The organism is Qipengyuania vulgaris, from assembly GCF_009827325.1.
In the GTDB taxonomy this organism is placed as follows: Bacteria; Pseudomonadota; Alphaproteobacteria; order Sphingomonadales; family Sphingomonadaceae; genus Qipengyuania; species Qipengyuania vulgaris.
Genome location: NZ_WTYC01000001.1, coordinates 1 through 112,028 on the forward strand (window position 1 = coordinate 1; position 112,028 = coordinate 112,028).

General features: G+C 61.0%; 113 protein-coding genes and 1 tRNA gene. 39 read left to right on the plus strand and 75 right to left on the minus strand.

The annotated features are described in order from the left end of the window. From GRI69_RS00005 to GRI69_RS00015, 3 genes are all read left to right on the plus strand, one after another. Positions 1 to 798 (plus strand): IS110 family RNA-guided transposase (locus GRI69_RS00005; protein WP_160726291.1); only part of this gene is annotated, 798 nt, incomplete at its 5' end. A gap of 797 nt (positions 799 to 1,595) precedes the next feature. Then, positions 1,596 to 2,549, plus strand: a complete 954-nt coding sequence (locus GRI69_RS00010; RefSeq protein WP_160726292.1) for a hypothetical protein — start codon at positions 1,596 to 1,598, stop codon at positions 2,547 to 2,549. A 45-nt stretch (positions 2,550 to 2,594) separates the two neighbouring features. Beyond that, on the plus strand, positions 2,595 to 3,692 hold the full coding sequence (locus tag GRI69_RS00015) for a PA0069 family radical SAM protein (RefSeq protein ID WP_160726293.1): 1,098 nt from the start codon (positions 2,595 to 2,597) through the stop codon (positions 3,690 to 3,692). A gap of 6 nt (positions 3,693 to 3,698) precedes the next feature. Here the strand turns inward: GRI69_RS00015 and GRI69_RS00020 are convergent, their stop codons facing one another. From GRI69_RS00020 to GRI69_RS00070, 11 genes are all read right to left on the minus strand, one after another. Then, on the minus strand, positions 3,699 to 3,980 hold the full coding sequence (locus GRI69_RS00020; protein WP_160726294.1) for a hypothetical protein: 282 nt from the start codon (positions 3,978 to 3,980) through the stop codon (positions 3,699 to 3,701). Positions 3,981 to 3,984: 4 nt separating this feature from the next. Further along, a complete protein-coding gene (locus tag GRI69_RS00025; protein WP_160726295.1) occupies positions 3,985 to 4,416 on the minus strand; it encodes a DUF1330 domain-containing protein in 432 nt (143 codons plus the stop codon). Positions 4,417 to 4,426: 10 nt separating this feature from the next. After that, positions 4,427 to 4,972 carry a pseudouridine synthase gene (locus GRI69_RS00030; protein WP_160726296.1) on the minus strand — a complete coding sequence of 182 codons (546 nt, stop codon included), beginning with the start codon at positions 4,970 to 4,972 and terminating at the stop codon, positions 4,427 to 4,429. A 6-nt stretch (positions 4,973 to 4,978) separates the two neighbouring features. After that, the gene (locus GRI69_RS00035; protein WP_160726297.1) at positions 4,979 to 5,191 is read right to left on the minus strand and encodes a PF20097 family protein; all 213 of its coding nucleotides are present in this window, start codon (positions 5,189 to 5,191) and stop codon (positions 4,979 to 4,981) included. Between the two features lie 6 nt (positions 5,192 to 5,197). Next, positions 5,198 to 6,796 (minus strand): long-chain fatty acid--CoA ligase, encoded by a 1,599-nt coding sequence (locus tag GRI69_RS00040; RefSeq protein WP_160726298.1) that lies wholly within the window; start codon positions 6,794 to 6,796, stop codon positions 5,198 to 5,200. Between the two features lie 44 nt (positions 6,797 to 6,840). Then, positions 6,841 to 10,314 carry a DNA polymerase III subunit alpha gene (gene dnaE / locus GRI69_RS00045; RefSeq protein WP_160726972.1) on the minus strand — a complete coding sequence of 1,158 codons (3,474 nt, stop codon included), beginning with the start codon at positions 10,312 to 10,314 and terminating at the stop codon, positions 6,841 to 6,843. A gap of 75 nt (positions 10,315 to 10,389) precedes the next feature. Then, the gene (locus tag GRI69_RS00050) at positions 10,390 to 10,719 is read right to left on the minus strand and encodes a hypothetical protein (RefSeq protein WP_160726299.1); all 330 of its coding nucleotides are present in this window, start codon (positions 10,717 to 10,719) and stop codon (positions 10,390 to 10,392) included. A 6-nt stretch (positions 10,720 to 10,725) separates the two neighbouring features. Beyond that, positions 10,726 to 11,205 (minus strand): glutathione peroxidase, encoded by a 480-nt coding sequence (locus GRI69_RS00055; protein ID WP_160726300.1) that lies wholly within the window; start codon positions 11,203 to 11,205, stop codon positions 10,726 to 10,728. A 39-nt stretch (positions 11,206 to 11,244) separates the two neighbouring features. Beyond that, positions 11,245 to 11,523 (minus strand): hypothetical protein, encoded by a 279-nt coding sequence (locus tag GRI69_RS00060; RefSeq protein ID WP_160726301.1) that lies wholly within the window; start codon positions 11,521 to 11,523, stop codon positions 11,245 to 11,247. A gap of 49 nt (positions 11,524 to 11,572) precedes the next feature. Further along, positions 11,573 to 12,259, minus strand: a complete 687-nt coding sequence (locus GRI69_RS00065; protein ID WP_160726302.1) for an ABC transporter ATP-binding protein — start codon at positions 12,257 to 12,259, stop codon at positions 11,573 to 11,575. Further along, entirely contained in the window at positions 12,252 to 13,493 is a 1,242-nt protein-coding gene (locus GRI69_RS00070) for a lipoprotein-releasing ABC transporter permease subunit (protein WP_160726303.1), read from the minus strand. The genes GRI69_RS00065 and GRI69_RS00070 overlap by 8 nt, the downstream gene beginning before the upstream one ends. 167 nt (positions 13,494 to 13,660) lie before the next feature. Here GRI69_RS00070 and purF point away from each other — a divergent pair, with 167 nt between their 5' ends. The 3 genes from purF (at position 13,661) to GRI69_RS00085 (ending at position 16,309) form a co-directional block, all read left to right on the plus strand. After that, positions 13,661 to 15,133, plus strand: coding sequence for an amidophosphoribosyltransferase (gene purF, locus GRI69_RS00075; RefSeq protein WP_160726304.1), 1,473 nt, complete (start codon positions 13,661 to 13,663; stop codon positions 15,131 to 15,133). A 1-nt stretch (position 15,134) separates the two neighbouring features. Continuing rightward, a complete protein-coding gene (locus tag GRI69_RS00080; protein WP_160726305.1) occupies positions 15,135 to 15,842 on the plus strand; it encodes an SDR family NAD(P)-dependent oxidoreductase in 708 nt (235 codons plus the stop codon). Positions 15,843 to 15,961: 119 nt separating this feature from the next. Further along, positions 15,962 to 16,309: a PilZ domain-containing protein gene (locus GRI69_RS00085; RefSeq protein ID WP_160726306.1), complete on the plus strand. Its 348-nt coding sequence runs from the start codon at positions 15,962 to 15,964 to the stop codon at positions 16,307 to 16,309. A gap of 137 nt (positions 16,310 to 16,446) precedes the next feature. Here the strand turns inward: GRI69_RS00085 and GRI69_RS00090 are convergent, their stop codons facing one another. Genes GRI69_RS00090 through GRI69_RS00100 form a run of 3 tightly spaced genes read right to left on the minus strand, consistent with a single transcriptional unit; the run spans position 16,447 to position 20,323 of the window. After that, positions 16,447 to 17,646, minus strand: a complete 1,200-nt coding sequence (locus GRI69_RS00090; protein WP_237452870.1) for a serine hydrolase domain-containing protein — start codon at positions 17,644 to 17,646, stop codon at positions 16,447 to 16,449. Then, entirely contained in the window at positions 17,643 to 18,887 is a 1,245-nt protein-coding gene (locus GRI69_RS00095) for an SAM-dependent methyltransferase (RefSeq protein WP_160726307.1), read from the minus strand. The genes GRI69_RS00090 and GRI69_RS00095 overlap by 4 nt, the downstream gene beginning before the upstream one ends. 41 nt (positions 18,888 to 18,928) lie before the next feature. Next, positions 18,929 to 20,323, minus strand: a complete 1,395-nt coding sequence (locus GRI69_RS00100) for a cryptochrome/photolyase family protein (protein WP_160726308.1) — start codon at positions 20,321 to 20,323, stop codon at positions 18,929 to 18,931. A gap of 41 nt (positions 20,324 to 20,364) precedes the next feature. Between GRI69_RS00100 and GRI69_RS00105 the strand changes: the two genes are divergently transcribed. After that, the gene (locus GRI69_RS00105) at positions 20,365 to 21,120 is read left to right on the plus strand and encodes a phosphatase PAP2 family protein (protein ID WP_160726309.1); all 756 of its coding nucleotides are present in this window, start codon (positions 20,365 to 20,367) and stop codon (positions 21,118 to 21,120) included. A 24-nt stretch (positions 21,121 to 21,144) separates the two neighbouring features. Here GRI69_RS00105 and GRI69_RS00110 read toward each other — a convergent pair whose 3' ends face one another. The 4 genes from GRI69_RS00110 to GRI69_RS00125 all read right to left on the minus strand — a co-directional run bounded on the left by GRI69_RS00110 (position 21,145) and on the right by GRI69_RS00125 (position 25,784). Then, positions 21,145 to 22,122, minus strand: coding sequence for a metal-dependent hydrolase (locus GRI69_RS00110; RefSeq protein WP_160726310.1), 978 nt, complete (start codon positions 22,120 to 22,122; stop codon positions 21,145 to 21,147). 163 nt (positions 22,123 to 22,285) lie between these two features. Continuing rightward, entirely contained in the window at positions 22,286 to 23,320 is a 1,035-nt protein-coding gene (locus GRI69_RS00115; RefSeq protein ID WP_160726311.1) for a 2-oxoacid:ferredoxin oxidoreductase subunit beta, read from the minus strand. 5 nt (positions 23,321 to 23,325) lie between these two features. Continuing rightward, the gene (locus tag GRI69_RS00120) at positions 23,326 to 23,847 is read right to left on the minus strand and encodes a hypothetical protein (protein ID WP_160726312.1); all 522 of its coding nucleotides are present in this window, start codon (positions 23,845 to 23,847) and stop codon (positions 23,326 to 23,328) included. Beyond that, positions 23,847 to 25,784 (minus strand): 2-oxoacid:acceptor oxidoreductase subunit alpha, encoded by a 1,938-nt coding sequence (locus tag GRI69_RS00125; protein WP_160726313.1) that lies wholly within the window; start codon positions 25,782 to 25,784, stop codon positions 23,847 to 23,849. The genes GRI69_RS00120 and GRI69_RS00125 overlap by 1 nt, the downstream gene beginning before the upstream one ends. A 170-nt stretch (positions 25,785 to 25,954) precedes the next feature. Between GRI69_RS00125 and GRI69_RS00130 the strand changes: the two genes are divergently transcribed. After that, complete coding sequence (locus tag GRI69_RS00130; protein WP_160726314.1) at positions 25,955 to 26,905, plus strand: alpha/beta hydrolase; 951 nt, start codon at positions 25,955 to 25,957, stop codon at positions 26,903 to 26,905. Between the two features lie 32 nt (positions 26,906 to 26,937). Continuing rightward, positions 26,938 to 27,375 (plus strand): RNA pyrophosphohydrolase, encoded by a 438-nt coding sequence (locus GRI69_RS00135; RefSeq protein ID WP_237452915.1) that lies wholly within the window; start codon positions 26,938 to 26,940, stop codon positions 27,373 to 27,375. A 3-nt stretch (positions 27,376 to 27,378) separates the two neighbouring features. On the opposite strand, the gene GRI69_RS00140 is transcribed toward GRI69_RS00135, so the two are convergent. The 4 genes from GRI69_RS00140 to GRI69_RS00155 all read right to left on the minus strand — a co-directional run bounded on the left by GRI69_RS00140 (position 27,379) and on the right by GRI69_RS00155 (position 31,459). Then, positions 27,379 to 27,879 carry a tetratricopeptide repeat protein gene (locus tag GRI69_RS00140; RefSeq protein WP_160726316.1) on the minus strand — a complete coding sequence of 167 codons (501 nt, stop codon included), beginning with the start codon at positions 27,877 to 27,879 and terminating at the stop codon, positions 27,379 to 27,381. A 58-nt stretch (positions 27,880 to 27,937) separates the two neighbouring features. After that, a complete protein-coding gene (locus GRI69_RS00145) occupies positions 27,938 to 29,119 on the minus strand; it encodes an RsmB/NOP family class I SAM-dependent RNA methyltransferase (protein WP_160726317.1) in 1,182 nt (393 codons plus the stop codon). A 3-nt stretch (positions 29,120 to 29,122) separates the two neighbouring features. Next, a complete protein-coding gene (gene guaB, locus GRI69_RS00150; protein ID WP_160726318.1) occupies positions 29,123 to 30,586 on the minus strand; it encodes an IMP dehydrogenase in 1,464 nt (487 codons plus the stop codon). Positions 30,587 to 30,703: 117 nt separating this feature from the next. After that, positions 30,704 to 31,459, minus strand: a complete 756-nt coding sequence (locus GRI69_RS00155; protein ID WP_160726319.1) for a 3-hydroxybutyrate dehydrogenase — start codon at positions 31,457 to 31,459, stop codon at positions 30,704 to 30,706. Between the two features lie 88 nt (positions 31,460 to 31,547). On the opposite strand from GRI69_RS00155, the gene ypfJ reads away from it, so the two are divergent. Then, positions 31,548 to 32,399, plus strand: coding sequence for a KPN_02809 family neutral zinc metallopeptidase (gene ypfJ / locus GRI69_RS00160; RefSeq protein ID WP_160726320.1), 852 nt, complete (start codon positions 31,548 to 31,550; stop codon positions 32,397 to 32,399). Positions 32,400 to 32,459: 60 nt separating this feature from the next. On the opposite strand, the gene GRI69_RS00165 is transcribed toward ypfJ, so the two are convergent. Next, positions 32,460 to 34,139 carry a M56 family metallopeptidase gene (locus tag GRI69_RS00165; protein ID WP_160726321.1) on the minus strand — a complete coding sequence of 560 codons (1,680 nt, stop codon included), beginning with the start codon at positions 34,137 to 34,139 and terminating at the stop codon, positions 32,460 to 32,462. Next, on the minus strand, positions 34,136 to 34,525 hold the full coding sequence (locus GRI69_RS00170; protein WP_160726322.1) for a BlaI/MecI/CopY family transcriptional regulator: 390 nt from the start codon (positions 34,523 to 34,525) through the stop codon (positions 34,136 to 34,138). Before GRI69_RS00170 ends, GRI69_RS00165 begins: the two co-directional genes overlap by 4 nt. Positions 34,526 to 34,682: 157 nt before the next feature. Here GRI69_RS00170 and GRI69_RS00175 point away from each other — a divergent pair, with 157 nt between their 5' ends. After that, positions 34,683 to 35,243, plus strand: a complete 561-nt coding sequence (locus GRI69_RS00175; RefSeq protein WP_160726323.1) for an ATP-dependent Clp protease proteolytic subunit — start codon at positions 34,683 to 34,685, stop codon at positions 35,241 to 35,243. Positions 35,244 to 35,268: 25 nt separating this feature from the next. Further along, positions 35,269 to 35,901, plus strand: a complete 633-nt coding sequence (locus tag GRI69_RS00180; RefSeq protein ID WP_160726324.1) for a peptidylprolyl isomerase — start codon at positions 35,269 to 35,271, stop codon at positions 35,899 to 35,901. On the opposite strand, the gene GRI69_RS00185 is transcribed toward GRI69_RS00180, so the two are convergent. The 5 genes from GRI69_RS00185 to sdhC form a co-directional block, all read right to left on the minus strand. After that, positions 35,898 to 36,791: a glycoside hydrolase gene (locus tag GRI69_RS00185; protein ID WP_237452871.1), complete on the minus strand. Its 894-nt coding sequence runs from the start codon at positions 36,789 to 36,791 to the stop codon at positions 35,898 to 35,900. The genes GRI69_RS00180 and GRI69_RS00185 overlap by 4 nt on opposite strands. Continuing rightward, positions 36,788 to 37,240 carry a hypothetical protein gene (locus GRI69_RS00190; RefSeq protein WP_160726325.1) on the minus strand — a complete coding sequence of 151 codons (453 nt, stop codon included), beginning with the start codon at positions 37,238 to 37,240 and terminating at the stop codon, positions 36,788 to 36,790. The genes GRI69_RS00185 and GRI69_RS00190 overlap by 4 nt, the downstream gene beginning before the upstream one ends. Before the next feature lie 140 nt (positions 37,241 to 37,380). Next, entirely contained in the window at positions 37,381 to 39,222 is a 1,842-nt protein-coding gene (gene sdhA / locus GRI69_RS00195; RefSeq protein ID WP_202391765.1) for a succinate dehydrogenase flavoprotein subunit, read from the minus strand. Continuing rightward, positions 39,222 to 39,608: a succinate dehydrogenase, hydrophobic membrane anchor protein gene (gene sdhD / locus GRI69_RS00200; protein ID WP_160726326.1), complete on the minus strand. Its 387-nt coding sequence runs from the start codon at positions 39,606 to 39,608 to the stop codon at positions 39,222 to 39,224. Before sdhD ends, sdhA begins: the two co-directional genes overlap by 1 nt. An 8-nt stretch (positions 39,609 to 39,616) precedes the next feature. After that, positions 39,617 to 39,997 (minus strand): succinate dehydrogenase, cytochrome b556 subunit, encoded by a 381-nt coding sequence (gene sdhC, locus GRI69_RS00205; protein ID WP_160726327.1) that lies wholly within the window; start codon positions 39,995 to 39,997, stop codon positions 39,617 to 39,619. 110 nt (positions 39,998 to 40,107) lie between these two features. Between sdhC and GRI69_RS00210 the strand changes: the two genes are divergently transcribed. Genes GRI69_RS00210 through GRI69_RS00225 form a run of 4 tightly spaced genes read left to right on the plus strand, consistent with a single transcriptional unit; the run spans position 40,108 to position 43,304 of the window. Continuing rightward, entirely contained in the window at positions 40,108 to 40,818 is a 711-nt protein-coding gene (locus GRI69_RS00210) for an SDR family NAD(P)-dependent oxidoreductase (RefSeq protein WP_160726328.1), read from the plus strand. Beyond that, positions 40,808 to 41,725 (plus strand): subclass B3 metallo-beta-lactamase EVM-1, encoded by a 918-nt coding sequence (locus GRI69_RS00215; protein ID WP_122630823.1) that lies wholly within the window; start codon positions 40,808 to 40,810, stop codon positions 41,723 to 41,725. The genes GRI69_RS00210 and GRI69_RS00215 overlap by 11 nt, the downstream gene beginning before the upstream one ends. Then, a complete protein-coding gene (locus GRI69_RS00220) occupies positions 41,725 to 42,627 on the plus strand; it encodes a 50S ribosomal protein L11 methyltransferase (protein ID WP_160726330.1) in 903 nt (300 codons plus the stop codon). The genes GRI69_RS00215 and GRI69_RS00220 overlap by 1 nt, the downstream gene beginning before the upstream one ends. Beyond that, positions 42,624 to 43,304, plus strand: a complete 681-nt coding sequence (locus tag GRI69_RS00225) for a DUF2459 domain-containing protein (protein ID WP_237452873.1) — start codon at positions 42,624 to 42,626, stop codon at positions 43,302 to 43,304. The genes GRI69_RS00220 and GRI69_RS00225 overlap by 4 nt, the downstream gene beginning before the upstream one ends. Here GRI69_RS00225 and GRI69_RS00230 read toward each other — a convergent pair. From GRI69_RS00230 to ligA, 3 genes are read right to left on the minus strand one after another with little or no spacing between them, the layout of a single operon-like run. Further along, a complete protein-coding gene (locus GRI69_RS00230; protein WP_160726331.1) occupies positions 43,301 to 44,413 on the minus strand; it encodes a serine hydrolase in 1,113 nt (370 codons plus the stop codon). The two genes, GRI69_RS00225 and GRI69_RS00230, sit on opposite strands and share 4 nt — an antisense overlap. A 44-nt stretch (positions 44,414 to 44,457) precedes the next feature. Next, on the minus strand, positions 44,458 to 44,634 hold the full coding sequence (locus GRI69_RS15675; RefSeq protein ID WP_202391766.1) for a glycine zipper domain-containing protein: 177 nt from the start codon (positions 44,632 to 44,634) through the stop codon (positions 44,458 to 44,460). Positions 44,635 to 44,638: 4 nt separating this feature from the next. Continuing rightward, the gene (gene ligA, locus GRI69_RS00235; protein ID WP_160726332.1) at positions 44,639 to 46,717 is read right to left on the minus strand and encodes an NAD-dependent DNA ligase LigA; all 2,079 of its coding nucleotides are present in this window, start codon (positions 46,715 to 46,717) and stop codon (positions 44,639 to 44,641) included. A gap of 74 nt (positions 46,718 to 46,791) precedes the next feature. Between ligA and GRI69_RS00240 the strand changes: the two genes are divergently transcribed. Next, on the plus strand, positions 46,792 to 47,283 hold the full coding sequence (locus GRI69_RS00240; RefSeq protein WP_160726333.1) for a DUF2165 family protein: 492 nt from the start codon (positions 46,792 to 46,794) through the stop codon (positions 47,281 to 47,283). On the opposite strand, the gene recN is transcribed toward GRI69_RS00240, so the two are convergent. The 7 genes from recN to proB all read right to left on the minus strand — a co-directional run bounded on the left by recN (position 47,280) and on the right by proB (position 54,514). Beyond that, the gene (gene recN, locus GRI69_RS00245; RefSeq protein ID WP_160726334.1) at positions 47,280 to 48,944 is read right to left on the minus strand and encodes a DNA repair protein RecN; all 1,665 of its coding nucleotides are present in this window, start codon (positions 48,942 to 48,944) and stop codon (positions 47,280 to 47,282) included. The two genes, GRI69_RS00240 and recN, sit on opposite strands and share 4 nt — an antisense overlap. An 83-nt stretch (positions 48,945 to 49,027) precedes the next feature. Continuing rightward, positions 49,028 to 49,762, minus strand: a complete 735-nt coding sequence (locus GRI69_RS00250; protein ID WP_160726335.1) for a carbonic anhydrase — start codon at positions 49,760 to 49,762, stop codon at positions 49,028 to 49,030. Continuing rightward, on the minus strand, positions 49,759 to 50,796 hold the full coding sequence (locus tag GRI69_RS00255) for a TerC/Alx family metal homeostasis membrane protein (RefSeq protein WP_160726977.1): 1,038 nt from the start codon (positions 50,794 to 50,796) through the stop codon (positions 49,759 to 49,761). Before GRI69_RS00255 ends, GRI69_RS00250 begins: the two co-directional genes overlap by 4 nt. Continuing rightward, complete coding sequence (gene nhaA / locus GRI69_RS00260; RefSeq protein WP_160726336.1) at positions 50,796 to 51,992, minus strand: Na+/H+ antiporter NhaA; 1,197 nt, start codon at positions 51,990 to 51,992, stop codon at positions 50,796 to 50,798. The genes GRI69_RS00255 and nhaA overlap by 1 nt, the downstream gene beginning before the upstream one ends. A gap of 98 nt (positions 51,993 to 52,090) precedes the next feature. Then, on the minus strand, positions 52,091 to 52,264 hold the full coding sequence (locus tag GRI69_RS00265) for a DUF465 domain-containing protein (protein ID WP_160726337.1): 174 nt from the start codon (positions 52,262 to 52,264) through the stop codon (positions 52,091 to 52,093). Positions 52,265 to 52,497: 233 nt separating this feature from the next. After that, on the minus strand, positions 52,498 to 53,298 hold the full coding sequence (locus tag GRI69_RS00270) for an outer membrane protein assembly factor BamD (protein WP_160726338.1): 801 nt from the start codon (positions 53,296 to 53,298) through the stop codon (positions 52,498 to 52,500). A gap of 67 nt (positions 53,299 to 53,365) precedes the next feature. Then, positions 53,366 to 54,514 carry a glutamate 5-kinase gene (gene proB / locus GRI69_RS00275; protein WP_160726339.1) on the minus strand — a complete coding sequence of 383 codons (1,149 nt, stop codon included), beginning with the start codon at positions 54,512 to 54,514 and terminating at the stop codon, positions 53,366 to 53,368. A 154-nt stretch (positions 54,515 to 54,668) separates the two neighbouring features. On the opposite strand from proB, the gene GRI69_RS00280 reads away from it, so the two are divergent. The 4 genes from GRI69_RS00280 (at position 54,669) to GRI69_RS00295 (ending at position 58,872) form a co-directional block, all read left to right on the plus strand. Continuing rightward, positions 54,669 to 55,511, plus strand: coding sequence for a pyrroline-5-carboxylate reductase family protein (locus GRI69_RS00280; protein ID WP_272916451.1), 843 nt, complete (start codon positions 54,669 to 54,671; stop codon positions 55,509 to 55,511). A gap of 43 nt (positions 55,512 to 55,554) precedes the next feature. Then, complete coding sequence (locus GRI69_RS00285) at positions 55,555 to 56,820, plus strand: glutamate-5-semialdehyde dehydrogenase (RefSeq protein WP_160726341.1); 1,266 nt, start codon at positions 55,555 to 55,557, stop codon at positions 56,818 to 56,820. 60 nt (positions 56,821 to 56,880) lie between these two features. Next, complete coding sequence (locus GRI69_RS00290; RefSeq protein ID WP_160726342.1) at positions 56,881 to 57,399, plus strand: SRPBCC family protein; 519 nt, start codon at positions 56,881 to 56,883, stop codon at positions 57,397 to 57,399. Positions 57,400 to 57,684: 285 nt separating this feature from the next. After that, positions 57,685 to 58,872: a GGDEF domain-containing protein gene (locus tag GRI69_RS00295; RefSeq protein WP_160726343.1), complete on the plus strand. Its 1,188-nt coding sequence runs from the start codon at positions 57,685 to 57,687 to the stop codon at positions 58,870 to 58,872. 107 nt (positions 58,873 to 58,979) lie between these two features. Here GRI69_RS00295 and GRI69_RS00300 read toward each other — a convergent pair whose 3' ends face one another. Together GRI69_RS00300 and GRI69_RS00305 are read right to left on the minus strand one after the other, a co-directional pair. Further along, entirely contained in the window at positions 58,980 to 60,218 is a 1,239-nt protein-coding gene (locus tag GRI69_RS00300; protein ID WP_202391768.1) for a PepSY-associated TM helix domain-containing protein, read from the minus strand. Between the two features lie 5 nt (positions 60,219 to 60,223). Further along, a complete protein-coding gene (locus tag GRI69_RS00305; protein WP_160726345.1) occupies positions 60,224 to 62,383 on the minus strand; it encodes a TonB-dependent siderophore receptor in 2,160 nt (719 codons plus the stop codon). Positions 62,384 to 62,585: 202 nt separating this feature from the next. On the opposite strand from GRI69_RS00305, the gene GRI69_RS00310 reads away from it, so the two are divergent. After that, the gene (locus GRI69_RS00310; protein WP_160726346.1) at positions 62,586 to 63,371 is read left to right on the plus strand and encodes a death domain-containing protein; all 786 of its coding nucleotides are present in this window, start codon (positions 62,586 to 62,588) and stop codon (positions 63,369 to 63,371) included. 175 nt (positions 63,372 to 63,546) lie between these two features. On the opposite strand, the gene GRI69_RS00315 is transcribed toward GRI69_RS00310, so the two are convergent. From GRI69_RS00315 to GRI69_RS00340, 6 genes are all read right to left on the minus strand, one after another. Then, positions 63,547 to 64,443 (minus strand): HNH endonuclease, encoded by an 897-nt coding sequence (locus GRI69_RS00315; protein WP_160726347.1) that lies wholly within the window; start codon positions 64,441 to 64,443, stop codon positions 63,547 to 63,549. A 108-nt stretch (positions 64,444 to 64,551) separates the two neighbouring features. After that, complete coding sequence (locus GRI69_RS00320) at positions 64,552 to 65,280, minus strand: hypothetical protein (RefSeq protein WP_160726348.1); 729 nt, start codon at positions 65,278 to 65,280, stop codon at positions 64,552 to 64,554. Between the two features lie 20 nt (positions 65,281 to 65,300). Beyond that, on the minus strand, positions 65,301 to 65,630 hold the full coding sequence (locus tag GRI69_RS00325) for a DUF6481 family protein (protein ID WP_160726349.1): 330 nt from the start codon (positions 65,628 to 65,630) through the stop codon (positions 65,301 to 65,303). A 68-nt stretch (positions 65,631 to 65,698) separates the two neighbouring features. Next, positions 65,699 to 67,516: a translation elongation factor 4 gene (gene lepA, locus GRI69_RS00330; protein ID WP_160726350.1), complete on the minus strand. Its 1,818-nt coding sequence runs from the start codon at positions 67,514 to 67,516 to the stop codon at positions 65,699 to 65,701. A gap of 53 nt (positions 67,517 to 67,569) precedes the next feature. Beyond that, a complete protein-coding gene (locus tag GRI69_RS00335) occupies positions 67,570 to 69,777 on the minus strand; it encodes a putative bifunctional diguanylate cyclase/phosphodiesterase (RefSeq protein WP_160726351.1) in 2,208 nt (735 codons plus the stop codon). Positions 69,778 to 69,868: 91 nt separating this feature from the next. Beyond that, the gene (locus tag GRI69_RS00340) at positions 69,869 to 72,088 is read right to left on the minus strand and encodes an EAL domain-containing protein (protein ID WP_202391769.1); all 2,220 of its coding nucleotides are present in this window, start codon (positions 72,086 to 72,088) and stop codon (positions 69,869 to 69,871) included. A 190-nt stretch (positions 72,089 to 72,278) separates the two neighbouring features. Between GRI69_RS00340 and GRI69_RS00345 the strand changes: the two genes are divergently transcribed. Genes GRI69_RS00345 through GRI69_RS00355 form a run of 3 tightly spaced genes read left to right on the plus strand, consistent with a single transcriptional unit; the run spans position 72,279 to position 76,212 of the window. Continuing rightward, positions 72,279 to 73,586 (plus strand): FAD-dependent oxidoreductase, encoded by a 1,308-nt coding sequence (locus GRI69_RS00345; protein ID WP_160726352.1) that lies wholly within the window; start codon positions 72,279 to 72,281, stop codon positions 73,584 to 73,586. A 49-nt stretch (positions 73,587 to 73,635) separates the two neighbouring features. Next, on the plus strand, positions 73,636 to 75,324 hold the full coding sequence (locus tag GRI69_RS00350) for a PHA/PHB synthase family protein (protein WP_160726353.1): 1,689 nt from the start codon (positions 73,636 to 73,638) through the stop codon (positions 75,322 to 75,324). Positions 75,325 to 75,345: 21 nt separating this feature from the next. Continuing rightward, positions 75,346 to 76,212: an alpha/beta fold hydrolase gene (locus GRI69_RS00355; protein ID WP_419957057.1), complete on the plus strand. Its 867-nt coding sequence runs from the start codon at positions 75,346 to 75,348 to the stop codon at positions 76,210 to 76,212. A 58-nt stretch (positions 76,213 to 76,270) separates the two neighbouring features. Here GRI69_RS00355 and dnaN read toward each other — a convergent pair whose 3' ends face one another. From dnaN to GRI69_RS00380, 5 genes are all read right to left on the minus strand, one after another. Further along, complete coding sequence (gene dnaN, locus GRI69_RS00360) at positions 76,271 to 77,395, minus strand: DNA polymerase III subunit beta (RefSeq protein ID WP_160726354.1); 1,125 nt, start codon at positions 77,393 to 77,395, stop codon at positions 76,271 to 76,273. A 166-nt stretch (positions 77,396 to 77,561) separates the two neighbouring features. Then, positions 77,562 to 78,080, minus strand: coding sequence for a hypothetical protein (locus GRI69_RS00365; RefSeq protein WP_160726355.1), 519 nt, complete (start codon positions 78,078 to 78,080; stop codon positions 77,562 to 77,564). Further along, the gene (fabG, locus tag GRI69_RS00370) at positions 78,081 to 78,833 is read right to left on the minus strand and encodes a 3-oxoacyl-[acyl-carrier-protein] reductase (protein ID WP_160726356.1); all 753 of its coding nucleotides are present in this window, start codon (positions 78,831 to 78,833) and stop codon (positions 78,081 to 78,083) included. It abuts the gene before it with no gap. Next, positions 78,833 to 79,771 (minus strand): ACP S-malonyltransferase, encoded by a 939-nt coding sequence (fabD, locus tag GRI69_RS00375; RefSeq protein WP_160726357.1) that lies wholly within the window; start codon positions 79,769 to 79,771, stop codon positions 78,833 to 78,835. Before fabD ends, fabG begins: the two co-directional genes overlap by 1 nt. A 25-nt stretch (positions 79,772 to 79,796) precedes the next feature. After that, on the minus strand, positions 79,797 to 80,624 hold the full coding sequence (locus GRI69_RS00380; protein WP_160726980.1) for an LD-carboxypeptidase: 828 nt from the start codon (positions 80,622 to 80,624) through the stop codon (positions 79,797 to 79,799). Between the two features lie 65 nt (positions 80,625 to 80,689). Between GRI69_RS00380 and GRI69_RS00385 the strand changes: the two genes are divergently transcribed. After that, complete coding sequence (locus GRI69_RS00385; RefSeq protein WP_160726358.1) at positions 80,690 to 82,117, plus strand: glutamate ligase domain-containing protein; 1,428 nt, start codon at positions 80,690 to 80,692, stop codon at positions 82,115 to 82,117. Positions 82,118 to 82,120: 3 nt separating this feature from the next. On the opposite strand, the gene GRI69_RS00390 is transcribed toward GRI69_RS00385, so the two are convergent. Further along, entirely contained in the window at positions 82,121 to 83,080 is a 960-nt protein-coding gene (locus GRI69_RS00390) for a DUF808 family protein (protein ID WP_160726359.1), read from the minus strand. 204 nt (positions 83,081 to 83,284) lie between these two features. On the opposite strand from GRI69_RS00390, the gene rpsF reads away from it, so the two are divergent. From rpsF to GRI69_RS00415, 5 genes are all read left to right on the plus strand, one after another. After that, positions 83,285 to 83,650 (plus strand): 30S ribosomal protein S6, encoded by a 366-nt coding sequence (rpsF, locus tag GRI69_RS00395; protein WP_160726360.1) that lies wholly within the window; start codon positions 83,285 to 83,287, stop codon positions 83,648 to 83,650. Beyond that, a complete protein-coding gene (rpsR, locus tag GRI69_RS00400) occupies positions 83,650 to 83,874 on the plus strand; it encodes a 30S ribosomal protein S18 (RefSeq protein WP_160726361.1) in 225 nt (74 codons plus the stop codon). The genes rpsF and rpsR overlap by 1 nt, the downstream gene beginning before the upstream one ends. 12 nt (positions 83,875 to 83,886) lie before the next feature. Next, on the plus strand, positions 83,887 to 84,525 hold the full coding sequence (rplI, locus tag GRI69_RS00405) for a 50S ribosomal protein L9 (protein WP_160726362.1): 639 nt from the start codon (positions 83,887 to 83,889) through the stop codon (positions 84,523 to 84,525). Between the two features lie 75 nt (positions 84,526 to 84,600). Next, positions 84,601 to 86,091 (plus strand): AMP nucleosidase, encoded by a 1,491-nt coding sequence (locus tag GRI69_RS00410; protein WP_337190998.1) that lies wholly within the window; start codon positions 84,601 to 84,603, stop codon positions 86,089 to 86,091. A gap of 168 nt (positions 86,092 to 86,259) precedes the next feature. Beyond that, the gene (locus tag GRI69_RS00415) at positions 86,260 to 86,394 is read left to right on the plus strand and encodes an Entericidin EcnA/B family protein (RefSeq protein WP_160726364.1); all 135 of its coding nucleotides are present in this window, start codon (positions 86,260 to 86,262) and stop codon (positions 86,392 to 86,394) included. A gap of 108 nt (positions 86,395 to 86,502) precedes the next feature. On the opposite strand, the gene rimK is transcribed toward GRI69_RS00415, so the two are convergent. The 11 genes from rimK to trmD form a co-directional block, all read right to left on the minus strand. Beyond that, a complete protein-coding gene (rimK, locus tag GRI69_RS00420) occupies positions 86,503 to 87,408 on the minus strand; it encodes a 30S ribosomal protein S6--L-glutamate ligase (protein ID WP_160726365.1) in 906 nt (301 codons plus the stop codon). After that, on the minus strand, positions 87,405 to 87,866 hold the full coding sequence (locus GRI69_RS00425) for an ATP-dependent zinc protease family protein (RefSeq protein WP_160726366.1): 462 nt from the start codon (positions 87,864 to 87,866) through the stop codon (positions 87,405 to 87,407). Before GRI69_RS00425 ends, rimK begins: the two co-directional genes overlap by 4 nt. Beyond that, positions 87,863 to 88,870, minus strand: a complete 1,008-nt coding sequence (locus tag GRI69_RS00430) for a YncE family protein (RefSeq protein WP_337190999.1) — start codon at positions 88,868 to 88,870, stop codon at positions 87,863 to 87,865. The genes GRI69_RS00425 and GRI69_RS00430 overlap by 4 nt, the downstream gene beginning before the upstream one ends. Continuing rightward, entirely contained in the window at positions 88,864 to 90,723 is a 1,860-nt protein-coding gene (locus tag GRI69_RS00435; RefSeq protein WP_160726368.1) for a M2 family metallopeptidase, read from the minus strand. The genes GRI69_RS00430 and GRI69_RS00435 overlap by 7 nt, the downstream gene beginning before the upstream one ends. A gap of 70 nt (positions 90,724 to 90,793) precedes the next feature. After that, positions 90,794 to 91,549: an alpha/beta fold hydrolase gene (locus tag GRI69_RS00440; protein WP_160726369.1), complete on the minus strand. Its 756-nt coding sequence runs from the start codon at positions 91,547 to 91,549 to the stop codon at positions 90,794 to 90,796. Further along, positions 91,546 to 92,193, minus strand: coding sequence for a 2-hydroxychromene-2-carboxylate isomerase (locus GRI69_RS00445; protein WP_160726370.1), 648 nt, complete (start codon positions 92,191 to 92,193; stop codon positions 91,546 to 91,548). The genes GRI69_RS00440 and GRI69_RS00445 overlap by 4 nt, the downstream gene beginning before the upstream one ends. Positions 92,194 to 92,218: 25 nt before the next feature. Then, a complete protein-coding gene (locus GRI69_RS00450; protein ID WP_160726371.1) occupies positions 92,219 to 92,800 on the minus strand; it encodes a hypothetical protein in 582 nt (193 codons plus the stop codon). Continuing rightward, the gene (locus GRI69_RS00455; RefSeq protein WP_160726372.1) at positions 92,797 to 93,822 is read right to left on the minus strand and encodes an aspartate-semialdehyde dehydrogenase; all 1,026 of its coding nucleotides are present in this window, start codon (positions 93,820 to 93,822) and stop codon (positions 92,797 to 92,799) included. Before GRI69_RS00455 ends, GRI69_RS00450 begins: the two co-directional genes overlap by 4 nt. An 85-nt stretch (positions 93,823 to 93,907) precedes the next feature. Beyond that, positions 93,908 to 96,145, minus strand: coding sequence for a S9 family peptidase (locus GRI69_RS00460; protein ID WP_160726373.1), 2,238 nt, complete (start codon positions 96,143 to 96,145; stop codon positions 93,908 to 93,910). Between the two features lie 384 nt (positions 96,146 to 96,529). Next, complete coding sequence (rplS, locus tag GRI69_RS00465; protein ID WP_160726374.1) at positions 96,530 to 96,898, minus strand: 50S ribosomal protein L19; 369 nt, start codon at positions 96,896 to 96,898, stop codon at positions 96,530 to 96,532. Continuing rightward, positions 96,895 to 97,638 (minus strand): tRNA (guanosine(37)-N1)-methyltransferase TrmD, encoded by a 744-nt coding sequence (gene trmD, locus GRI69_RS00470; protein WP_160726981.1) that lies wholly within the window; start codon positions 97,636 to 97,638, stop codon positions 96,895 to 96,897. The genes rplS and trmD overlap by 4 nt, the downstream gene beginning before the upstream one ends. Before the next feature lie 55 nt (positions 97,639 to 97,693). On the opposite strand from trmD, the gene GRI69_RS00475 reads away from it, so the two are divergent. Next, complete coding sequence (locus GRI69_RS00475; protein WP_160726375.1) at positions 97,694 to 98,614, plus strand: NAD(P)/FAD-dependent oxidoreductase; 921 nt, start codon at positions 97,694 to 97,696, stop codon at positions 98,612 to 98,614. Here the strand turns inward: GRI69_RS00475 and GRI69_RS00480 are convergent. From GRI69_RS00480 to GRI69_RS00505, 6 genes are all read right to left on the minus strand, one after another. Next, the gene (locus GRI69_RS00480; protein ID WP_160726376.1) at positions 98,611 to 99,348 is read right to left on the minus strand and encodes a DUF5818 domain-containing protein; all 738 of its coding nucleotides are present in this window, start codon (positions 99,346 to 99,348) and stop codon (positions 98,611 to 98,613) included. The genes GRI69_RS00475 and GRI69_RS00480 overlap by 4 nt on opposite strands. A gap of 33 nt (positions 99,349 to 99,381) precedes the next feature. Next, complete coding sequence (gene rimM / locus GRI69_RS00485; protein ID WP_160726377.1) at positions 99,382 to 99,867, minus strand: ribosome maturation factor RimM; 486 nt, start codon at positions 99,865 to 99,867, stop codon at positions 99,382 to 99,384. An 8-nt stretch (positions 99,868 to 99,875) separates the two neighbouring features. Beyond that, positions 99,876 to 100,364: a 30S ribosomal protein S16 gene (rpsP, locus tag GRI69_RS00490; protein ID WP_160726378.1), complete on the minus strand. Its 489-nt coding sequence runs from the start codon at positions 100,362 to 100,364 to the stop codon at positions 99,876 to 99,878. A 38-nt stretch (positions 100,365 to 100,402) separates the two neighbouring features. After that, complete coding sequence (gene ffh, locus GRI69_RS00495; protein ID WP_160726379.1) at positions 100,403 to 101,893, minus strand: signal recognition particle protein; 1,491 nt, start codon at positions 101,891 to 101,893, stop codon at positions 100,403 to 100,405. A 177-nt stretch (positions 101,894 to 102,070) separates the two neighbouring features. Further along, a tRNA-Ala gene (locus GRI69_RS00500) sits at positions 102,071 to 102,146 on the minus strand. Positions 102,147 to 102,238: 92 nt separating this feature from the next. Then, entirely contained in the window at positions 102,239 to 102,580 is a 342-nt protein-coding gene (locus GRI69_RS00505; RefSeq protein ID WP_160726380.1) for an FYDLN acid domain-containing protein, read from the minus strand. A gap of 177 nt (positions 102,581 to 102,757) precedes the next feature. Here GRI69_RS00505 and aroA point away from each other — a divergent pair, with 177 nt between their 5' ends. The 7 genes from aroA (at position 102,758) to GRI69_RS00540 (ending at position 109,255) form a co-directional block, all read left to right on the plus strand. Continuing rightward, entirely contained in the window at positions 102,758 to 104,047 is a 1,290-nt protein-coding gene (gene aroA / locus GRI69_RS00510) for a 3-phosphoshikimate 1-carboxyvinyltransferase (protein ID WP_160726982.1), read from the plus strand. Continuing rightward, positions 104,041 to 104,313: a CBU_0592 family membrane protein gene (locus GRI69_RS00515; RefSeq protein ID WP_160726983.1), complete on the plus strand. Its 273-nt coding sequence runs from the start codon at positions 104,041 to 104,043 to the stop codon at positions 104,311 to 104,313. Before aroA ends, GRI69_RS00515 begins: the two co-directional genes overlap by 7 nt. Further along, on the plus strand, positions 104,310 to 104,945 hold the full coding sequence (locus GRI69_RS00520) for a (d)CMP kinase (RefSeq protein ID WP_160726381.1): 636 nt from the start codon (positions 104,310 to 104,312) through the stop codon (positions 104,943 to 104,945). Before GRI69_RS00515 ends, GRI69_RS00520 begins: the two co-directional genes overlap by 4 nt. A 447-nt stretch (positions 104,946 to 105,392) precedes the next feature. Next, positions 105,393 to 107,096 carry a 30S ribosomal protein S1 gene (gene rpsA, locus GRI69_RS00525; protein WP_160726382.1) on the plus strand — a complete coding sequence of 568 codons (1,704 nt, stop codon included), beginning with the start codon at positions 105,393 to 105,395 and terminating at the stop codon, positions 107,094 to 107,096. Between the two features lie 98 nt (positions 107,097 to 107,194). Next, positions 107,195 to 107,950, plus strand: coding sequence for a hydroxyacylglutathione hydrolase (gene gloB / locus GRI69_RS00530; protein WP_160726383.1), 756 nt, complete (start codon positions 107,195 to 107,197; stop codon positions 107,948 to 107,950). Positions 107,951 to 107,952: 2 nt separating this feature from the next. Beyond that, the gene (locus GRI69_RS00535) at positions 107,953 to 108,279 is read left to right on the plus strand and encodes a DOPA 4,5-dioxygenase family protein (protein ID WP_160726384.1); all 327 of its coding nucleotides are present in this window, start codon (positions 107,953 to 107,955) and stop codon (positions 108,277 to 108,279) included. 1 nt (position 108,280) lies between these two features. Next, complete coding sequence (locus GRI69_RS00540) at positions 108,281 to 109,255, plus strand: NADPH:quinone oxidoreductase family protein (RefSeq protein ID WP_160726385.1); 975 nt, start codon at positions 108,281 to 108,283, stop codon at positions 109,253 to 109,255. 54 nt (positions 109,256 to 109,309) lie between these two features. Here the strand turns inward: GRI69_RS00540 and GRI69_RS00545 are convergent, their stop codons facing one another. The 5 genes from GRI69_RS00545 to GRI69_RS00565 all read right to left on the minus strand — a co-directional run bounded on the left by GRI69_RS00545 (position 109,310) and on the right by GRI69_RS00565 (position 111,881). Next, on the minus strand, positions 109,310 to 109,882 hold the full coding sequence (locus GRI69_RS00545) for a F0F1 ATP synthase subunit B family protein (RefSeq protein WP_160726386.1): 573 nt from the start codon (positions 109,880 to 109,882) through the stop codon (positions 109,310 to 109,312). Continuing rightward, on the minus strand, positions 109,875 to 110,369 hold the full coding sequence (locus tag GRI69_RS00550; protein WP_160726387.1) for a F0F1 ATP synthase subunit B family protein: 495 nt from the start codon (positions 110,367 to 110,369) through the stop codon (positions 109,875 to 109,877). Before GRI69_RS00550 ends, GRI69_RS00545 begins: the two co-directional genes overlap by 8 nt. An 84-nt stretch (positions 110,370 to 110,453) precedes the next feature. After that, positions 110,454 to 110,681, minus strand: a complete 228-nt coding sequence (locus GRI69_RS00555; RefSeq protein ID WP_160726388.1) for a F0F1 ATP synthase subunit C — start codon at positions 110,679 to 110,681, stop codon at positions 110,454 to 110,456. Positions 110,682 to 110,718: 37 nt separating this feature from the next. Further along, complete coding sequence (locus GRI69_RS00560; protein ID WP_337191000.1) at positions 110,719 to 111,507, minus strand: F0F1 ATP synthase subunit A; 789 nt, start codon at positions 111,505 to 111,507, stop codon at positions 110,719 to 110,721. A 53-nt stretch (positions 111,508 to 111,560) separates the two neighbouring features. Further along, positions 111,561 to 111,881, minus strand: coding sequence for an AtpZ/AtpI family protein (locus GRI69_RS00565; protein ID WP_160726389.1), 321 nt, complete (start codon positions 111,879 to 111,881; stop codon positions 111,561 to 111,563). Positions 111,882 to 112,028 lie beyond the last annotated feature (147 nt).

Sequence of the window (112,028 nt, forward strand, 5' to 3'; positions counted from 1 at the left end):
CCAGCTTACGTAAAGCCGTTCGTGAAGCGCCAGAAGAACGATGCTGCGGATGCCGAGGCCATCTGCGAGGCGGCGCAGCGCCCGAGCATGCGGTTCGTGCCAGTAAAGACCGAAGCACAGCAAGCAGCCGCGCTGGTGTTCCGGGCCCGCGACCTGCTGGTCAAGCAACGCACGCAGATCAGCAACGCCGTTCGCGGTCACATGACCGAGCATGGCTGGATCGCGCCGCAAGGCCTGGCGCACATGAAGAAGCTGGCCGCACTGCTTGAGGATCCCGACGCGGTTCCCGAGAGCGCACGGCCGGTACTGGAGATAATGCTCGATCAGATGGCAGTGCTCAGCGAGCGCATTGCCGAACTTGACCGGGAGATCGCCCGGCGTGCCCGCGAAGACGAGACCGCGCGGCGGCTGATGACGATCCCGGGCATCGGACCGATCACGGCAACCGCGATCACCGCACTTGCACCTCCGCCCGGCACCTTTGCCAAGGGCCGCGACTTTGCCGCATGGGTCGGGCTTACACCGCGCCAGCACTCGACCGGCGGCAAGCAGAGGCTCGGCGCGATCTCGAAGATGGGCGAGCGAACGCTGCGGCGGCTGCTGATCATCGGCAGCAGCGCGGTCGTGCTCCAGGCAAGCAGGCGCGGCGCACCCGCGGGATCGTGGCTGGAACAGATGATGGCGCGCAAGCCGCGCATGCTGGTGACGGTGGCGCTCGCGAACAAGACCGCGCGCATCGTCTGGGCAGTGCTGACGAAGAACGAGGATTACAGGGCTCCGGTCTCGGTCGCGGCGTAAGCCGGGCCGGACCAGAGGTCGCCGGAAGGACGTAGGCGGACGAAGGAGAGTATGGCAAAACAGTCGGCGAGACGGGACCGGAAGAACCAGGGCTTTCCACCGTGCTTCATCAGTACGCTGAGGGTGATGTGGTTCCGGTCCGCGAACTCCCATACGGGCCCGCAGCACGAAAAGCTGCACCAGGAGGCCGGACAGATGGCAGCATCCGACTACGTGCCAAACCTCTCAAAATACCGCTTGCATCCTGCGGGGCGTCCACAGATGGAAAGCGGTCATTCGGTCTATGGGCCTCGACCGCCATAAACGCCCCACACTGTGGTAACCCGTCCCTCCTTCGCCTCCCATCCGACATTCCAGACTGACTCGACGGGAAACTGCTTGTTTGAAAATGTCGCGAAATTGCCGTGGGGTGACGGTCGTATCGAGAAACCTTGCCGCGTCAGTTCCTCTATCATCCGGCTTTCCTCTGTGCCTTTCGGGAAAGCCTTCTTCACGCGGGCGTCGAAAACGCCCTCACCTTCTTCGTAGCTTCGCGGAAGGTCACTCGCGATGGGCGGGATTTTCGGGCCGCAGCCCAAAAGGGAGCAGACTAGCAGGGGGAGGACTGACCAGCGCATCGAAGAAGCTTAGCCGCGCGCTGAATGTCTGCAAAGGCGTCGTGAGCGGAATGTCAGCTTTCTCGCTCCTCTGATCCAAAGCGGACGCCCGGCGCGCTCCACAATCCACCTGTCCTACAGCGTCCCTCGTGCATAATAGCGCTGATTCGCCTTGTTTTCCCCATCACGGAGACGCGGATCATGTCCGATATTGCCGAACCCCTCGCCGAACTTCCCGCCCGCGGCTGGACGCCCGAGCGCAAGATGCTTTTCCTCGATCGCCTTGCCGTCAGCGGCAATGCCCGCGCCGCCTGCCGCCGTGTCGGCCTGTCCGCCGAATCCGCCTATCGCCAGCGGCGCAAGGATCCGCTGTTCGCCCGCGCCTGGGCGGCGGCTGTCCTGCTGGGCCGCGATGCAAGCCAGCAGGTGCTGGCCGACCGCGCCGTGGACGGGATCGAGGAGGACGTGTGGCATCGCGGCGAAGTGGTCGGCACGCGCCGCCGCTATGACACCCGATTGCTGCTCGCCCATTTGGCCCGGCTGGACAATCTCGCCAGCGAGGAAGCAGCCGGTGACGCGGCAGTCTTCGAAGAGCTGCTCACCCGTATCGGCAGTGGCGAAAGCCCCGAAGGCGTGTCCGATCGTATGCGCTACATCCAGCGGGAAGTTGACTTGGCCTGCAATGCAGCGCGCCGCACCCAGCTTACCGTGGAACTCCACGAGGAAGACGGCCATCCGGGCGAGACGGTCGAGGTGCCCGAACGAGACATCGACCACTTTTTCGGCTCGGATGCCGAAGCTGTGCGGGCCGATATGGAAGAGGCCGAGCAGGAAGCGGAAGAACAGGCCCGCCGCGACGCTGCGGAAAGATGGGACAGGCTGGAGCGGAACCGGGACACCGCATTCGATCCGCCCAGCGAAAAGCGCCAGACTGTCTCTCCCAAGACCCTGCCCGGTGCCGTGAAGGCGGTGCTCTCCCCCAGCACGCACGGCACGGGATCGCCGCCGCCCTTCCCCGCGCCGGTCAGCAACCCCAGGACTGTGTCAACTGTGTCAACTGCGGCCCTCGTCCGGGCATTTGCGGGACCGCCGCCGGGGTTCGCAATGACCTCGCGTTCTCCCTTTCACGCGCCGAGAGCGATGCAGGGGCGATAGAATTCCCTACTGGCGAAGATCGTATGTTCTGTTTATGTTCTTTACATGGAACGCCGATATGAACCAGCCATTCCCGGCCGCGGGGCCCAGAACGCAGACGTTCCGACGCGCTTCGGCCTTGCGACTCGGGAGACCGATGGCGACTGGCGCGATCACATGGAATCTCTGGCTGCCCTCGAGGGAGGTCCGCCGGTAAAACTCCGCACCCATGTTACGGAAGAGCATCCGAAGACCATCCTCAGCTTCAACCAGTCGCCCGACATTTTCTTCGACCGTTCGATCAATGCCTATCGCGGCTGCGAACATGGCTGCGTCTATTGCTTCGCCCGCCCTACCCATGCCTATCACGACCTGTCGCCCGGCCTCGATTTCGAAACGCAGCTCTTCGCCAAGCCCAATGCCGCCGAATTGCTGCGCGCCACGCTGGCGAAGCCAAAATACCGGCCGAAGCCGATCGCGATGGGGACCAATACCGATCCCTATCAGCCGATAGAGCGGCAATACCGCATCACGCGGCAGGTGCTGGAAGTCTGCCTCGATGCGCGCCACCCAGTCACGATCACCACCAAGTCCGACCGCGTGCTCGACGATCTGGACCTGCTCTCCGAGATGGCGAAGCGGCGGCTGGCGGCGGTGGCGATTTCGGTGACCAGCCTCGATCCGAAGCTGTCGGGAAAGCTCGAACCGCGGGCAGCTGCGCCTGCCAAGCGGCTCGCGGCATTGGAGAAACTCGCCGCGGCGGGCGTCCCGACGCACTGCTCGGTAGCGCCGGTAATCCCGGCGATTACCGACGAGTTCATGGAGGAAATCGTCCAGCGTGCGGCAGCCATCGGAGTGGGCAGCGTTGGCTGGATACCCCTGCGCCTGCCGCACGAAGTCGCGCCGCTGTTCCGCGAATGGCTATCGGTGCACTACCCCGAACGCGGGGACAAGGTGATGAACATCGTCCGGTCCATCCGCAACGGCAAGGACAACGACCCCGACTTCTTCTCGCGCCTGCGCCCCACCGGCGTCTGGGCCGACCTGTTCCGCGCCAGGTTCCGCCTGGCCTGCAAACGCGCGGGATTGGGCAAGTCGAAGTTCGAACTGGACTGCACCCAGTTCAGGCCGCCTGCAGTGGGCGGGCAGATGCGGTTGTTATGAAGCTCACTACGTGTCGCCCTCGTCATACAACGTGCTTCCTCGACTAGGAGAGCGCCAATATTCCATCAAGCCAATCTCCCAACCATCTTCAACGTGAAGATCGAAGTCGTTTCCGCGCATGAAGGCCGAAGAATTGCCCATGGTGAACTCCTTTCGCAATTTTTTGAGCAATCTCTGTCGCGCCCATTCCTTCGTGGTACCGAAAGCGCGACGGGTAGTGAAAAAGCCGCGCCGATCCGCTCCTGCAGCCAGATCAATTCCTTCGACCCGAAACACGAAAAATTTCATACGATTAAAAACCTTCGCCGGCTCCCCCCGGCTTGAACCGCACCAGCCTGCTATCCATGAGAGCTGCCGTCCGGTTCACCACTGCCCTTTGATAATCTGAATCCTTGATCATCTCGAAGAATGCGCCCGCGTTGGGATACTGCGCCACGAAACCATCGTGCCAGCGCATGTCGTCCGGGCCGGTCACCACGGTCTGGAAGGTGCCTCGCCACACGATCTCACCGCCCACTCGCCGGAAGATGGGACCACTGGTCTTGCCATATTCTTCGTATGCGCGGCCGCCGCTCCAGCCCTTGCCCGCGTGCTCGTGGCCCTCGGGATATTCCGCCAGTTCCCGGTAGAGCAGCAGGTTGAGCATGTGGATCGGTTCATCGCGAGGAAGATCCTTAAAGGCCTCGAAGTTCGCGCGGCTGGGGTCGATATAGGTCTCGCTCACTGCGTTCTCCTCAAACTTGAATCTCACGATATGTGCCCGGCGCAATGCCGTCCACGCTCCACTCGCCGATGCGCCACCGGATCAGGCGCAGCGTCGGCAGGCCCACCGCGGCAGTCATGCGCCGGACCTGGCGATTGCGCCCCTCGGTGATCTCTAGTGCGATCCAGCTGTCGGGCACGGTCTTGCGATACCGCACCGGCGGTTCGCGGTCCCAGACAGGCGGCGGATCGATCCTCCGGGCTCGCGCAGGCGCGGTCAGACCGTCCTTGAGTTCGACCCCGTTCGCCAAGCGCTCCAGCGCCTCGTCACTCGCTTCGCCTTCGACCTGCACGAGATAGGTTTTCGCCATCTTGTAGCGTGGTTCGGCAATGCGCGATTGAAGGCGACCGTCGTCGGTCAGGAGCAAGAGGCCTTCGCTGTCCTTGTCGAGCCTGCCGGCCGGATAGACGTCCGGCACGTCGACCAGGTGAGCCAGCGTGTCCTCAGCCCCTTCCTGCCCCCCGGTGAACTGCGAAAGCACTCCGTAAGGCTTGTTGAGCAGGATCAGCCTGGCCACGATTGTTCAGGGGGCATAGTGTTCGAGAAAGCCGCAGGAAGTGCAGCGCCAGGCGACGATTTCGCGCTTGTCCGCCTTCCTTGTTTTCAGGCCCCAGAAGCTCTTTTCGGGCTTGCCCCGGTGCCACACGCCGACCGAGGGCATGCTATAGTCGCCCGCATCGATGGTGTAGCCTTCTTCCATGCTCCGCGCGCATTTCGGGCAAGTCTTGCCGGCCATTCGAGCCTAATCCTCCAACCGATAATCGCTGAAACGCGCACGCAAATCCTTCTTGCTGATCTTGCCGGTTGCGGTGTGGGGTATGTCGTCGACGAATTCGACCGCGTCGGGCAGCCACCATTTGGCAACCTTGTCCGATAGAAATGCCACCACGCTGTCGGCATCGCACTCGGTGCCTTCTTTCTTTACCACGAACAATACGGGCCGCTCGTCCCATTTCGGATGCGGCATTCCGACACAGGCGGCCTCGGCCACCGCCGGATGTCCGACTGCCGCGTTTTCCAGCTCGACCGAGGAAATCCATTCGCCGCCGGACTTGATGACGTCCTTGGTACGGTCAGTCAGTTGAAGGGTACCATCGGGATGCAGGATCCCAACGTCACCGGTGTTGAACCAGCCATCCTCCGTGACAGCGTCTTCGTCTGCCTTGAAATAGCGCTTGATGATCCACGGACCGCGGATCTGAAGCGCGCCAGAAGCCTCGCCATCCCGCGGCAAGACCTTGGTGAAATCGTCCAGATCGACGGTGCGCAGTTCGACGCCGAAAATGGGGCGTCCCTGCTTCATCGTCTTGGCGACTTTCTCGTCGAAGCTGAGGTGGTCCCAGTCGTGCGTAGGTCCGCCCACTGTGCCGATAGGGCTGGTCTCGGTCATGCCCCATGCGTGCTGGACGCGAGTGCCGTTCTTCATCAATCGCTCGATCATGAATTTGGGTGCCGCGGACCCCCCGATGGTCGCAGCCCTCAACGGAGGCAGGTCGATGCCCTCCTTGTCGCAATACTGAAAATGGGCGAGCCAGACCGTGGGCACACCCGCGCTGTCGGTTACGCCTTCCTTGATCATCATTTCGTGCAGGACCGCAGGGTCGTTTACTGCACTGAAAACGAATTTGATCCCGGCCATCGCACCTGCATAGGGCAGCCCCCAGCTCGCCGCGTGGAACATCGGCACGACCGGCAGCATCACGCTGGCTGCGCTGAAATTGAACGCCGATGGCTGGAGGCCGGCCATCGCGTGCATCAGCGTGCTGCGGTGCTCGTATTGCACACCCTTGGGGTTCCCGGTGGTGCCGCTGGTATAGCAGATCATGCATGGGTCGCGCTCGTCGCCCTGCACCCACTCGAAATCGCCGTCTTCGGCACCAATCCAGTCCTCAAAGGCGGTTGTCTGCTCCCCGCTATCGAAACAGATATAGTGCTCCACCTGCGGCCAGCGATCACGCATCTTGTCCACGATCGGCTGGAACATCGCATCGTAGAGCACCACCCGGTCGTCCGCGTGGTTGACGATATATTCGAGCTGGTCCTCGAAAAGGCGCGGGTTCACCGTGTGCAATACCCCGCCCATGCCTGCCACGCCGTACCAACTGACGAGATGGCGCGAATGGTTCATCGCGATGCTGGCCACCTTGTCGCCAGGCTTGATCCCGAGCTTCTGTAAGGCCTGTGCCATCTTGAGCGCATCGCGGCGAATGCCGGCCCAATCGGTGCGGGTTTCGCTTCCATCCGCCCAGCGGGTCACGATCTCGCGATCCGGCGCCTCGCGGGCCGCGTGATCGATCACATGCGTCACGCGCATGTTCCAGTCCTGCATCGCTCCGAGCATTCCGGTCTCTCTCCTCGCTTGGCACCCCTTTATGGGGTCACTCCTCAGGCGACGAGGCGAAGGTGCGTGCCGCCGCGCCGCTTGTCGAGCTGCACCTTGGCAAGGCCCGGGACGCTTGCCAAGCGCTCAGCAAGCTCTCCGTCCAGCGCAAATCCGCGCCCCAAGCGCATCACCGGTTCATGATCCCCGCCAATCCGTAGCGTTACAGTGACTTCGTCCTTGCCGGCTGAAAGCTCGGACAATTCGCGCTGAAGAATTTCCACGGCAGCAATGTCGTAGATCTCGAGCGTCAGGATCATCGGCGTTGAACCCTTCACCTCCGCCAGCGGGGTGCCGCCACGTACGGTAATGCGGGGAGGTTCATCAGGGCTCGGCGAATCGAGCTCGACCTGAAGCAGGACGCAGGTCTGCTCCTCGGCCCATTTGAGGAAACGCTCAACCATGCTTTCCTCAAAGCAGGCCGCGCTGAACTGGCCGGTGGAATCAGAGAAATCGGCGCGAATGAAGGGCTTGCCGCGGCGGGTGGTACCCTTGTTCACCTTCTCGATCATGGCCGACATGACCGCATTGGAACGTCCACCGACGGGTGCGCCACCTGCCATGAGCGAGGCATAGGTCCGAGCCCCATTGGCCGACGCGACATCCTTCCATGCTGCGACAGGATGGGCGGAAAAGTAGAACCCGAAATTCTCGCGCTCTCGGGCCATTCGTTCGGCCCGCGGCCAGTCCTCCACCTCGCGGAGACGCAGAGTTTCGCCCGGAGTGTCTTCGCCGCCAAAGAGGCCCGCCTGCCCACTGGTACGCTCGCGGTCGGCCGCATCGGCTACCGCCAGCAGCATATCGGCATTCGCGAAAACCTTCGCGCGGTTTGGCTCAAGGCTGTCGAGGGCACCCGAACAGGCAAGCGCTTCGAGCTGACGCGAATTCATCGAGCCTCGGGGAATACGTTCGAAAAGGTCCTGCATCGTTTCGAATCTGCCCGAAGTCTCGCGCTCCGCGACGATCGTTTCCATGGCCCTCTCGCCCACGTTGCGGATGCCCGCCAGCGCATAGCGTACCGCGTAGCCATCATCCGTCTGCTCAACCGTGAACTCGGCTTCGGAGCTGTTGATGCAGGGTGGTTCGACCGTGATCCCCTGCCGGCGCGCATCGTCGACGAAGATCGTCAGTTTTTCCGATTGATGCATGTCGAAGCACATCGAAGCGGCGAAGAATTCTTCCGGGTAATGCGCTTTCAACCAGGCCGTCTGATAGGCGAGCAGCGCATAGGCGGCGGCGTGCGACTTGTTGAAGCCATACCCCGCGAACTTGTCGATCAAATCGAACAATTCGTTCGCCTTGGCTTTCTCGATCCCGGAGACCTCCTTACAGCCCGCGACAAAGCGTTCGCGCTGCGCGTCCATCTCGGACTGGACCTTCTTGCCCATCGCGCGGCGCAGCAGGTCGGCGTCACCTAGCGAATATCCGGCGAGGATCTGCGCGGCCTGCATCACCTGTTCCTGGTAGACGAAGATGCCGTAGGTCTCGGCGAGAATGCCCTCGAGCTTTTCATGCGGGTACTCGATCGGCACTTCACCCGCCTTGCGCTTTCCGAACAGCGGGATGTTGTCCATCGGACCGGGCCGATAGAGCGAGACGAGCGCGATAATGTCGCCAAAACTAGTCGGCTTCACGGCCGTCAGCGTGCGGCGCATGCCTTCCGATTCCAGCTGGAACACGCCGACCGTGTTTCCTCCCTTCATCAGTTCGTAAACCGCCGGGTCGTCGAGTTCGAGCTTCGAAAGATCGATCTCGATATCCCGTTTCTTGAGCAGGTCGGTCGCTTTCTTGAGCACCGACAGGGTTTTCAGGCCGAGAAAGTCGAACTTCACGAGACCGCTGCTCTCGACATTCTTCATGTCGTATTGCGTGACCGGCATGTCCGACCGGGGATCGCGATAGAGCGGCACCAGCTGTTCTAGCGGCCGGTCGCCGATCACAACGCCCGCCGCGTGGGTCGAGCTGTTGCGAGGGAAACCTTCAAGCTGCATCGCGAGATCGATCAGCCGCTTGACCTCGTTATCGTTATCGTACTCGGCCTTGAAATCGGCCGCACCGTTGAGCGCGCGGGGCAACGTCCAGGGATCGGTCGGATGGTTCGGGACCATCTTGCAGATGCGGTCGACATGGCCGTAACTCATCTGGAGGATGCGGCCCGTATCGCGCAGGACCGCGCGCGCCTTCAGCTTTCCGAAAGTGATGATCTGCGCGACGTGATCGTGGCCGTATTTCGCCTGAACATAACGGATCACCTCTCCACGGCGGGTTTCGCAGAAGTCGATATCGAAGTCCGGCATGGACACACGTTCGGGATTGAGGAAACGTTCGAACAGCAGACCCAACTGGATCGGATCGAGATCGGTGATGGTCAGCGACCAGGCCACGAGACTGCCTGCACCCGAACCGCGGCCGGGACCCACGGGAATGTCCTGCTCTTTCGCCCATTTGATGAAATCGGCAACGATCAGAAAGTACCCGGGAAATCCCATCTGGTTGATGATTCCGACCTCGTAGTCGAGCCGGTCGAAATAGACCTTGCGCTCTTCCTCGGTCATTTCTCCGTAAGGCTCGAGCCGCTTTTCGAGGCCACGCCGAGCGTCCGCCTCGAGCATTCGCGCCTCACCTTCCAGATCGCCCGCAAGACTGGGCAAGATCGGATCCCGATAGGGCGGCGCGTATGCGCAGCGCTGGGCAATCACGAGTGTATTGGCCGTCGCCTCCGGCAAATCGTCGAAGGCCTCTTTCATCATGTGGGCCGTTTTTACGTAGGATTCGGGGTTCGATTTGGGCCGTTCGTCCGCATCGATGTGGGTCGAGTTCGCGATGCACAGCATGGCGTCATGTGCCTTGTACATATGCGGTTCGGCGAAATTCGCAGGATTGGTCGCTACGAGAGGGAGGTCGCGCTCGTAAGCGAGGTCAATCAGCGCCGCCTCTGCAGCTTCCTCGACCGGGTTTCCGCGCCGAGCGAGTTCCACGTAGAGCCGTCCCGGGAATAGCGCTTGAAGCTTGCCGAGCATCGCGGTTGCATGGCTCGTTTGCCCTTCGGCGAGCAGCTTCGTCACCCCGCCCTCGCTCGCGCCGGTGAGCGCGATCAGTCCTTCGGTTCGGCCCTCCAGGTTTTCCATCCGGATATGAGGCTCGAATTCCAGCGGACGTTCGAGATGCGCTTTAGAAACGAGGTGGCAGAGGTTGTCATACCCCGCTTCGCTTTGCGCATAGAGCGGAAGGTAATCGACCACCCGCCCTTCCTCGTCACGCGCCACACCCAGGAGGGTGCCGGTGATCGGTTGAACGCCTTCGGCCTTGCAAGCATTGGCAAACATTACCGCGCCATAGAGACCGTTGCGGTCCGCCATGGCTATCGCGGGAAAGCCGCGTTCCTTGGCCAGCTTTGCCATCGCTTTCGGATCGATCGCCCCTTCGAGCATCGAATAGGCCGACAATACGCGAAGGGGGACAAAGGGCTTGTAGGGCATCCCGCCAAGGTAGGATTTCACGCGCCGAACTCAAAGCGCACTAATGCGGTTATTCTCCACAACCGGTGGAGAAAATCACGGTTCGCCCGGTGCCGTGATTTTCCGGCGGGTATCGCGGATCGTCGACCAGGCTCCGTAAGCGATCAACGCAGCGAGAAATATCCACACCCACACAGGTATGTTGCGTCCTACCACGGCCAGATAGAGGTAGGCGGACACGAAGAAAAATCCGGCGAGCATGGTGGGAAGAACGGTAGAGCGTCCCGCCCGCGCCCGCTTCACCACCCACGCAATCGATGCGAGGAAAAACGGGATTGCACCCACGTAAATCGCCCCGAAGATATACGGGTTCACGCCGTACTGCTCGCCAAGCGAGAGGAACCACAGGTTGATTTCAGCAAGCATGGCGGTTCAGAGCAACTTTTCGATATCCTTGGCGATGGAAGCCGGCGCATCGGCCGGGCCATAGCGCTTTACGACATTCCCTTCCCGGTCGATCAGGAACTTGGTGAAATTCCATTTGATCGCCTTCGAGCCCATCAGGCCCGGCGCTTCGGCTTTCATCCAATCGAACAGCGGACTGGCATTGTCGCCATTCACTTCGACTTTCTCCATCAATGGGAATGTCAGCCCGAAGTTGACCTTGCAGAACTGCTCGATGTCGCTGGCATCCCCGGGTTCCTGATTGCCGAACTGGTTGCAAGGGAAGGCCAGGACTTCGAAGCCCTGGTCGGCATAATCCTGATAAAGCTTCTCCAGACCCTCGTACTGGGGAGTGAAGCCGCACTGACTGGCGGTGTTGACCACCAGCAGCACGCTACCAAGCTTGCCGCTGAGGTCGAGTTGCTCACCCCTGTTGGTTGCAACCGTGAAATCGCCAATCGTGGTCATCAGAGTTCTTTTCCTTAGAACGCAGGATCGAGACGGTAATCAGGCCCCTGGAAAATCGTCACGTGCCGCCAACGATTCAATCTCGGCGCGGGTCAACATATGGTCGCCAGCCTTCTGTATCACGTATTTGTCCCGATCTTCCGCAGGATAGGCCATGAACTGTCCCACCATTTCTGCGAGAGTACCACCACGAAGGCCTTTGCCGCCGTCGAAAATCCCCTGCCCATCATCCGCATGATGAAGCTCGGCGCGGTCGTCCCACTGGACGCCCGGTCGATGTGTACCGTCGGCTTTGAAAGTGCTGGGATGGTCTGTCATGCAAATACTCCTTTGCATCACCTAACGAGCCAGAGGCCCTTGGTTTCCTCTATTCGAGGACGCCTTCGTGCAGACGGACCACGCGGTCCATCCGAGCCGCCAGCCTCTCGTTATGCGTGGCGATCAGGGCCGAACTGCCTTCACCGCGGACGAGCGACAGAAATTGTTCGAGCACGCGGTCCGCAGTCGCTTCATCCAGATTACCGGTTGGTTCATCGGCAAGAACAAGGTCGGGTCGATTGGCGAGGCCGCGCGCAACGGCAACGCGCTGCTGCTCGCCGCCGGAAAGCTGGCTGGGTCGGTGGTCGAGCCGGTGCTCGAGCCCAAGGGCTGTGAGCAGCTCTTCCGCCCGCAACTCCGCATCCTTGCGAGGCTTTCCCGCTACAAGCTGCGGGAGAACCACGTTTTCCCGCGCATCGAAATCGGGCAGCAGATGGTGAAACTGGTAGACGAAGCCGAGATGGTCGCGGCGCAAAGTCGTCCGCGCATTCGCATCGCTCTTTTCCGCCGAATGGCCGCCGATCAGGATTTCACCGCCAAACCCGCCTTCGAGCAGACCGACCGCCTGAAGCAGTGTCGACTTGCCCGAGCCTGAAGGGCCGAGCAGCGCAACGATCTCTCCCGGCATCACGTCCAGGTTCACTCCGCGCAGCACATCTATGCGCACGCCACCTTGCTCGAAGCTGCGAGTGAGGCCGCGAAGTTCGACAACAGGGCGAATCTGACGATCATTCATAACGCAGGACCTGTACGGGATCGGTACTTGCCGCCTTCAGGGCAGGGTAAAGCGTCGCCAGGAAGCTCATGACGAGGGCAAGACCGACGATCATCGCGATCTCGACCGGATCGGGTTTGGACGGGATGGTACTGAGGAAACGCACCTGAGGATCCCACAGGTCAGCTCCGGTGAGCCAACTGATCCCTCCCACTATCTGTTCGCGGAAACCGAGCACCAGCGCGCCGAGGATCAGGCCTGCGATCGTACCGATGGCCCCCACGGTGAAGCCGGTGGTCACGAAAATCTTCGTGAGGCTGCGCCGCGTGGCCCCCATGGTCCGCATGATCGCAATGTCGCGTGTCTTGGCGCGAACCAGCATGACCAGGCTAGACAAGATGTTGAAGGCCGCCACCAAGACCATGAAGCTCAAGGCAAAAGCCATTGCCGCCCGTTCGACCTGCAAGGCTTCGAACAGGGTCGAATTGATCGTTTTCCAATCCCGCACTACTGCCCTGCCCGCCAATGCCTGCTCTACCGGAGCAAGAATCTCGCCAACTTCGTCCGGGTCGGTAACTTGCACCTCTATCATTCCGATCGTATCGCCGGTTAGCAGCAGGGTCTGCGCATCCTGCATGGGCATCACCACGAAGGCGCCGTCATAGTCGTAAACGCCGACCTCGAAGATGGCCGCGACCTCGTAGCCCACCTGGCGCGGCACGGTTCCAAACGGTGTCGACCTGCCCTGAGGGTTGATGATCGTTATCGTGTCACCGACGCGAGCACCGATATTCTCCGCGAGCCGGACGCCGATCGCAACCTTGCTGGCCCCCGACTGCAACTCAGCCATATTGCCGCTGATGACCTTTTCGCCAAGTTCGCGAATGTCCTTCTGCGTGTTACCGCGCAGGAGGATGGCCTCGACCCGGCCGTTGAACGTGGTCAGCAGCGGCTGTTCGATAAGCGGTGAAGCTTCCACGACACCGGGTGTCTGTTCGACTTCCTGCAGGACCTGTTCCCAATCGTCGAGCCGGCCCCCATAGGCCTGGACGATGGCATGGCCGTTCAGCCCGACAATCTTGTCCAGCAATTCGGCGCGAAAGCCGTTCATCACGCTCATCACGATCACCAGCATGGCGACCGAGAGCATGACCACGGTGATCGAGATCCCCGCGACCAGCGCGATAAATGCCTCGCTCCTGCCCGGAAGCAGGTAGCGTTTGGCGATTGTCCGTTCGAAAGGTGAAAGCAGCAAGGCGGCCCTAGATATTAGTTGTCCGTTGGCATGGGCGTTTAGGCAGAGTTTTATGGAAGCGCAATGAACACGGTCGAACGACGCACATCCTCCCACCTCACTAGCCTTGTAATCGGTTCGTAACATCGCCATTGGAGCGGCATTCAAATGGCAGCGCGGACGGCACCATGATTTGCACCCACCCCTTCCTTGATGCGGATGGCGACAAGCTGCGCGAAGAGTGCGGCGTTTTCGGCGCGATCAACGCTGCCGATGCCACTGCCGTAACTGCGCTCGGTCTCCACGCCCTGCAGCATCGGGGCCAGGAGGCAGCCGGTATCGTCGCGTGGGACGGCGCGGAGTTTCGCGTCCGCCGCGGCCTCGGTCATGTCGCAGAGAATTTTTCTTCTCAGGAAGCCATCGCTGAACTGCCCGGTCACATGGCGGCCGGTCATGTGCGGTATTCCACCACCGGCGGATCGGGCCTGCGCAACGTGCAGCCGTTATATGCCGATCTGGCAAGCGGCGGTTTTGCAGTAGCGCATAACGGAAACATTTCGAACGCAGGCACCTTGCGTGAAGAGCTCGTCCAGCGCGGTGCTATTTTCCAGTCGACGTCGGATACTGAAGTGATCATTCACCTGGTCGCGACATCCCGTTATCCAACCATGGTTGACCGCTTGGTCGATGCCTTGCGCCTGCTGGAAGGCGCCTATGCACTGGTGGTCATGACGCCCGAAGGCATGATCGCCTGCCGCGATCCGCTTGGGATCAGGCCGCTGGTGATGGGCAAGATGGGTGATGCCACGGTGTTTGCCAGCGAAAGCGTGGCCTTCGACGTGGTCGGCGCGGAACTGGTTCGGGAAGTCGAACCGGGCGAACTGATCAAGGTCGACTACGACGGCAATGTGGATTCGCTTCACCCGTTCGGATCGCACAAACCCCGGCCCTGCATTTTCGAGCATGTCTATTTCAGCCGCCCCGACAGCTTCTTCGCAGGACGCAGCGTCTATGAGGCGCGGAAGGCGATCGGTGCTGAACTCGCCAAGGAAAGTCCGGTCGATGCCGATCTCGTCGTTCCGGTGCCGGATAGCGGTGTCCCCGCGGCCATTGGCTATGCTCAGGAAGCGGGAATTCCTTTCGAGCTTGGCATCATCCGCTCGCACTATGTCGGTCGTACCTTCATCCAGCCCTCGGACGGTGCACGACATTCCAGCGTAAAACGCAAGCACAACGCCAATCGCAACCTTGTGGCAGGCAAGCGCATCATACTCATCGACGATTCGATCGTTCGGGGCACAACATCGCTTCAGATCGTCGAGATGATGCGCGATGCTGGGGCCAAGGAAGTCCATTTCCGCGTGGCCAGCCCGCCAACCGCGCATAGCTGCTTTTACGGTGTCGACACGCCGGAGCGCAGCAAACTCCTCGCCGCGCGTATGGAAGTCGAACCCATGCGCGAATTCATCAAGGCGGACAGCCTGGCCTTTGTCTCGATCGACGGGCTGTACCGGGCCGTGGGCGAAAAACCGCGAGTGAAGGAATGCCCGCAGTTCTGCGATGCCTGCTTCACAGGGGATTATCCCACCTCGCTGACCGACCTCGCCAAGCGTGACGACAAGCAGCACCAGCTCGCTTTTCCGGTAGGTAAGGTCGCGTAGAATGACCAAACCTTTCGAAGGCAAGCTGGCCCTCGTCACCGGCGCCAGCAAGGGTATCGGCGGAGCAACGGCCATGGCGCTCGCGGAAACAGGCACACATGTCGTTCTTACCGGTCGCGACGTCAAAGCGTTGGAATCCATCGAGGATCGCATTCACGATTCAGGTGGGGCGGCCACAATCGCGCCAGTGGATCTTGCCGAAAGCGATGGGATCGCGCGGCTCGCCTCGGCGATCGCCGGTCGATGGGATAAATTGGATTTCCTGATTATCTCAGCCGCCTATTTGCCGACGCTCTCATCTGTCACCCAGATCGATGGCAAGCAGTTCAGTCAGGCAGTGACGACGAATTTGCTCGCCACTCAGGCACTTCTGGCCAATTTCGATCCGTTGTTGAAGCGCGCGGAAGCCGCGCGGGTCATCGGTCTGACCAGCAGTGTTGGTAAGGACTCACGCGCCTATTGGTCGGCCTATGGTGCAACCAAGGCTGCATTCGACAATCTGCTGGATGCCTACGCCCAGGAAGTCGAGAAGATCGGAAACGTGCGTGTTGCCACCATCGATCCGGGCGCGACGCGGACGGCGATGCGTGCGAAGGCCTATCCCGGTGAAGACCCGCAAACAGTCAAGCCGCCGGAAGATGTGGCGGCCCGTATTGTAGAGCTGTTGGTTAACGACTTTCCGACCCGGCACAGGGAGCGGGTGGACTAGCGCATTAACCCTGAGCCATGACAGTTCCTTAATCCCGCTCAGCGACACTCCGATAAATATCACGCGCGTCTCCGGTGTGTGATTTCGGTACTCGAACTCAGGGCAAGGGATCGCCGCTCATGAACTACCAGACGCAAGATCGCTATACGATGGTCGCGCAGGAAGATCGCTGCGCGCCGCGGACCAAGCTCACCATTCCCGGCCAGCTTCGCGCCAGCGGTGGGCGTGCTTTCCAAACCGTCGTGCATGACCTCTCGATTTCGGGGTTCTCGGCGGCCGCAATCAACCGAATGCACGAAGGGCAGATGTGCTGGCTCACGCTGCCGGGCTTGGAGTCGCTTCAGGCTCAGGTCGTGTGGTGGGAAAACTGCATGGTTGGGTGCGCTTTCAACGAGCTGCTTTCGCCGATCGTCCACGACAATATCCTCGCACGGTACAGCGGCCAAGGCACTTACCGCCCTTACTGATTTTCGCGAACACGGCGCTTTGACCGACAACTTTGGCGGCGGCCTGAAGGGCCTGGCCTGAACCTTGTCCGGATGGATCGTCGTCGGTGGCGGTGCGCTTTGACAGTCACCGCCACCACTCGTCTGGAATGGGAGAGCTAATCGGTCGCCGAGGAAATGCGGCGCACCAGTTCACGGAACTTTGCGCGGTTTTCCGAACTGGTCGCAGTCGGCCAATTGCTGACCACCGCCACCACGATATTCTGGCTCGGTACGATCGTTATGGCCTGCCCGAAAATACCCTGAGCGCCGTAGTTGCCTTCTGGAAAGGCCCACCATTGGTAGCCGTATCCGAAGCCGGGAGCCTGCGGCCCGAACCCCACCACGGGTGCGCCAGCCTCGTCAAACCAGCCTTGCGGGACCACACCGTCTCCGCCTTCCAGCACGAATTGTCCGAACCGCGCATAGTCGGAGAGGCGCAGCGACAAGCAGCAACCACCGATATTGCCGCCGGTGAGGTCCTGCATCCAGAAAAGTGAACCTTCGAAGCCTGCAGGTGCGACGATCTTCTCTGCAGCATAGGCCGCCAGCGACTGCCCCGTCGCCTCTTCCACGATGAGGCCAAGGAGATTGGTTTCAAGCGTCTTGTAGACCCACTTCTCCCCCGCCGGAGCCTCACGCTGTAGTGTGCGTGCATAGGTCACGGCCTGCGATTCGCCCTCCACTGGCGTAACGGCCAGCATTTTCGCTACATCGCTGTCCGGGTCGGTATAATCTTCGTTCCAGGCGACACCCGAGGTCATTGTCGCGATCTGGCCGACGGTCACGCCTTCATATGCGGTACCTGCGAGTGCGGGGATCACATCGGTGACAAGGGTATCGAGGCCCTCGATATCTCCGTCCTGGATGGCAGCACCAAGAAGTGTCGAGGTGAAGCTCTTGGCTACGGAGAAGCTGGTCCAGCGCTCATCGGGCTGGAAACCGAGTCCGTACTCCTCGAAGACGATTTCGCCATCCTTCAGCACCATCAAGCCGGCTGCAGACGTCTCGGCGATGAACTGGCGTGCCTCAGCAGCAGTGGCGCTGTCGAGCGGATTGCTCTTCGACAACTCGGTCGGAATGGGAGCAGGCGCGACTTCTAGGCCGGGAAACAGGCCTTCCATATCGCGAAAAGCTGAGGAACGGCGCTCATCGCTCCAGAAAAGGATCGAGTCGGAAGGATCCAGACTGGCCATTTCTTCCGGCATCGATTGCGTAACCGCTGGTACGGCACGCGGAACCTGAGGCGCATCGACCACATTCATGCAGCCGGTGAGTGCCAGTACAAATCCAGAGACCAGTATCGCTCGCATCGTCATTTCCCCTCCTTCACCAGTGTAACCTGGTGCACATCAATTCCACCTCCGCGAAAGCCGCCTTCGCAGTACATGAGGTAATAGCGCCACAAATCGCAGAAGCTGTCGTCGAATCCCGACGGCAAGTGATCTTCTTCAACGGCACGGTCGAAGTTCTCCCGCCACAACCGGAGCGTTTCGGCATAGTCGAGCCCGAAGTCTTTCTGTTCCTGCCAGATGAGGCCGCGTTCTTCGGCAAGACGGCGGAATTCGCTGGTGCGGATCAGCAGGCCGCCGGGGAAGATATATGCCTGAATGAAATCGGCGCTCTTGGCGTATTCGTCGAACAGGTCGTCACGCATCGAGATATACTGCACTGCAGCAGTCCCGCCCTGCTTCAGGTTCCGCGCGATACAATCCATATATGTCGGCCAGTACTCACGGCCCAGCGCCTCGACCATCTCGACGCTGACGATGGCGTCATATTGTCCTGCGGTGTCGCGGTAGTCCTGTTTGCGGAAGTCGATGTCGCCTGAATGGTGCGCCCTCGCCCATGCCAGTTGTTCTTCCGAAAGACTGATGGCGGTGACATGGCTACCCTGCCGTTGGAGGTGATCGGCCAGCGCACCCCACCCGCAGCCGATTTCCAGAACGGTGTTCACATCGCCGATCCGGTCGCGCAATGCCGCCCACTTGCGCCTCTGCGCGGCCTCAAGACCTACGCCTGAGACCGCCAGTGCAGAGGAATAGCTCATCGTCGGATCGAGCCAAGCCTCATAAAAATCATTGCCGAGGTCGTAATGCGCAGAGATATTCTTTTGAGCGCCCTTGTGGGTGTTGCGATTGACGAGATGCGCAAGTTTCAGCCCATGACGGAAGGGCCCCTTCGCACGCGCCGTATCGCCGAGACGCTCCGCATGCTGCATGAACAAGGCAAAGAGCGGCACCGGATCGGGACTCCACCACTCACCCGCCTCCCACGCCTGATACCACCCCACAGAGCCATTGCTCGCGAGACGGACGAGCGCATTGTAGTTACGCAGTTCGACGATGCATTCAAAGCCCGGCTCCCGACCGCCAAGCACGCAGGGGCTTCCATCGGGCAAGGTGCCGTGGATCGTACCGCTGGTCAGTGCAGCATCGATTTTCCCGAGGATCTTGCGGAACCCCGGAGCGATCAGCCGGGCGAGCCAACCGGGCTTGCGCGCGAAGGGTTTCGAACCTTCGACGAGATCGCGTCCGCGCTGGCTGGTCTGCATGTCCATGCGGCGCGCTATGGCGCGCTGCGCGCGAGGCGACAAGTCCGCTACGGCTTGCTTGCCCGATATGCTTCGAGCGCCCGTTCGCGCGCTTCCCTGTGCCCGATCATCTTGGCCGGATATTCGCCGCGCTGCGCGTCGGGCGGATCGTGAATGCAGTCGTCGTCCAGGTCGGCCAGCTCGGGAACGTAGGTGCGGATATAGTCCGCTGCGTCGAACTTCTCGCTCTGGCTGAGCGGAGCCATGATCCGGCTGAACATGTTGCTGTCGACCCCCGTGCCGGAAATCCATTGCCAGTTGACGCCGTTATTCCCGTAATCGGCATCGACGAGGCAGTCCCAATACCACTGCTCGCCATGGCGCCAGTCGATCAGGAGATGTTTCACCAGAAAGCTGGCGCAGATCATCCGGACGCGGTTGTGGATCCATCCTGTCTGCCAGAGCTGCCGCATCCCCGCATCGACGATTGGATAACCGGTCATTCCGCGCTGCCAGCATTCCAGGTCTTGCTCGATCAGATGTCCGGCATTGGGGTTACGCCACAAGGTGCGCTCATCGTAATCGCGGTAGCTTTCGCGCGGATAGTCGGGGAACTGGTCGATGACGTTCTGCGCATAGTCACGCCAGATGATCTCCTTGGCGAAAGTCTGCCAGCCTTGCGAGCGCTTGTCCTTGAGCTTGTGCCACACCTGTGCGGGGCTGATCTCGCCCCAGTGAAGATGGGGTGACAGCCGCGAGGTGATGTCCTGTGACGGGAGATTGCGTCCCTCGTCGTAGTCGGCGACCTCGTCGGTCCACCATTCCAGACGCTCATGCGCAGCGGCCTCACCGAATTCCCAGAAGTCGCGGATACCGCCCGCCCAATCCGGCTTGGTCGGGAGCAGGTTCCAGTCCGCAAGCTCATCGCTTTCGGGCCAGCTATCGGGCGAGGAGATCGTCTCCGGTTCGCTGATCACGTCGCGGGGCGGCATCACCTCCAGCATCGCCTTCGAAAAGGGAGTATAAATCTTGTAGGGATCGCCGGATCCCGTGGTCACCGAACCGGGTGGCAGCAGGTAATTACCGTCATAGAGGCGTAGCTTGCAAGCATCGCCCAGCGCATCCTTCAGTTCGTCTTCGGCTTCCTTCCACCACGGTTCGTAATGACGGATCGCGTGGATGCAGCCTGCGCCAACCTCATGCGCTACGGCCGCGAGGACCTGCGGTGCATCGCCTTTGCGCAAGACGATCTGCGAGCGGCGGCTGCCCAGCGACCTGCCGAGGTTGTCCAGCGAGTGGTGCAGCCACACCTTCGACGCGCCGCCATAGGCATGGTCGCCTGCACGCTCGTCATCAAGCACATAGACCGGGATTACGGGCCCTGCCTTTGCGGCGGCATGGATGGCGGGCTGGTCGGCCATGCGCAGGTCGCGCCGCAGCCAGACTATCTGGGGGGAACTCATGTGGCAGGAACACAAGCGAACATCGGCTTGTTCCCCATCTCATGGACGACATCATTCACGATCCGCATCACCTTCCTGCCGAAGCTGTTCGCCTGCCAGAGCGCGGCTTTACCATCAACCGCAGGAAGGCACTGATTGCCGCCGCGGTCTGCTGGGCGGGCTTTGCGCTGCTGGTCTGGCTCGTCCTTTCCGGGCGCACCGGCGGGTTCGATGACTGGGGCCTGCTCGCGGCCCGCACCGGAGATGCGCGAGATTTTGCCGGCTCCCACCTGCTGATCGAGATCGTCCGCGACACCACCGCTCTCGGCGGCGTGTTCCTCCGTAACCTTTTCGCCATCGGCGCAGTGGTCGCGCTGCTGTTCCTGAAACTGCGACGCGAGGCGGTGCTGTTCGCGATAACAGTAGCGGGCGGCTGGATCGCCAACACCGGCGTCAAGCTGCTGGTCGGGCGCGAGCGGCCGCAGATCGTCCCGCATCTGATGGAGGCCGGCGGCGAGAGCTTCCCTTCCGGCCACAGCTTCAACGCAGCGGTGGTTTACATCGCCATGGCCATCGCCTTCGCCGCGCTGAGCAGGCGCCATTCGGTGCGCTACACGATCATCGGTGCGGCGATGGTGCTGAGCGCCATGGTCGCCTGGAGCCGCGTGATGCTGGGCGTGCACTTCCCGAGCGATGTGACGGCGGGTTGGCTGGGCGGCGCTGGCTGGGCTTTCCTCGCGGCGGCGCTGCTTTATGCGCCGGCGAAGGCAGCGGCGGACAGAGATATGGCGAAGACGCTGGATCCCGGAACGCATTGAGTGCCGATTTCCGCCAAAGGTCACTCAAAGTTCACTCGGAATCGGCAGCGGCTCACATGGCACATCGGGTAGTGCGACCGTGAACCGATCGCGGGCGCGAGGGTCGTAGAAACGCGCATCGCGGAGGAGGACCGAACCATCGGGAGCGCGCTCGGCGAAGGGAGCGCGGGACCAGAACAGGAAGGCAATCAGATCATCACTCCCGGGTCGCACTTCTTGTAGGTCTGGAAGTCGACAATTTCCAACCGCCTCGATAAACTTTTCATCATCGCGCGCACTTGTTTGTCCGAGATCCCGACCCTCAATTGCCGTATCGACAATCGTGTAACGACCGTTTCGACCGAGGATCATCTCCCTTTTCCAAAACGAGAGAGGTACAGGGCTAGCGATAACGGTTTGACTGACGAAATCTTGATCGCGCGCCTCATACGCGGCAGTGATCACTCCATTCACTCCGATATACGCCAGCGCCGCCGCAATCGCCACGCGCGCAGGTCGCATCCACTCCCCGCCCCGCTTCTGCCGCCGGAGCGAGAACCATGTCGCGAAGCCCATCAGCGCCCAGAGCCATACGTCGATGATGAACAGCGTGTCGCCGTAGAACCACTGGCTCGAGAACGGCTCGAGCAGGCGGATGCCGTAGACGTTGAGCCAGTCCAGCGCCGGGTGGGTCAGGCAGCCGATGAAGCTCAGCAGGAACAGCCATTTGAAACTGACCGGCAGCCGGCCCTCGGGTCGCTTCCCGCGGCTCGTCTGCCAGCGGTCGAAACCGTAGAGCAGTCCCGCCAGAATCAGCGGCAAGAGCACCATTGCAGGCGGACCGTGGGTGATACCGCGGCGAAAGCCGAGATGCTCGACCCCTTCCAGCCAGAAGAAACATGCCGCATCCACATCGGGCAGGTTCGCCCCGATGATCAGCGCCGGCATCGCGAGCCCGGTCTTCTTCTTCAGCCCGGCCTGCCCGAGAAGCGCGCCGACGAGGCTGTGGGTCAGATTGTCCACGAGGACCGTCCTACAATTAGCCGAGACATGGACCGGGTGTTACCCGGTCCAGAGCCAAAAAAATCGCATGGCGCAAGGCGGCGCAGAACTCCGGTCGGCAAAGGGAAAATCGGTCTCATCTGCCGGGGGATAGGCTGTGGCCCTTGCGTAGGAAAGCGTCGAACTAGACCGGATCCTGCGCGGTGCCGCTGACGGTCCATGTCTGGCCCTTGCCGAGCAGTCTCGCGAGGTTGGCTTCCTTGCCTTCGCTGGCCATCTTGCGCTCCTGGACCACCGCATCCTCGAAGGTCGGGCGGGGATCGTCATAGAGCACGCCGAGCGCCATGGGGAAGGCACCGAAGGGCATCTCGATCAGCATATGGGCCACCGAACGGTTGGTGACGTCGTGCACGATAACGCCCGCGCTTTCCCAATCGCCATCGGTCACATCGACCACTTCCAGGCTCAGGCTATCGCGATTGAGCGCGATTCCCTTGCTATCCCCGGCGAACAGCATGGGCTTGCCGTTCTCAAGCCAGAGCTGGCGATCCTCCGCACCCTTCGGCGCGGCAAAATCGTCGAACACGTCCTTGTTATAGACGATGCAGTTCTGGAAGATCTCGATGAAAGCTGCGCCCTTGTGGGCATGCGCGGCCTTGAGGACGTCAGGCAGGTGCTTCGACACGTCGAAGCCGCGCCCGATGAAGCGCGCACCGCTGCCCAGCGCAAATGCGGCGGGCCGTGCAGGATGGTCGTAACTGCCGATGGGCGTCGACGGAGACTTCGTGCCCTCGCGGCTGGTGGGAGACGCCTGGCCCTTGGTGAGACCATAGATCTCGTTGTTGAACAGCATGATCTGCATGTTCACGTTGCGGCGCAGCACATGCATCAGATGGTTGCCGCCGATGGAGAGGCCATCGCCGTCCCCGGTCACCAGCCAGATGTCCAGTTCCGGATTGGCGAGCTTCACACCCGTCGCAAAGGCAGGTGCGCGGCCGTGGATGGTGTGGAAGCCGTAACTCTCGATGTAATAGGGGAAGCGGCTCGAACAGCCGATGCCCGAGATGAAGACGGTGTTTGCTGGATCAGCGCCCAACTGAGGTAGAGTCCGCTGCACGGCTTTCAGGATCGCGTAGTCCCCGCAACCCGGGCACCAGCGAACCTCCTGGTCGGTTTCCCAGTCCTTGAGTGTGGTTTCGATCTTGGTCATTTCATTCATCGGCTTTACTCCCCACCCACAGTCGGAGCGGCGGCAAATCGTTCCGGGCCGAATATAACCCCTATAACTTCATCTCGAAAATCACCGTCGGCATCCTCCGTGAGTATCGTCACTATCGCACGGATGAGTACTCCATCGTGGTATGCAGACCATGTACGGCGAAGACCCATATTCGTGTTGTACACGCCCTCAAGCACGATCGCGTCAGGCGCGTGATCAAGCTTGATCCGCTTCTCTCGCTTAATCTTGCGTATTTGCGCTTGGTGAAACGTCTCTCGCATTTGATCTTTCAAATCAGCGAGTGACATCTCATTCACTGGAGCAAGCGTGACGCCGACTGACGCCTTTTCGAACATATTGTCGCTCAAGCAAACCAGAGACCGTACTTCCCCTAGGTCGTGGGCGGTGCAGGTGTTTCCAAGCAGAGTTTCCGGGAGAGGTGCCGACAAGGCGACCCGGCCATACTCTTGCGCATGAGCGCCCGTGGCTGGAATTAGCAAAAGCGCGGCTACGAGAATATTTCTCATTATTTTGCACCCCCATCAGTACTCGGAAGCTGCTGGTCGTTGGCAGGAACCTGGCCACCTTCATTGCCAGCAATGCCGTCAAAGAACTTGCCGATCTCGGCTTCCAGTTCCGCGATCTGGAACGGCTGGCCGCTGGTCTTGGTGAGCGGCTGGGCATCGACCAGGAACTGGTCGCGCAGGACAGTCTTGAACTGCCCGGTGTTCATCTCCGGCACCAGCACATGGTCGTAACCGCGCAGCAGTCCGCCCAGATTTTTCGGCAGCGGCCAGATATGGCGCACGTGGATCTGGCTGACATCCATGCCCTTGCGGCGGCAATTGTCGACCGCGCGGTGGATCGGGCCATAGGTCGAGCCCCAGCCAACCACGGCCAGCTTGCCCGAAGTCTCGCCAAGGCAGACTTCCTGATCGGGCACGACAATGCCCTCCACCTTGTTCTTGCGCGCATCGGTCATGCGCTGGTGGTTGTCGGGCGAATAATCGATATTGCCGGTCAGCTCGTGCTTCTCGATGCCGCCGATACGGTGCATCATTCCCGGCGTTCCGGGCTTTACCCAGGGCCGCGCGCCCTTTTCGTCCCGCTTGTATGGAAGGAAGTTCTCGCCGTCGTTGGGCACATCGAGGAACTTTGCCGGGAACGGCTCGAAACCATCCGGGTCCGGCACCTTCCACGGCTCAGCCGCATTGGCGATATAGCCATCGGTCAGCAGCATCACCGGGGTCATGTATTGCGTGGCGATACGGCACGCCTCGATGGCGACCTCGAACGCATCCGAGGGGCTGCGCGCCGCGATCACCGGCATTGGCGCATCGCCGTTGCGGCCATAGACCGCCTGGTAAAGGTCGCTCTGTTCTGTCTTGGTCGGCAGGCCGGTGGACGGTCCGCCGCGCTGCGAATTGACGATCACGAGCGGAAGCTCGGTCATGATCGCAAGCCCCATCGCCTCTGTCTTGAGCGCAATGCCGGGGCCGGACGAGCTGGTGATGCCCAGCTGCCCGGCGTAGCTCGCACCGATGGCGGCGCAGATCGCGGCGATCTCGTCTTCCGCCTGGAACGTGGTGACGCCGAATTCCTTGAGCCGCGCGAGGTGGTGGAGGATCGCGCTGGCAGGGGTGATCGGATAGCCGCCGAAGAACATCGGCAGCTCCGCCAGTTGCGCCCCTGCGACGAGACCGAGGCTTACAGCCTCCGCGCCCGTGACCGTGCGGTAAAGCCCCGGTTCGCTTGGCACCGGATCGACATGGACCTGTTTCAGCGGCCCGGCGAGTTCCGCCGTTTCGCCATAGGCATGGCCGGCATCGAGCGCGGCGATATTGGCATCGGCAATATCAGGCTTCGACCTGAACTTGCCCTTCAGCCAGTCATGGATCGGTTCGCGCGGACGATCGAACATCCACAGCGCAAGGCCCAGCGTCCACATGTTCTTGGACCGCAGCGCGTCCTTGTTGCCAAGGCCGTAGGGCTTGACCGCCTCGATCGTCTTCTCGCTGATATCGAAGGCGAGCACATCGAACTTGGCGAGGCTGCCATCCTCCAGCGGGTTGGCATCGTAATGCGCCTTGTCGAGGTTGCGCTTGGTGAAGGCGCCCGTGTCCGCGATGATGAGGCCGCCCGGCTTCAGCGCGGCAAGGTTCACCTTGAGCGCAGCCGGGTTCATCGCCACCAGCACATCGGGCGCATCACCCGCCGTGTTGATTTCGCGGCTGCCGAAATTGATCTGGAAGGCCGAAACGCCGAACAGCGTACCCTGCGGCGCGCGAATTTCCGCAGGGAAATCCGGGAAGGTCGCCAGATCGTTGCCCGCAAGTGCGGTGGACAGCGTGAACTGCCCCCCGGTCAGCTGCATGCCGTCGCCCGAGTCGCCGGCAAATCGTACAACGATGGCGTCGGGGCTGGCGGGGATGCCGTCCTGCGGCATGGTGGAGGCTGTTGCCATCCGGTCAAATTCCTTGTCGCGCGCCGCGCACCGGCGCTGTTTCATCGGAATGGCGACCTAGGAGCCGCCCAATCCTCTCGCAATGAAGTTTCTCTGCTAGCTGGAAAAAGCGGAGTGGAAAAGCGAAGCGAACGCGCTAAGTCCCTTTTTGAAACTCACGGGAGAGAACAATGGCCGATACCGAACACTTCGTGCGCGACGATGTGCGCAATTTCCTCGACATGCTCGAACAGATGGGCGGCAAGGGCGTGGAAGAAGTCGGTGCGGTCGAGGGTCGTACGCAGATGAGGACGCTGGGGATGCTCGCCGAGGCGCCCGCGCGCGATCTTGCGGTGATCAAGGACCTGGCCTGCCCCGGTCCGGCAGGCGAAATTCCGCTGCGACTGTATGACGCAAAGGAGAACCGTGAGGCGGGTCCATGTGTCGTCTTCATCCACGGCGGCGGCTTCGTGATCGGCGATATCGAAGTTTACAATTCGCTCTGCACCGAGATCGCGCATCGGCTCGATCTGCCGGTAGTTTCGGTAGAATATCGACTTGCGCCGGAACACCCCTTCCCCGCGGCGCCCGACGATTGCGAGGCCGCGGCGCGCTGGATTGCATCCTCGCCGGAGGCGCTGGGCCGCGAAATCACGGGCCTCGTCATCACCGGGGATAGCGCGGGCGGAAATCTCACCATCGTGACCACCAACCAGCTCGTGAACGAGCCCGCCGACGTTCCGGTAATCGTCCAGGCGCCGATCTATCCGGTCGCGAGCGATGTGACGCAGCATTCGAGCTTTCGCAGTTTCGCCGACGGCTTCCTGCTGACCGCAGCGAGCATGGCATGGTTCACCGATCAATATGCAGGCGATGCCAGCGATCCCCGCCACACGCCCATGGTCGGTGATTGCTCGAACACCCCGCCGACGGTCGTTTGCACCGCGGGCCTCGACCCATTGCGCGATTCTGGCCGGGAATATGCGGCCCATCTCGTCCAGCAGGGCACCGAGGTGGTCTATCTGGAATTTCCCGGGATCATTCACGGCTTCACGACGCTTAGGAAGGCGATGCCGAGCGGGCAGAAGGATCTTGGAGCCTTTCTCGACGCAGTCGAATTGATGGTGGAGCGTTACAGGTGAATGAATTGGGATACCGGCCCTGTGTCGGCGTGATGCTCGTGAATGCCGAAGGACGCGTCTTCGTCGGTCGGCGGATCGACAACAAGGAAGGCGACTGGTGGCAGATGCCCCAGGGCGGCGTCGACGAGGGCGAAGACCTGAAAGAAGCCGCCTTGCGCGAACTGGCCGAGGAAACGGGGACGAAGGCGGAACACGTCACACTGATCCAGCAGTCCAGCGAACCGATCCGTTACGACCTGCCCGAAGAACTCATGGGGAAGCTATGGGGCGGCAGATATCGCGGGCAGGAACAGGTCTGGTTTCTCGGGCGCTTCTCCGGCGCCGACGAGGATATCGACCTCGACGCGCATGACCCGCCCGAATTCTGCGACTGGAAATGGGTCGATCCCGATCAGTTGCCTGACCTGATAGTTCCTTTCAAGAAACGCGTCTACCGCGCTGTTCTCGAAGAGTTTCGTGACCTGGTCTGATGATCAGTTCGCTTGCGGTTGCGGCTCGACGCTCGCCTCTGCAGTCATCACCGGGGTATGCGGACCTGCGGCAATCGCAGCGGCCAGTTCGCGCGTTTCAGGGCAGCTATCGCCGCATAGCGACTGAACCTTGGCGAGGTTGAGCCGCGCCCGTTCGATCGCACCCTTCTCTGCCAGCGCCTCTCCCTCCCCCGCGATGGCGGAAAGGTTGTTAGGATCGCGGGCAAGCGCCTCACGATAATAGCTGATAGCCTTCCCTTGCAGTTCATCTGCACGCGCGGCTTCGGCAAGATGAAGGAAGATCGGCGTGTAGCCCGGGTCCACCGCAAGCGCGGCCTCATAGGCATCGATCGCAGCCTGCGTATCTCCGGTGCGCAGGGCCGCCTGACCTTCGGCGATCAGCATGCCAGCACGGGGATCGGGATCGCGTTCCTGCCCCACACTTACGCTGGCGGTCATGGCAAGAGCCAATGACAAGGCGGCGGCGGCGGGGGCAAAACGCATTAAGGTCTCCGTGAAGGAACGTGTCGCGGAAGGCTGGTTGTGAGCCATAAACCGGAAGCTAACACGATCTAGCTGCACGGGCGATGAAAAATCCGTCCGTACCCTCATGATACGGAGTGAGGCGGATGCCGTTCCCGCGTTTGCGGCCAGCGGGCAGGGAAATATCCTGCGCAGAGAATGCCTTATTCCTCCCGAGGAAGGATGCGAATTGCCCCGCGCCTTCCTCGTCCAGAAGCGAGCAGGTGACGTAAATCAGCCTTCCGCCGGGCTTTACTAGCCTTGCCGCAAGATCGATAAGTTCCGCCTGCAATGCGGTAAGTTTCGCCAATTCGCCCTCATCAAGCCGCCACCGCGCCTCTGGATTGCGCCGCCAGGTTCCTGTTCCGGAACATGGTGCATCCACCATGACCGCATCGGCCTGCCCCTCAAGATCGGCGAGTAGCTCGAACTCCCGCTTCGGATCGAGCAAGCGCGTTTCGATGTTCGTCGCACCCGCTCGTTCGGCTCGCGGAGCAAGGCGCGAGAGTCGGTTGCGATCGGTATCCGAAGCTATCAGCTGCCCGAGATTGTCCATCGCCGCCGCCAATGCGAGGGTTTTGCCCCCTCCCCCGGCGCACAGATCGATGACCGTCTCGCCAGGCTGCGCGCGGACCGCGAGGCAGGCCAGCTGGGATCCGGTGTCCTGTACTTCCACCTTGCCTTCGCGCCATTCGGCCCACTGCTCGACCTGTGTGCCCGCCTCGAGCCTCAGGCCGTGCGGCGCATGGGTGTGTGACGTTTCTACCGGCAGTGAAAGCGTGGCGCGTTCGGCCTTGAGCGTATTGACGCGGAGGTCCAGCGGCGCGCGGCCCAAAAGTGCATCCGCTTCGGGACCTTCGATGTCCGAACCGGCAAGTTTCCGGACCAGCCACCGGGGCGCTATGCCGCCTTCTGCGGCCTCCTCCCCATGCTCAATCTGAGCGGGTCCATAGTTGGAACCATCGAACAGGGGCGCGATATTCGCGTCCGTTTGTGCCAACCGAAGCATCGCGCTCCGCCCGGTCCGAGGGATGGGCCCGCACGCACGAATGGCTGCGTAAACCAGTTCGCGGATTGCGCGGCGATCCTTCGAACCCGCGAAGCGATTGTTGCGAAACCACTCGGCGAGGATGCGATCGGCAGGCGCGCCTTTCGCCATGGCCGAGGCGATTATCGCATCGAGCAGTTCGATCGATGTCTGGACGCGCGCGGCGGGCGTCATGGCTCAGCGCGTCGGATAGTTCGGTGCCTCGCGCGTGATCGCGACATCGTGGACGTGGCTTTCGGTGAGGCCGGCATTGGTGATGCGCACGAATTTCGCGTTCTTTCGGAGGTCCTCGATCGTGGCGCTGCCAGTATATCCCATGGCCGCCTTGATCCCGCCGACGAGTTGATGAATCACCGCACTGGCCGGGCCCTTGAATGGCACCTGCCCCTCGATCCCTTCAGGCACCAGCTTCTGCTGCGAGACATCGGCCTGGAAATAGCGATCCGCAGAACCGCGGGCCATTGCGCCCACGCTGCCCATGCCGCGATAGGCCTTGTAGCTGCGGCCCTGATAGATGAAGGTTTCCCCCGGTGCCTCCTCGGTCCCGGCGAGCATCGAGCCGACCATGATGGTCGAAGCACCTGCCGCCAAAGCCTTCGCGGCATCTCCGCTGGTGCGCAGGCCGCCATCTCCGATCACCGGAACACCAGCCTTCTCGGCCTCCTCGACGCTGTCCATGATCGCGGTCAGCTGCGGCACGCCAACGCCCGCGACCACGCGCGTGGTGCAGATGGAGCCCGGACCTATGCCGACCTTCACGGCATCTGCGCCTGCACCGCACAGGACCTTGGTCGCTTCGCCCGTCGCGACATTGCCAGCGATGACCTGCACGCTGTTGGAGAGCTTCTTCACCCGCTCTACCGCCTTGGCGACTTCCATATTGTGGCCATGCGCGGTGTCGATCACGATTACATCGACCTCGGCATCGATCAGCGCCTCGGTACGCTCGAACCCCTTGTCGCCCACGGTCGTGGCGGCGGCAACGCGCAGCCGCCCGGTCGCATCCTTGGTCGCACTGGGATAGGCCACCGCCTTCTCGATATCCTTGACCGTGATCAGACCGACGCAGCGCCCGTCGTCATCGACGACAAGCAGCTTCTCGATCCGCCGCTGGTGGAGCATCCGCCGGGCCTCTTCCTGCCCGGTGCCCAGTGGCACGGTGGCGAGGTTGTCGGTGGTCATCAGCTCGCTCACCGGCTGGCGCGGGTTCTCAGCAAAGCGAACGTCGCGGTTGGTGAGGATGCCGACCAGCTTGCCGCCGCGATCCGTCACGGGGATGCCGCTGATGCGGTTGGCGGTCATGATCTGCTGCGCATCGCCGAGCGTTGCATCGGGGTGGACGGTGATCGGGTTGACCACCATGCCGCTTTCATAGCGCTTCACCGCCCGCACGGCAGCGACCTGATCTTCGACCTCGAAATTGCGGTGCAGCACGCCGATCCCGCCGAGCTGCGCCATGGCGATGGCCATGTCCGCTTCGGTCACTGTGTCCATTGCCGAAGAGACGACCGGGATGTGAAGCTGGATATCGCGCGTCAGCCGCGTGGCCGTGTTCGCCATCGAAGGCAGGATATCGCTCTCGGCCGGACGCAACAAAACATCGTCGAAAGTAAGGCCAAGGGGGATGTCGAGATGTGCCACTATGAGAATCGCCTGCCGGGGGGAATGTGGCGGCCCATGTAACGACGGATTGTGAATCTAGCTAGTGCCCCTTCCCCAATATCATTCAGCCCGCCCAAAAAGCCGCAGGAGACATTCTCAATCTGCGGTCCAACCGCCGTCGACGCTCCAGTTCGCGCCGTTTACGTTCTGCGCTTCCTTGCGGCACAGGAACACCGCCAGCGCTCCAAGCTCCTCCGGCTGGACGAATTTCTTGGTCGGCTGCTTCGCCAGCAGAATATCGTTGATCACCTGTTCGCGGGTGAGGCCGCGGGCTTTCATCGTGTCGGGAATCTGGTTTTCGACCAGCGGGGTCCAGACATAGCCCGGACTGATGCAATTGGCGGTAACGCCGTGCTCGGCCAGTTCCAGCGCAATGGTCTTGGTGAAACCGTCGAGACCGTGCTTGGCCGAATTGTAGGCACTCTTGAAAGGGCTCGCGACCTTGGAATGCGCGCTGGCGGTGTTGATGATGCGTCCCCAGCCCTTTGCCTTCATTCCCGGCACGACAAGCCGCGTTGTGTGGAACGCGGCGGTGAGGTTGAGCGCGATGATCGTATCCCATTTGTCGACCGGGAAATCCTCGACCGGCGAAACATGCTGCATGCCAGCGTTGTTGACGAGGATGTCCACTTCCCCAGCGTCTGCCATCATCGTTTCGATCTGTGCGGCGTCGGTCAGGTCGGCACCGGAATGGCTGGCCCCGAGTTCCTCGCAGAGCCGGGCAACTTCCCCCTCGTCGCCGAAGCCATTGAGGATCACCTCGGCCCCTTCGGCACTCAGCGCCCGAGCGATAGCGAGACCGATGCCGCTGGTGGATCCGGTGACAAGTGCGCGCTTACCTTCAAGAAACATTTGGCCCTCCGAGCGTTACGGCTACAATCGAAGCGGCCATTGCGCACCGTGAGCCTAGTGTAAAGCGGCCAATCCAAAGGGGAGTAGGATGCGTCTCAATCCGTTCGACACCGGCAATATCAACGTTCGTTCGAGTAGCGGAGGTGGTGTCGGAAAAGCAGGGGGCCTGGGTTGCGGCACCATCGTTATTGCTGCGCTGGGTTATTTCGTATTCGGTCTCGATCCGTTTCAAACCGCAGCGACGGTCGAGAGCGTCCAGCAGGGCACCCAGCAAGCGGGCCCTGCGAATACCGATGAGCAAGCGATCTGCAGTTCAAGCGCCTATGCCCGGGAGGCCTGCAACGGGCTGGATTCGCTCAACAGCACCTGGGCGCGTGCTTTCGAGGAACAGGGTCTGGGCGATCGCTTCCAGCAGCCTACGCTCGATCTGTATAGTGGCTCGGTGCGTACGGCCTGCGGATCGGGGAGTTCGTCCATGGGGCCGTTCTACTGCCCGGGCGACCAGACGATCTATATCGACACCAGCTTTTACGACCAGCTCGCCCGCATGTCGGGCAACAGCGGCGACTTCGCGCGCTATTATGTCCTCGCGCATGAATACGGCCATCACATCCAGACGATCACCGGAGTATCCGATCAGATCCGCAGCGTTCAGGGACAGGTCGGCCAAACGCAGGGCAACCAGTTGCAGGTCCGCATGGAATTGCAGGCCGATTGCTATGCCGGAGTCTGGGCCGGCAGGAACCGCAACCTGATCGAACCCGGCGATATCGAGGAAGGCATGCAGGCGGCGTCCGCGATCGGCGATGATCGCCTGACGCAGGGCCGCGTATCGGCAGAGAACTTCACCCACGGAACCAGCGCCCAGCGCAGCGAAGCCCTGCGCGCGGGTTTGCGCGGCGACGATAGCGTGTGCGATGAGTACACCAATCTGAGTTGAGAAAGGCGGGCTTCCCCATCGGGAAACCCGCCCTCGGTGGCGCAGCCTAGGAGTGCCGCGTCAGTTTGCCCGTTCCATCTCGGCGACTTCCTCATCGAGCGAGCGCAGCGCTTCAGCGCGCTCTTCGGCCGAAAGTGATTGCTCGCTCGCGATGGTCGCGCGCGCTTGCTTGATGGCGCGCAGAGCAATCTTGTCGCCCGCAGTTTCGCAAACGAACAGGGTTGTCTTGCCGTCGGCATCGGTCCGGGAGGAAACGGGCGAGTATTCGTCCTTGCAGGATACGACGACTTGCGGAGCCATGGCGCGTGCATGCGCCGCACCTGCCTGCGCCTCGGCAACGGCAAGCCGGATTTCGCGGCGCATTTCTCCGTTTTCGCCGAACTGGCGGCGGAGTTCGCGCATTTCCTCGCGCAGTTCGCCATTCTCCCCGAATTTCTGGCGAAGCTCGGACATTTCCTCGCGGAACTTGGCGCGGTCGGCTTCGCTCATCTCGCTCCAATCCATCCCGTTGTAGCGGATCTTGCGTTTGACGATCTTACGATCCTCGCCGGCTTCGATCTCACGCTCGATTTCGACAATCTCGCGCTCGTCCTCGTCGAACCCGCGTTCCGCATCGGCAAATTCGCGCTCGGCCTCATCGAACTGCCGGTCGATCTGGACCTCGGGCGTAGTCTCTTCCTGGCGGACTTCGGCAGCAGTCCATTCCTCCACCTCTGCGGCCTGAGCCGCTGCCGCAAGAACGCGCGGGGCATCCTCGGCATAAACGATGGAAGCAGTGAGCGGCACGGTCAGAAAAGCAGTGGCAATCGCGGCGCGCCCGGTCAGGCGGCGGCGCGGTGAAATATCGGACATGGATAAGCTCCTCAATCGGTGGATTATCGACTTGTCCCCCAAAACCGGACAGGCCATCGGCGCGGCCAGCGCGGGGCGCGGCGCAATCGCGGGACGGCGAGCGAAATCAGCTATGATACCTGCATAGGCAGCGCGTTCTTCCCGCGGGCGGGCAGCCACGACGCGGGCGTCGCAATAGGCTTCCTGATCGCGCCGCAGTGCGTGCCATCCCAGCCAACCCAGCGGGTTGAACCAGTGGATCGCGAACAGCGGCTGCACGGCCATGTTGACCAGAAGATCCCCCCCGCGGTGATGGGCAAGCTCATGCTCGATAGCGAGGTCCCTCTGGCATCGCTCGCGGCTTGCCATGAAGCCATCCGGAAGAGCGACGACGCGGTCGATGACCCCGAAAGCCATCGGACCGGAAATCGCAGGCGTTTCGATCAGCCGGATCGAGCCGACCTCGCCAACCGGCCGCGCGTCCAGAAGCAGTTCGCGGCGAAGCTCGAAATAGAGCCAGAAGCGGCGCACCAGCATGATCAATGCGCCGCCCAGCCAAAGCAGGAGCAGCGGGGTGAGAAAATCTACCGGCTGCTCACTTGCCATGAGGACGACTGGCTCGGCCAGGTCTGGCTGGACCACTGGAGCGAAAGCGACGTCCACTGCAGGAACGAGTGCGGGGTCGGTCACGGGTGACACCTGACCTTCAGGGCGCATCCAGCTGGGCAAGGTGAAGGGAGGAACGATCAATCGGGCCAGCGGAAGGAACCACAGCGCATAGGCAGCGCCGGCGCCGAAATGGCGGGCAACAGGTCGCCGCAGCACCATGACCAAGGCGATCAATGCGCCGGTCCACAAAAGGGTGTCGAACAGGAACAGGTCCCAGACCTGCTGTAATATATCGATCATTTGCGCATCTCCCGCAGAAGCGCTTCGATTTCCTCGAGGTCATCGTCGGTCAGCGCCTCGTTCTCGGCCAGGTGGGCAAACAGCGGCGCGGCCCGTCCTCCGAACAACCGATCGACGAGACGGCGGCTTTCCCCGCCGACATATTCGTCACGCTCCACCAGCGGGCGATACAGAAACTTTCGGCCGTCCGGCTCGGTACCGAGGGCGCCCTTTGCGACGAGACGGCTGAGGAGCGTCTTCACGGTCGCGATCGACCAGTCGTTTGCGGTGCAAACCCGCTCGCAGACTTCGGCCGCAGCCAACGGGTTTTCCTCCCACAGCGCTTCCATAACTGCATGTTCGGCTTCGCTGATACGATCGCCGGGTCCCAGCTTTTTCTGCGCCATCTCGACTCGCTCCCTGGCTGGCTCTGTTCGTACGATTACGTCTGTAGACACATCGACTACGTCTGTAAACATTAAGCCGGGATGAATGATTGTTCAGGAACAACAGGGTTGCCCGAACACTGCAAGGAGACTTCGACGAGAGTATCAGGGATGACCGATGGACGACACTGACCGCAACAATGTGCTTACCGCACCCCAACTCCGGCTGATGGGGAGCGTGGACGAAGCCATGTACGCCGAATTTCGCAACCAGCTCAATGCGGCTCCGAGCGACGGTCCCTTGGTAATCGCCCTCACCACTCTCGGCGGAAATCCCGAAATTGCGCGGGCCATGGCGGACGATGTCCGGCTGCTGCGCGAAGCTGGCCGAACGATCTATTTCCTGGGCAAGGCAGCGGTCTATTCGGCAGGAGCCACATTCATGGCCGGTTTCCCTGTGGAATGCCGGTTCCTTACCCGCGATACGACGCTGCTCGTGCATGAGAGGCAAATACAGAGAACCATTTCTCTTTCCGGGCCGCTTCGCAGTTGCACAGCCCAGTTGAAAGCGGCCCTGAACGAGATTGAACAATCGATCGCAATCGAGGAGGCAGGCTTCAGGTCCCTTGCCGAAGGTTCCGATGTCGATCTCGACGAGATACGCGGGAAGGCGCCGGAGAACTGGTATATGTCGAGCGAGGACGCCCGGGAAAGGGGGCTGATCGCGAATATCATCTGATCCTGGAAGGAGCTATGGTTCCGAAATGCTGCTACGAATCCTGCCCGTTCTTGCTCTTGTCGGCGCGCCGGCCTCCGCTCAGGATGGCACCGCACAGGTGGAGGCCGAGACCACCCGCGTCGTTTTCGAGACCACCGCTGGTGAAATTACCGCCGAGATCGAGATCGAACGCGCCCCTGCGACCGCTGCGAACTTTCTTCACTATGTGGACGAAGACCGTTTCGATGGCACCGTTTTCTACCGCGCAATGCATCTCGACTGGGGCAAACCGCCCAATGGTCTGATCCAGGGCGGAACGCAGAACGACCCGGAACGGATACTGGACGGCGTCGTGCACGAGCCGACCGATGAAACCGGCCTGAGCCACACTGACGGCGCCCTTTCGATGGCACGACTGGAACCGGGATCGGCGACAGGCGACTTCTCGATCATGATAAAGGACCAGACCGGGCTCGACGCCCAGCCCGATGCCGATGATCCCGACACCGCTGCAGGTTACGCAGTCTTCGGCTATGTGGTCGAGGGAATGGATGTGGTGCACGCGATCCACGCCATGCCGCGCGATCCCGACAAGGGCGAAGGCTGGATGAAGGGCCAGATGCTGGCCGAACCGGTAACGATCATCGATGTCCGGCGCGTGGAGCCCGCCGCCGACTAGCACACTTCTGCGGTATTCTCCGGCACCGGCCCCGGGGGCACGCGGGCATCGCTCATGTGGAAGGGGTCGGATTTCAGGCGGTGGCTGTCACTGTAGGCCTCGGCAAGCGCATCGTAGAGTTTCGGATCATAGCCCTCGAGGTCTGAGTGGTTCAGGATCTGGCGTCCCTCCACCACCACGAGCCGGTTCGAATTGAACCATATCTGCGTACCTTCAGCCCAATATTCCTGGATAGTCGTCGTGGCATATTCGTTGAGCCACAGGTCATTTGCGAGGGCATTGGCGTAGGCCGCTTCTACCGCGGTGTAGAGTGCCGGATCGACGGCCTCGATCGCGAAGAGAATGTTGTGAGCCATCTCGTGGACGAAGATCGTCTCACCCCAATATCGCGTTGTGGGAAGGCCCAGCACATCCTCTTCGGACCCGACCGTCCGCTCCCCGCCGATCCCCCGTGCCCGCGCATCCCAATAGGCGCGGTCGGTCAATGCTCCGATCCGCACGTCGTAATGCTTGAGTTCGCACCGGGTCAGCCGCGGATCGTCACGGGCGGGCTTCGTCCAGTGCGCCTTGTCTGGGAGATCTAGCAGCGCCTCCTCTTGGGCGATGATCGCAACGCGGTAGTCGTTCGCGGCAAGCCACTCGGCAAGATCGGGCCGGTGGGAAAGCATTCCCGACGCCATGTCCCGCGCGGCAAGCAGCGCTTCGTCAGGCACGCGATCCGAGGAAAGGATCGGAACGCCGCGGGCGGACACATACTTTTGATAATACGGTTCGGCAGCAAGGGTCGCTGGCGGGGGAATGGGAGCTGCCGCGCATGCGGAAAGACCCAGAGCCACCGCCGCAGCAAGTGAACGGACGAAAACGCCCGCAATGTCCACCTGCACGCTCATCTGTTCGGTTTTCCGTACCGCGTCACCCGAAGCTCAATTTCCTGGCAAAGTGCCTCGAAGTCTCCCTTCTCCGGGAAGATGTGTGCCGTCAGTTGAATGACTTTGCCCGTCTGCGTTTTCATCCGAATGGCCGGGAAACCCTGGACGCGAAAGCGCTGAACAGAAGTTATGCTGTCCCAACGCAGCGTGACGTCGTTTGCCATGGGACGACCGGACAGTCCTATGGTGGTGTCGTCCAGCCTCACACTCGGTTTGCCGCCGCGCAACAGTCCGAGGAGGATGAAAATTCCCGGGGCAAGCATTCCGATTGCGCCAAGCAGGAAGAGCGCCTGCCAGACCAATGGATCGACCGAAACATCGAGGCCCATACCGCGGTATCGCACGGGACCGGCTACATCAAACAGTGCACTGTAGCTGAATACGCCAGCGAATGCGAAAAACAGCGCCATGACGACGAGGCTCGTCCAAAGCGGAACGTGAGCATTAAATCGCAACGATCCGTCCGGACGTCGTTCGACCGACACTCACCCCTCCTTGCCGCAAAGCGCGAAATCCAATCCGCGAATTTTCGGACAAGCGGACCTTCGCGTCAATACACCCGCTTCTTCGGTTCGATGTACTTCACATCGTCGGTCAGAGTGTATTCGTGGACCGGGCGATAGTCGATCTTCACGCCGCCGCCCTTGCCGCCCCAACCATCGAACCAGGCGATGGTGTGCTTCATCCATTCCGCGTCGTTGCGATCGGGGAAATCCTCATGCGCGTGGGCGCCGCGGCTTTCCTTGCGGTTCTCGGCCGATGCCATGGTGACATTCGCCTGCGCCATCAAGTTGTCGAGTTCGAGCGTTTCGATGAGGTCGCTGTTCCAGATCAGCGAGCGATCGAAGACCTTGATGTCCTCCATCCGCTTGTTGACGTTCTTCAGCGCGTCGACACCTTCGGAAAGCAGCTTGCTGTCGCGGAACACGGCGGCGTGGCGTTGCATGCCCTTCTGCATTTCCGCGCGCACTTCGGCCGTAGGCGAACCGCCGTCGGCGTGGCGGAAATGGTCGAGGCGGCCCAGCGCCATGTCCGCGCTACTCTTGGGCAGTTCGGCATGGCTTGCGCCGGGCTTGACGATCTCCTTCAGGCGATGGCCGGTAGCGCGGCCGAAGACCACGAGATCGATCAGCGAGTTCGAGCCGAGGCGGTTCGCGCCGTGGACCGAGACGCAGGCTGCCTCGCCAACTGCGAACAGGCCGGGGACGATCTTTTCCGGATCGGCCGGGTCGCCCGCCATGACTTCGCCGTGGAAGTTACAAGGGATGCCGCCCATGTTGTAATGCACCGTCGGGGTGACGGGCAGCGGCTGTTTCGTCAGGTCGACACCGGCGAAAATCTTGCCGCTCTCGGTGATGCCCGGAAGGCGCTCGCCGAGCACCTTGGGATCGATGTGATCGAGGTGCAGGAAGATGTGGTCTCCATCCGGACCGACACCGCGGCCCTCGCGCATTTCCAGCGCCATCGACCGGCTCACCACGTCGCGGCTGGCAAGGTCCTTCGCGGAAGGCGCATAGCGTTCCATGAACCGCTCGCCTTCGGAGTTGGTCAGATAGCCGCCCTCGCCGCGCGCGCCCTCGGTGATAAGTACGCCCGCGCCATAGATGCCGGTCGGGTGGAACTGGACGAATTCCATGTCCTGCAGCGGGAGTCCTGCGCGCAGCACCATGCCGCCGCCGTCGCCGGTGCAGGTATGCGCACTGGTCGCGGTGAAATAGCAGCGGCCATAGCCGCCGGTCGCGAGCACGACTGCCTGGCTGCGAAAACGGTGGATCGTCCCGTCGTCGAGGCACATGGCGATAACGCCGCGGCAGACCTTGCCGCCGGGCCCGTCTTCCATGATCAGGTCGAGTGCGAAATACTCGATGAAGAAGTCCGCAGCATATTTCAGGCTCTGCTGGTAGAGCGCGTGGAGCATGGCGTGCCCGGTACGGTCGGCAGCGGCGCAAGTGCGCTGCACCGGCGGGCCTTCGCCCATGTTCTGCATGTGACCGCCGAAGGGACGCTGGTAGATCGTCCCGTCGTCGTTGCGGCTGAAGGGCACGCCTGCATGCTCGAGTTCGTAGACTGCCTGAGGTGCTTCGCGGACCATGTATTCGATAGCGTCCTGGTCGCCGAGCCAGTCGGAACCCTTGACGGTATCGTACATGTGCCACGACCAATGGTCTGGCGTATTGTTGCCCAGGCTGGCCGCGATGCCGCCCTGAGCCGCAACGGTGTGCGACCGGGTCGGGAAGACCTTGGTGATGCAGGCCGTCTTGAGGCCCGCTTCCGCGCTGCCCATGGTCGCGCGAAGGCCGGAACCGCCCGCGCCCACCACGACGGTGTCATAGGTGTGGTCGACGATGGGGTAGCTGCGACCGCCAATTTCGAAAGTGTCGGTACGGGCCATCAGGCGGCTCCTCCGAGGGCGATGCGGGCGATGGAAACGAGTCCGAAAGCGCCGCCGCCGATTGTTGCAAGATTGAGAAGGGCGAGCGTGCCGAACCTCGTGCCGGAATCGTGGACATAATCCTCGATCAGCACCTGCAGGCCAAGGCGCGCGTGCCAGAACACGCTTACGATCAACAGCGCCAGCGCGGTCGCCGGGAGCGTCTGCGCAGCCCAGCCGCTGACCGTTCCGTAATCGTACGAAGGCAGCAGCGCGAGGCTGACCGCAAGAAACAGCATCAGCACGAGATTGCCGACGGCAGTGAAACGCTGCACCAGCCAGTGGTGCGCGCCGTGGTGTGCCGAGCCAAGCCCGCGCACGCGTCCGATGGGGGTTCCGTCACTCATGGATGAACTCACTTGAGAAGGATTACCGCCCAGAAGGCGGCGGTTAGAAGAATGCCGAGGACCGGCGCAACGACCGAAAAGGTCTTGTTGGTGGTCAGTTCGTAACCGGCGCCAATGTCCATCACGAAGTGGCGCAGCCCGGTCATCATGTGGCTGAAGAACGCCCAGCTAAGCCCGACCAGCACGATCATTCCGATGGGAGAGCCCATTATCTCGACGAAGGTGGCGTAGCTTTCCGCCCCGCCTGCCATCGCGCCAAGCCACCAGAGAAGTACGGCGAGGCCGACCAATGCCAGCCCGTCTCCGGTTACACGGTGGAGAATGGATGCGGCCATGTGCGGGCCCCATTTCCAGATTTGCAGGTGCGGTGAGAGCGGGCGGTTTGCCATGAATGCATTGTCCGTTACGAGAATTTTGTTGCGCCTCCTTAGCGAAGCTGTCGCCACAGGCAAGGCGCGCGGCCTCGACATTTGCCGCAAAGTTTCGAATAGCGTGATGCATGACATGCATTCTACTTACAGGTTCATCGCGCGGAATTGGCGCAGCGGCACGCACAGCACTGGAAGCGCGCGGCGCCAAGGTCATCGGACAATCCACCTCCGGCGAAGGCTTCGGCACCCTTGCGGCCGATTTTCGCGATCCCCAGGCCCCGCGCGCCTTGTGGGATGCTGCGCTGGAGCAGGCCGGGGGCGAGATCGACGTGGTGGTCAACAATGCCGGCCTGTTCGATCCTAACCCCATAGAGCGCTCGGACATCGAATGGCTCGATGCCTGGGAGGATACGATGCGCATCAACCTGACAGCGTCGGCACAGCTCAGCCGCTATGCCGTCAAGCACTGGCGCGAGACCGGGCGTTCCGGACGCATCGTCCACGTGGCGAGCCGCGCGGGCCATCGCGGCGATTCTCCGGCGCATTGGCACTACGCGGCGAGCAAGGGCGGGATGCTGGCCATGCACAAGAGCATTGCGCGCGCCTATGCAGGCGAGAATATCTACAGCTTCGCGATCACGCCCGGCTTCACCGACACGGCAATGGCGGGCGATTACCTAGACAGCCGCGGCGGCCCCGGATTGCTCGCCGACATTCCGCTTGGCCGGGTTGCCGAGCCCGAAGAGATCGCCCGCATCGTCGAATTCTGCGCGTTCGATGCACCGCCAAGCATGACCGGGACCACCATTGATGCCAATGGAGCCAGCTATGTCCGTTAAGTTCCTCGTCCCCATCGCTTTCGCTTTGTCGGGCTGCGCAGTCCTGCCTCCACCGATCCAGACGCCGGAGCCTCTGCCTCCGGCCGAAGAGGTCCAGCCTGAACAATGGGCGGCTACCTGCGAGCCTTGGGATGATTGGGACAAACCCGCCCCGCCCTATCGTATCTTCGGTTCGACCTATTATGTCGGCACCTGCGGCATTTCCGCGATCCTCATAGCAGGCGACGATGGACACATCCTGATCGACAGCGGGACCGAGGAAGGCGCCGAGGTCGTCATGGACAACATCCAGAAGCTGGGCTTCCGGCTCAACGAGATCGCGAGCATCCTCCACAGCCACGAACATTTCGACCATGTCGGCGGTCTGGCCAAACTTCGCGCCGCGACCGGGGCGCATATCGTTTCATCGGCGGAAGCAGCGAAGGTGCTCTCGACGGGAGAGGACCATCCGGAGGACCCGCAGTTCGGGGTCCATGAGCCGATGGAGCCGGTGCAGGTCGATGTCATCGTCGAAGACGGAGACACGGTACGCACAGAGACCGCTACGGTCACGGCACATGCGACGCCCGGCCACAGTCCGGGCGCACTCAGTTGGACCTGGGTGAGTTGCAGCCTGCCGGGCGAACCGCCAGCCTGCAGCAGGATCGCCTATGTCGACAGTCTGTCGGCCGTTTCTTCCGATGACTATCGCTTTACCGACCACCCCGAGGTCGTGGCCGCATTCCGCACCAGCATAGACAAGGTACGGTCCCTGCCCTGCGATATCCTCCTCACTCCGCATCCCTCTTCCAGCCAATTGATCGAGCGGTTGCGCACCGGGACGCTTGGCGCACCGGGCAAATGTGCCACCTATGCGGCGCAACTCGGCGATAAGCTCGACGAACGGCTTGCGAAAGAAAACCCGTAATGAGTGCATGGAAGCTGTCGGCGCAAGGCGCGAAGCAGGTTATTCACGCCGCCTTGCTTGCGCATGACGAGGCATGGGACTTCCCGGAAGAACTGGTCGTATCGGGACGAGAAATTGCCGAGGACAAGCCCGAGGACTGGATTCTCGAAGTGTGGCTGGACCACAAACCCACAGCAGTGGATCGCAAGGCGGTGGCATCGCTTTTTACGGATGGGGCACCCGAATTCAGCGCAGAAAAATTACCGGACGAGGACTGGGTAACGCTGAGCCAGCACAGCGCCGAGCCGATCCGCGCGGGGCGCTTCCACGTCCATACGCCAGACTATGCGGCAGATGACAGCCTCGTCGATTTCGTGATTCCGGCAAGCCAGGCATTCGGGACCGGCCAGCACAATACGACCGCCGCCTGCCTCGCCATGCTCGACCGAATGAAGCGTGAAGGACTGGTCGTTCGCAATCATGCCGACATCGGCACCGGCACCGGCCTGCTCTCCTTTGCCGCCATGCATCTCTGGCCGCACGCGAAGGCTACGGCCACCGACATCGACGCCGTCTGCGCCGGGGTTGTTGAAGGCAACTGCGCCCTGAATGCGATCCCCGTGGGTGCTGGTCCAGGCCAGCTGACGATGGTCATTGCTCCCGGAACCGACCATCCCCTTATTGAAGCGCGCAGCCCGTACGATCTGCTCATCGCCAATATCCTCGCCGGGCCGCTTGTGGAGCTGGCACCAGATTTTGCCGCGGTTGTAACGCCGGGCGGCAGCCTGCTGCTGGCAGGACTGCTCGAAAAGCAGGAGGCAGAAGTTCGCGCTGCCTATCGGAAACAGGGTTTCCGTCTCGCACGGCGGATCATAAATGGCGACTGGTCGATCCTGTGGCTGCGCAAGAGCCGCATCCGTTGAAGCACCGGCGCGCATTCCGGTGGATCGGAGGGATATTCGCCAGCCTGCTTGCCGTCACCGCGCTGTTCTTCCTGTCCGCCTGGATCGGCAGCTCCATCCCGCGCAATGCCGATTGGACCGAACCCGAGCAGGGCATCGAAATCATGGTGGGCGATAACGGCATCCATACCGAGATCGTCATGCCCCTGGTCTCGGGCGTGAAAGACTGGCGCACGGCCTTCCCGGCCAGCGACCTGCCCGATCCCTCACGGCCCTACACCCATGTCGCGGTGAGCTGGGGCGAACGCGACGTCTTTCTGAATACCCCCACCTGGGGCGATCTCAGCCTGCCGACCGCGCTCAATGCGGCGACCGGCGGTGACGGGCTGCTTCATGCCGCCCATTATGTGCGCCCCGGCCCCGGCCCATCGAACCGCCCCTTGCGGATTACCGAGGCGGAGTATGCGCGTCTGGTCGCGGCAATCGAATGGCAAATTCCGGTGTCGCCTACTCGAGAAGTCTATCGCGGCTATGCCAGCTACGATGTGTTCTACGATGCGCCCGGCACCTATCATCTGGGGAACACCTGCAACCAGTGGGTGAGCGATGTCCTTGCCGAGGCGGGAGTGAAAACCGGCTGGTGGACGCCGCTGCCCGGCGGCGTGATGAAGTGGATCGAAAAGCCGGCCGCGGATTAGGCTTCGGTTAGCGAGCGCGCTTCATGATGGCGCACGACCGCGCGGGTGACTTCCTGCATCATTGCCATCCGCTCCGCATAGGACACGCGCGTCTGACCGATCAGGACAACCAGCGAATAATGCGTTCCGTCAGGGGCAGTCAGTATGCCGACATCGTTGTAACCCGATTGCACGCCATCGAAAAACTGGCCGGTGCCGGTCTTGTGGCCGAAAGTCCAACCGCCCGGCACGCCGCCCTTCAGACGGCGGGGGCCGCTACGGGTTTCTTCCATCGTCGAGAGGATCAGCTCGGTCGAGCTTTCAGAAAGCAGGTCTCCGCGGGCAAGGCGGGCCAGCGCCTTTGACATGCCTCGCGCGCTCGCCCCGTCCATGGGGTCTGCCAGATAGGTTTCGAACGCGCGCCTGCGATCCTGTTCCGGAACCCGGTCGCGCGCCTCGTAAAAGGCATTTTCGAAGGAATAGGCTTGGTTCCATTCGAGACCCGCGATCTTGCTCTGCTTCGTTCGTTCGTCGGTTCCGAACTGCACGCCGGTGATCTGGTTGCGGCGCATGAAGGCTTCGACCGCTTGCGGTCCGCCAACGCGGCGCAACAGCCGGTCATTTGCGGTATTGTCGCTCTGCGTGATGGCCCGCTGGATCAGTTCGCCATAGTCCGTGCTGAACTCCCCCCGCGCCTTCACGATTTCCCTGATCGGCTGGTAGAATACCGTCAGATCCTCGCGCCGGATGGTGACGGGCTCCGCCAGTTCGAGCGCGCCTTCGTCCACCAGGTCGAGCGCGGTGAGCGTCACCCAGAGCTTGCTGACGCTCTGCTGCGGAAACGGCTTCTTGCCTGCGTAGGACATGGTCGCCAGGCTTTCCGCCTCACTCACCGCGATGCCCACTTCTCCGGCGAAGCTTTCCCCGATGGTGCGGAGTTCGGCTTCAAGTTGTTCCTGCGCGGCGGTCAGTTCGGGCTCGGGTGGCGGCGCCTCCTCCTTCTGCTCCGCGAGCAACACGCGCTTCTGATAGTCCTGCGGCGACTCACCCGGCGTGCTGACGGCGGTCGCCAGCACGAGGAATGCGCCGACGATGAGGACGGTGAAGATCAGGACGGGAGAACGGCTCACAAGGCCCCAACGACCGGTAAAACAATGGTTTCCGACAAAATATTCTAATCCTTGATGGTGGGGCCGGAGCCCTCGTCGTCGTCATCGTCGCTCTTGGAACCTGCAGCGCTGAAGGCCGCGCCAAAAGCGACACCCAGCGCCAGGCCAATGGCAATCGAATCGAAAACCACTCCGAACATCACACCGAACACAAGCCCGAGCGAGATACCTTGCGCGTTCATCCTGTCACCCCGCCGCGGCCACGATTTCCGCCCAGCCTGCCTCGTCGATCACTTCGATGCCAAGCTCGGCAGCCTTCTTGAGCTTGCTGCCCGCGCCCGGCCCCGCAACGAGCAGGTCGGTCTTGGCACTGACAGAACCACTGGCCTTGGCGCCCAATCGTTCGGCCTGCGCCTTGGCTTCGTCGCGGCTCATGGTCTCCAGCTTTCCTGTGAACACCACCGTTTTCCCGCTGACGGGGCTTTCCCTTGTCTCCACCACATATGGCGGGGGCGAGACTTCGGAGAGGATATCGTCCCACACCTGCTTGTTGTGATCTTCGTGGAAGAAGTCACCCAGCGCCTCGACGACTGCTCCGCCGATGCCGTCGATCGAGATGAGCGCCGCCGCAGCCTCCTCGTCACCCGCCCGCGCCGCTTCCGCGGCCTCCCGCAAGGCCGGCAGCGTATGGAAGTTCTTCATCAGGTCCCGCGCCGTCACGGTACCGACGTGGCGAATGCCGAGGCCGAAGAGCAACCGCGCAGCATCGGGCTCACGCCGCGCCTCGATGCTATCCACAAGGTTGTCCACAGACCGTTCCTTCCACCCGCCGAGTGCCAGAATGGCGTCACGGCGCTGGTGGAGCCGGAAGATATCGGCGGGGCTTTCCAGCCATCCAAGGGCGAAGAACTGGTCGATCGTCTTCTCGCCTAGGCCGTCTATATCAAGCGCGCCGCGACTGACGAAATGTTTAAGCCTTTCCGTACGTTGGGCGGGACATATCAGACCGCCTGTGCAGCGCACATCTACCTCGCCCTCCTCCGCTACGGCCTCGCTGCCGCATTCGGGGCAGTGATCGGGGAATCTGAACGGCTTTCTTTCCGCCTCGCGAGTAAGGTTATCCACAAGCTGTGGAATAACGTCGCCCGCACGCTGGACCACCACACGATCGCCCGGCCGCACGCCAAGCCGCGCGATCTCGTCGCGATTGTGCAGAGTGACATTGGTCACCGTCACCCCGCCCACCAGCACGGGTGCCAGACGCCCAACCGGGGTCAGCTTGCCCGTCCGCCCGACCTGGATATCGATCGCCTCCAGCGTGGTCTCGGCCTGTTCGGCGGGAAACTTATGGGCCTGCGCCCAGCGCGGCGCCTTGGCGACGAAGCCGAGCCGCTGCTGCCAGTCGAGCCGATCGACCTTGTAGACGACACCGTCGATTTCATATGGAAGGTCAGGACGCTCCGCTGCGATCTTCTCGTAGTGAGCGAGCATTCCCTCGACGTCGTGCACGCGCGCGAACAGCGGCGACACCGGAACGCCCCAGCTTTCGATCCTTCGCACCATTTCTTCCTGTGTCGGCTCCGGCACTTCGGAGGCAGCACCCCAGCCATGCGCCCAGAATTTGAGCGGACGCTTTGCCGTCACGCTGGCATCCTTCTGGCGCAGCGAGCCTGCGGCGGCGTTGCGGGGATTGGCAAAGAGCTTGCCTCCCGCCTCCTCCTGCGCGGCATTGAGTGCGAGGAAGTCCGCCTTGGACATATAGACCTCGCCCCGGATCTCGAAGACATCCGGGACATCTCCGTCGAGCTGCTGCGGAATGTCAGCAATATGCGCGACATTTGGTGTGACATCTTCGCCGACCTGCCCATCCCCGCGCGTGGCTGCACGCACCAGCTTGCCGCCCTCGTACCGCAGGGAGCAGGACAGCCCGTCGATCTTGTCCTCGGCGGTAATGGCGACCCTCTCGTTCTCGTCGAGAGCAAGGAAGCGCCGCACGCGGGCCACCCATTCCTCGACCTCCTCCGCAGAGAAGGCATTGTCGAGGCTCATCATGCGAACCTCGTGACGAACCTTGGACAGCGGAGAGGCGGCTATTTCGTGTCCCACCATTTTCGAGGGCGAATCCGCACGTACGAGGTGGGGGAAAGCCGCCTCCAGCTCCGCATTGCGCCGCACCAGAGCGTCGAACTCGGGGTCGGTGATCTCGGGCGCGTCCTTGGCGTGGTACAGCCTGTTGTGCTTCGCGATCTCGCGCGCGAGACGCATCAACTCGTTGGCGGCGTCGGCTTCAGTCGTTTCCCCAGGCGCAGTTTGATCGATTCCCATCCGATGCGCTATGCCGCAGCCGAGGCACGGGGAAAAGTGCCGCGCGGTCGCATCACCAGTTTGGGGGGAATGGCATGGTCGACCGCTATCTGAAATCTGCAATCGTGGCGAGCGTCGCGCTGATGGCGCTGATGTATGTCGCGCACAATTTCGCCAATCTGCAGCAAGCCTACGACTTCTTCATCTACTCCACGAGCCATACCGACCAGGAAGCCTATCCGGTCACGCTGCTGCCCGTGCCGCCGAAATTCCTTATCGTGGTCGGCATGGTGCTGGTGTTCTCGCTGGAACTGGTTGCCGGCCTTGGAGGCCTGTTCGGTGCGTGGAAACTCTGGAGCTTGCGCTCTGCAGATGCCGCCTCGTTCGAAACCGGGAAAAAGTGGGCCAAGATCGCAATGGGTGCTGCAGTGGTCAACTGGTGGGGACTGTTTCAGGGTGTGGCGGTTGCCGGTTACCAGCTTTGGCAGATGCCCCTAGGGCAAGGCCCCTTCGACGGGTCGTGGGTTTATGGGGGAATGGCGATGATGACGCTGATCTACGTCAGCATGCGAGAACCGTCGGCCTAAACCCCCTCCAGCAACCTGTCCGCTTGCGCCCTCGCTTCGGGCGTAACTTCCGCACCCGACAGCATCCGTGCGATCTCTTCCTGCCGCCCGGCATCATCCAGCAACGCAACGCTTGTGCGCGTGACGGTCCCGTCGCTGCTCTTGGCGATCATGTAATGCGTACGACCGCGTGCGGCGACCTGCGGGCTGTGCGTCACGGCGAGCAGCTGACCGCCCGAAGCCAGCCTTGCGAGCCGCTCGCCGATCGCGCTGGCGACCGCGCCGCCCACACCGCGGTCGATCTCGTCGAAAATCACCGTCGCCGCCCCGCCCTGCTCGGCCAGTGCGACCTTGAGCGCGAGGATGAAGCGCGACAGCTCGCCGCCGCTGGCGATCTTGTTGAGCGGCGCAAAATCCGCCCCGGGGTTGGTGGCGATGAGGAATTCCACACTGTCCATGCCGTGCGGCCCCCAGCGTTCTTCGGGCAGCTCGGTCACCGCCGTCCTGAAGCGTGCCGCATCGAGCTTGAGCGGCGCGAGTTCGCGCGCCACCGCCTCGTCGAGCCGCAGGGCCGCCGCAGTGCGGTTCGCATGGAGGGACTGGGCCTCGGAACGATAGCGCTTGCCCGCCTCCGCTGCCGCTGCTTCCAGCGCGTCCAGCTCGGCTTCCCCGCCTTCGATGGAATCGAGCTGGCTTCGCATCCTGCGCATGACTTCGGGGAGTTCGTCCACTTCGCAGCGGTGCTTGCGGGCCAGGGCGCGCAATTCGAACAGGCGTGTCTCGGCCTCCTCCAGCGCCGCTGGATCATGCACGAGTGCCTCGGCCGCAGCTTGCAGCTTTTCTTCCGCCTCGCCCGCCTCGATCACGGCACGGTCGAGCGCGCCAAGCGCCTCGGCAAGCAGGGCGTGCTCGGGTGCGATCCGGTCGAGCTTGCGCGCCGCCACCCGTAGCGAGGCGAGCGGGGATTCAGAACCTTCCCAAAGATGCCGCAATTCCTCGAGATCGCCGGCCAAGCGCTCGCCCTTCTGCATGTCGGCACGCGTTTCGGCGAGGCGCGCCTCCTCGCCAGCCTGAGGTTCGAGCGTGGTCAGTTCAGCCAGATGCGCCAGCAGCAAATCCTGGTCGAGCTTGGCCTGCTCCAGCGCCCCGCGCGCTTCGGCAAGCTGGCTCTCGGTCGCGCGCCATTTCGACCACGCTTGCTCCACACGCGCCGTTTCCGCCCCGGCGAACCGGTCGAGCAAGGCACGGTGGCCGCGCGGATTGACCAACCCGCGATCGTCATGCTGCCCGTGGAGTTCCACCAAAACGCCGGCGATTTCGCGCAGCAGCGCCACGGCCACGCTCTGGTCGTTGATGAAAGCCTTGCTGCCGCCGTCCGCCTTCAGCTGGCGCCGAATGATCAGCGGTTCGCCCTTCTCGATCTCGATATCCGCATCGTCGAGCGTCTCCGCGATAGCATCAGGCAAGGAAGCGAATTCGAAACTGGCCGAAACGCTCGCCTTGTCCACGCCCGCGCGGACCAGCCCGCTATCGGCACGGTTGCCGAGCACCAGTCCCAGCGAATCGAGCAGGATCGACTTGCCCGCCCCGGTTTCGCCCGTCAGCACGCCCAGCCCGCGCCCGAAATCGAGATCGAGCGCCTCGATCAACACGATGTTGCGGATGGAGAGGCGGGTCAGCATGTCTGACCGGTGGATTAGCGTGCCCCCGCGTCTGCGTCACGGGGGCACGCCGATTTGCGAACAATAATCGGGCGCTGCCCCGGTCAGGCAGCGACTTCGGGCAGGTCAAAGAAGTCCACCTTGCCGGTTTCGAGGCTGTAATAGGCGCCCACTACCCACAATTCGCCCTTCTGCTGGGGATCCAGCATGATCGGATCGGTCTGCTCGCGCAGTTGCTTCACGACGCGGCGCACATTTGCACGCACGGAGTTGTCGAGCAGGTCGCCCTCTTCACTTCGCGCCTGCAGCACCGCGGGAATGATCGGTTCGATCATCGGTCCGATCGAACCGGGGAAGGTGGCATTGTCGGTCACCACCTCGGTCGCTGCTTTCACGGCCCCGCAGCTTTCGTGCCCCATCACCACCACCAGCGGGGTCTTGAGGACAGCGACGGCATATTCGATCGATCCCAGCGCCACGGTATCCACGGTGTTGCCGGCGTTACGGATGATGAAGAGCTCGCCGAGGCCCCGGCCGAACAGCAGTTCGGGGGGCACGCGGCTGTCGGAATATGTGACGTAAGCCGCGAAGGGCGCCTGACCCAATGCAAGGTCGAGCCGCTGCTGCGCGCTGGTAACCGTGCTCCTCTGCTCTCCGCGGAGGAAGGCGGCATTGCCCTCCCGCAGGAGATCCAGCGCTTGTGCGGGTGTGAGGTCCGAAGCCGGAGGGGCGGCAGCCGGAACTGTGGCGGTTGCCGATTGTGCAGCTGCCGCTCCGCTTGTGATTGCGGCGAGGCCCAGTGCACCCGCACCGCCGATTACTTGCCTGCGTGTAGTCATCGCAATTCGTCCTTTGCTTCTGCATTGTCGACCCGGAGGTGATTATCCGCCGGCCATTCCGGCTCGGGTTCGAACCGGGTTTTGGCCAGCGAATAAAGGATCCCCGCCGCGATCAGCGCAAAGGTGACGCCAAGGCTGACCCAAGCCGGGAATTTCTCGCCGCCCAGAAGGAAATCGGCAACGAATATCTTGGACCCGATGAACACCAGCACCGCGGCCAGCGCATATTTGAGATAGTGGAAGCGGTGCACCATCGCGGCGAGCGCGAAGTAGAGCGCGCGCAGGCCGAGGATGGCGACGATGTTCGAGGTGTAGACGATGAAGGTATCGGTCGTAATGGCGAAGATCGCCGGCACGCTGTCGACCGCGAACACGAGGTCGGCGAGATTGATGACCACCAGCGCCAGGAACAGCGGCGTTGCCGCGCGCACCATCTTGCCCGTCTTTTCATCCGGGACCTTCACGAAGAAATGCTGCGCATGCAGTTCCTTCGTCACGCGCATGTGGGTGCTGATCCACCGCACAACGGGGTTGTTGCCGACATCCATCGGCTCGTCCCCGGCGAAGAACATCTTGATCCCGGTCACGATCAGGAAGGCGGCAAAGAGGTAGAGCACCCCGTAGGCCTCGGCCAGCAGGGCTGCCCCGCCCGCGATCATCAGTCCGCGCAGCACGATCACGGCCATGATGCCCCACAGCAGCGCACGGTATTGGTACTTCGCGGGAATGGCGAAATAGGTGAAGATCAGGCTGATCACGAAGACGTTGTCGATCGACAGCGCCTTTTCGATGAAGAAGCCGGTGTAATACTGCATCCCGGCATCCGGACCCCGCTCGAACCAGACCCACGCGCCGAACAGCATGGCGACGCCGATATAGAAGGCCGACAGCTTGAGGCTCTCGGATATGCCGAGTTCCTTGTCCTCCTTATGGAGCACGCCGAGATCGAAAGCGGTCAGAATGATAACGATGGCGAGGAAGGCGGCCCAGAACCAAACGGGGGTGCCGAGCCAGTCCTGCATGAGGAATTCGATCATTCTACATTACCTTTTGGAGCTGCCACGGAATTTGGCAGTGCGGATTTGAGCAGCAGATATCCGGCAATCGCGGCCACGGTGGATCCGGCGAGCACGCCAAGCTTGACCGCATCGATCTGTTCCGGGCTGGCGAAAGCGAGATTGCCGATGAACAGGCTCATGGTGAAACCGATCGCGGCGAGCAGCGACAGGGCATGGATCTGTCTCCAGTTCACATCATGCGGCAGGCTGGCGAGACCGGTTTTCACCGCAATCCATGCGAATCCGAAAATGCCGAGCTGCTTTCCGACCAGAAGGCCGAGCGCGATGCCCAGCGGCAGCGGGTCGATCAGGGCCGATGGCTCGATCCCGACCAGCGTCACGCCTGCATTCGCGAAACCGAAAATCGGGATGACGAGGAACGCCACCCAGGGGTGAAGCGCGTGCTCCATCCGCTCCAGCGGGCCATGGTCGCTGTCGGGATCCAGGGGTATGGTCATCGCCGCAGCGACGCCGGCAAGCGTCGCGTGAACCCCCGACTTGAGCACGAAGGCCCACATCAGGATTGCGAGCAGAACATAGGGGATGGTCGACTGGACCTTGGCCCGGCCCAATGCGAGCATCAGTACGAACACGGCGGCTCCCGCTGCGAGCATACCGGTGTCGAGTTCACCCGAGTAGAACAGCGCGATGATCGCAATCGCCCCGATGTCGTCGATCACTGCAATCGCGAGCAGCAGGGCCTTGAGCGCCACCGGAACCCGCGGACCGAGCAGTGAAAGGATACCCAGGGCGAAAGCGATGTCGGTCGCCGCGGGAATGGCCCACCCGCGAATATTCTCCGCGCTATCGAGGTTGACGCCGATGAAGACCAAGGCCGGAAGTGCCATGCCGCCAAGCGCTGCGACGAGGGGAAGCGAAGCCTTGCTCCAACTGGAAAGCTGCCCTTCCAGAACTTCGCGCTTCACCTCGAGCCCGACGAGGAAGAAGAACACGGCCATCAATCCATCATTGATCCAGAGCAGCAGCGGTTTGTCGATGACGAAACTGCCGAAGGCGGCAATCACCGGGATGTCCAGGAACCCGAAATAGGTGCCTGCCACCGGTGAATTGGCGATTGCCAGAGCCAGCGCTGCGGCAAATATGAGGACGATACCGCCCGCAGATTCCTTTTGCAGGAATTCGCGCAGCAAGGGCGTGATGGCTTGAACCATTATTTTCTCCGGTCTCTATCTGGAGAGTACGGCCGATGGGCAGCCGCCGCCTGCGCTATGGGGAACTTGCGCGGCGACGGCCCCCGTGGCCTGCCGTGTCAGGCAGGTTTGCCGTGTTTAGCAAGTCGATGAAGCGCTTCTTTGACACGCAGCTTCAAGCGTTTCAGGCGCGATATCTCGCCGGGATCGGGAAGCATCTTGCGCAATTCCATACGCAGCCGCTCGTCGATCCGCTGGTGGATCTGCGTCAGTCTGAAGGTTCGGGCCGTCACTTTCGGTCTCCTTGATCGAGATGAAATCGATCGGGCAACCGATGGGCCATCAGGCTGGGAGAGGAGGAAGAGGGGCCTGCCAGCACGCATCGGTTGTCCGATGCGGTCCGACATCACGTGAGCTGAAAGCGCACGCCAGAGGGGCCCGGTCCGCATTTCTTACATGCGGCACGAACACTCCGGTTTCAAGTGCTGTCTGAGAATTTTTTTGGCGGTTGGACCGCTCCGCCCGACTAGCTGGCCGAAACGCCTGCCGCGTGATCCTCGATCAGGTCGTAGGCTTTCTCGTACCATTCGTTGCCCGGATAGTTGGCACCCAGCACGGCGGCGTATTTCACGGCCTCGGGACGAATGCCCAGAGCCAGGCTGCTTTCCACGAGGCGATAGAGGGCCTCCGGAACATGGCTAGTAGTCTGGTAGGTATCGACCACGTTCTGGAAACGGATCTGCGCGGCAATCCATTTGCCCGACCGCTGGTAGTAACGGCCGATCTCCATTTCCTTGCCGGCAAGGTGATCTTCGACGAGATCGATCTTGAGGCGGGCATCCGAAGCATACTGGGTCTGCGGGAAACGGCGATTGACCTCGCGCAATGCAGTAAGCGCCTGCTCGGTCACCTTCTGGTCACGCTGCACGTCACTGATTTGCTCATAATAGCTCAGCGCGATCAGGTAATAGGCGTAAGGTGCATCCTGGTTTCCGGGATGGATCGAAAGGAAGCGCTGCGCGGAGGCGGTCGTCTTGTTATAATCGCCAGCAGCGTAATAGCTGAACGCGCTCATAAGCTGGGCACGGCGAGCCCAGGGCGAATAGGGATGCTGGCGCTCGACCTCGTCGAAAAGGGCCGCCGCCAGTTGCGGCCGTCCGCGGTCGAGTTGCCGCTTCGCCTCCGAATAAAGCGTTTCCACATCGCGTGCCACATAGGCCGTATCTTCCGGCTGGTTGGTCCCGCCACCGCAAGCGGCAGTAAATGCAGTGGCTGCGGCGAGTGCGCCGAGGGCGAGCGTGCGGCTGATACGCGAATGGATCGTCATAGGGCCGAGCCTATAGCCACGGCTCCGCTGAACGCCAAGTGAAGTTGTGCCCGCTTTCCCCGCCGGTTCATAACTCGTTGATCACACCCGGGGCGTCCCAGAGCAGATGGCGGGTCTCCAGCATGACGAGATTGTTGCTGCGCACGATTTCCCCGCGAGTCTTGTAACCAAGCAACTGCTCCGCTTCCGTATCCGGGTTATGCGTCAGGACGCGCAGTTCCTCAGAAGTGAAATCGGACAGGCCGCGAGCGCGCTCGATACCCTTGCTGTCGTAGATGTGGAGGACATCACCGCGGGTGAAATCCCCATCCATCGAAATAATGTCAGCCCGGCGGATCGGCCGTTTGCCCTCGGCGAGCGCGTCGGCAACCGCTTCCGCGACGACGAGGCTGCCTGCCATTTGGAGGCGGTTGGCGATCCAGCTGTCCCAGCCCGACAAGGGATTGGGATGCGGCAGGACCTTGGTTGCCCGGCGGCTTCCATCAAGCACGGTCGATAGCGGACGATCGACTTCGCCCTGGGCGATCCAGGTCGTGACCCCGGCTTCCTGCGCCATATTGGCGGCCTGAAGCTTGGTCTCCATCCCGCCGGTCCCGAGCGTGCTCTTCCCCTTCGTGGCCGCCATATAGGGCGCCACCTCGGTCACTTCGGGAATGAACTTGGCTTCGGGATCGTCGGGATTGCGGTCGTAAAGGCCGTCGACGCCGGTCAGGATGATGAAGTCCGTCGCGCCGACCATCTGGGCGACCTTGGCGGCCAGTCGGTCATTGTCTCCCACGCGAATTTCTTCCGTAGTGATCGTGTCGTTCTCGTTAACAATCGGGATGACGTTCGCTTCGAGAAGACGGTGCACGGTGTTGCGTGTGTTGAGGAAACGTCGGTGATCCTCGAAATCGCCGAGGGTCAGCAGGACCTGCGCAATTTCGAACCCGAATTCGTGGCCTACCTGCTTGTAAGCATTGAGCAACAGGGGCATGCCGCAAGCTGCCGCAGCCTGCTTGTCGGATATTCCGGCGCTTTCGGGCGTTTCCCCGATGATGCGCAGGCCGAGCGCGACCGATCCGGATGAACACAGGATCACGTCGTTCCCCTCTGCGCGCAAATTCGCAACGTCTTCGAGGAGGCGCTGGAGGAAGCCGTAACGCGGAGTCAGCATATCCTGGTTGGCGAGGAGGGCCGAACCGATCTTGACAACAATATTACGTTTCTGGGTCATATAATGAAAATGTGCCTACCTTGAAATTTCTGGGATACTACGTAGATAGAGATGGTGCAGTGCACAACCGGATTTTTCAAATTATCGCACACGAAAGTCTTTGAAAGAAACGACCCAAGAAACATTCAAGACTTACACACCCGATAGTTTTAAATTGGAACTAAAACAAGAATTACACAAAGCGCCCGGAGCGCGGAAACGGAATTCTAAAATCGTAAACTCTATTCTTATTGTCGGCTGCGGAAAAATGGGCTCCGCTTTACTTTCGCAATGGGTGAACGGGGATGAATCGATCACCGTCGTCGACCCCATGGCTACTGATCTGCCGGACAGCGTGAAGCTGGTCCGCGACCGTGGCGAGATCGCGTCGGAAAGTTTCGACTGCATTATCGCTGCCGTCAAGCCGCAGTTGATCGACGAGGTGCTGCCCGATTATGCGGAGAACCTGGCGAAAGGCGGATATGTCCTTTCGATTGCCGCGGGATATTCCGCCCCTCGCCTCTCGAAACTCATGGGCGATGCCCCCGTGGTACGCACGATGCCCAATCTTCCGGCGGCCATCGGCCGCGGAGTGAGCGGTCTCTGCCCCGGCCCCCATGCGACAGACGATCACATGAAGCACGCCGAAGCCTTCATGAGCCGGGCGGGAACCACCATCGCTGTCGACAGCGAAGAGAAGCTCGACCGCGTGACCGCCGTCGCAGGTTCTGGTCCCGGGTATGTTTTCGAGATCGCCCGGGCCTATGCGGAAGCTGCGATGGCCCAGGGGTTCAGCGAGGATGATGCCCGCGACATGGTGCTCGGCACCATCGGAGGTGCGATCGCCATGGCCAGTGAGCCCGGCGCAGCAAGCCTAGAGGACCTCCGCAATTCGGTGACCAGCAAGGGTGGTACCACCGCCGCGGGCCTGAATGCACTTAATGGCGACAATGGCCTATCCGACCGCCTGCATGCTACACTGCAGGCAGCCTACGACCGGGCAGTCGAGCTGCGCTGACCATCAAGCGCCTCCAGCCCCCCACAAGACGAAGAGAGAACCCATGAACGACCAGACCCTAGACCCGCAGATCCACATCACTACCCTCGGCCAGAACGCCCGCAAGGCGGCCCGCGGCCTGCTCTCCGCCAGCAGCGAGGCCAAGAATACTGCCCTGCGCGAAGCGGCCAAGGCCCTGCGCGCGGCGACACCCGAGCTGCTGGAAGCAAATGCCGAGGACGTGAAGAGCGTCGAGGGCAAGAAGCCCGACAGTTTCATCGACCGTCTCAAACTGACCGAAGACCGCATCGAAGGCATGGCTTCGGCTCTGGAAGAGATCGCCGAACTGCCCGATCCGGTAGGCCGCGAACTGGCGACCTTCGAACGCCCGAATGGCCTGTCGATCCAGCGAGTCGCCGTACCCATCGGTGTGATCGGCATGATCTACGAAAGCCGCCCCAACGTCGGCGCCGATGCCAGCGCGCTGTGCCTCAAGAGCGGTAACGCCGTGATCCTTCGCGGGGGCAGCGAAAGCCGCCACTCTACCCGCGTGATCGTCGAATGCATGCGCAAGGGTCTAAAGGCCGCAGGCCTGCCCGAAGATGCCGTCCAGACCGTCGGCACGACCGACCGCGCCGCCGTTGCCGCGCTGCTCAAGGCGGATGAATTCGTCGACCTCGTCATCCCGCGCGGTGGCCGGGGCCTGGTCGAACTGGTGCGCGACCAGGCGAGCGTGCCCACCCTCCTCCACCTCGACGGCAACTGTCACAGCTACGTCCACGAAGCGGCCGATCTGGACAAGGCAGCCGAAGTCATCCGCAATGCCAAGCTGCGCCGTACCGGCGTGTGCGGGGCCACGGAGAGCATCGTGGTCGACCGCTCGGTTGCGAAGGACTTCATCCCGCGCCTCACGAAGATCATGGACGGCGACTGCGAATTGCGCGGCGACGAGGAAGCGGTGGCGATCGATTCCAGCATCACACCCGCGACCGAAGCCGACTGGGACACCGAATATCTCGATCCCATCGCATCGGTGAAGGTGGTCAGCGGACTCGACGAAGCGATCGACTGGGTCGACACCCACTCTTCCCACCACACCGACGCGATCATGACCGAAGACGACGAGGCGGCCCGCCGTTTCATGACCACCATCGACAGCGCGATCGTCATGCGCAATGCCAGCACGCAGTTCGCCGATGGCGGTGAGTTCGGCATGGGCGCCGAGATCGGCATCGCCACCGGCAAGATGCACGCCCGCGGCCCGGTCGGGCTGGAGCAGCTCTGCAGCTTCAAATATCTCGTCCACGGCGAAGGCCAGACGAGGCCGTAACCATTGCTTTACCCGGCTCCGCGCAGAAGCCTCTGATTAGAGGCCAGCGGAGTCGGCGTAATGTTTGATTGGTTCAAACCGAAGATGGCGCCCGAGGGGCCGGTGACATTCGATTTCGAGACGGAGATCGAAGCGCCCGCCAGCGAGATATACGCCCTCGTCGACTTCGCCGATCCGCGCAATGCCAAGCGCCAGATGGGCCATAGTGTGGAGCGAGGCGAAGGCGCGCCCGATACCTTCATCCTGATCATGAAGCAGATGCCGGATGCCGAGTTCGTGCTCTCGGTGACCGACGCCACCGCTCCGTCGAGCTATGGCTACCGCTGCGATCCCCGCCCGCAGCAGGGGCGTTTGCAATGGTCGGCAGAGCGTTACACAATCGAGGACCGAGGTAAGGGGAAATGCCTCGTCACGCTCCTCGTGGAAGCGCAATTCGATGAGCCCATGCCGCAAGACGAATATGCCCAGCACGTCGGCATGATGGCAGCGGGCTGCGACCTCGTTCTCGAAAAACTGAAGCTTCATGCCGAACAGGGCCTCGATGCCGTTCTGGAATACGAGCGGACCCAATTCGGGTAGTACCGCCTGGCTTCCTACATTCAGTGACCGACCGTTTGCTGTATTATTCCGAATTCCGGACGTGCCCTGCCGACCGATCCTCGTGTCGCAGGTAGGTTGACTCACCGAGGGCCCGCAAAAACTCCTCGCCACAATTCCACCCATCGAAATATAGTCCGTATCGGTTGAAGTCATGAGCTGGCCGTATCGACAATGGTCGGTTCCATGCTTAGAAGACTTGGGGGAATTGCCTGAATAGATGCAGTTTAAGCGTTATTTAGGCGTTGGGGGGCTAGTGAAAATCTCATGACCAAGGTCAGCGACTTCCTGCGCGACATCGCGATACCTGATCTGGCGCATGATGTGCGCGTGGATTACATGGTCGCGGCCGCTTCGCAGGTCCAGAAGCAGGCGCGCTGGCTGTTCGTCGCGCTGCTCATGACCACGCCCGTGGCAGTCCTGGTGACACCGGAAAGCGCGGGCTGGTTCGTGCGCTGGGCCCTGCCCGCCGCAATGGCGCTCTATTGTCTTTCCGGGATATTCAGCCTGCGCAAGGACAACCAGTTCGAAACCAAGCCGTGGCGCGCCGAACGGTTTATCGTCCAGAGTTCGATTTCATCGCTGATCGGCGCCCTGATTTCCACCACCTGGGCCATTTCAAGCTGGCTGGGGGCCGAGGGTACGGAACGGCTGCATTTCCCCGTCATCCTCGTCATGGGTGCGCTCGCCACGGCCTATTGCGTCGCCAGCATTCGCGCAGCAGCGGCAATGCATCTGCTGATCGACATCGTCCCGATTGCCGCCCTGCTGTTTTTCACCGGCTCCACGCTGGACATGGCGGCCGCGGTCAGCCTCACGCTGGCGGGCATATTCCAGTGGCGGATGATCAACGTCCATCACCAGCATGTGGTCGAATTGCTGCTGCTCAAACGCAAGAGCCAGACGCTTGCGCTGACCGATCCTCTTACAGGATTGCTCAATCGCCGTGCCCTGCTCGACTTTGCAGAGGCACTCGGAAGCGATGGCGGCAAGTCGCGCCTGCTGCTGATCGATATCGACCGCTTCAAGGCAGTCAACGACAGTCACGGCCACGACGTCGGGGACAGCGTTCTGCAGGAAGTGGCGCGGATCATCGATGTTCACGCTGGCAACAATGTCAGTTCCGCCCGGCTTGGCGGCGAGGAATTCGCTCTGCTCGGCACGCCAGAAGCGCTTCCCGCAGACAAGGCAGCGCAACTGCTCTCCGAAATCCGCAATACCGCCATGCCGCACGGCGGGCAGGTGACGGTCAGCATCGGCGTCGCGGAAGGCACGCTGGAGGATGACCGTGCCTGGCGCACCCTCTACAAGCAGGCGGACGACGCGCTCTACGAGGCCAAGCGGCTGGGTCGTGACCGCCAATACCACTCCGACGATCTTGAAATCGCCGCCCATCCCCAGCGCCGCGCTGACGACCCACCTGCCGCTCCCATACCCCGGCAGAACGTCGCATAATCACAACCGTTATCGTCGATGCGATCTGGGCGCATGGTGTAGTGCGCTGACGCAGGTGCACTTCGACAGTCGACGCGAAGGTGCCCCCCTGCTGGCTCCGGCTTGGATCACGGAATGCCGAGGATCAGGAAGCTCACAAATACGAATGCCGTCGCGATCAGGGCGGCCGAGAGCCAGCGCAAATGGCCCATCCCCTGCCACATGCCCGTGAAGCTTCGGCCAATTTTCACCCGGTCGCCGCGCTCACGCGCAATGCGTAAGGAATAGATCGCGGCGCCGGAAAGAGACAGGCCGGTCATGGCAAGACCGAACAGGAACCACGGGATCTTTGTCCAGTATCCGCCGAAGAAGCCGAAATGCAGCGGATCGGCCATTTCACCAATGCGTTGGTGCAGGCCCAGATCGCGCCCGTCGGTTGTCAGCAACACCTCCGAAGTTCTTGCGTCCACCCAGACGGCGTTCGACCTTGGGCGGACCAGCACCGCTTCGTAATCCCCGTGTATCTGGAGAAGCGGATTGTCTTCCCCAGGCAGCATCGCGCGCTCTACGCGGAGATCGGGGTTGGTCCGGAGTGCAGCATCGAAGGCCGCCGAAAGGTCGGCGGGCGGGCCGCCTTCCCCAGCCAGTGTCTCTTGCTCGACGCGTGGTTGTGGCGGGGCATTGCCCCCCAGGCTCTCCACGAAATACCAGACGCTGGTGATTGCGATAAGCGCCACGAACCACAGCGACCAGACGCCTGCAAGGCGGTGGAAGTCGCCCCACCACGTGCGCGCATCCCGTTTTCGCAGTGGCTTGGCAAAACCCCTCCACCACTTCTTGTAGACGACAAAGGATGTGACGAGCGTCACCAGCAAGAGGAAGGCGAGCGAAGAGACGATCGGCACACCGATCCAGACCGGCAGGTTCAGGTGCCGGTGCATGTTGCGCAATACGCGCTGTGCTCCCACCCACGGCCCGGTGCCGCGAATTTCGCCGGTGCTGGGATGCGCATGGAGGAAGAACAGGTCTCCAGCCTCATTCTCCACCGTCACCTTGGCGGCGAATGCGGATGCCGTCGGCGCGTCGATGGCGGTCGCTTTCGCCACCCCCGGGTATTCCATCGCATTCTCCGCGATCTCGGCCCAGGCGACAGGCCCCTCGACGCTCGATGGTGCGACGCGCAGGCTCGGCTGCAGTAGCCAGTCGATTTCCGCGCTCATCACGGCCAGCGTCCCGGTGAACAGGATGAAGGTCATGAACAGGCTGATCTTTAGGCCCACCCACTGGTGCACCTTCCACCAGGTGCGCGCGGATTTCGGCGCGGGTTTCGCGCGGACCGGTACTCCGCTGTCGATGCCCCGCGCCATGTCCATCAGAACTTGTAGCCCACTTCGAGGAATGCCGAACGCGGCGCGCCTGGGAAGTGCCCGGTCCGGTCGATGAAGCCGGATGCCGCATAGGTCTTGTCGAAGAGATTATCGACGCGCACCAGCGCGCGGAACGGCCCGGTTTCATAGATCAGCGAAGCGTCGAACACCATGTAGGGATTGACCGGCTGACCGCTGATGCTCACGCGCTCGGAAACGTAATCGCCGCCCAACGCCGCTGCCAGCCCGATGTCGGGGAACTGGTAGCGGGTCCAGAAGCCGAGTTGGTGCTCGGGCGCATTGGCGAAACGGTCACCCACCGCGTTCGAAAACCCGCCTCCTGAATTGTCCTCGGTGATCCGTGTATCGTTATACCCGTAGGCTGCTGTGACAACCCAGTCGGGCGTGATGTCGGCGGCAACATCCAGTTCGATACCCTTGCTGGTAATTTCGCCGATGGAAACCAGGTCGTCTACTCCGTCATCACCCACATCGCCGCGCGGGTCGGCCTGGAGGATATTCGCCCGGGTGATCCGGTACGCGGAAAGCGACGACTGGATTTGTCCCCCGAACAAGGCCGTCTTGATCCCGCCTTCATAGATATCGCCGGAAGTGGGCGCAAAGGGTCCGCCGGCCAACGGGTTCTGCGAACCGGCGCTCTGCGGTTCGAAGCTGGTGGCATATTGCCCGAAAGCGGAAATCTCGTCCGTCAGGCGATAGACCAGCCCGCCGCGGTAAGTCGTCTCGCTATCCTCGAAGACCGTGCCGTTGGAATTGTCATAGAAATTGTCGCGCCGGATGCCGCCGATCAGGATCAGCCTGCCAATCGTGACTTCGTCGAGCAGGTAGAAGCCGGTCCGTTCGCTTTCCGTCAGCGTGACGTTGAACGGAATCTGGTCGTAAGTTGACGGGTCCGAAAGGCCATATTGCGGGTCGATCAGGCTGAGCGGATTGGGCAGGCCGGGTGTAGGCACCTCGCCTCCCCGCAGCGAACGGCCCTGAAAGAAGCTGTCGCCGGTAAAGTGGTCTGCGCCGACCAGCAGGCGGTTGCTGATGGTGTCGGAAATATCGCTCGCCCAGACGAGGTTGCCGCCGAACGACCAGGTTTCCTGCGTCCGCAACTGGTCGCGGAACTCGCGGATCGATGCGTCGATCGTGCCGTCACCGTCGGAATCGAACAGGCCGCGCGGCTCGTGGTAGTTCTGCACCTCCTGCGCATCGTTATAGCGCGCGGTGGCATCGATCGTGATCCCGTCGAGAGGCTCCGCTTCGAGGCGCATCTGCAGCACGTCGGACTTGAGGTTGAGGAAGTCGCCCGGCTCGTTGTGGTTCCAGCGGCGCGAGGCGATGAAGTTGCCGTCATCGTCGACCGGCACACCGCGCAGGCGGTTGGCGTCGAGTTCCTGGTCGTAACGCGTGGCCTGGATATCCACGCGCACCGGGCCGGAATCCATGGCAAGGCCGGTGTCGGCGATCAGCGTGCGCGAGGCGGAATTGAAGCGGAACGTGCCGCGATCCTCGTAGAAGATGCCGCCGCGCACGCCGAAGCCGTTGCCCAGCGGCGCGTTGACCTCGGCCGAGCCGCCAAAGCGATCCTCGGTCCCGGCGATCGCCTTCACCTCGCCCGAAAACTCGTCGACGTCGGGCTTCTTGGTCACATAGTTGAACAAGCCGCCGGGCGCGCCGGGGCCGTAGAGCATCCCGCTCGGCCCCTTGAGGAATTCCACCTGCTGCACGTTGAACAGCTGCGGGACGGAGAACCCGGCATAGGGATCGCCGCGCAGTCCGTCGTAGAAGTTCTCTTCCTGCCGGAACCCGCGCGCGGTGACGCCGGCATAGCTGAAGAAGCTCACGCCGGAGATATTGCGGTAGAGATCCTGCGCATCGCGGGCGCCCTGGTCCTCGATCAGCTGTTCGGTGATCGTGGTGACCACCAGGCTCGATTCCAGCGGCGGCGTGTCGAGCTTGCCCACCGAAATCGCATCCGCGCGGTAGAGCTTCTGCGCGCGCCCGGTGACGATGATCGTCCCGTCGTCGATGGCCTGCGCGGCGGCGGCCTGTTCTTCCTGCGTTTCAGGTGCGTCGGCGGTCTCGGCGTCCTGCGCTGCGAGGGGGGCGTTGAGCATGGCGAGCGTCGCCGCGCCGATGAGATAGGTGGTCCTCATGATTTCCTTCCTGCGAATCATTTGCAAGTCGGCTAGGTCCCACACCTCATCGAGTCAATGATAATGCCTCGCAATAGTAATTAACCGGTAACCCTGTCGCCGTCCCGTATCATGTCGGAAGCGCCTCGCCGCGATCCTATTCCGCTTTCCTACGCGCTGTCGCCCCGCCCATTTCCCGGCCTTTTCCTACAGGAGCGCCCGCATGACCCGCCGCAAGGACCCCGCCGAAACTCGCACCCCCGTCGCCGCAGAGGACCTCCCGCCGTTCGACACCGTCCCCGTCAAATACCGGCACGACGGGTGGACGCCCGCCCGCCAGCGCGCCTTCATCGGTGCGCTCGCCGATACGGGCTGCGTCACCCGCGCCGCGCGTTATGTGAACATGAGCCCCGAGGGCGCCTATTACCTGCGCCGCCGCCCGGGCTCCGAGAGCTTCCGCCGCGCGTGGGAGGCCGCGCTGGATCTCGGCGTGCAGCGGCTCAAGGACATCGCCTTCGAACGCGCGATCGAGGGCCAGCTCAGCCCCGTCTTCATCGGCGGCAAGCTGAAGGGCTTCCGCCGCATCCGCAACGACCGGCTGCTGATGTTCTGCCTGAGGATGAACGCCCGCGACGAACGCGGCAAACGCCTCTCCGCGAGTTACTTCGACTCACAAACAAACCACCCGGCTTCATTCACCACCCCCGCCCTCACCCGCGCCGAGAAGGACGACATGAACGCCGCGATCGTCGAACATTTCGATCCGGTGGACATGAGCCTGGACGAGATCGAGGCCATGCAGACCCAGCTCGCCGAGATCGCGCAGCGCAAGCGCGCCGAGGCTGACGGCTCGCCCGAGCATAATGAGGATGCGTCCTTCCTCCAGCTCCGCCATGGGAAGGACTGGAAAGCGATGGGCGAGCTGGAAGACCTGATCGAGGTCGAGGACGAGCTGGAAGAGTGGAACGAGGATGAAGACCACTGGCGGGCCAATCCGGGGCGGGGGTGAGGAACCAGTGACGCAACTTGCGGGGTGTGCGCTGGTCCGGTCCGCGATCAGCGGACCGCAAGGCCGACCGGCCGCCCGAGCTTATGCGAGGAAGCAAGCGAGCCAGATGGCTCGCGCCCGCAGGGGCCAACAAAAAACTCGAACCTTGGAATGACTTTACCAGACAGCGCTGGCGCTACGCGTCGAAGCCGTGAAACTCGCGGTGCCAAGACAAGAACTTGGGATGCGGGCGATAAGATTCGACTTCCGGCGCCTTCAGCTTCCCTGTCGGATTGATGATGGCCTCGACACCTTCTCGGTCATTGACCTTGCGATGCACGATGATTTCGAGGTCATCCCTGAAGCCGATTAGACCTCGGTCGAACATCCAATGCGCTGTACCCGAGAGCGCGAGGCCGTTGCGCACGCTGTCAGGGCCGCCATGCTCGACCGGACGGATATGTGCGGCCTGCGCTTCCAACCGGCCGCCACCATTGACCAGCTTCCAACCTGTCACCCCACAGCGGCCATCATAGGCGTGCATCACGGCGCGGCGAAACGCACGATCACGAAATGGCTTGGAGACGAGTGACTGGACAATGGGCCGCTCGATTTCGAACGGTGTTTGATGTTCGCGAACACGGTTATCGTCGACCACTTCGTCATCGCTGCGCGGCAAAAAGTCCTCATCCGGCAGGCCGAGCGAAATAATCCGTGCAAAGTCGGAGTGCGAAAGCGGGCGGACTGCGGCTTGGGCGCGACCAGATACTTTGCCTTCGTCATTGAGAACACCGCGCTCAACCTGCTCGCCATTCACGATATGGGGTACAGTCGGCTCGAAGGGCAGATAGCTACCTTTCTCGATGATCGCCCGATAGCGGTCAGGCTCCGTCGGGTCAGGTCTGATCTCCTCGACCTTCGCCACCGCGAAGAAGCCTTTCGAGTTCGGAATTTTGACCGGCTCGCGATAGACAATCCAGTCGCCGACCATTTGCTGCGCTCGGCTGAAATAGCTTTTCGGAAACTGGTAATGCACCTCGGGGATGTCGTCGTAAATCGACCCATCCTTGTGCATGAAAACGCCAAAGGTCATTCTACAACCCAGCTACCGACGCAAATCGATTGCAATGTCCGGCCCAACTCTGTCGCATTTAGCCATTGATCCGTTTTGCGAGTTTCATGATTATTGGCAAGAACGAAACTAATCCCCATCACGCCCCGCACCAGCGGCCAGTCCGCCGCCGACCATCATTCCTCCGCCCATACCGCCGCCACCGGCTCCGCCGCCGCCCTGGCCGCGGCCTCCGCCCTGTCCGTCCCTGCCCCGGCCCGAGCCGCCTCCGCCACCTGACGGTCGCGTGGGGCCCTGGGCGGGCAGGTTGTCGGCGATGGAGGCCGGAATAGGGGCGAGATCGAGCGAGGCGCGGATGAAGTCGCGCAGGGACACGACCAGCGCGTGGGTGTGCACGCGGCGCCCCGCGACGAGTTCGGCAATCGCCTCCCCCGCCAGCCGAACCTGTTCTTCCGTCCCCAGCAGCAGGATATCCGACAGCGCGCTTTCCACCGCATCGCGGATGCGGCGGGCGCGGTCCGAGCCGCCCAGCGCCTCTGCCGACAAGTCCAGCGGAACATCTGCGTCCGCAGCATCATCGCCAGCATCGCCGCCTTCGCGCGCAGCCTCTGCCGCACGGCGGCGCAGGTCGCGGACATGGGTGGGATCGACCGAGAGATCGCCGGTGAAGGATCCGCCCAGCGTCTTGTAGGCGGCCATCAGCGTCTTGACGCGTTCGTTGATCTGGCGGTTGGCGCGCTGGCGCTTTTCCTGCACGCGCATCATGATCACCAGCCGGATGCCGACACCGATCACGGTGATGAGCGTGAGCCCGATCAGCGTGGTCAATATGCCTTGCCAGCTGCTGAAATCCATCATGCGCAGAGTGTCAGCCTCCCTCAGCCCTTCTTCTTGCGCTTCTTGCGCGCAGCATATTTCGCATCGCGCGCGGCTTTCAGTTCTTCCTCGGTCGGTTCGGGCACGGCTGCGGCTGCTGCGGCGGCTTCGGCGGCGGCAGCCTTCTCGGCCTTGGCCTGCGCGATGGCTTCGCGCTTGGCGGCGCTCTTTTCCTTCGCGGCGGCTTCGCGGGCTTCCTGCGCGGCCTTGCGCTTGGCGATGGTCGCTTCGTCCATCTTGGGCTTGTTGGCGAGTTTCTTCAGCGCCTTTTCACGGGCCTTTTCGGCAAGTGCCTGGCGTTCTTCGAAGGTAGGTTGCTTGAATGAAGGCATATTCGGTCATGTCGTTTCTGGTTGGCCAGCATTGAACCGGCTGGATTTCGGGCCGCGCGGGCGGAGGATTATTCCTCGCCCATACGCAGCGCGGCGATGAAGGCTTCCTGCGGGATGGACACGTTACCATATTCGCGCATCCGGGCCTTGCCCTTCTTCTGCTTTTCCAGCAGCTTTTTCTTGCGGCTGATGTCGCCGCCGTAACATTTGGCGGTCACGTCCTTGCGCATGGCGGCGATGGTTTCGCGGGCGATCACCTTGCCGCCGATCGCGGCCTGAATGGGCACCTTGAACAGATGGCGGGGGATCAGTTCTTTCAGCCGTTCGCACATGCCGCGGCCGCGCTGTTCCGCCACGTCGCGGTGGACGATCATCGACAGCGCATCGACCGGTTCGTTGTTCACGAGGATGCTCATCTTCACGAGGTCGCCTTCGCGCAGGCCGATCTGTTCATAGTCGAAGCTGGCATAGCCGCGGCTGATCGATTTCAGGCGGTCGTAGAAATCGAACACCACTTCGTTGAGCGGCAATTCGTAGGTCACCTGTGCGCGGCCGCCGACATAGGTCAGGTCCACCTGCACGCCGCGCCGATCCTGGCACAGCTTGAGGATGGAGCCGAGATATTCGTCGGGCGTGTAGATCACTGCCTTGATCCACGGTTCCTCGATCTGTTCGATCCGGCTGGGATCGGGATAATCGGCCGGGTTGTGCAGCATGATTTCCTGAGCCGGGTCGGTCCGCGACTTGTTGAGCTGGATCCGGTAGACCACCGATGGCGCGGTGGTGATCAGGTCCAGATCGTATTCGCGCGTCAGGCGTTCCTGGATGATCTCCAGATGCAGCAGGCCGAGGAAGCCGGCGCGGAAGCCGAAGCCCAGTGCCGCGCTGCTTTCGGTCTCGAAGCTGAAGCTGGCATCGTTGAGCCGCAGCTTGCCAATGCTCTCGCGCAGCTTCTCGAAATCCGCCGCGTCGACCGGGAAGAGGCCGCAGAAGACCACCGGCTGCACTTCCTTGTAGCCGGGCAGCGCCTTGTCCGCCCCGCCCTTCACCGTGGTGATGGTGTCGCCGACCTTGGCCTGTTCGACTTCCTTGATCTGCGCGGTGATGAAGCCGATCTCGCCCGGGCCCAGTTCGGGCAGGTCGGTGCGCTTGGGGGTGAAGCAGCCCACGCGGTCGATCAAATGCTGCGTGCCGCCCTGCATGAAGCGGACGTTGAGGCCCTTCTTGATCACCCCGTCCATCACGCGCACGAGGATGACCACGCCGAGATAGGGGTCGTACCATGAGTCGACCAGCATGGCCTTGAGCGGGGCGTCACGGTCGCCCGTGGGGGGCGGGATGCGCTTGACCAGCGCCTCCAGCGTATCTTCGATGCCGATGCCCGATTTGGCGGAGGTGAGGACGGCGTCCGACGCGTCGAGGCCGATGATGTCCTCGATCTCGGCCTTGACCTTTTCCGGTTCCGCGGCGGGCAGGTCGATCTTGTTGATGACGGGGACGATCTCGTGGTCGTGCTCGATCGACTGGTAGACATTGGCGAGCGTCTGCGCCTCGACCCCCTGCGCCGCGTCCACGACCAGCAGCGCGCCTTCGCAGGCGGCGAGCGAGCGGGAGACCTCGTAGGCGAAGTCCACATGGCCGGGCGTGTCCATGAGGTTCAGCTCATAGGTCTCGCCATCCTTCGCGGTATAGTTCAGGCGCACGGTCTGCGCCTTGATGGTGATGCCGCGCTCCTTCTCAATGTCCATGTTATCAAGGACTTGCTCGGACATCTCGCGATCAGTCAGCCCCCCGCAGACCTGGATCAACCGATCCGCCAAGGTAGACTTGCCATGGTCGATATGGGCGATGATGGAAAAATTGCGGATCTTGGAAAGGTCAGTCATTGCGCCGCCCCATTAGCGCCGCTGCGCCGCCCTGTCAGCCGGATTCGCGCGTGTCAGCCTTCTTGCGGACCGCCGCCCTGTTTCGGCGCGTTGGCCGACAGCTTGAACTGGGCGAAACTTCCCGGCGAAGCCTCGGGCGCCTGGCTGTATTTACCAGGCGGCAATGCGGTGAGCGGCGCACCGGCGGCTGCCAGCGCATACGGGCTGACGCGGCTCCTCGTGCAAAGTCCACCTGCACCGTCGTCGACCAATTCCTGCTCGAACTCGACCCCTTGCGTGTCATCCATAGAACGGCGCACCGTACAAACGGCGAGTTGACCTTGTCCGAAATCGAGAACGAACTGAGTTCCGACCGGAACGTCTTCCAAGCCTTGGATCATCGCGCCTGATCGCGACATGTTGCGTAGCGTCACTTCGTAATAGTGGTCCTCGTGGATCAAACCTATCTTGCGGAAGACAGTGCGGCGACTTGCTCGCTGGTTTCCCTGATCCGTCGGGACGAGCGTCCATTCGCCCTGTGCGATTTCTTCCAGCACGGTTTGCTGGCTAACAGCTTCGGAAAAGACGTAGCCCTGCACCTGGCCCACGCCGATCTTCTTGAGCTCGGCCATAACGTCCATCGCATGGACGCCGGTTGCTACAGTTTCCATACCCATCGCGCCGGCCAGCGCGACCACTGCACGGACGAGCTCCATATCGCCCAGTTCGTTGCCCATTACCGGTTCGAAGAAATTGGCCCCGATCTTGAGTGCGTTGAACGGCGCGCGGCGAAGATAGCTCAGCGAGGACAGGCCGGTGCCGAACTGGTCGAGCGTCAGGCGAACCCCCAGTTTGAACAACGTTCCGAGCGCAGCATCGATTTGGCTGGCATCACCAAGCAAGACAGACTCATCAAGTTCGAGATTCAGCCTCGCGGGATCCAGGCCGGTTTGATCCAGCACGCCTGCTACCATTTCGACGAAGCCGCTGGCCTCGAACTGTATCGGCGAAATATTCAGCGAGAGGCGAAGTCCTTCGGGCCATTGCACTGCCTCTTCACAAGCTTTCCGCAATGCCCACTCACCGATCGGAATGATAAGCCGACTGCCTTCCGCGACTGGAATAAAGGTCTCCTGGGATACCCGACCGCGGTCCTCGTCTTCCCAGCAATATTGAGCCTCGAGAGCGACGACCCTGTTACTACCGAGTTCAACACATGGCTGATATTCGAGCGTGAAATTACCAGCCTTGATTGCCTCGGCCAGGTCGTCTTCCATCCGCTTACGCAGGTTGGCTTCATGTTCGAGATCTGCCGCATAAAATCTGAATTGACCCCGCCCACCATTTTTGGACGCGTAAAGAGCAAGATCTGCTGCGCGTGCCAGTTCATCGCGCTCGACGCCATCGTAAGGGGCGACTGCCACGCCGACCGAACATCCGATGCTGCAACGCCCTTCTTCAACCGAGTACGGTTGCGAAAGCATCTGGATGATTTTCTTTGCGATTTCGCCTAGTTCGCCGCGGTCATCCATGTCCGGAATAAGGACCTGAAACTCGTCGCCGCCGAGCCGGCCAATCTCGCCTCGTCCGGCGATGACGGTGTTCAGACGCTCGGCAACCTGCTGCAGCAACTTGTCGCCAGCCGAATGGCCGAGCGTGTCGTTCACCTGCTTGAAGCGATCCAGATCCAGCATCAGTAACGCTGCGGCCCGTTTGGCGCTGCGGAATGTCTGGAGGGTGGAATCAATCCGGTGCTCCATCCTATGACGATTTGCCAGCCCGGTCAGCGTATCGAATTTTGCGAGGCGGCTGGCTTCTTCTTCGCTACGAAAATCTTCGGTAACGTCCGTCGCCGTGCCCCGAAATCCAACGAACTCGCCCGCATCATCGTACATTGGCCTACCGGTAAGACGGAGAACGAGATCGACACCCTCGTCTGGAGTTTCAACCGTCAGTCCTGCGAAGCTCTTCCGCGTACCGAGTTTCAGTCCGAGTGAGCGCGCATCGCCATCCCCGGGAACGGGCTGAAGCAAGTGCTGCAAAGGCAAATCAAATGCCTTTCGGCCCAGTTTTTCGCTGATAGCCGGACTAAGATAACTGAGAATCCCGCGAGCGTCTGTCGCCCAGAAGCAAGCTACTCCCGTACTTTCCAATTGTTCGACTATTGCAAGTTTAGCCGACCCCGAAAATTCGAGCGTGCGCTGATGCTCCTGACCTGTCTGATCTGCAAAATCAGCAGATTTGCGGCCCTTGAAGAAGTCCGTAAAGGGCATAGCACCCATGTGCTCTCAACCTTGTCGAAGCGGTGTTTGGTTGAACTGGAATAGCCAGAAATGGTTAGCATCGAGCTAACGTCACAAGCACCTGGATTGGTCAGGCCTCATTGGCTGAAGCGGCTTCGAAATCAAACTCAGTGAAGCGCGGCAAGCTGGATACCCGCTTTGGGGAGCTGTCCAGAAGCATGCCGTATGCGTCCCGCGGCAACGATGCGAGAGGTCGACCTGCAGCTTCGATTTCGTACGGCGACACGCGGTATCGGGTACAAAGACCGTCCGCCCCATCGCTGATCAGGTGCGTCTCAAACTCAACACCCTGACTGTGCCTCTTCGAACGCCGAACCGTCGCCACGGCCAGTTGTCCGTCGCCGAGATCAAGCACTACGTCTGTACCGATCGGTACATTGAGAAGGCCTTCAATCCGGGCGCCCGTCTTGGAGATATTCCGCAGCGTCACCGCATATCGATGATCATCGTGGATGAGGCCGATCTTCCGTAATACCGATCTTCGATCTGCTCTATATCGTTCCGGACCGCGCGGTTCATAAATCAGCTGGCCCTTTGACAGCCGGTCGAGAGCCTCTTCGTGGGCAATCGGTCTGGAAAAGATGTACCCTTGAACGTGGCTTGCGCCGCGCTTCTTGACCAACGCCAGTTCGTCCTTGGTTTCCGTTCCCTCTGCGACCGTCTCCAGCCCAAGTGCGTCAGCGAGACCTACAATTGCGCTGATAATGGCAGAATTGTTGTTTCCAGCATCGGTCGAACCACGGACGAAGCTTTGATCTATCTTGATCTTATCGAACGGTGCGTTCCGCAGATAACTAAGCGATGAGTATCCCGTCCCGAAATCGTCGAGTGCAAGACGAACGCCTAGTTCCTTTAGGTTGCGGAATATCTCTCTCGTCAGATTCTCGTCTGCAGCGAACACGCTCTCTGTTATTTCCAGCTCGAGTCTCTCCGGAGCCAGCCCCGACTTCTGCAAAGCCCTTTGCACCATCTGAACGAAATCACTTCCGGCGAACTGGGTCGGCGAAACGTTCACGGCCACGCGCAGTTCTACTGGCCATTCCGAAGCCTGTTCGCATACCTTGAACAAGGCCCATTCGCCGATTTGGTTGATCATTCCGATGTCTTCAGCGCACGAAATGAAGATCTCGGGAGACACGAACCCTCGCTCTGGGTGTTCCCATCGTATGAGCGCTTCGAAGCCTGAAAGCTTATAGTCGGAGGCCCTTACAATCGGCTGATAATGCATGGTCAGCTCTTTCTTCACGAGCGCGTCGCGAAGGTCTTCCTCGAGTTGACGGCGCAATTTCGCGCCCTCCTGCAATTCACGCGAATAGAACCGGTATTGTCCGCGTCCCCCACCTTTGGCGGCGTACAGCGCCAAGTCGGCCGCCTTAACCAGATCTTCTGCGTTAAGTCCGTCATATGGGGCGATTGCAATCCCAAGAGAGACTCCGATAATCGCGCGCAACCCATTTATGGAATAAGGCTGTGCAAGCATCTGGATAACACGCGCCCCTAGTTCGCCGAGTTCGCCCCGATCATCGACGTCGGGCAGCATGACTAGAAATTCATCCCCACCGAGGCGGCCAATTTCTCCCCGCGTTCCGAATATCTGGCCAAGCCGCGCGGAAACTTGCTTGAGCAATTCGTCGCCGGCTGGATGACCCAGAGTATCGTTGACCTGCTTGAAACGATCGAGATCAAGCATCATCAAAGCACATGCTCGCTTGTCCCTACGATACTGGTTCAAGGCAGTATCGAGCCGCTTGTTCATTCGGTGCCGATTGGCGAGTCCCGTGAGTGCGTCATACTGAGCCAGGCGCTTTGCATCGCGTTGCGTTTCACGAGTGTTTGTGATGTCTTTGGCACTTCCGCGATACCCGCAGAATTTGTGCTGGTCGTCGAACTGCGGCTTTCCAGCGATCTCCAGGATCGTATCTATTTCGCTCGCGACCAGTTTGACCGGAAGTTTAACGATCGAATTTCGCGCACCGAGATAGTATGCAAGTGGGCGTTCGCCCTCGCCTTCCCCGTCCATGTCGTCAGCGTCGTCGCTACGGAAAACTTCGGTCAGTTGTTCTCCGATGATCTTGGCATCGCTCAGCCCCAGCCGAGATTTGGCGTTGTCGGACAGATAGATCACTCTACCGTGCTCGTCGGTCGCCCAAAACCAGCCCAAACCCGAATTTTCGAAACTGTCCAGAAGTTCGATGCGACGCGCGAAATCATCATGGGAAATCGGCACGACAGTTGAAGCGTCGGTGTCGACTTTCTCGGCTCTCGACCCTCGCGAGAAAAATCCAGCCATCCGTTTCCCAGCCCCGGACTTTCATCCATTTGCACTCAGGCGCAATCAGTTCGTTAGTCTGGCCGATAAGGGTATTTCCTTACCAAACACATAACCATTGTCTTGATGGCATATCGCCGATCCCCACATCTGCTTGCCATGACCAACCCTTCACTCCATGGTGCGTGCGCGCCAAGGGAGAGGGCCGTATATGCGCCATATCGCGATCGTCGGATCAGGTCCGGCAGGCTATTACACCGCCGAGGCAGCAAGCAAACAGTGGAGCGAGGAAGTCCGGGTCGATGTGTTCGACGCATTGCCCGTTCCTTATGGATTGATCCGGACAGGCGTTGCGCCGGATCATCAGTCCATCAAGAAGGTCTCGATGCGCTACGAAAAAATCGCACTCTCGGACGAGGTGCGTTTTGTAGGCAATGTGCAGGTCGGCTCTGATGTTTCGGTCGCCGAACTTCAGGATCTATATGACGCGGTGATTTTTGCCACCGGCGCCCCTCACGACAGGGAACTGGGCATTGCTGGTGAGGATTTGGCCAATGTCTTCGGCAGCGCAGCGTTTGTGGGGTGGTACAATGGCCATCCGCAATTCTCAGATCTTGCCCCCGATCTTTCAGGACGCCATGCGGTTGTGATCGGCATGGGAAACGTGGCATTGGATGTGGCGAGAATCCTATCCAAGACCGATAGGGAATTCGAAGGGTCCGATATTGTTGCCCATGCTCTCGATGCCCTGTGCGGATCGGGCATAGAAACAATAACGATCCTCGGGAGGAGAGGGCCTCATCAGATCATGATGACACCCAAGGAACTCGGGGAATTGATGCATCTGGAACGGGTGAGTCCGCATGTCGATAAAGACGACTTACCCGGTGTGGATGACGATGCAATCCTTGAACCTGGCCTGCGAAAATCGGTTTCGGTGCTACGTGATTTTGCGGCCATCCCGGAGAATATTCACGGTGAGAAACAAATGGCGATCGAGTTCGACTTTTTCGCCAGCCCCAAAGCATTCAAACGGAATGGCGCGAAGGTCTGCGCACTGGAAGTTGAGCGTACCACTATTGAGAAGGGCCGCGCCGTCGGCACGGGTGTGACGTACGAAGTGCCGGCCAACCTCGTCGTCACGTGCATCGGATATCGTTCGTCTCCTATAGATGGAGTGCCGTTCGACGAACGCGCGGGGCATTTTGCGAACGATGAAGGACGCATCCTGCCAGGCCTATATTGTGTCGGGTGGGCAAAACGCGGACCTACCGGCACGATCGGCACCAACCGACCGGACGGGTATGGCGTAATAGAACTTGTAGCCAACGATATCGGCAGCGGCGCCAGAAAGCGGGGGCGGGATGGTTTCGACGAACTGGCCGAGAACCGCGGACTCGACATAATCACCTTCCGCGACTGGCAGAAAATCGAACAGGCGGAGAATGCCGCCGCTCGCGATGGCTCGCCGCGGGAAAAGTTCGTCGACATTGAAAGCATGATTGCCGCACGTCGCTGATCGACCATAAGTTAAATACAATCCATCTTTCCGCTATCGGGACCTGCCAATGCCAAAGCTAGAAGACGAAGCTGTCCAGCACACCACGGCACTTGGGCCACTCATTGGCCTGACCCGCGAAGACATTTTCGGTGCGGTCGCGGTAATGCTACGCGAGACGGCTTCAGACCCGCAGCGCCTTATGAAGCACAGCCAAGCGATGGGCGAGGACATGATCAAGATCATGACCGGCAAGAGCGATCTTGCACCGGATCCAAAAGATCGCCGTTTCCAAGACCCGACGTGGCAGTTCAATCCCTTTATGCGAGCCGGGATGCAGTATTATCTGGCGGTGCAAAAAGGGGCGTCGCGCTGGCTCGAAGATCTGGATTTGGACGAACTGGAGAAGGATCGCGCACGCTTCATCTCCAATATCATCATCGACAGTCTCGCGCCGACCAATACGCTAATGGGAAACCCAAGCGCGCAGAAGATGGCGATTACCAGCGGCGGACTGAGTCTCGTGAAGGGGCTCAAGAACGCCTATGACGACATGGTCCACAACAAGGGCATGGTCAGCCAGGTCGACAAAAAGCCCTTCAAGCTGGGAAAGAACATAGCGACCTCGAAAGGCGACGTAGTTCTCCGCACCGAGATGATGGAACTCATCCATTACGCCCCGACTACCGAAGAGGTGCACGAAGTTCCGCAGCTGACCATCCCACCTCAGATCAACAAGATGTACATCAACGACCTCTCGCCTGAGAAATCGGTGGTCAAATATCAGCTGGACAACGGGATCCAGACGTTCGTGATAAGCTGGAAGAACCCGTCGACCGAGCAGGGTCATTGGGACATGGCTGACTATGTCCGATCCTGCCGCGAAGCGATGGAAGCCGTCGGTAAGATCACCGGTAGTAAGAAGGTCAACGTATCAGCCGGCTGCTCCGGCGGACAGACGGCAGCCATGTTGGCGAGCAAGATGGCGTCAGACGATGACGAATTGCTGGGTTCGCTCACGCTCATGGTCTGTGTCCTCCATCCCAAGCAGAACGATATCGAGGCAGGATCACTTGTCAGCGAGAATGGCCTTGCCCTCGCCCGCCGCCGCGCGGAAAAAAAGGGCGTCATCAAGGGCGACGACCTTTCGCGAGGGTTCGCCTGGCTGCGACCGAACGACCTGATCTGGAACTATGTCATCAACAATTACCTGCTCGGTCAGGACCCACCAGCATTCGATGTGCTGTTCTGGAATGCCGATGCCACCAATCTCTCGGGTGCGTTGATGGGAGATTTCCTGACCGTATTCGAAACGCTTGCTTTCACGAAGAAGGGCGAGGTCGAAATGGTGGATCACAAAATCGATTTGTCCAAAGTCACCGGTGACCTCTTCATCCTCGGCGGAGTCACCGACCACATTACACCCTGGAAAGCCACGTATCGTTCTACGCGGCTGTTCGGCTCCAAGAACGTCACCTACGTGCTATCACACTCCGGCCACATGCAGGCGATCCTCAACCCGCCCGGCAACCCGAAGGCGAGATATTACGTCCAGCAGGACGGTAAGGCCAAGCTGCCCGAAACTGCAGAGAAATGGCTGGAAGGCACGGAAGAAGTCGCAGGCTCCTGGTGGCCATACTGGATGAACTGGTTGCAGGATCGCTCGGGTGATAAAACGAAGGCTCCAGCGAAAACGGGGAACAAGGCCTACCCGCCGCTGGACCCGGCCCCGGGTCTGTACGTTATGGATGGGTGCTGAAATCACACCGGGATCAAATGCGTGAACGCTACGACAAAGAATGAGCTGACCGCATCGGTCGAAATGATGGAAGTCGGAGGCCGCACTTTGCGTGTCGCTCACTGGCGGCTCGGCGAACCTGCCGATCATCCACCGCTCCTGTTTTTCAACGGGATCGGCGCTAATATTGAAGCGGTGGCGCCGCTCGCCGAAATGCTTACCGAACGCGCCTTCATCATGTTCGATATGCCCGGCACCGGTGAAAGTCCCGATCCCAGCGTGCCTTATAATCCATTCACGATGTGTTGGACGGCCGCTCAAATTCTCGACCAGCTCGGGCTGGACGTAGTCGACGTCATGGGGGTGTCTTGGGGCGGAGCGATGGCGCAGCATTTTGCGCTGCAATATCCGAAGCGGACCAGACGCTTGGTCCTTGCCGCCACCACGGCAGGAATGTTGATGGTACCGGGCAACCCGGCTGCACTCACCAAGATGGCCAATCCGCGCCGCTACATCGATCCCGAGTTCATGAACGAACATTTCGCCACGCTCTACGGTGGTGCTGACAAGGATGGATCCGCTCATCAGAAGGACAGCCATATCGGCCGTCTCAAGCCGCCCTCCCCGCGCGGATATCTGTATCAGTTGATCGCCATGATTGGCTGGACCAGCCTACCGGCGCTCCCTTTCCTGAGCAAAGAAGTACTGATCATGATGGGCGGTGACGACCAGATCGTCCCGCTCGTGAATGGCAAAATCTTGAACGCCGCAATCCGCAATTCGCATCTTGAGGTGATCAACGACGGCGGACACCTTTTCCTGCTGACCCATGCCGATGAATGTGTCGACTTGTTGCGCACCTTCCTCGATGGACCTGAAACCCAAGCGGAGTTGAGCCGCGCTGCTTAACGGCACTGCCGTTAGGCGGCGCGGGCGGGATGCGCTGACACATTCTGCATAGTGAAGTTTACACCCGCATCGGCATCAGGACATAGAGTGCCGGACTGTCCTCATTCTTGCGGATCAGTGTCGGTGCCCCCGCATCGGCGAGATGGATTTCCACCTGGTCGCTGTCGATCTGGCTGAGGATATCCTTGAGATAGGTTGCGTTGAAGCCGATCTCGAACCCGTCCGCCGAATACTCCGCTGCCAGCTCTTCCGATGCCGTACCGTTGTCGGGCGATGTCACCGTCAGCGTAACGCGGTCCTTGTCCAGGCCCATCTTGACCGCACGGGTTTTTTCGGTGGCAATCGTCGCCACGCGATCGACACCGGCGAAGAAGCTCTTCGGATCGATCTTGAGAAGCTTGTCGTTCCCGGTCGGGATTACGCGCGAATAGTCAGGGAATGTGCCGTCGATAAGCTTGCTCGTTAGGACCGCACCGCCTTCACCGCCGAGCCTGAAACGGATCTTGCTGGCTGACAGGTCGATCTGGACATCGCCGTCCATCTTTTCGTCCAGCAGCTTGCGCAATTCCGCAACGGCTTTGCGAGGTACGATCACATCGGGCATTCCCTCTGCGCCATCCGGGCGTGGGAGCGTAAAGCGCGCCAGACGGTGGCCGTCGGTCGCGGCCGCCTTGAGGACCGGTTCGTCTTCATCCGATACGTGCAGGAATATGCCGTTCAGATAGTAACGGGTTTCCTCCGTCGAGATCGCGAACCGCGTCCGATCGATGAGTTCCGCCAGTGTCTTCGCGGGAAGCGCAAAGCTGGTTGGCAAATCGCCTTCCACGATTACCGGGAAATCGTCGCGAGGGAGCGTCGGCAGCTTGAAGCGGCTGCGCCCTGCCTTGACCTCCATCCGGTTTTCGGCAGTTTCCAGACTGACCTGGCTACCTTCTTGCAGTTTGCGAGCGATATCGAAAAGAAGATGGGCGGAGACCGTGACGGCGCCTTCGCTCTCCACGCTGGCGGCATCGATGTGTTCGACGACCTGCAAATCGAGGTCGGTCGCCATCACGCGAAGGCCATCGCCCTCGGCCTCGATCAGCACGTTCGAGAGGATGGGAATGGTGTTGCGACGCTCGACCACCGACTGGACATGCGAGAGACAGCGCAACAGTGTGGCGCGTTCGATTGTGGCCTTCATGGTCCTAACTTTCATCCCTTTTAGGCGCCAGGGGCCGGAATCGCCCCACAAGCGCCGGAATACGGACTACGACCTTAGCTATGCTGGCAAAGCGGGCAAGCTTCCGGCGCTAGTGGGCGGATTTCCCTTGGGGATAAATGCGCAGGCTTACGATTTTTCCGGACCGTCACTGCTTGTGAGCAACCGCCTGGGATTGGATATACATAATTAGGTAGATATAGGCTCGCCTGCGGTCAGGAATATCAATTGACGCCATATAGCGCCGGATCGCGTCCTTGCGTTCTGCATCGAATTCCTGCGGCGACAGGAAGGCGCCATCTTCGTCGACGGCAATTTCGTCGATTCTATCAGTCGACACACCTATCCCGTTCAGCCTTTTCACGAGCTCCGCCGCAATTGGCGCGCTTAGAATCTCAAAAAGATAAATCTCTGGATCCTTGTCACGATATTCATCGGCTATTGCGCAAAGACTTAGCGCATCCAGGACCTCATCCATTAGGTCCGGATCGATGGGCGTCTCATTCTCTTGCTTTTCTATGGACGCATCGAGTAACCGAGGGATGAACCCCTCGTCACCTTCCTTGATGAAGCAACGGACTTCCACTTGGTTTGCTTCCTCGGATGTTGCTCCAGCATCAGCCGATGCCGCCGCAAGTCCGAGCATGAATGTGGAAACTAGCATCATCTACCCCAGCATCGCCATGCCGCCGTTCACGTGGATCGTCTGGCCAGTCAGATAGGCAGCCTCATCGCTCGCAAGATAGGCAACGGCAGCACCGATCTCCTCGCCCTCACCCATGCGCCCCATCGGGATACGGCCATTGATGGCAGCCTTCTGATCGTCGGTCAGCGCTTCGGTCATCGCGGTGCGAATGAACCCGGGGGCAACGCAGTTGACGGTGATCTTGCGGCTCGCAAGCTCCTGCGCCAGGCTTTTCGACATAGCCGTCAGGCCGCCCTTGGCCGCCGTGTAGTTCATCTGCCCCGGATTGCCCGTGTGTCCGACCACGCTGGTAATCGAGACGATCCGGCCGCCCTTGGCCTTCATCATCGGCCGCGCACTCGCGCGCATCAGGCGGAAGCTGGCCTCGAGGTTGATACGGATCACCTCGTCCCATTCCTCGTCCTTCATCCGCATGGCGAGATTATCGCGCGTGATGCCCGCATTGTTGACAAGGATGTTCATGCTTCCGAGCGTATCCACCGTGGCCGGGATCAGTTCTTCGACCTGCTTGGAATCCGAGAGGTTGCAGGTGATCTCGACGTGGTCGTGGCCGAATTCGTCGTTCAGTTCCTCGCGAAATGAGCGCAGTTTCGCCGGGTTCGAACCCGAAAGGGCCAACCTTGCGCCCTGCCGCGCCAGCGCGCGCGCAATCGACGATCCGATTCCGCCGCTGGCACCGGTAACAAGGGCTGTCTTACCTTCGAGGCTGAACATCAGGCGTTCTCCTTCGCAAATTTCTCGAGATCTTCCATCGTGACGAGACTGATCGTCACCGCATCCTTGTCGATGCGGCCTACCATTGGGCCGAGCACCTTGGCACCCAGTTCCACAAACCGCTCGACCCCGTCTTTGCGCATGGCAAGCACACTTTCGCGCCAGCGGACCCGCCCGGTAATCTGGTCGACCAGCAAGCCCTGCTCTTCGACCGGATCGGTCACGCGGGCGGCAGTGACGTTTGCATAGAGCGGGACGGTAAACGCGTCCGGTGCCGGATCGGACAGCGCAATCTTCATGCGCTGCGCTGCTGGTTGCATCAACGAACAATGGAATGGCGCCGAAACCGGCAACTTGATGCCGCGCTTGATCCCATGATCCTTGGCCAGCTCGATGGCACGGTCGATCGCCTCGACATGGCCCGATATAACGACCTGTGTCGGATCGTTATCATTCGCGACTTCGCAAACCTGACCATCGGCCGCAGCTTCGGCCAGCGCAGTGGCTTTCTCGATATCCGCACCGAGCAGCGCTGCCATCGAGCCGACGCCGATCGGCACAGCGTCCTGCATGGCGATCCCGCGCAGACGCAGCAATTTTGCGGTGCGCGGAAGATTGAATGCACCAGCTGCGCATAGAGCGGAATATTCGCCTAGCGAATGGCCAGCGACACAGTCCGCCTTTTCGCCAAGTGACACGCCGAATTCCTTTTCGAGCACACGCAGGGTGGCGATCGAGTTCGCCATGATTGCCGGCTGCGCGTTGGACGTGAGCGTCAATTCGCTTTCGGGGCCGTCCTTCATCAGGCCGGATAGCTTCTGGTTCAACGCGTCGTCGACTTCCTCGAAAACTTCGCGGGCGTAGGCGCTGGCTTCGGCAAGCTCGACGCCCATGCCAACCTTCTGGCTTCCCTGGCCGGGGAAAATGAATGCAGTCATGAAACTCTCCTTGTCGCCAGCGCGCTTAGGCGGGTGCGGCTCTGGCCTCAAGGCCGAAGGGGACGATCCTGTTCGCCGAGCTATGACCGATCATGGCACGCCCCAGGTAATCGAAGCCATAGCGTGTGCACCAATACCGCACGATCTCCTCCGCATCGGCGCCGAACGGACGATCATTTTCCGGAATCGCAGTAACTTCCCCGAGCCGGATGCCCGAGGCACCGCGCAGATTCTCGGCCAGATGAAACATCAGCCGATCGATCGCATATTCATATTCGCCCACCTCTTCGATCAGGATGTCGTGACCTTCTAGGACCGGCATGAACTGAGTACCCACCAGCATGGACAAGGTGTAGAGATTGAAGGCGACGGCTGGCCTGCTCGAAAGCGATGGTTCGATTCCGCTATCATCGCCAGACATCCAGCTCATTGCACGACGAACTGCATCGCTACCGCCATCGCGCTTGATATCCACCGGCATGGGGCCGTGGACGGGATAGCCGATATCGGCACGATAAAGCGCGCCAAGCAAAGTCCCGCAGTCCGAATAACCAAGGTACGCTTTCTCGCGCGCTTCCTCCTTAATCTGGCTGATGAAGTCGGCTGCAATGCGGTTCGAACCGTACCCACCCTTTGCAAACCAGACCGCGTCGAACCTCGGATCGTTCGAACATTCGAGCAGCGCAGCCAGACGAACATCGTCGCTTCCCGCGAAATGCCCTTCGCTTTCGAAGCATTGATCATGGAAATGCAGTTGGATCTCGGGAAATTCTTCCGCGGCGATTGCCGCTACGGCCTCGGCATATTTGCGACGCAGCGGAGTTGCGGGCGCGCAGATGGCGACTTTTCTGATCGGTCGGTGCACGTGGCAACCATGCCCGCTTGTCATCGCGCTTACAACTGCATAGCGAGACTTGGATGACGGACTTCCCCAGCCCAGACGAGCTTTTCGCACGCCCCTTCTTTTTCGTCGGGATCGGAGGGTCTGGCATGCTTCCGCTTGCACAGATCGTGAAGGGGCGCGGCGCGAAGGTCGCAGGGTCCGACCGCAGCTTCGATCAGGGTCGGACGCCAGACAAATTCGCCGCTCTCGAAACGCAGGGAATCGAATTGCATCCCCAGGATGGAAGCGGGATCGTTTCCGGCGATCAGATCGTCGTCGCCTCCGCAGCAATTGAAGACACGGTGCCCGAAATCGGTAAGGCGAACGACCTGGGATGCCTGCGCCTGACGCGAGCGGAGCTCAATTCGATCCTCTTCAATACGAGCGGTGCCGGGCTTGCCGTTGCGGGAACCAGCGGCAAATCGACCGTCACCGGCATGCTCGGCTGGATTCTGCAGGCGACGGGCCGTGAACCCACCATAATGAATGGCGCGGTGATGAAGAATTTCGTTTCTCCCGAACGCCCGTTCGCCAGCGCCGTGGTCGGCGGACAAAGCCTGTATGTAAGCGAAGTGGACGAAAGCGATGGCTCGATCGCGCTCTATCGCCCCGCTGTCGGCGTACTGCTAAACGTCAGCCTCGATCACAAGAGCATGGAAGAACTCCGCCAGCTCTTTGCCGATTACCTTTCGCGAAGCCGCATTGCTGTAATCAATGCCGATGACGAAGAAGCACTGGCTCTTCTGCCACATGCCAGGGAAGTCATCACTTTTGGTATCGATCAGGAAAAGGCACAGATCGGCGTAGTGCCCGGCAGTATTGCCGAAGGCCCGGTTAGACAGGCCGCCATGATCGTGGACCGGCATGACGGATCCGAGCATCCCCTCAGACTGAATATGCCGGGAAGGCATAATCTGTCCAATGCCCTTGCGGCTATCGCAGGAGCCGCGGCCGCTGGCGTTCCCGTCGCAGCCGCAGTCGAGGCACTGGCTGGGTTCGATGGACTGGCCCGGAGGTTTGACATCGTCGGGACAAATCACGCCGCGATCACGGTGATCGACGACTTCGGGCACAATCCGGAAAAATGCGCCGCCACCCTCAGGACCCTGCGCGCGCATCAGGGGCGTGTAATCGCGTTCTTCCAGCCACACGGCTATGGACCGTTGCGGCAAATGGGTGAGGAACTGGCCCAGACCTTCGCGACTGAATTGGAAACGGATGACCGTGTGCTCTTCTCGGACCCGGCTTATTTCGGAGGGACTGTCGATCGAAGCGAGGGCAGCGCGCGCATCGTGCAACTGATCAACGAGGCCGGAGGAAACGCCTCACACATCCCTTCACGCAAGAACATCGAAGACCGTCTGGTCAGTATGGCGCGCCCCGGCGACCGGATAGTGGTGATGGGCGCGCGAGACGATACGCTGAGCGAGTTGGCCCGGCGCGTGTTCGAACGCCTATCCTGATCTCTAGTGCGCGGCCGCAGCCTCATCATCGTTACCGATTTTCAGCACCTTATGCAGAACGATCGCGATGATGAAGCCCAGGATCAAGCCAGTCACGGCCGAGAGGCCTGCAAAGGTAAGCCAGCCCAGTATTCCGCCAGCCCTTCCCGCTATGTCTGAAACCCCGTGCTGGATTCCTTCCACCCAGTGCTCCGGACCGGCAATGCCGATTTCCGCCAGTCCATGCAGGATGATCCCGCCACCCACCCAGAGCATGGCGATTGTGCCAATAAAGCTTAGCGCGGTGAGCAGTTTCGGCATGAAGGCAACCATTCCGCGCCCCAGTTTCTGCGCGAAAGTGCTTTCCTTCTCGGCCAGGTGAAGGCCGAAGTCATCCATTTTCACGATGAGGCCGACAGTTCCATAAACGGCAATTGTTACTGCAATGCCGACCAAGGCCAATACACCGGCGCGGGTCAAAAGATCTTCCGCCGCCACCTCGTTCAGCGTGATTGCCATGATTTCTGCAGAAAGGATCAGGTCGGTACGGATCGCTCCCGAAATCCGTTTCTTTTCGAATGCAGCGGGGTCCTCGATCACATCGTCGACCGTCTTGCCGTGCTTTGCCCCGCCCAGCTTCTCCATTACCTTCTCGGCACCCTCATAGGAAAGGTAACCTCCGCCCAGCATGAGAACGAAAACGATGGCTTGGGGCAGGAATTCGCTGAGCAGCAAGGCACCCGGAAGCAATATCAGCAGCTTGTTCTTGAGACTGCCAAGGGTGATCTTCCAGATGATCGGCAATTCGCGTGCCGGGGAGAGGCCGGTCACATAGGACGGCGTTACCGCTGCATCATCGATGACCACGCCCGCAGTCTTCGAACCGGCGCGACCAGCGGCAGCGGCAATATCATCGACGCTCGCTGCCGCGGTGCGGGCAATGATCGAAACGTCGTCGAGTAAGGCAACCAATCCGCCCGGCACGCATAATCTCCCTGTTCGGCAAAGCCAACGACCCCCTGCCCATCCCGTTCCGCCTCGGCAAGGTGCAAGTTGGCTTGCATTCTCCGCCAATCCGGTTATGTGCGCGCATCCCACGCTCTCGAGCAGGGAATTGAAGAAAGCCGGAGGGGCCCCGCAATCCCGCGGATCAGCCAGCGATCGGCCAGCAGTTGAAAGGACAAGAGCATGGCTCTCTACGAGCATGTCTTCTTGGCGCGACAGGACTTGAGCCAGGCTCAGGTCGACCAGCTCGCCGCCACGGCGACCGAAATCGTCGAAAACAACGACGGTAAGGTCACCAAGACCGAGACCTGGGGTCTCAAGAACCTCGCCTACAAGATCGACCGTAACCGCAAGGCGCATTTCGTGATGCTCAATATCGAGGGCCCCGGCTCCGTTGTAGCCGAGCTCGAGCGCCAGACGCGTATCAACGAAGACGTCATTCGCTATCTGACCATCAAGGTCGACGAGCACGAAGAAGGTCCTTCGGTGATGATGCGCAAGAACGAGCGCGATTCGAAGAAGCGCAAGGATCGCGAGGAGCGTAACTGATGGCCCGTCCGTTTTTCCGTCGCCGCAAGACCTGCCCGTTCTCCGCGAAGAACGCACCGCAGATCGATTACAAGGACGTTCGTCTGCTTCAGGGCTTCATGTCCGAGCGTGGCAAGATCGTCCCCTCCCGCATCACCGCCGTCAGCGCGAAGAAGCAGCGTGAACTCGCCAAGGCGATCAAGCGCGCTCGCCAGATCGGCCTGCTGCCGTACATCGTGAAGTAAGGAGAAGACCTCATGGATATCATTCTCCTCCAGCGCATCGAAAAGCTCGGCTCGATCGGTGACGTCGTTACCGTGAAGGATGGCTACGCACGCAACTTCCTTCTTCCTCAGAAGAAGGCCCTGCGCGCCAACGAATCCAACAAGAAGGTGTTCGAAGCCAATCGCGAGCGCCTCGAGAAGGAAAACGCCGAACGTCGTGGCGAAGCCGAAAAGAGCGGCGAAAAGGTCGATGGCGTCGAGATCGTCCTGATCCGCGCTGCCTCGAACACCGGCCAGCTCTACGGCTCCGTCAACGTCCGTGACATCGTTAACGGCCTTGCTGAAAAGGGGCACGAGATCGACAAGAAGCAGGTCATCATGGGCAACCCGATCAAGGCGATCGGCATGCATGACGTTCGCGTCGACCTGCATCCGGAAGTCTCGGTTACCGTGAAGGCTAACGTGGCTCGTTCGGATGACGAAGCCGAACTGCAGACGCAGGGCGTCGACGTTCTCGCACAGATGTTCGAAGACGAGCAGCGCGAAATCGAAGAGCAGGCGGAAACCAACCGCACAGATTCGACTCTCGAGCCGGGAGAAATCCCTGCCGACATGCTCGAAGATGGCGTCGAAGCAGAAGCTTCGGACAGCGAAGAAAACGCCGAAGGCTGATCTCTCGCTATCCGGCAAAGAAAAAGGGCGCGGCGGCTTCGGTCACCGCGCCCTTTTTGTAAGCAGCGCCGGACTGTGGCAGGAGGCGTCACGAAAACGAAAAGAGCCAGGAGAAATAAGGCCCCTATGGATTCGATCGAACAGATCCTCGACAAGCTTCAAAGCGTTTACGATGCTGCCGTAGGCCGGCTGCGGGACGATGTCATTGCCTTTGGACGGGACCGGGAACTACCGCCTGCGGAGCGGCGCAAGGACGGAAGCTATGCCTATCCCGAGCTACGCCTGCTGTTCCGCGGTGGCGTGCTGCCGGAAGGTGCCAGCAGGGCCTTTGGCCGCCTTAATACCGCGGGCCTGTATGCCACCACTGTTACGAAGCCGAACCTGTTCCGTGATTACCTGCGCGAACAGATCGAATTGATCGAAAGCAATTACGAAGTCGAAGTCGAAGTCGGTTCCTCGCGTCAGGAAATACCTTTCCCTTACGTTCTCGATGGCGAAGCCGGCGCCGAATTGGCGGGCATCGATCCGAACGAAATCGCGCGGCACTTTCCTTCAACCGACCTCGCCGACATAGGCGATGAACTTGCCGACGGCATCGAACTCGACAATCCCGACGATCCCATTCCACTTTCACTGTTCGACGGCCTGCGCACCGATTTCAGCCTCGCCCGGCTCGCCCACTATACAGGCACCGATCCGAAGCACTTCCAGCGTTTCATCCTCTTTACGAACTACCATCGCTATGTCGATGAATTCGTTGACTGGGCAGGCGCTCAGTTGGGTAAGAACGGTTACACGGCATTGGCCGGTGCTGGGGGCATGCTGCTGACAGATAAGACCGACAATGCGCGGGGCCAGCTATCCGACACGGCATGGCGGCGGCACCAGATGCCGGCATATCATCTCGTCGGCGAAGGCCGCGGCGGGATCACGCTGGTCAACATCGGCGTCGGGCCGTCAAACGCGAAGACGATTTGCGATCACCTTGCGGTTCTGCGGCCCGAGGCGTGGCTGATGATCGGACATTGCGGCGGATTGCGGCCAAGCCAGAAGATCGGTGACTATGTACTGGCTCACGCATATTTGCGCGATGACCATGTTCTCGATCCAGTGCTCCCGCCCGAAATTCCGCTCCCTGCCATTGCAGAGGTCCAGCAGGCGCTGGCAGGCGCCGCGGAGACGGTTTCGGGAGAACACGGCAGCGACTTGAAGAAACGCATGCGCACCGGCACCGTCGTAACTACCGATGATCGAAACTGGGAGCTGCGCTATGCCAGCTCGGCACGCCGTCTCTCGCTCAGCCGCGCGGTGGGGATCGACATGGAAAGTGCAACCATCGCTGCACAAGGCTACCGCTTCCGCGTACCCTATGGGACGCTGCTATGTGTCTCGGACAAACCGCTCCACGGCGAAATCAAATTGCCGGGCCAGGCGAACAAATTCTACGAGGAAGCCATCGCGGCTCACTTGCAGATAGGCGTCACAGCTTGCGACTTGTTGAGACAGGAGGGTCCCAAGCTGCACAGCCGCAAGCTCCGGGCCTTCAATGAGCCGCCGTTCCGCTAACGCGCCACTATAATTGGTGGGATGGATCGCCCAACTAGTTTAGTGGCAACTCAAGGCGTTGCGACTGAGCCGGAAGCCGGTATGAGGGAACCACCTCTTCGCATTCCCGTTTGGAATTCATCGACATGCAAGCGAACCCCATTGAGTTCGCAACATGGGAGAGAGAAAATGAAGAAACTCCTTACTATGCTGGCTTTCGGCGGAACAATGATGCTTCTACCGGCCTGCAATACTGTTGAAGGCGCCGCCGAGGATGTCGAATCCGTTGGAGATTGTGCCGATGGTGTGGAAGGCAACTGCTAACGTTCCGTTTCACATATTTCAGAATAGAGAAACGCCGCCTTCGGGCGGCGTTTTTCGTTTTCGGACATCACCCACTCGGCCTGCAAATTTGAATTATCCGTCGGTTGATCAACCCTTCCCCTTGGTCTTGGTCTTCCCGACCTTGGCATTTGCCGCGATGTAATCGATGATCTGGCCAGCAATATCCTTGCCGGTGGCATTCTCGATGCCTTCAAGTCCAGGCGAGGAATTTACCTCCATGATCACCGGTCCGTGATTGCTGCGCAGCATGTCCACACCGCACACGTTCAGCCCCATGCGCTTGGCGGCGCTGACAGCAGTCGAGCGTTCGGCGGGAGTTATCTTGATCAGTTCTGCACTGCCGCCGCGATGAAGGTTGCTGCGAAAATCGTCTGCTGCACCGGTGCGCTTCATCGTGGCGACGACCTTGCCGCCGACCACCAGCGCGCGGATATCGGTCCCGCCTGCTTCCTTGATGAATTCCTGCACCAGTATGTTGACGTTCGCCCCGCGAAAAGCTTCGATGACAGACTTGGCGCTGCTCATCGTCTCGGCAAGGACTACACCAATCCCCTGGGTTCCTTCGAGCAGCTTTATCACTACCGGCGGCCCCTTCACCGCCTTGATGATTTCCTCGGCCTGCTTGGGATCGTTGGCATAGGCGGTCAGTGGCAGGCCTAAGCCATGCTTGGCCAGGATCTGCATCGATCGCAACTTGTCCCGGCTCCGCCCGATGGCGACGCTTTCGTTGAGCGGCCAGCAGCCGCGCATTTCGAATTGCCGCAGGATGGCGAGGCCGTAATTCGTGATCGAGGCGCCAATGCGCGGGATTACAGCGTCGTAACCAATGCAAGGCTCGCCGTTGTAATAAACTTCGGGCCGATGGCTTGCGATATGTACCGTGCACCGCGTGGTGTTGAGTATGTCGAAGTCGTGGCCGCGCTCTTCCGCTGCTTCCTTCAACCGTTGGTGCGAATAGAGATTCGGATTGCGAGCAAGCATCGCAATTTTCATGGTTTATGGCCTTTCTGGACCGTCATTTCGGGCGTCTGCAACCATGAGTATCCCGAGTCCACTACAAATCGACGGCGGAGCGACGAACGACCGATCAACATCGGAAATTTCATGTCGCTACGATCAGCAAGGCTTATCTCGGCGCGGAATTCGACATCGCCGATCTTGAGCGGCGTCTTGATTACATAGCGATACTGCGTCTCACCATTCGAACTGGTAATTCCACGGACATCGACATGCACGGCCTCGCAAACCTGGCGAACGTGTTGGCGTTCATAATCAACCGCGAACCGGACGTATTTCTGACCATCGCGTTCGAACTCTTCGAGCACAGTGCCGTGTAGCGACGATGTGCGCGCACCGGTATCTATCTTGGCAGACACGCTGTGCAGGCCGAGTTCGGGCAGATGCACCAACTCGCGCCAGCCAACGACCGGAAGGACTTTCGGAGGCTTCATTCGATGATTGCTATCCCGTCGCCGCCGCCGTCACCGGGAAGGCGCCGGAGCACTTCACCCGATCTGAAATCGATCTCGGCAATCGTATTGGCCATTGTTTCGGCGACATAGATGCGTTCGCCATCGGGCGAAAACAGGATGGTGACCTGAGTCTTTGCCTCAGCTTCTTCCCGGCTGGATACGGCAATGGAACGCACCTTCGCCCCTGTGGCAGTATCGATGACAGACAGACTGCCATCGGCAAGATCGGACGTGACCGCATAATCGCCCTGTGGACGCAGCTGGATGCGTAGCGGGAAATCTCCCACCGGTATGTCCTTGATCTTCTTCAAGCTCTGTGGATCCAGCGCATAGGCCATGTCGGACCCACGGGCTGAGACCCACAGTGTTTCTCCATCGGGAGCAAGCGCGATGCCTTCCGGTTCGTCTCCGACGGAGGCGGACAGCGGCGAGCGGCGGGCTACCAGATCAACGCGCGTCACGGTACCTGAACCAAGGTCGGTGGTCCAAGCATGCATCGCGTCCGGGGAAACCGCGAGCATGTGGCTGCCATCCTTGCCAGTCGCGTATTCGAAGGTTTCCGTTTCACCCAAAGGTTTGCGGATGACGAAGACCGACTTACGACCTTCTGCAGTAGAGTAGAGGCTTCCGTTGTCGTGCCAAACGATTCCGTGGGGGCGCGCATTCTCTCCGAGTTCGATGCTCTTAACTTTGCTCAGATCGCGCGTGCGAAATATATCGACGCTAGTCCCCCCATAGCAGGCCAGAGCCACGTATTCATCATCCGGCGAAGTAGTCAATTCATGCGGGTTGGCACAGCTTTCGACCCGCGCAACCTCCTCGCCACTGCCGAGATCTACCTTGGCGAGGGTGTTGCCGAATTTACCCGCAACGAAGAGCGCTCCCGACCTCGCCTGACCGGACGACGTCCCGGCCTGTTGCTCGGACAGAGGCGCACAAGCAGCCGCCAGGAGTGCAGGAACAACGAGGCCGAACTTTACCACCCTTGCGGCTTGCCTTCGTTCTGCTCGTCCAGCCATGCCTTGAGCGGCGCGAAATACTCAACCATCGCCTTGCCGCTCATCTGCCGTTCGCCGGTAAAGGCCTCGAGCGCATCGGGCCAAGGCTTGCTGGCGCCCATTTCAAGCATCGCGTTGAGGTTCTGGCCGACTTCCTCGTTACCGTAGAACGAACAGCGATGAAGCGGGCCTTCCCATCCGGCCTGGTCACAGGCAGCCTTGTAGAACTGGAACTGCAGAATCCGCGCGAGGAAGTAACGGGTATAGGGAACGTTTCCGGGGATGTGGTACTTCGCACCCGCATCGAACTGGCTTTCGTCGCGCGCTACCGGCGGAGTGATACCCTGATATTCGAGCCGGAGGTCGTTCCAGCCGGCGTTCAGGCTCTCGGCCGGGATCGAGCCGTCGAAGAGACCCCAACGATAGCGGTCGACCATCAGCCCGAACGGCAGGAAAGCCACCTTGTCCATGGCCTGGCGAAGCAGGAGGCCGATGTCCTTGTCCGCGCTCGGAACCTCGCCGGGTTCGAGCATATCGATCTGAACGAGGTATTCGGGCGTGATCGACAGTGCGATCATATCGCCGATCGCTTCGTGGAAACCGTCGTTGGCGCCATTGAGATGGAGGTAATCCTGCTCGTTATAGGCGCGCTGGTAGTAATTGTGTCCAAGCTCGTGATGGATCGTGACGAAATCGTCCGCATTTCGCTTGATGCACATCTTGATCCGCAGATCGTCGACATTGTCGACATCCCATGCGCTGGCATGACAGACCACTTCACGGTCCGCCGGCTTGGTAAACATGCTGCGTTCCCAGAAGGTTTCGGGCAAAGCTTCGAAGCCCAGCGATGAGAAAAACTGCTCGCCGACCTTGACCATCTCCTGCTCGTCATAGCCCTTCTGCTCGATCAGTTCGGTCAGATCGTAGCCGATGTCACCTGCCCCCTCGGGAGCGACGACAGGATAGATGTTGCCCCATTCCTGCGCCCACATATTGCCGAGCAGGTCGGCGCGGATCGCACCAGTTTCCGGCTGTATTTCGTCACCGTATTTCTCGTTCAGCTTTGACCGCACATAGGTGTGAAGCGCCATGTAAAGAGGCTTGACCTCTTGCCACATCCGCTCGGTCTCTGCGGCGAACTGGTCGGGGTCCATGTCGTAATTGGAGCGCCACATGGCACCGAGGTCGGAAAAACCGAGGTCCTTGGCACCTTCGTTGGCGATGCCCGTCATGCGCAGGTAATCTTCGCGCATCGGTGCCCCGACATTGTTGTGCCAGCTGGCCCACATTTCCTGCAGTTCTGCAGGTGTGCGCTCGAGATTGCCCATCTCCGCCTCGATGTCCGAGCCGGAAATCACCTCGCCATTGAGCGTACCTTTCCCCTTCCCGTAAGCCGAGCCGAGCGCTGTCGCGATCTCGTTGAGTTCGGTCGCCGCGCCATCGCGCACCGGCGCCGGCATGACGATGCCGTTGCGCAACATGTCGAGCTTGCGGGCGACTTCGGGATGAAGCCCCTCGACGCGCGCGTATTCCGCAGCCTTGTTGGCGTAGGCGACCGACTTTTGCGTCGAGTCCGCGCCGTATTTCGCGGCGAGCATGTCGCTGTCATGAACGATATAGGTCGAATTCAACCAAAGAACCCGCCCGTATTCTACCGAGAAATCGAACAGGTCCTCTTCTACCATCGCGACCCAGTCAGCCGCGCCCTGCGGCGTCATCGGGTATTGCGCATCGGCCTGCGCCACGGGCGCGGGCGGCGCGATAGGCTCTGCATTGGCGGTGGTGCAGGCAGCTAGCGATACGGCGAGCGCGGACAGCGCAACGGGGGCGAACTTCATGGATTACTTCTCCCTAGGGGATTGATTGTATTCTTGTTGATTACCGGGTTGCACCTGCAAGGGCGGTGAATCAAGCGGGATTACCCAGCCAATCCGCCATGGCTTGGCCAAGTTCGGGCTTCGTGACGCTGCCCATGTGTGTGCCCGGCACTTTCACGTATGTCGCATCCGGCAGCAATCCTGCGAGGTCTTCCGCAGATCCGTTATCATGGTCCTCATCGCCGCAAACCACGAGCGTCGGCATGGTTACATTGGCCAGTTTAGCGAGCTCGAGGTCCGTCATGGTGTCCAGCAGCAATCGCGCAGCTACGCGATCCACGCCTTGCGACTTCAGGAACTGCATCGAAAAATAGGCCGGATCGCCCCGCGGAATATTCTCGAACTCGTCAATCACCCGCTTGAAATAGGCCGCGCGTTTTACCCATTCGCCAAGACCTGCAGTGCCCATGCCGCCGACAATCAGTCGTGACGGGTGAAGCACGCCATTGGCAACGGCATGGAGCGAGGTGCGTGCACCCAGCGAGAAGCCGCCAAGATCGTAGTCTTCAAGCGCGAGATGCTCTGCCAACGAGGCCACATCTCTCACGAGCACATTCTCCGGATAGGCATCCTCATCGCGTGGCGCAGCGCTCTCACCGTGCACACGAAAGTCGAGCATCAGCACTTCATAGCCACGTTCGGCTATGATCTGCGCATGCCCCCATTTGATCCAGTTCATTTCCGCGCTCGAGAACAGGCCGTGAAGTAGCAACAGCGGCCTGCCCTCCCCTGTCCGGTGAAGAGCGAGTCGCGTGCCATCGAAACTTTCGAAGGTTTCCATTCTCATCGCTTCTGCAATCCCTTTTGCTCCATACGCCACCTGGCCATCTCTATGCGGTCCTGCCCGAAGAAGGGTTCGCCGTCGAAGACAAGAGTAGGCACGCCCCAATGGCCGGCCTTCTCGAGAGCATCCTGATTGCCGGCAATCTCGGCATCGAGCGCCTGTCCCTCCCCCTCCACCTCGGCAATGATTTCTTCGACACCTAGTCCGGCCGCCTCGATGGCCCGCTCCAGATGCCCGGCCTCATGCCAGTTTTCCTGTCCGCCCCAGATCATGCGACCCGCCTCTGCGGCAAAGACGAGACCCGCGCCGCGCCGCGCGGCCGCCTGTCCCATCCGAGTTACGCGGCGGATGTTGGGCTGGTCCTCGGCAATTTGCCGGGTCACCATGTCCTGTATGATCGGATCGGGCCTCGGGGCACCGAACGGAATACCGTGAAACTGTGCCACGCGCATCATATCGCGCATTGTGTAGCCGAGCCAGTTCGGATGGTTCCGTTCGAAGAAATCGGGCTGCCGGATCGCCAGCGGATAAACCGGTCTAAGCGCGATACTTAGATCGAATTCGTCCGTCATCGTCCGGTATCGACCGACAGAGAGATAGCTATAGGGCGATCGGAAACTGAAATAGAGTTCTGCGGTCAGGGTCATAGCGCCCTTATACCCGGCAGCTCACTCAGCGGAAGAAGCAGGTTACACCGGCTGCGAGCGCCGTGATCGTGCCGTCCGGCTCGCTCCCTTTGAAGAAGCCGGTTATCATCCCGTAGTCCGCGCTTTGATACTGGAACTCGCCCTCCAGCGTGCTGTCGGCGATGACCTGTACCGGTCGCTCATCGCGCAATTCCGCTATCGTCGCGCCGGTCTGCACACCGTCCGCCGTCACCACACCTTCGCCCTCGCCCACGAACCAGCCTACGAAGCGATTGTCCTGATAGGCCACCTGCAGCGGACCGGCCCGGGAAAAATCGGTCGGGCCGGCACCGCATTCGCTATTCGCGAACTTCTCGGGCTCGGCCCCGAATGCGGTGGTCAGAAGCGCATCGACTTCACCGCGCGGCGTTCCGAACCGAGGCATTTCGCGGGATTGCCCCCTTCCGATTGCAAGCCCGTTGGCGTCCACCACGACTTTTGCCGAGGAGACAACCGCGTCATTTCCCTGTTCGGCTGCGGTCGCCGAATCGGATGGAGATTCCTCCGCGTCCGAACCGCAAGCGGCCACAACGAGAAGAGAAGCGAGAGCAAGGCTTTTGCGGATCATCCCTTCTTAAGGCATTCACGCCCCAGCAGTTCCGCGATCTGTACGGCATTCAGCGCCGCACCCTTGCGCAAATTGTCGGACACGCACCAAAGCGAAATGCCATTATCGACTGTCGGATCATCGCGCACGCGGCTGATATAGGTGGCGCTGTCACCCGCGCTTTCGACCGGGGTGACGTATCCCTCGTCCTCCCGCTTGTCGATCAGCATGATACCGGGTGCTTCGCGCAGGATTTCCTGCGCCTGCTCGGCCGAAAGCTCGTTCTCGAATTCGATATTCACGCTTTCGGAGTGGCCGACGAATACCGGCACCCGCACGCAGGTGGCATTGAGCTTGATCTTGGGATCGAGGATTTTCTTCGTCTCAACCATCATCTTCCACTCTTCCTTGGTCGAGCCATCGTCCATGAAGACATCGATATGCGGAATGACGTTGAACGCGATCTGCTTGGTGAATTTCTCCGGCACCACCGGATCGCCGACGAAGATAGCCCGGCTCTGCTGGAACAGTTCATCCATGCCCGCCTTGCCCGCGCCTGAAACCGACTGGTAGGTCGAGACGATTACCCGCTTGATCGTGGCCGCATCGTGCAGCGGCTTGAGCGCGACTACGAGCTGCGCGGTCGAGCAGTTGGGATTGGCGATGATGTTGCGCTTCTTGTAGTCGTGGATCGCGTCGGGGTTCACTTCGGGCACGATCAACGGCACGTCCGGGTCCATCCGGAAAAGAGAGCTATTGTCGATCACCACGCAGCCGGCAGCGGCGGCTTTGGGGACGTATTCCTTTGCCGGCCCGCTACCCGCAGCGAACAGGGCTATGTCCCAGCCGGACCAGTCGAAATGCTCGATGTTCTTGCACTTGAGCATCTTCCCGGTGTCGCCGAATTCGACCTCCGAACCATGCGAGCGCGAGCTTGCGACCGCGGCCACTTCGTCGCAGGGAAACTCCCGCTCTGCAAGCACCTGCATGATTTCGCGTCCGACATTTCCGGTCGCGCCGACCACGGCAACTCGATAACCCAATTCATTTCTCCAAGATCGCTGTGCCGCCGAGATAGCGATTGGCCGCGCGCCCGCAAGCGCACATTCGATTGCGGTCGGTAAATCCTTACTCGGGCGGGGTTACGCCATGATGCTCGAGAAAGCGAAATACCGTGTTGTAGCGGTGCGGCGAAATCTGCTCGCCCGAGACGCGATGCGTATAGCCGGGGTAAAGCATCATCTCGAATGGCACATTGCCTTCCTGCATAACCGAGATGACTTCTGTAGCATTCTCGAACACCACATTGTCGTCGGCCATGCCGTGGATGAGCAGCAGGGGGTCGGAGATCTTCGTTGCATCCGGAATGGCCGAGGCCGCCTCGTAGGCTTCCGCATCGCCTTGCGGTGTGCCCATGTAACGCTCGGTGTAATGGGTGTCGTAGAGCTCCCAGCGAGTCACCGGCGCTCCGGAAATGCCGGCCGCATAGAGACCCGGATCTGCCTGGAGCTGTTTCAGCGTCATGTAGCCGCCGTAGGACCACCCATCGATGGCGATCTTCTCCGGATCGACGAAATCGAGCGTCTTGAGATATTCTGCGCCCGCCTTCTGATCCCGAACTTCGACGCTACCCATGGCGCGGTAGATCGGTTGCTCGAAGGCCACGCCGCGATTGGCACTGCCGCGATTGTCGAGCGCGAACCAGATATAGCCCTTGTCGACGATTGCCTGGCGCAGCGCGCCGTTCCAGCCCTTGTTGACGATCTGTGGTCCGGGCCCGCTATAATGATAGAAATAGACCGGATAGCGTTTGCCCGGCTCCATCTCGGGCGTGACCATCTCCCAATGAAGCGGAGTGCCGTCCTCGGCAGGGATCGTTCCGTATTGGGTCGGGCGATGGCTGGCGAGGAAAGGCGCGTACGGATGATCCGCGTTGAGCGCGTTTTCCTCTATCCATGCAAGACGCTGACCCGCAGCATCGGCGATATAATTTTGCGCGGGCGTATCATCATTGGAGCGCGAAATGAGGAGGGTCTGACCCTTTCCGTCCATGCTGGCGGAATGAGTGTAAGCCGGATCGGTCAACAGGGCAGGCTCGCCCGGTCCGGTCAGATCGAGCGAGTATACCTGCTGTGCGAGCACATCGTCCTTCGTCCCGGTGAAGAATATCCGGCCCGCTTGCTGATCTACGCCAACGAGCTTGGTCACGACCCATTCGCCATCGGTTAGCTGCGTCCAATCGCCATCGTTGAACCGGTAGAGATGGCCGTATCCATCACGCTCCGACCACCAGATCAGGCTGCCATCGTCGAGCCATTTGTAATTGTCCGAGAGGTTGATCCAGTAATCCTCGGTCGCCGCCTGTTCGGTGAAGACAACCTCGCTCTCCCCGGTAGCTGGATCGACCCTTAGAACGTCGAGAACTGTCTGTTCGCGGTTCTGCCGCTGCACGTAGAGTTCGTCACCAGCCCAGTCGACCCGGGCGAGGTAGATGTCTGGGTTATCACCCAGATCGACCTTCACCCTGTTTCCTCCATCAGGATCCATGACGAAGAGCTCGACCACGGCATTGGGGCTGCCTGCAACCGGATAACGCTGGTCGAAGACTTCGGTACCGGTCGCACCGATCGCCGCGCGGGTAACGATGCCAACGCCGCTTTCATCGAATCTTTCCACCGCGATGCGGTTTTCATCGGGGCTCCACCAATAGCCGGTGCTGCGGCCCATTTCTTCCTGCGCGACGAATTCGGCTTCACCCCAGCGCACCGCTTCGCCTTCCTGCGGAGTTATCGGGGCGGCCTCTCCCGCTACCTTCCCAACCCAAAGCTGGCGGTCCCGGACGAAGCTGAGGAAATTTCCGTCCGGACTGAGCGTCGGATTGAGCTCGCTTTCTTCGGTATCCGTCAGGCGGGATACCGTGCCATCCAAGCCGGCCAGATAGAGATCCCCGTCGAGTGGCACGAGGATGGCTTCCCCATTCGAAGTCCATTCGTAACTGATGATGCCTGTAAGATCGCCCACGCGCGCGCGTTCACGCTGCATTTTTTCTTCTTCGGACAGTTCGCGGCCCGAACCGACTTGCTCGCTGTCGACCAGCATCGACCACTCTCCGCTTTCGCGGTCGAAAGCCCAGAGATCGTAGCGCGAACGGTCATCCTCGCGATTGCGCAATACCGTGAGGTAGCGACCGTCGGGCGAGAGCTTTGCTTGCCGCGGGCTAGGCCCATCAAGACTGGGCGAGGCAAAGACGCGCTCGAAGGTGAGGTCCATAGCGGTCTCCTGCGAGTTGGTGTGCTGGTCGGCGAAAGCCGGTGCGGCAAGACATGTACCAAGCGCAAGCGCTGCGGCGAAACTGAGCGACCTCATGTTATCTCCCGAATATCCTTCGTATACCAACCCCCTCGCAACGCCCTCGCAGGAATGCAAGTGCGCGAAGCCCTGGACGATTTTCTATGCCTAATTTCGGGTTAAGCGCGCTTCCTTAAATTCTCTTAATGCGCAGCTGTCAGAAGCTGGCTTGTCACCGGGTGCCATTTCCGGCTCACAGGCTCCCGGCGGCATCAAGACCGGGCCAATTTCGGCTCATCATGATCCCCACGTGACAAGGGCGGTGCTTTCAGGAGCACCGCCCTTATTTTTCGGGGTCCTTTGGGGCGGTGCTTTCAGGAGCACTGCCCTGATTTTTTCAGTTACCCAAAGAAAAAAGGCGGCCCCGCAGGACCGCCCTTTCCTTGTTCGCTGAAGCAAGGCTTACGCCTTGGGCGCATTGTCGCGGCGTTCCGCGATACGCGCGCGCTTGCCGGTGCGGCCGCGCAAGTAGTAAAGCTTCGCACGACGCACGATACCGCGGCGGACCACGGTAATGTTGTCGACGATCGGCGAATACAGCGGGAACACGCGTTCCACGCCTTCGCCGAACGAAAGCTTGCGGACGGTGAAGTTGCTGCCCATGCCGCGGTTCGAGCGGGCAATGACGACGCCTTCGAAATTCTGGACACGCTCGCGGGTGCCTTCAACAACCTTCACGCCGACGCGGACGGTATCGCCTGCGCGGAAATCGGGAATGTCCTTGCCGAGGTTTTCAATTGCTTCGGCTTCGAGCTGCTGGATCAGGTTCATTTGCCTGGTCTTCCTGGTTCTTCATGCCGCGCGCCAGAGGCAGACTGGTCCCGAACGCCACTATAGCGTTCCCAAAGGTCCGGCCTGCGTAACCGTGTGTCTTCTTCGCTCCTTGCCTTGCGCCAAGCAGCGATCTTCGCATGATCCCCCGATCGCAGCACTTCAGGGATCGTGCGCCCTTCCCATTGCTGAGGTCGGGTATATTGCGGATACTCGATGAGGCCGTTTTCGTACGACTCTTCGACTCCGCTATCGGGCGCGCCCATTACTCCGGGAAGCAGCCGAATGCAAGCATCGAGAATCGCCAGGGCGGCAGGCTCTCCGCCCGACAGGACGATGTCGGCAAGGCTGACCTGTTCGATCTGCGGATAGCGTTCGAAAATCCGCTCGTCGAATCCCTCGAACCGGCCACACAGGATCGCGACGCCGGGACCCCCGGCAATTTCGCGGATCCGAGCCTGCGTAATCGGCTTTCCCCGCGGCGTCATGGCAAGGACCGGCCTGCCCTCGCCCACGCTTTCTATCGCCGATCCGATCACATCGGGTTTGAGCACCATGCCCGCGCCGCCACCAGCAGGAGTATCATCGACCGTACGGTGCCGGTCGGTGGCGAAGTCGCGGATCTGAACGGTTTCGCAGGTCCAATCGCCCCGCTCGAGTGCACGGCCTGCAAGTGAGATGCCGAGCGGCCCGGGAAACATTTCCGGATAGAGCGTCAGGATGGTCGCGGCGAATGTCATCGGCGCGCCATAATCGCGCTGGCAACGCTTGGCCATCCCGTGCGTTCTCACGCCAATGACTGACAACATCGACGATTGCATCATCATCGGCGCCGGACCAGCGGGTCTGACTGCGGCGATCTACCTCGCCCGCTATTACCTCGACATTCGCATGTTCGATTGCGGAACGAGCCGCGCTAGCTGGATTCCCACCAGCCACAACCACGCAGGCTTTCCCGAAGGGATCAACGGCAACGAACTGCTCGACCGGATGCGCGATCAGGCAGCGAATTACGGTGCTTTGCGGGAACCGAAACGCGTCACCGACCTCTCCAAGCCCGACGAGTGCTTTACCGTGACCTGCGGCGATGAGAGCTATCGCGCACGAACCGTTCTGCTCGCCACCGGTGTGGTCAACAACCGTCCGAAGGATATCGACGATCGGCTGCATGAGGAGGCGTTGTCACGCGGTCTCATCCGTTACTGTCCCGTTTGCGATGGCTATGAGGTGACCGACAAGAAGGTCGCCGTGATCGGCACTGGCGACCACGGCGCCGCCGAAGCCCAGTTCATCCGCACCTATACAAGCGACATCACGCTGGTGTCACCAGACGGCGATCACGACCTGTCGGAGCAATGCGAAGCCGCGCTGGACGACGCGAGTATCGCTCGCGTTGCCGGACCCTGCGGCGATTACGCCATCGATAACGGACGTATCGCGTTCGATACCGCTGAAGGACGGATGGTGTTCAACTCCGTCTATCCTGCTCTTGGATCTGTTATCCGGTCCGGCCTTGCCAAATCCTGCGGCGCTGCGGTCAGCGAAGATGGCTGCATTCTCGTCGACGATCACCTCGAAACCGATATTCCGGGACTTTTCGCGGCCGGCGATGTCGTAATCGGGCTCGACCAGATCAGTCACGCCATGGGTCAGGCAGGCGTTGCTGCCACGACAATTCGCAACCATCTGGCGGAAAAGCGACCGCTCCGGCGTTAGCCGCGACATTTGACGAAGACCACGCCGTCGCCGGTGATCTCTGCAGAACCGATCCTGATCGGATCATAGGCTGCATCTGTAGCCGGGCGCAGGATTGCTACTCCATCGGGTCCCCTGCTTTCCATCGGCAGATCCGACATAGGCTCATCCAGATCGAGCCTCGGGTAATCACCGAGAACGATTGCGGCGTTGGGATCATGCCCGTCGATATCCGCTTCCATCACCAATGTCCCGGGGCTTCGGCTAACCGAAAAGTCCGGTGTATCGCAGTCCGCGTCCACTCCCTTGGCGACCCAAGCCCCTGTCAGATAATCTTCTGTCAGTTTTATGCCCCCTGCGCGCGCTGGATCGCGGTCCCTTGCCGGCGGCTCTATCGATTCGATGCGACGTGGCTCGATCGTGTCGTCGCCCTGCTGGCAGAAGCTCATATCTGCGAGCGGACCCGTCATACGGACATAGTCCCCGGGCCCGAAGTCTGCCTCGCCCATGGCGATGGCATAGGTATCTCCGTCCGGAGTCCGGATGATGGGGCACTCGACACCTTTGGCGATGCGACCTTCGATGGTAATCTCACCATCTGGGTCAGCAGGTTGGCCGATTTCATCGGTCTGACTGCCGGTTTCGTCCGAGGCCGGGGTTCTATTTTGATCAGTTGAGGTCTCATCTGGGTTCTCGCCGCAAGCGGCCAAACCCAGGACAAGGGCAAAGACGAGCGATTTTCTTCCATAGGTCATACAGGACCAACGGAACGCGCGGACGCGATGTTCCTATTCGAGGAAATCGGGATTCAGAGTAAGCTTTTCGTCATCCCAGGAACGAACCGCCTGTTCGGTCAGGGGGACCATGAACTTCTTGCCGTCGGGCTTTTCGATCTCGACAATGTCGGTCGCGCCGAAGTTTTCGACCGCGCAGACACGGCCCACCTCATCCCCGGTATCGGTCATCGCCGGAAGACCCAGCAGGTCGGAATGATAGAATTCCCCTTCCTCCAGCGCGGGTAGCGCGGAGCGAGGGACAGTCAGCGCTGTGCCTCGCAGGGACTCGGCTGCCGTTCGGTCCGCCACCTCGGCAAAACGCGCAACGGCCCCGCCCTTGTTGTCGCTGCGAACCTTAGAGAGCGTCAGGGTGCCCTCGTTGAAGCTCTTGTGCGGCCTGAGGCCTTCCAGCCCCTCGCCGAACAGCTTCAGACGGACTTCGCCCGCCACGCCATGCGCACCTGCAATGGCGGCCAGCGTGACGGGTTTGTCCTGCATGGGAGAGATTACTCGCCCTTATCTTCGGTTGCTTCTTCGGCCGGAGCTTCTTCAGCAGCAGCTTCCTCGGCGGGAGCTTCTTCTGCAGCAGCCTCTTCAGCCGGAGCTTCGGCAGCGGTCTTTGCTTCTTCCTCGGCAGCCTTGGCGGCTTCTTCGGCTTCAGCGGCCTTGGTGGCCTTTTCTTCTGCGCGTTCCTTAGCCGCTTCGCCCGGTTCGCCCTTCTTGGGGTTGTTGCGCGCTGCACGCTCGACGATGCCGGCAGCATCGAGGAAGCGCAGGACCCGGTCGGAAGGCTGCGCGCCGACGCTCAGCCAGTGACGCGCACGGTCCTCGTTGAGCTTCACGCGCTCGCCCGAATCCTTCGGCAGCATCGGATTGTAGGTACCGATCTGTTCCAGATACTTGCCGTCACGCGAACTGCGCGAGTCCGACACGACGATACGATAGTAGGGACGCTTCTTCGCGCCACCGCGCGACAGACGAATTGCAACTGCCATTTTACTTCACCTTTCGAATGTAAATATCGATAATCAGATTATTTCTTGTTCAACATGTCACGCAGTTCGGGCGGGAGCGTGTCGGGGTCGACCGAGGGGCCCTTGCCGCCTCCGCCGCCAAGACCCGGAAGGCCCCCACCGGCGCCGCCGAGGCCCGGCATAGCGGCACCCATGCCGCCTTTCCCGAACAGCGCGCCGAGGCCCTTGAGCCCGCCCATCTTCTTGATCTGCTTCATGGCCTTGGACATTTCCTGATGCATCTTGAGCACCTTGTTCACGTCCTGGACCTGCGTGCCCGAACCTGCGGCCACGCGCTTCTTGCGCTTGGCATTCAGCAGCTTGGGCAGCTTCCGCTCTTTCGCAGTCATCGAGCCGATGATCGCATCCATGTGGACGAGGACCTTGTCGTCCATGCCCGACTGCTGCATCGCAGCCTTCGCCTTCTTCATGCCCGGCATCATGCCGGCAAGCGCGCCAAGACCGCCCATGCTCTGCATCTGACGTAGCTGCATACGCAAATCGTCCAGGTCGAATTCGCCCTTCGCCATTTTCCTGGCGAGCGCTTCGGCCTCTTCTTCCTTGATCGCGGTCGCGGCCTTTTCCACCAGCGACACGACATCGCCCATGCCGAGAATCCGGCTGGCGACGCGCTTGGGGTCGAATGCCTCGATCGCGTCGAGCTTTTCGCCCGTACCGGCGAACTTGACCGGCTTGCCCGTGACATAGCGCATCGACAGGGCTGCACCGCCGCGTGCATCGCCATCCATGCGGGTCAGGACCACGCCGGTCAGCGGCACTTCGCCGGTAAAGCTCTGCGCCACGTTGACCGCGTCCTGGCCGGTAAGGCTGTCGACCACCAGCAGCACTTCAACCGGCGTGGAGACGCTGGCAATAGCCTTCATCTCGGCCATCAGCGCTTCGTCGACGTGGAGGCGGCCCGCGGTATCGAGCAAGAGCACATCGGCAGCCTGCAGCTTCGCGCTTTCCATTGCGCGGCGCGCGATATCGACCGGCTGCTGGCCGGCAACGATCGGCAGCGTGGCCACGTCCACCTGTTCGCCAAGCACCTTGAGCTGTTCCTGCGCCGCAGGACGGTTGACGTCGAGCGAGGCCATCATGGCCTTCTTGCCGTGCTTTTCGCGCAGCAGCTTGCCGAGTTTGGCGGTCGTGGTCGTCTTACCAGAGCCCTGAAGGCCGACCATCATGATGACGACCGGCGGCTTGGCGTTGAGGTTCAGTTCGCGCGGTTCGGCATCCTCGCCATCGCCGCCGAGCATTTCGACCAACTCGTCATTGACGATCTTGACGACCTGCTGGCCGGGGGTGACCGATTTGAGGACTTCCGAACCGATCGCCTTTTCGGTGACCGCATCGATAAAGCGGCGCACGACGGGCAGCGCGACATCGGCCTCGAGCAGTGCGATGCGCACCTCGCGCATGGCTTCGCGCACGTCAGCTTCGGACAGCGAACCGCGGCCCTTCAGCTTGTCGAAGACATTGCCGAGCCGGTCGGACAGATTGTCGAACATGCCTGCTCTACTCCTTCCGAACCCGGTCAGGTCCGAATAAACACGAAAAACGCCGGCGGACGAGAACTCGTCGGCCAGCGTGGGGTCAGACCCCTATGAAACCCAAACTCTTGCCCGGGTGTGGTGGAAGCAAGTCTCGGCCTGAGCCACGGCCTGCTACCGTCAAAACCGGGAAAATGGTGGAGCCTAGCGGGATCGAACCGCTGACCTCTACAATGCCATTGTAGCGCTCTCCCAGCTGAGCTAAGGCCCCAAGCCATTTTCGAACCGACGCATCCTGGGAGGTGCATCGCCCTTGCGGGAGGCGCCCAATATAAGGCGCCTCGCCGCAATGCAACAGCAAAATCAGCTTTCGTCGACGTCGTCGTCATCGCCCTTGGATTTCGTTTCGACGCCCAGATCGTCGTCGCCGCCAAGATCGACTTCATTGTCGGGCGAATCGTCGTCTTCGTCGATATCGATGTCCAGATCGTCATCGTCGTCGCCGGACAGATCGCTGTCGGCTTCGACCTTCTTATCCTTCTTCACTTCCTCGGCGAGGATCGGCTGCTTCGACTTGAGCACCGGTTCCGGCGTCCACTCTTCACCGCATTCGATGCAGGTGACGGGAGTTTCCTTGTTCAGATCGTAGAAGCGGGTGCCGCAGTTCGGGCAGGTGCGCTTGGTGCCCCATTCAGGTTTGACCATGTGTAATCCTTGGCTTTGCCGCCCCTCGCCGTGTGCGCAGGGGCCGTGAATTCGTAATTGTATTGATGGGTACCTGCTGGGCAGGAATCAACAGCGCGCGCGCCTTGCCAGAACGTATGTGCACTGTCAAAGCGCCGCCATCATTATGGATACGCATTCGTGACCTCCCACCGCTTCATGCCCGCAGGCCCTTTGACCGGACGCATACGCGTGCCGGGAGACAAGTCGATCAGCCACCGTGCGCTGATGTTCGGCGCGCTGGCGGTTGGTCGCAGCCGGATTTCGGGCCTGCTCGAGGGCGAAGATGTCCTGGCCACGGCTTCGGCCTTGCGTTCGATGGGCGCGGTTATCGAGAAAGATGGCCAGGACTGGATCGTCGACGGTGTCGGTGTCGGTACGTTGCTTCAGCCCGAACAGGCGCTCGACATGGGCAATTCGGGAACTTCCACCCGCCTGCTGATGGGCCTGCTGGCCAGCCACGGCATCCCCGCAACCTTTATTGGAGACGCGAGCCTTTCCAGACGCCCGATGGGCCGCGTGATCGATCCGCTGTCCACTATGGGCGCCAGCTTCACTCCTTCCCCCGGTGGTACGCTGCCGCTCGCAATGGAAGGCATGCAACCGGCGGTTCCCATCACTTACCGCCTCCCGGTCGCCAGTGCGCAGGTGAAAAGCGCCGTCCTGCTGGCGGCGCTCAACACGCCCGGCATCACCACAGTGATCGAGCCCGTGCCTACGCGCGACCATACCGAACGAATGCTGCGCAGCTTCGGTGTCGATGTGCAGGTTGAAGATCGGGACGGAGAACGCGCAATTAGCGTTCATGGCCCCTGCGATCTGCGCCCGAACGACATCGTCGTGCCGGGTGATCCGTCCTCGGCCGCCTTCTTCGCAGTCGCCGCCAGTATCGTTCCGGAAAGCGATCTCGTCATCGAAAACGTCGGCCTCAATCCAACCCGCAATGGGATCTATCGCGCCTTGCGGGAGATGGGAGCGAATATCGAATATCTGGAACAGCGCGAAGTCGGCGGGGAACCTGTCGCGGATCTCCATGTCCGCCACGCGCCTTTGAGCGGCATCGAGGTCGATCCCGCGATCGCACCCAGCATGATCGACGAGTTTCCTGTCCTCTTCGTTGCTGCAGCCTTCGCAGAGGGCACGACCGTGACCAGCGGGCTTGAAGAACTGCGGGTGAAGGAAAGCGACCGACTCTCTGCAATGGCCATCGCCCTGAAATCGGCAGGGGCGCAGGTCGAAGAAAAGGGAGACGGACTTGTCATCGAGGGAAGCGGAGGCCGGCCCTTGTCCGGAGGCGGCACCATAGTCACCCACCTCGATCACCGCATCGCGATGAGCATGGCCGTTGCAGGTCTCGCCAGCGAAAACGGGGTCGAGATCGACAGCACCGAACCGATCGGGACGAGCTTCCCGAATTTCATGAATCTTCTGACGGAAGCTGCATCGTGACCGGCCTAGACTGGGCCAGCGTGGTGGGTTTTTTCGGGACCGCCTGCATCATTGGCGCCTATGCCTATCTCACCCTCAAGGATAAGCCGAACCCCTTCGTCCTTCACGGCACCAATCTGGCCGGGGCGGCCTTGCTGACCGTATCGCTACTGGTGCACACCAACTGGCCCAGCCTCGTACTCGAAGGGTTCTGGGCCGCTATCGCTATCTACGGCCTGATCAAGGCGATACGAACCGGCCGCAAGGGGCAGGAGCGCGAGGCATGATCATTGCCGTCGACGGCCCGACCGCTTCGGGCAAAGGCACGATTGCCAAGGCACTTGCCGAGCATTTCGGACTGCCTCACCTCGATACCGGCCTGCTGTACAGGGCTGTCGGGCGGCAGGTCTTCCTGGACGGCCGCGATCCGGACAACAGCGGTGACGCACTTGCAGCGACGAGCTTTCCCGACACCCTGCTGAACGATCCGCATTTGCGCAGCGAAAAAACCGGCGGACTCGCAAGCCGAGTGTCCGTCCACCCCGCCGTGAGGCAGGCGCTCTATGACCGCCAGAGAAGCTTTGCCACGCAGCCAGGCGGCGCAGTTCTCGACGGGCGGGATATCGGCACCGTGATCGTACCCGAGGCGCAGGCAAAACTCTTCATCACCGCCAGCGTGGAAGCGCGCGCGCAGCGGCGCTTCCACGAAATGCGCGAGCGCGGCGCGGCGGTAACGCTCGCGGAAATCGCCGAAGACCTGCGCCGCCGGGACGATCGGGACAGAAATCGAAAGGTTGCCCCCCTGGTTCCTGCCGCCGATGCAATGGTGATCGACACAAGTGCACTGGGCAAGGAAGAGGCGATCGCGGCGGCCATCGAAGCCGTTGAACATGTTCGTTCTGCCGGCGAACAGGGGTAATCTCGGCGCGGCCCGAGCGGGTGCATGTCACGCGCTTTCCTACATCGACCAACATCGGCATTCTCGCACCCATGCCGGATTCACCAATCCAAACGATGCCCGGAAACTGGGCATCTGAAAAGTCACGCGGCCTGCTCACCATAAGGGCCTCGGCCTGCGGAAAACCGCGGTTCCAGCGAAAAGTCACGGGTTTGAAAACGACGGTGGCCGGTCCACTTTCCGGCCCTGAACTCCCTGCCCATTTTACTTGCTTTTCAGCGCGTATTGACCTAGGCGCGCGCCCGTTCACGAAACTTCAGGATTCGATGGACCTTCGCGGCGGCATCCGGCCTCGCGGAGAACACGGCCCTCTTGCCCCGTTGGCCCGGACAATCGTGTCCGGAGACGGGTAAAGACCCCGGTAAACCGGCGGCCGGTAGCAAAACGAACGTTAGGACTACTCAGTTTATGGCAACCTCAGCCACACCCACTCGCGACGATTTCGCCGCGATGCTCGACGAGCAGCTTGGCAGCGCCGATGATGGCGGCTTCGAAGGCCGCGTCGTCAAGGGCACCGTCACTTCCATCGAAAACGGCATGGCGCACATCGATGTCGGCCTGAAGAGCGAAGGTCGCGTCGACCTCAAGGAATTCATGCGCGGCGAAGACGAGCACGGCCTCGAAGTAGGCTCGGAAGTTGAAGTCTTCGTCGACCGTATCGAGAACGCCGACGGCGAAGCAATGCTCAGCCGCGACCGCGCACGCCGCGAAGCTGCCTGGGACAAGCTTGAAAGCGAGTTCGGCGAAGGCAAGCGCGTCGAAGGCCGCATCTTCGGCCGCGTCAAGGGCGGCTTCACCGTCGACCTCGACGGTGCCGTGGCCTTCCTGCCCGGTTCGCAGGTCGACATCCGCCCCGTGCGCGACGTCACCCCGCTGATGGACATGGCCCAGCCCTTCCAGATCCTCAAGATGGACCGCCGCCGCGGTAACATCGTCGTTTCGCGCCGTGCGGTTCTCGAAGAGACCCGTGCCGAGCAGCGCAGCGAACTGATCGACCAGCTGGCAGAAAACCAGGTGATCGACGGCGTCGTCAAGAACATCACCGATTACGGGGCCTTCGTCGACCTCGGCGGTATCGACGGCCTGCTCCATGTCACCGACATGAGCTACAAGCGCGTCAACCACCCGAGCGAAATGATCGAGATCGGCCAGACCGTGACCGTCCAGATCATCCGCATCAACGAAGACACCCAGCGCATCAGCCTCGGCATGAAGCAGCTGGAATCGGATCCGTGGGACGGCGTTGCCGCCAAGTATCCGGTCGGCATGAAGATGACGGGTACCGTCACCAACATCACCGAATACGGCGCATTCGTCGAAATCGAGCCGGGCATCGAAGGCCTGGTCCACGTTTCGGAAATGAGCTGGACCAAGAAGAACGTTCACCCGGGCAAGATCGTGTCGACCTCGCAGGAAGTCGAAGTCATGGTTCTCGAAGTGGACAGCGAAAAGCGCCGCATTTCGCTCGGCCTCAAGCAGGCCCAGCGCAATCCGTGGGAAGAGTTCGCCGAAGCGCATCCCGTTGGTGCGAAGGTCGAAGGCGAAGTCAAGAACGCCACCGAATTCGGTCTCTTCATCGGCCTTCCGGGCGATGTCGACGGCATGGTCCACATGTCGGACATCGCATGGGGCATCTCGGGTGAAGACGCTCTCGCCCTGCACCGCAAGGGTGAGCAGGTCGAAGCCGTCGTTCTCGATGTCGACGTCGAGAAGGAGCGCATCAGCCTCGGCATGAAGCAGCTCGAAAAGGGTGCTCCGACCGAAGCCGGCGCATCGAGCGATATCCGCAAGAACCAGGTCGTCACCGTTACCGTTCTCGAAGTCCGCGATGGCGGTCTCGAGGTTCAGGTTGGCGAAGACGGCGCAACTGGCTTCATCAAGCGTTCGGACCTCGGCCGCGACCGCGACGAACAGCGTTCGGATCGTTTCCAGCCAGGTGCCAAGGTCGATGCCATGGTCACCGGTTTCGACCGCTCGAAGAAGCCGACCTTCTCGATCAAGGCGCGTCAGATCGCCGAAGAGAAGGAAGCGGTTGCACAGTTCGGTTCGTCGGATTCGGGCGCATCGCTCGGCGACATCCTCGGCGAAGCTCTGAAGAAAAAGGAAGACTAAGGTCTTTCCACCCGTTTCGGGATAATCAGAAAGGCCCGCTTGCTCTCCGGAGCAGGCGGGCCTTTCCTATTGATGCCGGGATGCCTAACTTGGGTCCCATGTTGGAAATTCATCAATTCCCCTGCCTGTCCGACAATTACGGATTTCTCCTCCACGATCCCGAAAGCGGTGAAACCGCCGCGATCGATACACCCGATGGCGAGGAGTACCTCCGCCAGGCCGAGGCGAAGGGCTGGACCATCACGCACATTTGGAACACCCATTGGCACCCCGATCATGCGGGGGGTAACAAGGCGATCGTTGCAGCCACCGGCGCAAAGGTCACCGCGCCGCAGGAAGTCGAGAAGCTATCCCCGATCGATCGCATAGTCGGTAATGGCGACCACGTTTCGCTGGGCGACTGGGACGCGCGGGTAATCGACGTGTCGGGTCACACGAACGGTCATATTGCCTTCTATATTGCTGAGGCAGACATTGCCTTCGTCGGAGACAGTGTCTTCGCGCTGGGATGCGGACGCATGTTCGAAGGAGAGCCGGAGCAGTTCTGGAACAGCCTCGATCGTATCCGTCGGCTGCCCGAGAACACGCAGCTATATTGCGCTCACGAGTACACCGCCGCAAACGCGAAGTTTGCTGTGCATGCCGATCCCGACAATGCCGAACTAAGGCTATACGCGGCTCAGATCGATAAGAAACGCTCCAAGGGAGAGCCGACCGTGCCGACATTGCTCTCCCGCGAAATCGCTACCAACCCCTTCCTGCGCGCCGACGATGCCGATCTGCGCGACCGTTGGGGCGGATCCACGCCGGCTGAAACCTTCGCCGCCTTGCGCAGTGCGAAGGACAATTTCTGACGATGGCGATCAAGGGCTTCCACGCGCATATCTATTTCGATGAAGCCGAACTGCCCCTGGCCAAAGATTTTGCGCAGCAGGCACGGGAGAGATTCGGTCTGCCAATCGGCCACTTCCATACGAAACCGGTGGGCCCCCACCCCCGCGGATCGTGCCAGCTGAGCTTGCGACCCGAAGATTTCGGCCCTTTCGCAGTTTGGGCGGCGGAGAACCGTGGTGATCTGACTCTGTTCGTCCACGGTCTGAGCGGCAATGACCTTGCCGACCACACCCAGCATGTCATCTGGTTCGGCCAGTCCGAGCCGCTCGATCTGTCGATCTTCGACTGAGATGAAGGCCCTTCAGGTCACAAGGCTAAGCGACGATCTTTCCGGCGCAGAGTTGGTAGACCTGCCCAGCTTGGCAAGAAACACGGGAGAGGTGCTGATCCGCGTGCGAGCGGCATCACTCAATTATCCCGACCTGCTGATGACGCGGGGCAAATATCAGTTTAAGCCTGCGCTACCGTTCGTATCTGGCTTGGAAATGGCAGGCGAAGTGATCGAGGCGGATCCGGGCAGCGGATTTGCACCCGGCGACCGGGTGATGGGCGGTGCAAAGACCGGAGCGTTTGCCGAACAAATTTCGCTACCTACCACCGCAATTCGATCAATTCCCCGGAACCTGGACTTCGCGCAGGCCGCAGCGATGGGGGCCTCCTATCTTACGGCCTATATAGCGCTGGTGGAGCTAGGTGGCCTGAGGGCCGGGCAATGCGTGCTCGTTCACGGGGCAAGCGGCGGCGTAGGACTCGCAGCTTGCGATCTGGCAAAGGCATTCGGTGCGAAGGTTATCGCGGCGACAAGCAGGAAAGATAAAGTCGAACCTTTGCGCCGGATCGCTGCGCCGCATGATCTGATCCTCAACACAGGCCGGTTTCGCGAAGATGTTGGTCGACTGACCGACAGCCTCCTTTGCGACCTCGTATTCGATCCGGTGGGAGGTGATGTATTCGACGAAAGCACGCGCTGCGTATCGTTTGGCGGCAAGTTGCTGGTGGTTGGCTTCGTCTCGGGCCGAATTCCGGAAATTGCTGCCAACATACCGCTGATCAAGGGCTTTAGCGTGGTTGGCGTTCGAGCCGGCGAATATAGCCGACGCTTCCCGGGCCGTGGCCGCCGCGCAGCCGATGCCATCGATCGATTGGCGACAGAGGGGCGGATCAAGCCGCATATCGACCGCATCCTTCCCCTATCCGATTGGTGCACAGCCTTCGAGACTATGGCTACAGGCGATGTCCTGGGAAAAATCGTTCTCATTCCTTGAACGAAAAAGGGCGACCTCCAGGGCCGCCCTTTCACTTTCCCGTCCATGGGTAAGTCAGATTCCGGCAATGACCTTGTCTGCAAGCGCCCTGTCCGCTTCGGCATCATGCCTTTCGGCTATGAGCTTACGGCTCGCACCCGTCGCAGCACTCACGGCGCGATTACGCACATCTTGGACAGCTTCACGCTCCGCAGCAGCAATCTTGTCTTCAGCCATGCGCTTGCGGCGTTCGACCATTGCCTTGCTGTCGGCCTCAGCCTTCTCGAGAATCGCGTCCGCCTCGTGCTGGGCGTTCACAAGCATCGCCTCGGCGTCCTTCTCGGCGCCTGCGATCTTGTCGGCATATTCCTTGCGCAGCGCTTGGGCTTCTGCGCGCAGCTGCTTGGCTTCTTCGAGCTGCTCCTTGATCGCGGCGATCTTGCCGTCGAGACCGCCAGCGATGGTCTTGTGGACCTTGGCACCGAAGATAGCGAACAGCAGCAGGACCAGCATCGCGATCGACACGACCTGAAACGGGGCGAGACCCCACAGCTCTGGTTCGATATGCTTGCCCGCACCTGCGTCGATTTCGACAGTGGCTTCGGGAGTTTCCGTAGCGAGCACTTCGGGAGGGGAGACGTTAGCCATGAGCCATCTGCTCCTTAACCGCCTTCGTTGCGACCGGCTTGGTCACCTTCACCCCGGCGAGCGTCTTGACGATATCTTGCGCTGCGTCGGCAGCGACGGCTTCGACTTCTGTCAAGGCAGCCGTACGAGCTTCGTCGATCTGCGCCTCGGCATCGGCCAGCTTCTTGTCGATGCGGGTCTGTGCCGCCTTCAGCTTTTTCTCGGACTTGGCAGCGGCCTCGTCCTTGGCCTTGGCAACGATCGCCTGAGCCGCAGCGCGGTTCTCATTTTCCTTGACCCGCCAGGCTTCCTCCTGCTCATCAGCAGCGTCGCGCGCGGCCTTGGCAGCGGCGAGGTCGGATGCGATCTGTCCGTCACGCTGGGCGACAGTATCCATCACCTTGGGCACCATGCCCTTACCGATGACGAAGAAGGTAATGCCGAAGAAGACCAGCAACCAGAAGACCTGGCTGGACCATGTTTCGGCGAGCTGTGCTATCTGGGGCATCGGACCAGTCCGGTGTTTAGTTGATGAAACACATTCAGGGTGGGACGTCTATTGCGCCGCCCCACCCTGAAGATTTTCAGATATTTAGGCGACGAAGATCAGGATCATCGAGACGACAAACGCCAGCAAGCCGAGAAGTTCGGCGGCGGCGAAGCCGATGAACAGCCGGCCCTGCTGGCCGTCGGCTGCGCCCGGATTGCGCAGTGCGCTTTCGAGAAACGAACCGAAGACGTTACCAACGCCGATCGCAGCCATACCGGCACCGATTGCAGCGAGACCAGCGCCGATGAGCTTTGCAGCTTCCATTTCCATGACAAACTCCTTTGGGAAAAACGTGTAGGTTGAAGACTTAGTGAAGGTTCTCGGCGTCGTTGATATACAGCGACGTCAAAAGGGCGAAAACGTAAGCCTGGATACCGGCCACCAGCAGCTCCAGAGCGCAGATGCCGATCATCAGCAGGAAGCTGGGCAGGCCGACCAGAAGGCCGAAGCCGGCGCCGGCATTGGTACCGTCGATCACAAAGCTCGACAGCACTTCCAGCAGGACGTGTCCCGCCATCATGGCGACGAAGAGACGCAGGCCGAGGCTGAACGGGCGCACCATGAAGGAGATGAACTCGATCGGCGCGATCACCGGCACCATCGGCAGCGGCGTGCCGTGCGGTACGAAGAGGCTGAAGAAATGCAGGCCGTGGCGCCAGAAACCCACGATCAGCACGATCGCGAAGCTGATGATTGCGAGCACACCGGTCACGGTAAAGTGGCTGGTGAAGGTGAACGGATGGAGGCCGATCACGCCCAGAGGCAGGAGACCGAGAATATTTGCGAAGAGGATGAACATGAACAGGCTGAAGACATAGGGCACGTATTTGCGCCCGGCCTTGCCGATGTTCGCTTCGAGCATGTTGTCGATGAAGCCGGTAAAGGTCTCCACCGTCATCTGCCAGCGGCCGGGCACCAGTTCGCGCTTCATCCCGCCGAGCACGAAGAGGAAGAGCACCACCGTGGTGATGAGCATCCACAATGCACTGTTGGTGAAGGCGATGTTGTAGCCGGCCAGCTCCCACGCACCGGAACCGCCGAGCGGTTCGATGGTGAACTGGTACATCGGATCGACTTTGGCCTGTTCGGCTGCCACGTCTGTCTAGTCCCTAAATCCTGTAACGAAGGCCCTGAAATCCCGGTGAAGGATCAATTTTCAGGGCCTCGATTTGCCGCGCGGATAATGTTCCTGAAGGCGACCACAATTCCGAGGAACAGGCCAACCAACAGACCCCAGGGATTGGTATCGGTGAAATAGCCTATGGCATAACCGATGACCGATCCTCCAAGAAGCCCACCGAGCAAATCTGCCAGAACGCGGTTGCCGCTGCGATAGTTCGCATCGGCCCCCGAACCGGGTTTGAGGTTGCGCTGCTCTTCGCGCTGCTGGGCGGCACTTAACCGCTTTTCCAGCGCGTCGATCCGCGCATCCTCCTCGATGGGTTTCCGTGCGGGCTCGTCTTCGCTCATGCCTTGCTCCTTAATAGGGGGTTGCGCGGCACGCGCAGGGACTTGCCCGCCAAGGGCGCCGCCCCCTTAGAAGGGGCCCATAAGCGAGTCAACACGAAGCGGCGCCCAAAAGCCACCTTTGCGTTGCAAAAAAGCCTCCCTCCGACG

Coding starts and splice junctions, on each gene's coding strand:
- GRI69_RS00010 (WP_160726292.1), top strand. CDS start 1,596: ATGTCCGATATTGCCGAACCCCTCGCCGAACTTCCCGCCCGCGGCTGG.
- GRI69_RS00015 (WP_160726293.1), top strand. CDS start 2,595: ATGGAACGCCGATATGAACCAGCCATTCCCGGCCGCGGGGCCCAGAAC.
- GRI69_RS00020 (WP_160726294.1), bottom strand. CDS start 3,980: ATGAAATTTTTCGTGTTTCGGGTCGAAGGAATTGATCTGGCTGCAGGA.
- GRI69_RS00035 (WP_160726297.1), bottom strand. CDS start 5,191: ATGGCCGGCAAGACTTGCCCGAAATGCGCGCGGAGCATGGAAGAAGGC.
- GRI69_RS00040 (WP_160726298.1), bottom strand. CDS start 6,796: ATGCTCGGAGCGATGCAGGACTGGAACATGCGCGTGACGCATGTGATC.
- dnaE (WP_160726972.1), bottom strand. CDS start 10,314: ATGCCCTACAAGCCCTTTGTCCCCCTTCGCGTATTGTCGGCCTATTCG.
- GRI69_RS00050 (WP_160726299.1), bottom strand. CDS start 10,719: ATGCTTGCTGAAATCAACCTGTGGTTCCTCTCGCTTGGCGAGCAGTAC.
- GRI69_RS00055 (WP_160726300.1), bottom strand. CDS start 11,205: ATGACCACGATTGGCGATTTCACGGTTGCAACCAACAGGGGTGAGCAA.
- GRI69_RS00060 (WP_160726301.1), bottom strand. CDS start 11,523: ATGACAGACCATCCCAGCACTTTCAAAGCCGACGGTACACATCGACCG.
- GRI69_RS00065 (WP_160726302.1), bottom strand. CDS start 12,259: ATGAATGATCGTCAGATTCGCCCTGTTGTCGAACTTCGCGGCCTCACT.
- purF (WP_160726304.1), top strand. CDS start 13,661: ATGATTTGCACCCACCCCTTCCTTGATGCGGATGGCGACAAGCTGCGC.
- GRI69_RS00080 (WP_160726305.1), top strand. CDS start 15,135: ATGACCAAACCTTTCGAAGGCAAGCTGGCCCTCGTCACCGGCGCCAGC.
- GRI69_RS00085 (WP_160726306.1), top strand. CDS start 15,962: ATGAACTACCAGACGCAAGATCGCTATACGATGGTCGCGCAGGAAGAT.
- GRI69_RS00090 (WP_237452870.1), bottom strand. CDS start 17,646: ATGACGATGCGAGCGATACTGGTCTCTGGATTTGTACTGGCACTCACC.
- GRI69_RS00095 (WP_160726307.1), bottom strand. CDS start 18,887: ATGGACATGCAGACCAGCCAGCGCGGACGCGATCTCGTCGAAGGTTCG.
- GRI69_RS00100 (WP_160726308.1), bottom strand. CDS start 20,323: ATGAGTTCCCCCCAGATAGTCTGGCTGCGGCGCGACCTGCGCATGGCC.
- GRI69_RS00105 (WP_160726309.1), top strand. CDS start 20,365: ATGGACGACATCATTCACGATCCGCATCACCTTCCTGCCGAAGCTGTT.
- GRI69_RS00115 (WP_160726311.1), bottom strand. CDS start 23,320: ATGAATGAAATGACCAAGATCGAAACCACACTCAAGGACTGGGAAACC.
- GRI69_RS00120 (WP_160726312.1), bottom strand. CDS start 23,847: ATGAGAAATATTCTCGTAGCCGCGCTTTTGCTAATTCCAGCCACGGGC.
- GRI69_RS00125 (WP_160726313.1), bottom strand. CDS start 25,784: ATGGCAACAGCCTCCACCATGCCGCAGGACGGCATCCCCGCCAGCCCC.
- GRI69_RS00130 (WP_160726314.1), top strand. CDS start 25,955: ATGGCCGATACCGAACACTTCGTGCGCGACGATGTGCGCAATTTCCTC.
- GRI69_RS00135 (WP_237452915.1), top strand. CDS start 26,938: ATGCTCGTGAATGCCGAAGGACGCGTCTTCGTCGGTCGGCGGATCGAC.
- GRI69_RS00140 (WP_160726316.1), bottom strand. CDS start 27,879: ATGCGTTTTGCCCCCGCCGCCGCCGCCTTGTCATTGGCTCTTGCCATG.
- GRI69_RS00145 (WP_160726317.1), bottom strand. CDS start 29,119: ATGACGCCCGCCGCGCGCGTCCAGACATCGATCGAACTGCTCGATGCG.
- GRI69_RS00155 (WP_160726319.1), bottom strand. CDS start 31,459: ATGTTTCTTGAAGGTAAGCGCGCACTTGTCACCGGATCCACCAGCGGC.
- ypfJ (WP_160726320.1), top strand. CDS start 31,548: ATGCGTCTCAATCCGTTCGACACCGGCAATATCAACGTTCGTTCGAGT.
- GRI69_RS00165 (WP_160726321.1), bottom strand. CDS start 34,139: ATGATCGATATATTACAGCAGGTCTGGGACCTGTTCCTGTTCGACACC.
- GRI69_RS00170 (WP_160726322.1), bottom strand. CDS start 34,525: ATGGCGCAGAAAAAGCTGGGACCCGGCGATCGTATCAGCGAAGCCGAA.
- GRI69_RS00175 (WP_160726323.1), top strand. CDS start 34,683: ATGGACGACACTGACCGCAACAATGTGCTTACCGCACCCCAACTCCGG.
- GRI69_RS00180 (WP_160726324.1), top strand. CDS start 35,269: ATGCTGCTACGAATCCTGCCCGTTCTTGCTCTTGTCGGCGCGCCGGCC.
- GRI69_RS00185 (WP_237452871.1), bottom strand. CDS start 36,791: ATGAGCGTGCAGGTGGACATTGCGGGCGTTTTCGTCCGTTCACTTGCT.
- GRI69_RS00190 (WP_160726325.1), bottom strand. CDS start 37,240: ATGGCGCTGTTTTTCGCATTCGCTGGCGTATTCAGCTACAGTGCACTG.
- sdhA (WP_202391765.1), bottom strand. CDS start 39,222: ATGGCCCGTACCGACACTTTCGAAATTGGCGGTCGCAGCTACCCCATC.
- sdhD (WP_160726326.1), bottom strand. CDS start 39,608: ATGAGTGACGGAACCCCCATCGGACGCGTGCGCGGGCTTGGCTCGGCA.
- sdhC (WP_160726327.1), bottom strand. CDS start 39,997: ATGGCAAACCGCCCGCTCTCACCGCACCTGCAAATCTGGAAATGGGGC.
- GRI69_RS00210 (WP_160726328.1), top strand. CDS start 40,108: ATGACATGCATTCTACTTACAGGTTCATCGCGCGGAATTGGCGCAGCG.
- GRI69_RS00215 (WP_122630823.1), top strand. CDS start 40,808: ATGTCCGTTAAGTTCCTCGTCCCCATCGCTTTCGCTTTGTCGGGCTGC.
- GRI69_RS00220 (WP_160726330.1), top strand. CDS start 41,725: ATGAGTGCATGGAAGCTGTCGGCGCAAGGCGCGAAGCAGGTTATTCAC.
- GRI69_RS15675 (WP_202391766.1), bottom strand. CDS start 44,634: ATGAACGCGCAAGGTATCTCGCTCGGGCTTGTGTTCGGTGTGATGTTC.
- ligA (WP_160726332.1), bottom strand. CDS start 46,717: ATGGGAATCGATCAAACTGCGCCTGGGGAAACGACTGAAGCCGACGCC.
- GRI69_RS00240 (WP_160726333.1), top strand. CDS start 46,792: ATGGTCGACCGCTATCTGAAATCTGCAATCGTGGCGAGCGTCGCGCTG.
- recN (WP_160726334.1), bottom strand. CDS start 48,944: ATGCTGACCCGCCTCTCCATCCGCAACATCGTGTTGATCGAGGCGCTC.
- GRI69_RS00250 (WP_160726335.1), bottom strand. CDS start 49,762: ATGACTACACGCAGGCAAGTAATCGGCGGTGCGGGTGCACTGGGCCTC.
- nhaA (WP_160726336.1), bottom strand. CDS start 51,992: ATGGTTCAAGCCATCACGCCCTTGCTGCGCGAATTCCTGCAAAAGGAA.
- GRI69_RS00270 (WP_160726338.1), bottom strand. CDS start 53,298: ATGACGATCCATTCGCGTATCAGCCGCACGCTCGCCCTCGGCGCACTC.
- proB (WP_160726339.1), bottom strand. CDS start 54,514: ATGACCCAGAAACGTAATATTGTTGTCAAGATCGGTTCGGCCCTCCTC.
- GRI69_RS00285 (WP_160726341.1), top strand. CDS start 55,555: ATGAACGACCAGACCCTAGACCCGCAGATCCACATCACTACCCTCGGC.
- GRI69_RS00290 (WP_160726342.1), top strand. CDS start 56,881: ATGTTTGATTGGTTCAAACCGAAGATGGCGCCCGAGGGGCCGGTGACA.
- GRI69_RS00295 (WP_160726343.1), top strand. CDS start 57,685: ATGACCAAGGTCAGCGACTTCCTGCGCGACATCGCGATACCTGATCTG.
- GRI69_RS00300 (WP_202391768.1), bottom strand. CDS start 60,218: ATGGCGCGGGGCATCGACAGCGGAGTACCGGTCCGCGCGAAACCCGCG.
- GRI69_RS00305 (WP_160726345.1), bottom strand. CDS start 62,383: ATGAGGACCACCTATCTCATCGGCGCGGCGACGCTCGCCATGCTCAAC.
- GRI69_RS00310 (WP_160726346.1), top strand. CDS start 62,586: ATGACCCGCCGCAAGGACCCCGCCGAAACTCGCACCCCCGTCGCCGCA.
- GRI69_RS00315 (WP_160726347.1), bottom strand. CDS start 64,443: ATGACCTTTGGCGTTTTCATGCACAAGGATGGGTCGATTTACGACGAC.
- GRI69_RS00320 (WP_160726348.1), bottom strand. CDS start 65,280: ATGATGGATTTCAGCAGCTGGCAAGGCATATTGACCACGCTGATCGGG.
- GRI69_RS00325 (WP_160726349.1), bottom strand. CDS start 65,630: ATGCCTTCATTCAAGCAACCTACCTTCGAAGAACGCCAGGCACTTGCC.
- lepA (WP_160726350.1), bottom strand. CDS start 67,516: ATGACTGACCTTTCCAAGATCCGCAATTTTTCCATCATCGCCCATATC.
- GRI69_RS00335 (WP_160726351.1), bottom strand. CDS start 69,777: ATGGGTGCTATGCCCTTTACGGACTTCTTCAAGGGCCGCAAATCTGCT.
- GRI69_RS00340 (WP_202391769.1), bottom strand. CDS start 72,088: ATGGCTGGATTTTTCTCGCGAGGGTCGAGAGCCGAGAAAGTCGACACC.
- GRI69_RS00345 (WP_160726352.1), top strand. CDS start 72,279: ATGCGCCATATCGCGATCGTCGGATCAGGTCCGGCAGGCTATTACACC.
- GRI69_RS00350 (WP_160726353.1), top strand. CDS start 73,636: ATGCCAAAGCTAGAAGACGAAGCTGTCCAGCACACCACGGCACTTGGG.
- dnaN (WP_160726354.1), bottom strand. CDS start 77,395: ATGAAGGCCACAATCGAACGCGCCACACTGTTGCGCTGTCTCTCGCAT.
- GRI69_RS00365 (WP_160726355.1), bottom strand. CDS start 78,080: ATGATGCTAGTTTCCACATTCATGCTCGGACTTGCGGCGGCATCGGCT.
- fabG (WP_160726356.1), bottom strand. CDS start 78,833: ATGTTCAGCCTCGAAGGTAAGACAGCCCTTGTTACCGGTGCCAGCGGC.
- fabD (WP_160726357.1), bottom strand. CDS start 79,771: ATGACTGCATTCATTTTCCCCGGCCAGGGAAGCCAGAAGGTTGGCATG.
- GRI69_RS00385 (WP_160726358.1), top strand. CDS start 80,690: ATGACGGACTTCCCCAGCCCAGACGAGCTTTTCGCACGCCCCTTCTTT.
- rpsF (WP_160726360.1), top strand. CDS start 83,285: ATGGCTCTCTACGAGCATGTCTTCTTGGCGCGACAGGACTTGAGCCAG.
- rpsR (WP_160726361.1), top strand. CDS start 83,650: ATGGCCCGTCCGTTTTTCCGTCGCCGCAAGACCTGCCCGTTCTCCGCG.
- rplI (WP_160726362.1), top strand. CDS start 83,887: ATGGATATCATTCTCCTCCAGCGCATCGAAAAGCTCGGCTCGATCGGT.
- GRI69_RS00415 (WP_160726364.1), top strand. CDS start 86,260: ATGAAGAAACTCCTTACTATGCTGGCTTTCGGCGGAACAATGATGCTT.
- rimK (WP_160726365.1), bottom strand. CDS start 87,408: ATGAAAATTGCGATGCTTGCTCGCAATCCGAATCTCTATTCGCACCAA.
- GRI69_RS00425 (WP_160726366.1), bottom strand. CDS start 87,866: ATGAAGCCTCCGAAAGTCCTTCCGGTCGTTGGCTGGCGCGAGTTGGTG.
- GRI69_RS00435 (WP_160726368.1), bottom strand. CDS start 90,723: ATGAAGTTCGCCCCCGTTGCGCTGTCCGCGCTCGCCGTATCGCTAGCT.
- GRI69_RS00440 (WP_160726369.1), bottom strand. CDS start 91,549: ATGAGAATGGAAACCTTCGAAAGTTTCGATGGCACGCGACTCGCTCTT.
- GRI69_RS00445 (WP_160726370.1), bottom strand. CDS start 92,193: ATGACCCTGACCGCAGAACTCTATTTCAGTTTCCGATCGCCCTATAGC.
- GRI69_RS00450 (WP_160726371.1), bottom strand. CDS start 92,800: ATGATCCGCAAAAGCCTTGCTCTCGCTTCTCTTCTCGTTGTGGCCGCT.
- GRI69_RS00460 (WP_160726373.1), bottom strand. CDS start 96,145: ATGAGGTCGCTCAGTTTCGCCGCAGCGCTTGCGCTTGGTACATGTCTT.
- rplS (WP_160726374.1), bottom strand. CDS start 96,898: ATGAACCTGATCCAGCAGCTCGAAGCCGAAGCAATTGAAAACCTCGGC.
- trmD (WP_160726981.1), bottom strand. CDS start 97,638: ATGACATTCGCCGCGACCATCCTGACGCTCTATCCGGAAATGTTTCCC.
- GRI69_RS00475 (WP_160726375.1), top strand. CDS start 97,694: ATGACTGACAACATCGACGATTGCATCATCATCGGCGCCGGACCAGCG.
- GRI69_RS00480 (WP_160726376.1), bottom strand. CDS start 99,348: ATGACCTATGGAAGAAAATCGCTCGTCTTTGCCCTTGTCCTGGGTTTG.
- rimM (WP_160726377.1), bottom strand. CDS start 99,867: ATGCAGGACAAACCCGTCACGCTGGCCGCCATTGCAGGTGCGCATGGC.
- rpsP (WP_160726378.1), bottom strand. CDS start 100,364: ATGGCAGTTGCAATTCGTCTGTCGCGCGGTGGCGCGAAGAAGCGTCCC.
- ffh (WP_160726379.1), bottom strand. CDS start 101,893: ATGTTCGACAATCTGTCCGACCGGCTCGGCAATGTCTTCGACAAGCTG.
- GRI69_RS00505 (WP_160726380.1), bottom strand. CDS start 102,580: ATGGTCAAACCTGAATGGGGCACCAAGCGCACCTGCCCGAACTGCGGC.
- aroA (WP_160726982.1), top strand. CDS start 102,758: ATGCCCGCAGGCCCTTTGACCGGACGCATACGCGTGCCGGGAGACAAG.
- GRI69_RS00520 (WP_160726381.1), top strand. CDS start 104,310: ATGATCATTGCCGTCGACGGCCCGACCGCTTCGGGCAAAGGCACGATT.
- rpsA (WP_160726382.1), top strand. CDS start 105,393: ATGGCAACCTCAGCCACACCCACTCGCGACGATTTCGCCGCGATGCTC.
- gloB (WP_160726383.1), top strand. CDS start 107,195: ATGTTGGAAATTCATCAATTCCCCTGCCTGTCCGACAATTACGGATTT.
- GRI69_RS00535 (WP_160726384.1), top strand. CDS start 107,953: ATGGCGATCAAGGGCTTCCACGCGCATATCTATTTCGATGAAGCCGAA.
- GRI69_RS00540 (WP_160726385.1), top strand. CDS start 108,281: ATGAAGGCCCTTCAGGTCACAAGGCTAAGCGACGATCTTTCCGGCGCA.
- GRI69_RS00545 (WP_160726386.1), bottom strand. CDS start 109,882: ATGGCTAACGTCTCCCCTCCCGAAGTGCTCGCTACGGAAACTCCCGAA.
- GRI69_RS00550 (WP_160726387.1), bottom strand. CDS start 110,369: ATGCCCCAGATAGCACAGCTCGCCGAAACATGGTCCAGCCAGGTCTTC.
- GRI69_RS00555 (WP_160726388.1), bottom strand. CDS start 110,681: ATGGAAATGGAAGCTGCAAAGCTCATCGGCGCTGGTCTCGCTGCAATC.
- GRI69_RS00565 (WP_160726389.1), bottom strand. CDS start 111,881: ATGAGCGAAGACGAGCCCGCACGGAAACCCATCGAGGAGGATGCGCGG.